Source organism: Kitasatospora sp. NPDC053308 (assembly GCF_055585785.1).
This window is the reverse complement of record NZ_JBVJJY010000004.1, coordinates 340,961-450,075: the sequence shown is the minus strand read 5'-3', so window position 1 is coordinate 450,075 and position 109,115 is coordinate 340,961. Positions and strand designations below refer to the sequence as shown.

Sequence of the window (109,115 nt, the reverse complement as noted above, 5' to 3'; positions counted from 1 at the left end):
TGCTCTCCAACGTGCTGCTGCTCGCCCTCGACCCGCTGCTCATCCTCGGCGCCGGTCCGCTCCCCGCCCTCGGCGTCCCGGGCGCGGCGCTCGCGCTGGCCGCCTCGCGCGCGATCGCCTTCGCCGTCACGCTGCGGCTGCGGCAGCGAGGCCGGCTGCGCGGCGGGCAGCGGCGCCACCTGGGCACGGAGTCGCCCCGGACGGCCGGGGGAGTGCGCGCGGCGGCGGTCCGGATCGTCCGCGCGGGAGCGCCGTTCGGCCTGGACTTCACCGCCCGGATGGCCGTCGGCACGGCCCAACTCGCTTTGGTGGCGGGCTTCGGCGTCGCGGCCGTCGCCGGGTACGGGGTCGGCTACCGGGTCCTGCTCGTCGTCACCATGGCCTTCTACGCGCTGCGCCAGGCCGCCGCGATCGAGGCCGCCCGTCTCAGCGGCGCGGGGGCGACCGGAGCGCTGCTCACGCTGCACCGGGCCACCGGACGCCTCGCCGCGCTGCTCGGTGCGGTGGCGGCGGGGCTGTCGGCGACGTTCGCCGCCCCGCTGAGCGCGCTGTTCACCGACGACCGGGCGGTGGCGGCGCAGTCCGTCGGCTTCCTGCGGATGGCGGCGCTCTACCTCCTCCCGTACGCGCTGGTGGTGGCCCTCGGCGGCGTCCACCAGGCGACGGGCGTCGGCCGCCCGCTGGTGCTCTCCGTGCTGCTCGGCCTGGGGGCCCAACTCGCCACCTCCGCGGCTCTGTCGGGCCCGTTCGGCGTGCCGGGCGTGTGGCTCGGCCCGGCGGTGGGCGCGGCGCTCCAGCTGGCGCTGCTGTGGGTGCTCGCGGTGCGACGGGCGCAGCGGACCTGGGCGGCGGCGCCGGCGGGCACAGCGGGCACAGCGGGCACAGCGGGCACAGCAGGCGCAGCGCCACCGCCACCGCCACCGGCCGCGGCCGCGGACACGGAGGCCGGGGCGCGGGAACTCCCGGTCACCTGACGCGCCGCCGCCCGTCGGCGAGCCCCCGCCGGGCCCGGTGCAGCGGCGGCCGGCGGTCGAACGCGCCCGGCACCAGCGGGTGTTCGCCGAGGCGGCGCGCCGTCGACGGCGTCACGGGCGGGCGGCGAGTCCCCGCTCGTGCTCCAACTCCGCCGTCAGGCCCGGCAGTCGGGTGGCGAGCAGCGTCCCGGCCGCCGCCACGGCGGCCATGGCCAGCGCCGCGGGCGTCAGTGCCGCCCCGGGGTCGGTGCGGCCGACGGCGGAGGTGGCCAGGGCGATGCCCAGCGCGGGGCCGACGTTCATGACGGTCTGCTGCAGTCCGCCCGCGACGCCCGCCTCGGCGCTGGACGCGCCGCGGACCACCAGCGCGGTGGCCGTGGCCATCACCGCGCCGAAGCCGGCGCCGAGCAGCAGGAAGCAGGCGGCGACGGGGACGGCCCCCGAGCCGGCTCCCAGCCGGGCGGTGAGCAGCGTGCCCGCGGTGACCAGGGCCATCCCCGCCAGGACGACGGTCCGTTCGCCGTGACGTTTCGTCAGCCTGGCCGAGGACGCCGCCGTGGTGATCATCGCCGCCGCGAGCGGCATCGACCACAGGGCGCTCCGCAGCGGGTCGAGCCCCAGCACGTCCTGCAGGAAGTAGGTGGCGGGGAAGAGCGTGCCCTGCAGCGCCGCCGAGGCCGCGAGCAGGACGCCGAGCGGCGGCGCGAGCGCCGGGGAGCGGAGCAGGGCGGGCGGCAGCAGCGGGCGGGCGGTGCGCCGCTCGTGCCGGGCCAGCACCAGGGCGAGCGCCCCGGAGAGCGCCAGGCCGAGCGCCGTACGCCCCGACCAGCCGCTGTCCGGCAGCGAGACCAGTGCCTGGACGAGGCCGGCCAGCGCCAGCGCGAGCAGGGCCGCGCCCGCCAGGTCGAGGCCGTCGCGCCGCGCACCCCGCCCGGCCGCGGGCGGGGCGGACGACGGCGGTGCGGACGGCAGCGCGAGCGCCGCCCCCAGCGCGGCCGCGGCGGGCAGCAGGCCGAGCAGGAAGACCGACCGCCAGCCGAAGTGCGCGGTGAGCGCCCCGCCGACCAGGGGCCCGGCGGCCGCCGCGAGCCCGATCGCGGCGGTGCGGGCCGCGATCGCGCCGGGCAGCCGCTCGGCGGGCCAGACGGCGCGCAGCATGCCGAGGGTGGCCGGCTGCAGCAGGGCGCCCGCCACGCCCTGGACCACCCGCAGGGCGATCACCCAGCCGATGCCGGGGGCGAGGACCATCCCGGCGGAGCTCAGCGCGAAGCCCGTCACGCCGAGGACGAAGACCCGCCGGTGCCCGTAGCGGTCGCCGAGGCGGCCGGCGAAGACCAGCAGGGCGGCGACGGTGACCAGGTAGCCGGTGCCGGCCCACTGGACGGCGGCGACGGAGGCGTGCAGATCGTGCTGGAGGGCGGGCCGGGCGACGGTCAGCACGGTGCCGTCGACGGCGACCAGGGCGGCGCCGGTGATGCCGGCGAGGAGGGCGAGGCGCTCGCGGAGCCGCGTCGTCACCGGACGGCCGGGCCGAGGTGGGCGTCCAGGGCGGCGCGCAGCAGCGGCTCCACGTCCTCGCTGCCGGTGATCAGCCGCAGGCTGCCCCAGGTGCGCAGCTGGGTGAGGCCGTGCAGGTTGGACCAGAGGGCGGCGGTGGCGGTGGCGGGATCGTCGGAGTCGGGGTGCACCTCGGCGACCAGGCCGACGAAGGTGAGGAACAGGGGCACGGTGGTGCGGCGCAGCTCCACGCCGCTTCCCTCCAGCAGGTCGTGACGGAACATCAGCTCGAACATGCCGGGGTTGGCGGCGGCGAAGCCGAGGTAGGCGCGGGCGAGCGCCTCGAGCCGGCCGCGGGCGTCCGTACCGGTGGTGACGGCCAGGGCGTCGGCGCCCGCCATGGTGTCCGTGAGCTTGCCGAAGCCCTGCTGGGCGATGGCGGCCAGCAGCTCGCGGTGGGTGGGGAAGTAGCGGCGGGGTGCTCCGTGCGAAACCCCGGCGTGGCGGGCGATCTCGCGCAGCCCGAGCGCCTGGACGCCTCCCGTCGCCACCAGTTCGACGCCGGCGGCCACCAGTCGGGCCCGGAGGTCCCGCTCTTGATCAGTCATGGACACTGTCTACCAGTCCGGCGTAGACAGTGTCTACTGGCTCGTGCGGGAAGGCCGGGGCATCATCGTCGGCATGGACGAAGGCGGTGAACCGGCCTGCTGGCTGGAGCGGGTGTGCCCGGAGTGCGGACGGCTGCGCGAGCGGCCCGGGCCGCAGCCGTGCGAGCACTGCGGCGTCGGCGCCACCGAGGGCAGGGTTTCCGAGCCGGAGGCCGACGCGGAGGCCGAGGCGACGGACCGCGGACGGCCGGAGCGCTGAGAAGCCGCTGAAAAGCCCGGGTCCGGCCCAACGGCCGGACCCGGGCTTGAGGACGGGCGAGGAGACGGACCCGGGGCGGAGCGGGCCGCAGCCTGCTCCGCCGGTCGTTCACGGCCGGATCACTGCGGCGGCGGCTCGTTGCGGAACTGGTCCTTCATGTGTTCCTGGGCGGCGTCCACCTGGCCGCTGTACTTGCCCTGAGTGCGGTCGTCGACGGTGTCACCCGCCTTGTCGACGGCCTTGTCGGCCTGCTCCTCGTGGCCCTTCAGCAGGTTCTTGAGCTTATCCATCATGGACATGCGGTCACACTCCTGGACGAGACGGCCCCACCCCTCCAATATCACCGCGCATCCCCCCGCGCGCATCCCGCGGGAGGCGCGGCGGGGTTGGCAAGGCGATTCCGGTCCTGTCAAATCGTGAGTTCACGGCCCGTCGGAAGGAGTCGCCTTGAAGCTGCGCAACCGTCGCTCGACCACCCCGCTCGACCGTTCCACCCGGCACGACCGCACCGTCCGGCACGACAGAGCCGCCCCGGTCCCGCGCCCGCGCACCGCCCGCGCCCGGCGGGGCACGGGCGTCGCGCTGACCGTCGCCGCACTCGTCACCCCGCTGCTGCTGACCGGTGCCGGGAGCGCCGCCGCCGATCCGGACCCGGCGCGCAAGGGTGCCAAGCTGGCCGCCCGGCTGGTGGAGGCCAGCGACGCCGAAACGGCTCGCGACACCCTGGCCGCGCTGCAGCGGTTCGCCGACCGCAACGGCGGTACCCGGGTGGCCGGTTCGAAGGGGCACGAGGACTCCGCGCGGTACGTCTACGAGCGGGCGCGGCAGGCCGGACTCAAGGTGTCCAAGCAGGAGTTCGAGTACACCTTCTTCGAGGCCCGCACCCAGCGCCTCGACGTCCTGTCCCCGAAGGCCGAGTCCGTTCCCGTGATCGCCATGACGTACTCGGCGAGCACCCCGGAGGCGGGCCTGACCGCCGAGTTGGCGGTCGCCCCGGTCGGCGCCACCACCGGCTGCGCGCCCACCGACTACCCCGTCGGCGGCTTCACCGGCAAGGTCGCCCTGATCCGGCGCGGCGGGTGCAGCTTCGCCCAGAAGCAGGCCGCCGCGGCGGCCGCGGGCGCGGCCGGGGCGCTGATCTACAACAACGCCGAGGGCGACCTCAACGGGACCCTCGGGGACCCGACGGCCGGGAAGGTCCCGACCGGCGGCATCACCAAGGCCGCCGGGGAAGCCCTGGCCGCGGCCGCCGCCGGTGGGCCCGTTCGGGTGACCCTCGACCTGCGCACCGTCATGGAGCCGCGCAAGACGTGGAACGTCATCGCCGAGACCCGCGGCGGCGATCCGAACAACACCGTGATGGTCGGCGCGCACCTCGACTCCGTCCCGGCCGGGCCCGGCATCAACGACAACGGCTCCGGCTCGGCCGGCATCCTCGAGGTCGCGGAGAACCTCAACGTCCACCCGGTGAAGAACAAGGTCAGGTTCGCCTGGTGGTCCGCCGAGGAGTTCGGCCTCAAGGGCTCCGAGGCGTACGTGAAGTCACTCTCCGAGGCGGATCGGAAGAAGATCCGGCTCTACCTCAACTTCGACATGATCGCCTCTCCCAACTATGCGCAGTTCGTCTACAACGGCTCCGGCAGCGCCGGCGGCAGCGCGGGCCCCGAGGGCTCGGCCCAGATCGAGCGGGACATCACCGGCTACCTGGACGGACTCGGCCTGCCGCACGACCCGACCGCCTTCGACGGCCGCTCCGACTACGGTCCGTTCATCGACGCGGGCATCCCGGCGGGCGGCACGGACACCGGTGCCGAGAAGGTCAAGTCCCCCGAGCAGGCGGAGCGTTACGGCGGTGCGGCGGGCAGCGCGTACGACTCCTGCTACCACAAGGCCTGCGACGACCTGGGCAACATCGACATGGACGCCTTCGACGTCAACATCGACGTGATCGCCCACGCCGTCGGCACCTACGCATGGGACCTCTCCTCGCTCCAGCGGCCCGTACCGGCCCGGCAGCCGGCCGGGAAGGCCGCGGCGGGTGCCGGGGCGAGCGGCACCGGTATCAGCGGCGCCGACGGGACCGCTGCGCGCGAGACCGCCGCGGACAACGAGGCCGGCGCGAGCGGCTGCGCCGACGAGGTGACCGCCTGACGCCGGGGTGGGCCCGCTGCCGTCCTCGGGCGGCGGGCCCACCCACCCGCCGGCCGCGGCGTGACCTCCGCGCGCACCGTGACCTCCGCGCGCACCGTGACCTCCGCCCGTACCGTGACCGCGGCCCGCGGACAGGCCGCGCGTGCCATCCGCACCACCGCGCCCTCCCTCCGTCACTCCCGTGTCATCGCCCCTGGTGAGCACCGGTGCCGTCACCGTAGCGGAGACCACTGACAATCCGGCCCGGGGCCTGTACGGTGCCGCGCGGAGCGCATCCGCCGAGACCCGGTGGGTGCGTCGAGCGCGGTCCTGACACCATGGGACCGAGATCACGACACCGTGACACCCTCGGAGGAGTCAGCAACATGAGCACGCACTACGACGTCGTCGTCCTCGGCGCGGGCCCCGGCGGCTACACCGCCGCCGTCCGCTCGGCCCAGCTGGGCCTGAAGGTCGCGGTCATCGAGGCCAAGTACTGGGGCGGCGTCTGCCTCAACGTCGGCTGCATCCCCTCCAAGGCCCTGCTGCGCAACGCCGAGCTCGCCCACATCTTCACCAAGGAGGCCAAGACCTTCGGCATCAAGGTCGAGGGACAGGTGTCCTTCGACTTCGGCGAGGCGTTCCGCCGCAGCCGCTCGGTGGCCGACGGCCGGGTCAAGGGCGTCCACTACCTGATGAAGAAGAACGGCATCACCGAGTACGACGGCTGGGGCACCTTCGTCGACGACCACACCATCCAGGTCGCGCTCAGCGGCGGCGGCTTCGACGTCGTCACCTTCGACCACTGCATCATCGCCGCCGGCGCCACCACCCGGCTGCTGCCCGGCACCAGCCTCAGCGAGCGCGTGGTCACCTACGAGGAGCAGATCCTCACCGAGCAGCTGCCGGAGAGCATCATCATCGCGGGTGCCGGCGCGATCGGCGTCGAGTTCGCCTACGTGCTGCACAACTACGGCGTGAAGGTCACCATCGTCGAGTTCCTCGACCGCATGGTCCCGCTGGAGGACGTCGAGGTCTCCACCGAACTCGCCAAGCAGTACCGGAAGCTGGGCATCGAGGTGCTGACCTCGACCCGGGTCGAGTCGATCGACGACAGCGACCCGAACGCCAAGGTCCGCGTCACCGTCACCAAGGACGGCGAGCAGAAGGTGCTGGAGGCCGACAAGGTGCTCCAGGCGATCGGCTTCGCCCCGCGTGTCAACGGCTACGGCCTGGAGAACACCGGCGTCAAGCTGACCGACCGCAACGCCATCGCGGTGGACGGCCGCGGCCGCACCAGCGTCGACCACATCTACGCGATCGGCGACGTCACCGCCAAGCTGATGCTCGCGCACGCCGCCGAGACGATGGCCGTGATCGCCGCCGAGACCATCGGCGGGGCGGAGACCATGGAGGTCGACTTCGCCATGATCCCGCGCGCCACCTACTGCCAGCCCCAGATCGCCTCCTTCGGCTACACCGAGGCGCAGGCCCGCGAGTTGGGCTACGACGTCAAGGTCGCCAAGTTCCCGTTCACCGCCAACGGCAAGGCGCACGGCCTGGGCCACCCGATCGGCTTCGTCAAGGTCATCAGCGACAACAAGTACGGTGAGCTGCTCGGCGCCCACCTGATCGGCCCCGAGGTCACCGAGCTGCTGCCGGAGCTGACGCTGGCCCAGCAGTGGGACCTGACCGTCCACGAGGTCGCCCGCAACGTGCACGCTCACCCGACGCTGGGCGAGGCGGTCAAGGAGGCCATCCACGGCCTCGCCGGTCACATGATCAACATGTGACGCACCGGCCCTGACACCGCGCCGTGCCCCCGCCGAGCAGCCGCCCGGCGGGGGCACGGCGGGGGCACGGCGGCTTCGGGGGCACGGCGCGTCCCGGGGCGGGCCGGGCGCGCACGCGGGCACCGGGATCCGGCGCGCATCGGGATCCGGCGCGCATCGGGATCCGGCGGAAGCGGTCAGGAGAGCCGGGTCCGCAGCCACCCCTTGACCTCGGGGGTGACCGGGTCGGTGAGGTCGGCGAACTCCTCGTGCTTGGTGAGGAACTTGGCGACGTACGGGCAGATCGGCACGATCCGCTTCCGGGCCGCCCGCACGTCGGACAGCGCGTCCTGCACGAGCCGGCCGGCGAGGCCCTGGCCGGCGAAGGCGTCGTCGATCTCGGTGTGGAAGAAGACCCGCTGCTCCTCGTGGTCGCGGTACTCGGTGAAGCCGGCGAGCTTGCCGTCCACGTGGATCTCGTAGCGGTTCCGCTCGTCCGCGCGCTCGACGACGATGCTGCTGGGAGTGCTCACGATGGGCCCTTCGGTCGGGTGGGGATGACGCTGAAGTCGATCATGGGCATCCTGCCAGTCGGCCCCGGCCGCGGCCACACCCCCTCCCCGAGCCGAACCCCTCCCCGAGCCGAACCCCTCCCGAGTCGCCCCCGCCGGGCAGGGCACCGCCGGGCAGGGCACCGCCGCCCCCCCGCCGCGCGCCGGATGTTACGGCCGCCCCCTGCTGGGCAGCCGCCTCACCGGGGACCGGAGGTGGCGGCGATGGACGGGCCGGGGCTCTCGCGCCGGGAGTTGCGGATCCTGGCGGAGATCGAGGAGGACCTGCGGGCGGACGGCCGACTGGACCGCGCGCTGCGCACCATGCGGCGCGGCCCCCGCTGGGTGCTGGGCGGTCTGCTGAGAGCGGCCCTCCGGGTGCCGGGAGCGGTGCTGTCCGTCCTGCTGGCCCTGTCCCTGGGCCTGCTGATGGTCAGCGCCACCGCGCACTCATCGCTCGTCCTGGCCGCCTTCGGCGCGGTCTGGGCGCCGACGCTCGCCCTCACGGCGGCGCGACTGCTCGCCCGCCGCCGGGGCCTCCCCCCGTGACCGCCCGCGCGGCCCGCGGTGGGCGCGCTGTTCGCGCAGTTCGCCGATCACCGCCCAGGCGACCGACACCACCGGCACCGCCACCACCGCGCCCAGCACGCCGCCCAGCACGGCGCCGCCCGTCACCGACAGGGCGACGGCCACCGGATGGATCCGCACCGACCAGCCGAGCACCAGCGGGTGCAGCAGGTGCCCCTCGATCTGGCCGATGATCACGATCAGGGCGAGCACCAGCAGGGCGACCACCGGTCCGCGCGCCGCCAGGGCGACCACGGAGGCGATGGCCAGGGCGATCGGGGAGCCGATCAGCGGGACCAGCGCCGCCACGAACTCCAGCACCATCAGCGGCAGGACCAGCGGTACCCGCAGGATCGCCAGGGCGATGCCGACCAGGACGGCGTTGGTCGCCGCCACGATCAGTACGCCCCGGGTGTAGCCCGCGAAGGTGCCCCAGGCCGCCCGCCCGGCGCCGTCCCAGGCCGAACGGCTGCGGGCCGGCAGCTGCCGCTGCGCCCAGCACCACATCCGGTCGCCGGAGTGCAGGAAGAACACCGAGCAGAACACCGCGAGCGCGAGCCCGGTGACCAGTTCGACGGCGCGCCCGGCGCCGCTGAGCGCGGTGTTGACCAGTGTCGAGCGGTGGGCGGCGATGAAGTCGCCGATCTTGGTGCGCAGGTCGGTGACGGTGCCGGGCCGCAGGTGGAAGGGCGAGCCGGTCAGCCAGCGGTCGATCCGGCCGAGGCCGCCGCGCAGCTCGTTGGTGAGTTGGCTCCACTGGTCGGCGACGGTGGTGCCGACCAGGGCCAGGACCCCGCCGATGACCACGATGGTGCAGAGGAAGGCGACCAGGACGGCCAGCGAGCGCGGCATCGCCTTCGCCAGCAGGTCGACCACCGGCCGCAGCACCGAGGTGATGACCAGCGCCACGAACAGCGCGATGACCGGAAGTTCGAGCCGGGCGAGGACCTCCACGGCCAGGTAGGCGCCGATGCCCAGCACGCCCAGCCGCCAGGCGTACCCGGCGGCCGTCCGCAGCCCGGCGGGCACTCCTCCGGCGGACGGCACCCGGCTCCCGGTCGAAGGGGACGGGCCGCCGTGCCGCCCGCCCGGCCGGGGGCGGCGACTGCCGAGCGGCGCGGCGCGACGGGCCGTCCCGGCGGAACCGGGCCGACCACGCTCGGGGCGGGGGCTCACCGGCTCCTCACCGCGAGGACTCTGCCGTACGGCGGGCGATGGTGGCCGTGCTGTCCATGGAAGCCTCCCGGGTGGCGGTCCTGACCTCAGCGTCTCTCCGGCCGGACGTCTTCGTACACCCACCGCTCACGGTGGGTGCGGTCCGTGCCCGGGTCACCTCGGTGGGTCGCGGGTGGGCGGGCCGGTCACCAGGCGGCGTCCCGCGGCCCGCTCCGCGTCGGCGGGCCCGGGCTCCGTGGACGGCGGGGCGCTCCGCCCGTTGTGCCGGCGCAGGTGCAGGACCGGGAGCAGCAGCCAGGAGGCTGCGAACCAGAGCATCACCGCCGCGGCGATCCAGACGGAGGCGGCGGAGTCGTCGGTCGCGACGCGGAGCAGGAGCAGCAGCGCCGAGCCGATGGTCAGCGCCAGCAGGATCAGGCCGATCGCCACCAACCGGGCGGCGGCGTCGACCAGTTGGGGCTTGAGTCGGTGCCCGGCGAAGATCCGGTGGTAGGCGACCGGGGCGGTCAGCGAGCCGGTGGCGAGCGCGCCCAGGATGACGGTGGCCACGTACAGCCCCTGGTCGAAGTCGGAGAGCTGGGTGAACCGGGGCATGAAGACCACGCTCAGCAGGAACCCGAAGAGCACCTGGGAACCGGTCTGGGCGACCCGCACCTCCTGGAGCAGGTCGCCCCAGCGCCGGTCCGCCCGCTCCTCGGGCGACTCCCGCCGGCCGGCCCGCTGGTGGTCGGCGCGGCCGTTCCGGCCGGTGTCCTGGATGGTCATGGGATCGCCTCCGCGTACTGTCCACCGGATAGCGTGTAGCCCCGCCCGGACGGGGCAAACGCCGGGCCGGATCCGCCCGTTGCCCGGTCACCCGCGGTGACCGCCGGGTGCCCGGGAGAGGCAGGCCCGCCGTGTACAAGCGGGCTGGTGCGGGAGGAGAATCGATGGGAGAGGGTGGGAGAAGGAGGCGGTCATGAGAAGCCTCACGCGCCGCTACGCGGTGACGCTCCCCGGCCCGATCGGCGGCCACGCTCCACCGGACGTCGTCGTCGTTCACCAGACGCAATCCGTGGGACCCGACGGAGGCTTCGTCTGGGAGAGCGCGGACGGCGGACTCCGGGTGGAGATCAGTGGCGGGGTGGCCACCGTCCTCGCGGCCCCGGGGGCCGGCAGTCTGCACCCGTGCCTGCCGGCCGTACCGCTGCCGTGACGGGCGAGCGTGTCGTGCCGGGCACTCTACGCCCGGCACGAGCGCGGCGTCCTCGGCGGGAGCGGTGCTCCCGCCGAGGACGACGAGGACGGCGAAACCGCCGAAGGACGACGGGGACGACGACGCCGCCGCCGAGGGACGACGAGCGCGACGACGCGGTGGAGGGGGCGTGGGAAGTCGTAACGGACCGCTACCGGGCGCTGGCCGCCAGGGCCTCGCGCACGGTGACCAGGCACGGATCGCAGTAGCGGTCCGGCCCGGCCCCGCCCGCGCCGTCCCCGGCCGGGACGACGCGCTGGGACGGCTCCAGGAACCGCCCGCACAGCGAGGACGTCGCATCGTCCTTCGCCACCACGTGCCACACCACGGCGGGCGGGGACACCGCCGGGTCGTGCTCGGCCCACATCTCGTACACGGCACTACCTCCGGATCGCTGGGGGCTCGGTCAGTCCATTGCAACCCCGTGGTCTCCGGAACGGCCACCGGGCCAGACCCGGTGGGATGGTTGTCGCCGGGGGAAGGGACACCTCGTGAAGGACAAGCTCACCGAGTACCACCGCCGACGGGACTTCGCGAAGACGGCCGAGCCCGAGGGGCGGCCCGGCGAACGGCCGTCCACGCGGCGGCCCTCCTTCGTGGTGCAGCTCCACGACGCGACGGCGATGCACTTCGACTTCCGTCTGGAGGTCGACGGCGTGCTGAAGTCCTGGGCCGTTCCCAAGGGCCCGTCCCACGACCCGCGGGACAAGCGCCTCGCCATGCCCACCGAGGACCACCCGCTGGAGTACCGCGAGTTCGAGGGCGTCATCGCCGCGGGGGAGTACGGCGCCGGAACGGTGATCGTCTGGGACGAGGGCACCTACCGGAACCTCTCCACCGACCGCTCCGGCCGCGAACTCGCCTTCGCCGACGCGCTGGCCGAGGGACACGCCTCCTTCCGGCTCCACGGGCACAAGCTGCACGGCGGCTACGCGCTGACCCGCATCCGCGACGGCCGCAGCGGCGAACGCGAGGCCTGGCTGCTGGTCAAGCGCGCCGACGCGAGCGCGGGATCGGGCGGCGCGCCCGACCCCGCCCGGGCCCGCTCGGTGCGCAGCGGCCACACGCTGAAGCAGACCAGGGCGGCCGGCGCCGCGCCCCCGCGAGGACGGGCGGACGAGCCCTCCGGGAGCAGCCGATGACCAGGACCGCGGAACTCCGCGTCGGCGGCCGGACGGTCGGGCTGAGCCGGCCGGACAAGGTGCTGTTCCCCGCGGACGGCATCACCAAGGCGGACCTGGCCGCGTACTACCGGAGCGTCGCCCGCCGGATGCTGCCGCAGCTGCGCGGCCGACCGCTGATGCTGGAGCGCCATCCGGACGGTGTGGACCGCTCCGGCTTCCTGCAGAAGGACGTCCCCGGCCACTTCCCGGAGTGGGTCCACCGGGTCGAACTGCCCAAGGAGGACGGCACCGTCACCTACGCGGTCTGCGACGACACCGCCACCCTGCTCTACCTGGCCGGTCAGGCGGTGATCACCCCGCACCGCTTCCTCTCCCGGGCCGACCGCCCCGACCGGCTGGTCTTCGACCTCGACCCGCCCGGCGAGGACTTCGCCCCGGTCCGCGAGGCCGCCCGGCTGCTGCACGCGCTGCTGGACGAACTGGAGCTGCCGTCCGCCGTCATGACCACCGGCTCGCGCGGCCTGCACGTCCTCGTACCGCTGGACCGCCGGGAGGGCTTCGACGAAGTCCGCTCCTTCGCCCGCGAACTCGCCGACCTGCTGGTCACCCGCCACCCCGACCGGCTCACCACCGAGGCGAGGAAGCGGTCCCGGCGGGGGCGGCTCTACCTGGACGTCCAGCGCAACGCCTACGCGCAGACCGCCGTCGCCCCGTACGCCGTACGGGCCCGGCCGGGTGCGCCCGTCGCGGCGCCGGTGTCCTGGGCCGACCTGGACGACCCCGACCTCACCGCCCGGCGCTGGACCCTGGCCACCGGCGAGCGGCTCCTGGAGGATGATCCCTGGCGGGACGTCCCCCGGCGCGGCCGCTCGCTCAATCCCGCCCGTCGGCGTCTGGCGGCACTGGCCGGTCGGCCCGCCCCCGGTGAGCCGACCGGGTGAGCGGGCGCCGTCCCTGCCCTGCGGCCAGCCGCCGCCGGACCACCACCAGGTCCAGCGCGGCGACGGCCGCGAACCCGGCGCACACGGCGGCGAAGAAGGCGTAGGTGCCCTGGTTCGGCGCCGGTCCGGGGGCGGCCAGCGCGGCCAGGACGGCGAAGGCCACCGCCCCGCACACGAACAGCGCGAGGAAGACCCGGGAGAGCACCCGTCGCAGCTCCAGATCCGAGCGGGCGGTGACCGGCTCGGTGCCCCGGCGGACGGTGTCCTGCGGGCGCAGCTGCGGCACCGTCCGGCCGGGGCCCCGCGGCGCGTGCGGGAAGTCATGACGCTCGCCCGCGCGGCGACGGGCGCCGCGCTGGAAGCCTGGTTTGCGCTGTACGGTCATGATGTCCCCCGGGCGGAGTAGCCGGTCTGCTGCGCCGCGCGCCTACCCACCGGGTCGCGCCGCACACGCCGGCTAGCGGCGCGGCCCGAGGCGCAGCCGTACGGCCAGGTGGGGGCCCGGCTCCCCGCGACCCTCCTCGACGACCCGCCCGAGGCCGGCGAGCGCGTGCAGGACCCGCGCCACGTCGTCGGGCCGGCCGAGCAGTTCGGCGCCGACCTCGCCCGCGAGGGCGATCGGCGGCACCGGTGCGCCCGCCCGGTGCGCGTCGAAGGTCTGCGAGAGGCCCACCGACGGGCCGGGCGCGGTGCCGGCCTCAGGGCCGTGGGGCTGGTCTTCGGCGACCACCCGGGTGCCCTCCGGCGTCACGGTCGGCGGGTCCTCCCAGACGTTGCCGATCCGGGTCCGCCCGCGCCCGGTGTGCGTGGGGAAGGCGGCCTCCAGGGCGTCGAGCACGGCCTCCGCCGCCTCCTGCGGGCCGTCGCCGAGCCGGACCAGCACGTGCCCGGCCGCCAGGGGCAGGCCCATGGCTCCACCTCCTCCACCCTCCGTCCTCCGTCCTCCGCCGGACGAGGGACGCCCTCCGCCGGACGCCCTCCGCCGGACGAGGGACGCCCTCCGCCGGACGCCCTCCGTCGGACGAGGGACGAGGGGCAACTGGCGCCCGACGCGAAACGCGGACGTGCGCCTCCCTCTGTTCTACGGCTGAGGCCCGGGCCCACGCACCTCGGACCGGTCACGCTCGTCGGGATCGTGGGCGGGCGCTCCGGGGCGAGTCCATGGCGTCCTGGCGGCCCGCCCCCTCACCGCCTGACTGCCTGACTGGCTGACCGCCTGACGGCGTGACCCCTCACCGCCCGACCGCCGGGAGCCGGGCACACGGACACCGCCGGAGCCTCATCGAGTGCGGACCCGGCGGTGCCACGCCTCCCGCCGCACGCCCTGCCCAGGCGTGGCGACGGAAGCCGTCAGGCGCGGCGGCCGCGCTTGCGGCGGGCGAGGAAGACGGCGCCGCCGCCGACCGCGAGCAGGGCCGCGGCCGTGACCGCGATCGGCACCGTGTCGGAGTCCGCCCCGGTGGCGGCCAGGGCCGGGCCGGAGGCACCGGCGGTGGGCGCCGCGACGGCGGTGCCGGTGCCGGAGCCGTCGGTCGAGCCGACCGGGGAGGAGGCGGTCGCGCCGCCGGTGGGCCGGCCGGTCGGGGTGGCCGCGCCGACGGGCTGGCCGGTGGCCGGGTCGAGCAGCAGGGTGTCCGACTGCGGGTTCTTGAAGTCGAACATGCCCTCGATGGAGCCGGCGTGCTCGTCGAAGGAGGCGTCGCCGATCCGGCCGGTCTTCCAGTTGTCCTCGACGAAGCGCAGCACGGAGGACTGGTCGGTCAGGGTGTGGTCGACGAAGTCGGCCTTGGCGTACGGGGAGAGCACCAGCAGCGGCAGGCGGGGGCCGTAGCCGCAGCGGTCCGCGTAGCCGCCCCAGCCGGCGTCCTTGCCGCACTGGCCGGCACCGCTGAGGCCGTCGTTGGCGGCGTCCCGCGAGCCGTTGACCGGCTCGGCGAACTTGTGGTCGTACCAGCCGTCCGAGTCGTCGTAGGCGATGACGACGGCGGTGGAGGCCCAGTCCTTGGACTTCTGGAGCTTGTTCAGGGTGTCCACGACGAAGTGCTGCTCGTCCAGCGGGTCGGAGTAGCCCGCGTGACCGTCCTGGTAGTTGGCGGCCTTGAGGTAGCTGACGGCGGGCAGGTCGCCGTGCTGCAGCGCGGCGTCGAAGTCGGTCAGGTCGTACTGGTGGTTGGCCTGGCCGGCGTGGCCGATCTCGTCCACCGAGGCGGGCGCGAGGTGCTTGGGGTTGGCGGTGGACTTGTAGTACTGGAACGGCTCGTGGTGCGGGTTGTAGTCGGTCTGCGACGCGCCCACGATGTTGGCGTGGGCGGCGCCGCAGACGGCCTTGCCGTCCTTGGTGTCGGTGGGCTTGAAGCCGCCCTGGAACCAGCCCCAGCTGACGCCCTTGTCGTTCAGCAGGTCGCCGATGTTCCTCCCGGTCATCACCAGCTGGTTGTGCGCCGGGTTGGAGCACTCGTCGAAGCCCGGGTCCGGGTCGTTGATGACGGTGCCGACGCCGTTGGCGTCCGGGGAGGCGACCACGTAGGCGTCGGTGGTCTTCTGGCCGGTCTTCGGGTCGACGGGGTAGCCGCCGTGGGTCTGGCCGGAGATCAGGTTGAGCGCGCCGGGGGTGGACGGGCCGAAGGTGGTGCCGAAGGAGTTGTCGCTCATCGCGAAGCGCTGGGCGTAGTTCCACAGGCCGGTGACGGTGTTGCCGTCGTAGTAGTCCATCACCAGGCCGGGCTGGGTGAACATCGGCGCCTTGCAGGTCTCGACGTCGGTGTGCTCGACGAACTTGTCCATCCTGCCGCCGTCGAAGGCGAGTTGCTCGTCCTTGTAGGTGTGGTCCTGGTCGCAGGTGACGGCCTGGGACGGGCTCAGCCGCTTCGGGTTGGTGCCGTTCGGGTTCGCGTGCAGCAGTTGGTCGGAGAGGCCGTCCACCTTCGGGGTGCCGGGCTTGGCGGTGAACTTCACCGTGTCGTCGGCGGTGTTGGCCGCGTTCGGGTAGGTGCCGAAGTAGTGGTCGAAGGAGACGTTCTCCTGGAAGATCACGACCAGGTGCTTGATCGGGGTGGCGGTCGGCGGGCCGTCGGCCGCGAAGGCCGCGGGCGCGCCGCCGACGGCCGCCAGCGAGACCGCGCCGAGCAGGCCGGCGCCGGCGCGGAGCCACCGGGTGCGGCTGGGAACTGCGTGCATGGTTGGTACCTCGAACGTCAGGTCAGGTGGGGCAGGGTGTGGGGCCCTTCCGCGTCGATCTTGCGGCGGCGGGGCGGCATGAAGCTAAGCGGATGAGGTGAACGCGGTTTGCATGAGCATGTGAACCGAGGATGAACCAGGGTCGTACGGGAAGGATCGGTCCGGCGCCGAATCGGTTCGAGTGCGTCGTAGGGTTGACCGATCCCTGACGGCCGGTTGACCGGTGATTGACCGTGATCAGTGGAACAGCGTGGCTTCGACACCGGCCAGTACCGCTGCCGGGCCCCGCTCGAAGCCCTCGTCGCGGCCGCGACCCCCGGCGACCCGGTGATCGCCGGGCGCTTCCGTCGGCCGTGTGCGGAGGGCCGGAGACCGCCGATCAGTGCCCGTACTAGTGTCGTGGTCAAGCCGTGACCTCTGGGGGCTGAAGCGGATGAAGATGACGTTCGGGCTGCTGGGGCCCCTGACGGTCGCCGTGGACTCCGTGCCGCAGGCACTGCCGAGGGCGACCGTGCTGCGCGGGCTGCTCGGGGCCCTGCTGCTCGCGGAGGGCGAGCGGCTGCCCGTCGGGCGGCTGCTGGACCTCGTCTGGGCCGAGCAGGCGGACCGGATCGGGCGGGGCGCGGTGCACACCGGGATGTCGCGGCTGCGCACCTGGCTCGGCGGGTTCGGGGACGGGACGGTGACCCTGGAGTCCGACGCGCAGGGGTACCGGCTGCTGACCGGCCCGGACGCGGTGGACCTCGGACGGTTCCGCCGGCTCCTCGCCGACGGGGACCAGGCCGCCGCGATCGCGCTGCGGCGCGGGCCGGTGCTCGCCGGGTTGGAGCGGGTGAACCGGGAGGACCCGCTGGTGACGTCCGTGGAGGGCGAGGTGCGCACCGCGGCGCTGAACCTCGCCCAGGCCGCCCTGGCCGCCGGAGGACGTGCGGGCGGTGGGGCGCCCTGGGCCCCCGGACGGCGTGCGGGCGCCGGGGTGCCCCTGGCCGCCGGAGGACGTGCGGGCGACGGGGTGCCCCGGGTCGAGGGAGTACCCCGGGCCGTCGTCCCCGTGCTGGAGGCGCTCGCCGAGGACCACCCGTACGACGAACCCCTGCACGCCGCCCTCCTGGAGCTGCTCGCGGCGGACGGCCGGGCGGCCGAGGCGCTGCGCCGCTTCCAGTCGCTGCGCCGACGGCTGTCCGAGGAACTCGGGATCGAGCCGGGTGAGCAGGTGCAGAACGTCTTCCTGGCGCTGCTGGCCCAGGACTGCGAGGGCACCCGCACCGCCCCCGGACCCTCCCGGGTGCCCTCCCAGCTCCCGCGGGACATCACCGACTTCACCGGTCGTGACGAGCAGGTGCGGCTCGTCCTGGACGCCCTGGCCGCCGGCCGGGTGCCGGTGATCGCCGGCATGGGCGGCATCGGCAAGACGGCGCTGGCCGTCCACACCGCCCACCGGGCCGCCGCCGACTACCCGGACGGCCGGCTCTACGCGGACCTGCGCGGCGTGGACGAGGCTCCCGCCGACCCCGCCCGCGTACTGGCCGGCTTCCTGCGCGCCCTCGGCGCCGACCCCCGGGAGATCCCCGCCTCCCTGGACGAGCGGTCCGCGCTGTACCGCACCCTGCTCGCCGACCGCCGCACGCTCGTCCTCCTCGACAACGCCGCCGACGAGCAGCAGATCGGCCCCCTGCTCCCGGGCACCCCGGCCCGACCGACCGGCGCCGCCGCCGTCCTCGTCACCAGCCGCACCCCGCTCACCGCCGTGCCCGGCGCCCGCCTCATCGACCTCCACGAACTCGACGCCCCGCACGCCCAGACCCTGCTGCGCCGCATCCTCGGCGACCAGCGCGTCGCCGCCGAACCGTTCGCCGCCGCCCAGATCGTCGACCTGTGCGGCGGCATGCCGCTGGCCGTCCGCATCGCCGGGGCCCGGCTGGCCGCCCGCCCCCGCTGGACCCTCGCCCGCCTCGCCCACCTGCTGCGCGACGAACGCCGACGGCTCGACGAACTGGCGGCGGGAAACCTGGCCGTCCGGGCCGGCTTCGCCGTCGGCTACGCCCGGCTGTCCGAGCCGACCCGCCGCATGTTCCGGCTGCTCGGCCTGCTCGACGCACCCGACTTTGCCCCCTGGGCCGCGGCCGCGATCGCCGACATCCCGCCGGAGCAGGCCGAGCGGCAGCTGGAGGAGCTGATCGACGCCCAGCTCCTCCAGGAGACCGGCACGGAGCCGCACCTGCGCTACCGCTTCCACGACCTCGTCCGGCTCTACGCGCGCGAGCACGCCGAGGCCGCCGACGAACCCGCCGCCCGCACCGCCGCGCTGGAACGGGCCTTCGGCGCCTGGCTCTGGCTGGCCGAGCAGGCGGCCGACCAGGTGCCCGGGCCCTGCCTCGCGCCGATCCACGGCGACGCGCCCCGCCACCCGCTGCCGTCCGCCGTCACCGCGGCGCTGCTCGACGACCCGACGGCCTGGTTCGACGCCGAGCAGCCGGCCCTGAACGCGAGCGCCCGGCAGGCCGCCGCCCTGCGCCTGGTGCCGCTGGCCTGGGACCTCGCCGCCTGCCAGGAGAAGTACTGCGACGTCCGCGGCCTGTACGACGACTGGCGCACCACCCACCAGGTCGTCCTGCAGGCCTGCCGGACGGTCGGCGACGCCCTCGGCACGGCCGTGCTCACCCGCGGCCTCATCGAGGTCACCACCTGGACCACCCCGGCCGACGGCTCCCACAGCACCTCCGACCTGCCGGACGGCAGTCAGACGATGGTCGCCCTGGAGGACCGCGCCCGGCACCTGCAGCGCCAGTTCGACCTGGTGGGGGAGCCGCGCGGGACCGCCGACGCCCTCGTCCTCGTCGCCTGGAGCCTGGTCGCCCAGGGCCGCGAACCGGAAGCCGTGGACGCCGCCCACCGCGCCCTCGACCTCGCCACCGCCCACGACCACCCGGGCGGCCAGGCCCGTGCCCACCAGATCATCGCCATCGCCCACGGCGAGACCGACCTCGACCGCACGATCGAGCACCTCACCGAGACCCTCCGGCTGGCCCGGATGATCGGCAACACCCGCTTCGAGGCGACCGCGATCCAGTTCCTGGGCGCCGCCCACGGCCGCGCGGGCCAAGTGGACCGGGCAGGCGAGCTCCTCACCCGCTCGCTCGCCATGGCCCGCTGCCTCGACGACCGCTACCTGGAGGCGTTCTCGCTGCTCTACCTGGCCACCGTGTACGCGGCCACCGGTGACGACCGCGCCCGCGAGACCGCCGACGCCGCCCTGGCCATCGCCCGGCGCTTCGACCTGGGCCACCACCTCGCCCAGGCCCTCGGGATCCTGGGCGAACTGGACCTCGCCGCCGGGAACCACGCGTCGGCCATCGCACACCTGGAGGAGTCCGTCCTGGTGTGGCGCGCCCGGGGCTGGCGCTCGTTCCTCGCCGCGGCACTCCGCACCCTCGGCCGCGCCTACCAGGCCGCCGGCCTCCCGGACTCGGCCGCCCGCGCACTCGCCGAGGCCCGCGCGCTGAGCGACACGCCGATAGCCGGGCCCGGCGACGGCCCGCCGTACGGGTCCTGACCGCCGTCCTGCCCGGCCTCACCGCCACCCGTTCGGCTTCACCGCCGCCTTGCCCGGGGTCACCGCCACCACGCCCGGCCCGAACGCCGCCCTGCCCGGGCCCACCGCCGTCGTACCGACCGCGTACGGACGGCGTACGGATCGCGTACAGATCGGTAAGCCATCGGTAAGCCGCCCCTCCCTAGGCTCGACCCCCACGGCACAGGACAGGCACACCCGCCCGCTCACCCGGTCGGCGCCCACGTCCCACACCCGCCCGATGGGCCACCGGCCGGGTCCGCGCAGGGGACGGACCCGGCCGGAGGCACGTCACGACAGGTGCACCGCCACTGCGCACAGGCCGAGCCCGGTCGCGGCGGCGGCGCGCCACTGCCGCAGCGGGCCGTCGAGGACGGACTCCTCCCGTGGCGGGTAGTGCAGCCAGTCCCGGGCTTCCGCCGCGGCGCGTTCGGCGCCGGTGAAGGAGAGGGCCCGCTCCACCCGCGGCAGGCTTGCGCGTACCTGGGCGGAGGTGAGGAGGAAGTTGCCGCACCAGCCCGGCAGCAGGGCGGCGCGCGCCGGCCCGAGGGCGTGGAAGAGCGAGGAGACCGCGTACTCCTTGGAATGGACCGAGACGAACATGGACTAGCCCGGCTCGTGGCCCGCCCACACGTCGTCGATCACGCAGAAGTCCGGATCGACCAGGCCGGCGCACAGGTCGTCCACCTCCGGCCCCGGCGAGGTGAGCCGCAGGAACGGCTCCACGGCGGTGCCGTCCGCCGCCGTGGACCCCGAACTCCCGTACCACGTCCGGTGGTCGGGCAGCGGATCCCGCTGCCACCGCTCCCACTGCCGCCGGGCGCGCGGCCGCGACCGGTCGGCGTCCATGGCGGGCAGCAGCCCGGAGGACAGCTCCGCGATGAAGGAGTCGGGGTGGCCGGTGATCGCCCAGGCACTCGTGAAGCCCATGCCCGGGGACGTCAGTACCCGGCACTGACGTCGAGCTCGTGACCGATCGCCTCGCGCAGGGTGTCGTGCTGCGGGCCGAGCGCGGTCGCGGGAGCGTGCCAGTTCTCCGGGGGGTACCGCCACACCGGGTGACGGACGCGATCCGCGCTCTCCCACGCGAACCGGGGCCACACGTGCGCGTGCAGGAAAGCGTCGGTGTTGCCGAGGATCTCCAGGTTCACGCGACGGAACCCGGGGTCCAGCCGGCGGCAGGCCCGCTCCACCGCCTCGCCCAGGCGGTCCATGTCCGCCAGGAACGCCATCCGTTTGCTCCGGGGGAGTTCGGACAACCGCTCCACACCGGGCTCGTCCACCAGCAGGACCGAATACCCCGGCAGGAACTGCACGTCGCCGATCACCGCGAAGCCGGCGTCAAGTCGCCGGAGCACCGTGGGGTTGGTGCCGTCGAGGGCACTCCCGATCCTGTCGTCCCGCCAGTCGTCGGCCATGACAGCGCACCCTACACGCGCGTGACGAAGCGGGCCTGTGGTCGGGCGGCGGGCGGCGGGCGGCGGGCGGTCGGCGGCGGTACCCGGTGGCCGGCCTGGGGGCTTCGTCCAGCTCCCCGCCCTCGCCCGGCGGCCATGCCTGGTGGGCCTGACCGCCGATCCCGGCCGGGTGCTCCGTCAGGACGGGCTGGTGGCCAGCAGTGCGGTGGTGGTCACCTTGTTGTCGCACTCGGCGAACAGGCCGTCGGCCAGGGCCACTTGGTGGGCGCCCGCGCCGCCCGGCAGGCCCAGCACGAGGGTGGGGTAGGCGACCGGGGCGGCTCCGGAGACGCAGGAGCCGTCGGCTTCGCCCTGGACCTGGACGAAGGTGAGCTTGAGCCAGGCCTTCCCGCCCGGGGCCAGGTGGACGGGGGAGGCGGTGCCGGTGTGGGTCACGGCGAGCGGCGCGTTGCGATCCGGGGAACCGTTCGCCGCTCCGGCCACCGTGGGGAAGCCCTGGAGCGTGCACGGGTGGGTGGAGGCGTTGGTGAACGCGACGATCGCCGCTCCCAGGCCGGTGCCCTCGGGGCGCGACGCGGCCTGGTGGGCGTCCACCCTCAACTCGGCGGGCGCGCAGGTCGGCGCCGCCGCGCCGCTGCTCGTCGGTCCGCCGGACGAGGCGGCGGAGGCGGCCGCTCCCGCGGACGGGGTGCCGGCCTTGGTGGGGAACGGGGAGGTGGCGCCCGGAATGGCCGTGGCGGTGGTGGCCGGCGCCGGTGCCGCCACCGTCGGTGCCGCCGTCGCCGCCGTCCCGCCGGCGCCCGACGGCGCGTCGGTCCCGGGCCCGCACGCCGTGGCGAGCAGGGCGACCGCAGCGGCCGAGACCGCCACGACCGCGGCTCTTCGGGCCTTCGTTCCGTACCACGTGTCCTGCATGACGCCCCCTCGGAGGATGGAGTGCAGCCGACCCGGCGTCGGCACCTGCCCGGTACACACCACCGTTCCGGCGTTGGTTCCCCGGGCGTTCGGGCGTGACAGGACGGTGACGAGACCAGGAAGGCCCGCGCACAACGGTGACGACCACACGACCGGACGACCACACGACCGCCGGCGCGAGACGCGCCGACGTCGGTCCGGCGGAGCCGGCGGGCCGGCCGTCAGCATGACGGGTGTGAGAACTGCCCTGCGCTGTGTGATCGCCCTGGTGTCGGCCCTGGCCCCCGGTCGGCCCCCTCGTCTCGCCCGCCGGGGCCGCCGTCGCCGCCGGGGCCGCCGTCGCCGCCCGGGTCGCCGGGGCCGAGGTCGCGGAGGGTTGGGAGGCGCTCGCGCCCGGGGTGGCGTACCGCGAACTGACGGTTCGCACCGCCCGCGGCACCGCGAGGGTGTACGCCGTCCGCGCCGACCTGCGGACATCAGGTGTGCGGGCGGACCTGCTCTTCCCCGGGGCGGTGGCCGCCCGCGCGCCGCTGACCCGGTTGGCAGCCGCCCGCGGCGCGGTGGCGGCGGTGAACGGGGACTTCTTCGACATCACCGAGGAGCAGCACCCGGGCGTCGCGGCCACCGGCGCCCCTTCCGGGCCGGCCGTGTACCAGGGGCGGGCGTTGAAGGCGGCCGTCCCGGAGGCGCAGCGGTTCGGCTGGCGGCCGCCGCCGGGCGACACGGTCGAGGACGTGCTCGGAGTCGGCGTGGACGGGGTGGCGCGGACCGGACGCCTGGAGCTGCGGGGCCGACTGCGGACGACGGCCGGATCCTGGCCGCTGGGCGGGCTGAACCAGTACGCGCTCCCGGTCGGTTCGATCGGCGTGTTCACCCCCGCCTGGGGCGAGGTCTCCCGGGCCCGCGCCGCGTGCGGGAGCGACGAGGCACGAAAGGCGCCGTGTACGACGGAGACCACGGAGGTGACGATCCGCCAGGGCCAGGTGGTGGCCGTCGCCGCGACGCCCGGTACCGGCCCGATCCCGGCCGGGAGCACCGTGCTGCTCGGCCGTGAGGCCGGTGCCCACGCGCTCGCCGGCCTGCCCCTCGGGGCGCCGGTCGCGGTGGACTACCGCCTCGTGTCGAGCGAGCCGGTGCCCTTCGCCTTCGCCCTGGGCGCCCACCGCCTCCTGCGGGACGGGCACGCCCTCGCCGGACTGGACGCCACCGTCGCCGAACCGCGCAGCGCGGTCGGTCTCGCGGCCGGTGGGCGGGTGCTGACGCTGTTGTCCACGGACGGGCGCGAGGGCACCTCCACCGGACTGACCCTGACGGAACTCGCCCGTACCGTGGCCGCTCTCGGCTGCCCCGAGGGCGTCTACCTGGACGGCGGCGCCTCCGCCACCCTCGTCGCCCGGGATCCCGGCACGGGCGATCCGATCGTGCGCAACCACCTCGACCACGGCCTGGAACGGCCGGTCCCCAACGCCCTCGGCATCTTCACCGGGTAGGGCGCCCACCGGGAACGTCCGCCGCCGGCGGCGGAGCCGGTCGTCCCTGTTCCCGACCCACGCGTGCCTTCGGCCTGTCGGCGGGCCATCCCCGAATCACGAGGGCAGGCATTCGGCTTGGCGGCCTCCGGCCTGATGTCCTGCCAGGGGATCGCCGCCGGCCTGACCGGGGTGGTCGCCGAGCTGGTGCGGCCGTCGGCGGGTATCGCCGTGGCGGCGGCGGTCTCCCTGCTCTGCACGGCGCTGGCGGCCCGAGTGCTCAGGCCGACGCCGTGACAGGGGCTGCGTCGGGTACGAGGAGCAGCTTGCCGGTGGTGCGCCGAGCCTCCAGATCGCTGTGGGCCCGGGCGGCCTCGGACAGGGGGTAGCGGGCCGTCACGGTGACCTCGAGCGCCTTGGAGCGCACCCACTCGAAGACATCGGCGGCCCGTCGGAGCAGTTCGGACCGATCGGCGATGAAGTCCCCGAGGCTGGGCCGGATCAGGGTCAGCGAACCGCCGTGGGCGAGCCGGATGGGGTCGAACGGAGGCACGGCACCACTGGCCGCGCCGAAGAGCACGAGATGGCCGCGGGTCCGCAGGCTGGCGAGGCTCGCGTCGAAGGTGTGCGCGCCGACACCGTCGAAGACGACGGGCAGTCCCTGACCGCCGTTGAGCCGGCGCACCTCGGCCGCGAGGTCGTCGACTGCGGAGGAGAGGATCACCTCGGCGGCCCCGGCACGCTTCGCCAGCTCGGCCTTCGCCGTGGTCGAGGTCGTGCCGATCACCCTGCCGCCGAGATGGGTGATGAGTTGGGTCAGGAGCAGCCCCATGCCACCGGCGGCCGCGTGCACGAGCACCGTGTCGCCCCGCCGGACCGGGTAGGCGTCGGTGACGAGATAGTGCGCGGTCATGCCCTGCAGGAGCACGGCGGCGGCTGTCTCGAAGTCGACGTCGTCGGGCAGCGGCACCAGCCGGGAGGAGTCCACGACGGCCCGCTCGGCGTACGAGCCGGGTATCTCCACCCAACCGACCCGGTCCCCGACGGCGACGTCGGCGACACCGGGCCCCACTTCGACGACCGTGCCGGCGCCTTCGGTGCCCGGGGTGAAGGGCAGCGGAAGGCTGTACCGGCCTTCGCGGTGGTAGACGTCGAGGAAGTTGACCCCGGATGCGGCGACCTCCACGACCGCCTCACCCGGACCCGGCCGCGGCTGGTCCACCTCGGCCTCCTGCAGCACCTCGGGACCGCCCACTTCGTACACCTGTATCGCTCGCATGACTCTCCACTCTCGGCTCATCCCGACCAACCCCGTCGATGGCGTTCCGATTCCCGGCGAGCAGCCCGGCCCGCCGGCGGCCCTCCCTCGCCGCCGACCTGACGGTCGGTGCGGCCACCGTCAAGGTCCGGCCGGAGCCTGACGCAGGCTCAACCGACCCGCCGAGCGCTGAGGCGCCTCCTGCGCACCGGGTCAGGGACAGGAGACCGAGGCCGTCGAGTGCCGACGGCACCGAGCCCGGCGCGTCGGCGCCGGAGGCCGCGTGACCGCTCATCAGTCGGGCCCGGCTCCGGTGGCGTCCGCGAGGATCGCGCGACGGGCGTCGAGCGCCGCGGCCAGCAGGCGTTCGTCCAGCTCCGTCTCGGCGTCCCGGGTGGAGTCGTTGGCGGGGATCCGGGTGGGCGTGCGAGGGCGGCGGGGCTGCGCCCGTGGCCACGGGCGCTTCGTCGGGCCGCGTCACCGGGCGGGGCGGTGGCCGCCGTTCCATGCGGAGGAGTCGGTCACGCGGCCGATCCTGCCATGCGGGAGGACGGATCGGCCGCGGGGCCGGCGGCTCCCGGGGCGGTCAGGCGTCGAGCACCTGGCCCGGGCGGGTGACGACCGGTCCGTCCGTCGACCACGGGAACTCGATCCAGTCGTCGGTCCGCTTCCACACGTACTCGCACTGGACCAGGGAGTGCGACTTCTCGTAGATGACGGCGGAGCGCACCTCGGCGACGTGGTCGAGGCAGAAGTCGTGCACCAGCTTCAGCGTCTTGCCGGTGTCGGCCACGTCGTCGGCGATCAGGACCTTCTTGCTGGTGAAGTCGACCGCCTGGGGGACGGGCGCCAGCATGACGGGCATGTCGAGGGTGGTGCCCACGCCCGTGTAGAACTCGACGTTCACCAGGTGGACGTTCTTGCAGTCCAGCGCGTACGCCAGGCCGCCGGCCACGAACACGCCGCCGCGGGCGATGCTCAGGATGAGGTCGGGCTCGTAGCCGCTGTCGGCGATCGTCTGCGCGAGTTCGCGCACCGCCCGGCCGAAGGTCTGGTAGTCGAGGATCTCGCGCACGTCGGTCACAGCGTTCAGTGTCCCCGGCAGCCGGCCGTGCGGCAACGGGAGCCGGGCGTGGCGCTCCGGCCGCCCCGGGAGGGGCAGCCGTCAGCGCTGCTCCTCCGGGCGGTCCGGCAGCTCCCAGCGGGTGTGGAAGGTCCCGTCCCGGTCGACCCGGCGGTACGTGTGCGCGCCGAAGAAGTCCCGCTGGCCCTGCACCAGCGCGGCCGGCAGGCGCCCTGCCCGCAGGCCGTCGTAGTAGGCGAGCGCGGTGGCGAAGCCGGGGGCGGGCACGCCCAGCTGGACCGCCGCCGAGACGACCCGCCGCCAGGCCGACTGCGCGGAGTCGAGCGCCTCCCGGAAGTGCGCGTCGGTGAGCAGCGTGGCACGTTCCCGGTCCGCCTCGTACGCGGCCCGGATCCGGTCCAGGAAGCGGGCCCTGATGATGCAGCCGCCGCGCCAGATGGTGGCCGTCGCGCCGGGGTCGATGTCCCAGGAGTACTCCGCGCTGCCGGCCTGGATCTGCTGGAAGCCCTGCGCGTAGGCCACCATCTTGGAGGCGTACAGGGCCTGTTCGACGTCCTCCGCGAAGCGGTCCGCCGCCGCGCTGTCGAGCCAGGTCTCGGTCGGGCCGGGCAGGTCCCGGCCGGCCCGCCGCAGCGGCGCGCTGCCGGAGAGCGCGCGGGCGAAGACGGCCTCGGCGATCCCGCTCACGGGCACGCCCAGGTCCAGCGCGCTCTGCACCGTCCAGCGGCCGGTGCCCTTCTGCTCGGCCTGGTCCAGCACGACATCGACGAAGGGCTTGCCGGTGGCGGCGTCGGTGTGCGCGAGGATGTCGGCGGTGATCTCGATCAGGTAGGACTCCAGGCGCCCGCCGTTCCAGGCCCGGAAGACCTCGGCGATCGCGGTGGGCTGCATCCCGCCGCCGTGCCGCAGCAGGTCGTACGCCTCGGCGATGAGCTGCATGTCGGCGTACTCGATCCCGTTGTGGACCATCTTGACGAAGTGGCCGGCGCCGTCCGGCCCGACGTGGGTGCAGCAGGGCGTGCCGTCGACCTCGGCCGCGATGTCCTCCAGCAGCGGCCCCAGGAGCCGGTAGGCCTCCGGCGTGCCGCCGGGCATGATGCTCGGCCCCTCCAGCGCGCCCTGCTCGCCGCCGGAGATCCCGGTGCCCACGAAGTGCAGCCCGCGCTCCCGCAGGGCCGCCTCGCGCCGCCTGGTGTCGGGGAAGTGCGCGTTCCCGCCGTCCACCAGGACGTCGCCCCGGTCGAGCAGCGGCACCAGTTCGTCGATCACCGCGTCGGTCGGCGCGCCGGCCTTGACCATGATCACGATCAGCCGTGGGCGCTCCAGTGCCGCGACGAACGCCTCGGTGGTCTCGGCGGCCACGAAGTCGCCCTCGTGCCCGAACTCCTCCAGCAGCGCCGCGGTCCGCGCCCAGGTGCGGTTGTGCACCGCCACGCGGTGTCCGTGGCGGGCGAAGTTCCGGGCCAGGTTGCGGCCCATCACGGCCAGGCCGGTGACGCCGATCCGGGCCGGTGCCTGTGCGGTCATGGCGGGAATCTCCCAGGGGTGTCGGGGGCTCGGGGTCTCGGGTTGTCGGGTCGCGGCGCGTCCGTGCTCCCGGGCCGCTGTTCCCCGGCTCGGCGGCTCGGCGGCTCGGCTGCTCGGCTACTCGGCGGAGAGCGCGAGGACCTCGTCCTCGGGGAGTTCGACGTACTGCTCCCCGTCCGCCTCGAACTGCGATCCGGCACGCAGGTTGAAGAGGATCCGCTCGCCGACCTTGACGTCCACCGGGTGCGGCTTGCCGCTCTCCAGGGGCCGGCCGGGCCCCACCGCGACCACCTCGCCCTTCCACCGGTCCGGGTCCTGCGGGGCCGCCCCGCCGAGCGGCTTGACGATCAGGTGGTCGTGCTTCGGGTGGAAGTCGGGCATGGCATGGTCCTCTCACGTAGGCGCCTGCGGCGCAGCCGGGGCCGCCCCCACCCCCCGATTCTCCCGGGGTTCGGCTTTTCCGCACCCGAGCGGCGGCGTCGCTCGGCCGCCGTCGGAGGCCGGGTTACGCCGTCCGGATGACGTCGGGCCACGGTCGGCTGCCGTCAGGCTGCCGCCAGGCGGCCGGATGCGGGCGGCGCCGGGTCACGGGGGCGCCTGGCCGCGGGCGCGTTCGGCGGCCAGGACCTCGGGCAGGCCGGTCAGGCGGCGCAGGCCGGCGGCGGCGCGGGCGGTGCGGTGGTTGGCGGCGAGCAGGTCGCGGTGGCGGTGGACGAAGGCCCAGTAGCCGGTGGTGAACGGGCAGGCCCGGTCGCCGAGGCGTTCGGTGGGCCGGTAGCGGCACGGGCCGCAGTGGTCGCCCATCCGGTGGAGGTAGGCACCGCCCGCCGCGTAGGGCTTGGTGGTGATCAGTCCTCCGTCGGCGAACTGGGACATGCCGACGACGTTGGCGGTCATCACCCAGTCGTAGCCGTCGACGAAGCACCGGTGGAACCAGTCGGTGAGCTCACGCGGGTCCCAGCCGTGCTGCAGGGCCCAGTTGCCGAGCACCATCAGCCGCGGGACGTGGTGGACCCAGCCGTGGTCGCGGACCTCGGCGAGGACGCGGGCCAGGCAGCGGGCGGTGACGGCGTCGGCGTCGAGGTCGCGGAACCAGGCGGGCAGCGGCTCGTGGTGGCCGAGGTGGTTGGCGTCGCGGTAGTCCTCGCCCAGGTGCCAGTAGAGCTGCCAGACGTACTCGCGCCAGCCGGCGACCTGCCGCACGAAGCCCTCGGCGCTGTTGAGCGGCACCCGCCCGGCCCGGTACGCGGCCTCGGCGGCGCGCACGCACTCGCCGGGGTCGAGCAGGCCGAGGTTGAGCGGGACGGAGAGCGCGCTGTGGGCCATCCACGGGTCGGCGTGCAGCATGGCGTCCTCGTAGCGGCCGAAGTCGGCCAGGCGGTGGGCGACGAAGTGGGCGAGCGCCCGTTCGGCCTCCGGCCGGGTGGCGGCGAAGCGGCGCGGGCCGTCCCGGCCGACGAACGTGACCTCGCCGGCGCGTTCCCAGCGGTCCAGGTCGGCCCGGACGCGCTCGTCGATGCCGTCCTCCTCGGGTGCGAAGGGCGGTGGGACCGGCAGGGTGGCGGCGCCCCTGGGCGGGGGTTCGCGGTTGTCCCGGTCGAGGTTCCAACGGCCGCCGGCGGGGCTGCCGTCCGGTTCCAGCAGCAGGTGCTCGGCGCGGCGCACCCGGCGGTAGAAGTCCTCCAGCAGCAGGCGGCGTTCGCCGGGCTCGCCGGCCCAGCGGCGGAAGTCGGCGAAGGGGACGAGGAAGCCGCGCGGCGGCAGGACCGTGACCCGGGGGAGGGCGTCGACCAGTGCGAGGGCCGCGCGCGACGTCGGGTGGCGGACCGTCACCCCGCGCCGACCCACGGCCCGGGCCAGGCCCTCCCGGTAGGTGTCGGCCTGCACGTACCGCACCCGGTCCCCGAGGGCGTCCGCGGCGTGGCGCATCGCGGACAGGACCAGGTGCGCCTTGGCCCGGTGGAAGCGCCGTCGGCGCAGCACGGAACGGGCCTCGATCATGACCACCGGCGCGTCCGGATCCGGGCCTTCCTCCCCGGGGGCCAGGAAGTGCGGCCCGAGCTGGTCGCCGAACAGCCAGTGCGGGCGCGGCCCGCTCATGCCGGTCGTCCGGGCCGGACGGGCCGTGCCGCCCCGCCGGTCGGGCCCGGAGCGGTCGGGGGCGGGTCGTCGTGCCGTTCCATGGTCCGCTCCGTTCCTCGGGGCCGGGTGGGCGCGGTGGAACGCGCCCTCTGCCCAGGTTCGCGCGGCGCGGCGGGCCGGGGGGAGTCGCAGCGGTGCCGCAGCGTTTGCCGGGCGCCCTGGTCATCGCCGCCGGTCATCCTCGCGTCAACGCCTGAACGAACCGCTGCGCAAACGCTGCAAGTGTGCCCCGCGTGCACAATCGCTGCACGGTGGGCCCGTGACCCCGCTCGTGCAATCCCCTCCCGAGTCAGCTCCCGCCGCCGGCCCCGCGCCGACGCCCTCGGAGCTGCGCCACCTCCTGGAGCTGTCGGCGCGCGGCGACGAACGCGCCTTCGAGGAGCTGTACCGCGCGGTGGCCGCACCGGTGTACGGCGTCGCGCTGCGGACGCTGCGCAGCCCGGCGCACGCCGAGGAGGTCGCCCAGGAAGTCCTCCTGGAGGTCTGGCGCGCCGCCGGGGCCTACCGGCCGGAACGCGGGTCGGTGCTGACCTGGGTGCTGACCATCGCGCACCACCGCGCGGTGGACCGGGTACGCTCCGCCCGGGCGGCCGCCGAGCGCGACCACCGGGTCCTCGCCCGGGAGCCCCAGCGGAGCGAGTCGCCGGAGGAGGAGGCGGTCCGCGCGCTCGACCGGCTGCGGGTCAGGTCCGCGCTCGCGGACCTGAGCTCGGTGCAGCGCGAGGCCGTGGTGCTGGCGTACTACGGCGGGTACTCGCACCGGGAGATCGCGAACCGGACGGGCGTGCCGCTGGGTACCGTCAAGACCCGGATCCGCGACGGCCTCCTCCGGCTCAGGGCCGGCTTCGACCGGGAGGGCGACCGTCCCCCGCCGAAGCCGGGGCGCCTGACGCAGGCGGTCCGGGTGTTCGACAGCGGTGGCGACACGGGGTTCGCCGCGGGAAGGATCGCAGGATGGTGACCTCATCGGCCCGCCTCGGCGCGGGACCGCCGCCCGGGGCGCGGTCCGGCGGAACGGCCCCGTCCCCCGGCCCGGCGCCCGCCCCCGCGCCCGGCTCGACGCCCGACCCGGCGGACGAGGCCGGGCTCTCGACCGGCGGGGTGGCCCAGCGCCTGGGCGTGTCGCCCACCACCGTCCGGTCCTGGGAACGCCGCTACGGCATCGGCCCCGCCCACCGGGTGGCCGGCCACCACCGCCGCTGGACCCCCCGGGACATCGCCGTCCTGGAGACGATGTGCCGGCTGACGGCCCGCGGGGTGCCCCCGGGCGAGGCCGCCCGGGCCGCCCTGGCGGAGCGCGACGCGTCCGTGCGCGAGGACGGCCCGCCGCCCGCCGCGCCCGAGCCGCCGACGGGCCCGCAGGGCGACGACCGGCCCGTTCGCGCCCCGGGCGGAAGCCGCAACCTGCGCGTCGGGACGGTGCGCCCCGAATGCCGGGGCCTGGCCCGGGCGGCGGTGCGGCTGGACGCGCCGGAGGTCGCCGGGATCCTGCGCGAAGCGGTGGACGCGCTCGGGGTGATCGACGCGTGGACGGAGGTCATGATGCCCGCCCTCCGCGCCGCCGGCCGCAAGTGGGCGGCGGACGGCGAGCAGTACGTCGAGGTCGAGCACCTGCTGTCCTGGCACGTCTCCAGCGCCCTGCGCGGCGTGGCGGACGGCGCGGTGACCGCCCGTCGGGTGAGGCCCGTCCTCCTGGCGGCGACGCCCCTCGAACTGCACACCCTGCCGCTCGAAGCCACGGCCGCGGCCCTGGCGGAGCGCGCCGTCCCGTTCCGCATGCTGGGCGCGGCCGTCCCGGCCAGGGCCCTGCTGGACGCCGTCCACCGGATCGGCCCGGGGGCCGTGATGATCTGGTCCCAGGACCAGCACACCGCGGACCGCGAGCTGGTCCGCAGGATCGGCCACAGCGCGTGGGGCCCGAGCGGCTCCCGCGGCGCGGCCGTGGTGGTGGCCGCGGGCCCCGGCTGGGCCCGCAACCGGCCGCCGGCCGGTGTCGCCCGCCCCGCCACCCTCACGGACGCCGTCGACCTCCTGGAGCAGGCCGTCACGGACTGACGTCCGCCTCGCCGTCCCCGCCACCGGATCGCCGCGCGGCTCCGCACCAGCCGGTGACGGCCGTCCCGGGCCTCCCGGTGCGCCCGCTGCCCCGGGTGCCCTCGGTGCGTCGCTGTCCCGATGTCGCCGGTGCCCCCCGGTGCGCCCGGTGTCCGCGGTCCCCGGTGTCCCCGGTGTCCCCGGTGTCCCCGGTGTCCCGGTGTCCCCGGTGTCCCCGGTGTCCCCGGTGTCCCGGTGTCCCGACGGCCCGCGAAGCCGGGCCAATCCGCTCCGGTCCCCGTTCCGAAGATCGGGTGCAAAGACAGTGCGGGCCGTGTCGCGGCCCCGTCGGGAGGGGCTCTCGTGACCGTGTTCGACACCGTTTCCACCGCCCGGACCACCGTCGGGAGGGACGGCGGCGCGCGTCCGCGCCGGGTGGCGGTGGTGGGATCCGGCGTCGCCGGCCTCACCGCCGCCCACGAGCTCTCCCGGGCCGGGGTCGACGTCGAACTCTTCGAGGCCGACGGCCGGCTCGGCGGCCACGCCCACACCCAGCACGCGAGCGCCCCGGACGGCCGGGCGCTACCGCTGGACACGGGATTCCTGGTCCACAACGAGCGGACCTACCCGCACCTGGTCCGGCTCTTCGCCGAACTCGGCGTCCGCACCCGGGACAGCGAGATGAGCATGTCCGTGCGCTGCGACGGGTGCGGCCTGGAGTACGCCGGGGCGCGGGGACCGGCCGGCCTGTTCGCCCGGCCCGACGCCCTGGTCCGCGGCCGGTACCTGCGGATGCTCGCCGAGGTGCCGCGCTTCCACCGGCTCGCCCGCCGGCTGCTCGCCGACCCGGCGGCCGGCGACCCGGCGGCCGGCGACCCGAGCCTGCGCGACTTCCTGGCCGCCGAGGGCTTCTCCCGGTACTTCGTGAACCACTTCATGACCCCGGTCGTCTCCGCCGTGTGGTCCTGCGCCCCCGACCTGGCGGGCGACTACCCGGCCCGCTACCTGTTCGCGTTCCTCGACAACCACGGCATGCTCTCCGTCACCGGATCGCCCACCTGGCGCACCGTCGTCGGCGGCTCGCGCACCTACGTCGAGAAGATCGCCGAGCGGCTCGCCACCGTGCACCGCGCCACCCCCGTGCGCGCGGTGCACCGCTCCCCGGACGGCGTCACGGTGGTCTCCGAGGGCGGACACCGCACCGAGGCCGACGCCGTCGTCGTGGCCACCCACGCCGACCAGGCCCTGAAGCTGCTCGCCGAGCCGACCGACGCCGAACGCGAGGTCCTCGGCGCCTTCACCTACTCGCGCAACCCCACCGTCCTGCACCGCGACCCGTCCGTGCTGCCCGGCGCCCGCTCCGCGCGCGGATCGTGGAACTACCGGATGCCCCACTGCACCGCTCCCTCCCAGCGGGTACGGGTCAGCTACCACCTCAACCGGCTGCTGCGCCTGGACACCGCCGAGGACTACCTGGTCACCCTCAACGAGGACCGGCACCACCCCGTCCCCGACCACCTGGTGGTCTCCCGCACCGTCTACGAGCACCCGGTGTACACCGCGCACTCCGTCGCCGCCCAGCGCAGGCTGCCCGAACTCACCACCGCCCGCACCGCGTTCGCCGGTGCGTACCACGGCTGGGGCTTCCACGAGGACGGCTGCCGCTCCGGCATCGAGGCCGCCCGCGCGCTGCTCGGGGTGAACGCGCCGTGACGCCCCGTGCCGTCCCCGGCCGTTCCGCGACCGCCCGTACCGGCAGCGCGGGCGCCGTGACCGCGGGCGCCGCGACCCCCCTGCCCGGACCGTGGGGCGCGGTCCTCTACGACACCGTCACCACGCACGTGCGCCCGACACCCCGGCTGCGGACCTTCCGCCACCGCGGCTACCTGTGGCTGGTCGACGTGGACCGCCTGCCGGCCCCGCCCTGGCCGCTGCGGCCGCTGGCCCGGTTCCTGCCCCGCGACCACGCCCTCGACCCGGCCGGGCGGGCACCGTCCGTCCGCGAGGACCTGGAGCGCTACCTCGCCGGGCACGGTGTGCGGCTCGGCGCCGGGCAGGTGCTGATGCTCACCCAGGCCCGCTCGCTCGGGCACGTGTTCAACCCGCTGACCGTCTACTGGTGCCGCGACGGGGACGGGCGGCCGCTGTGCACGGTCGCCGAGGTCCACAACACCTACGGCGGCCGGCACCGCTACCTGCTGCCGCCCGATCCCGACGGCCGCGCCGAGTGCGTCAAGGACTTCTACGTCTCGCCGTTCTTCCCCGTCGACGGCCGCTACCGGATGGTCCTGCCCGAACCGGGCGAACGCCTCCACCTGGCCGTCCACCTGGAGCGCCGGGGCCGGCGCGCCTTCACCGCCACCGTCCGCGGCACCGCCCGCCCGGCCCGCCCCGCCACCCTGCTGCGGGCCGTGCTCAGGCACCCGTTCGCCACCTGGGCCGTCAGTTTGCACATCCGCTACCAGGGCATCCGCCTGTGGCTCAGCGGACTGCCCGTCCACCCCCGCCCGGCCGCCGTCCACCCCTGCCCGGCCGCCGGCCGGCCCCGGCCCGCCGACCAGCCCGTTCCCACGGAAGAGGTGTCCGCCCCATGACGACCACGGTTCCCCCGGCAGGGACGCCGGCGCCCCTCGTCGACTCCGCCCGCTGGCCGGACGTCGCCCGGGTCCCGGACGTGCCGTTGCGCGCGGCCGTCGCCGCCCGGCTGCTGCGCCGGGTGGCCGCGCGACGCGGCCTGCGCGTCGAACTCCCCGGCGGCCGCACCCTGCTGCCCGCCCCGCCCGCCGCACCGGTGCTCCGGCTGCACCGCCCCCAGGACTTCCTCCACCGGGTGGGGGAGAGCGGCCTGATCGGCTTCGGGGAGTCCTACCAGGCCGGCGACTGGGACAGCCCCGACCTGGTAGCGCTGCTCACCGCACTCGCCACCGCCCCCGAGACCCTCGTGCCCACCGGCGCCCAGTGGCTGCGCCGGCTCTACGTGCAGCGGCCGCCGGACGAGGAGCTGTCCACGGCGGCGAACGCCCGGCGCAACATCCACCGGCACTACGACCTGTCCAACGACCTCTTCGCGCTCTTCCTCGACCCGACGATGACCTACTCCTCGGCGCTCTTCCCGACCGGCGCCGACCACGCACCGGCCGCCACCCGCGAGGCCCTGCCGGCCGCCCAGCACCGCAAGATCGACCGGCTGCTCGACCTGGCCCGCGTCGGCCCCGGCACCCGGCTGCTGGAGATCGGCACCGGCTGGGGCGAACTCGCCCTGCGCGCCGCCGCGCGCGGCGCCCACGTCGTCAGCCTGACCCTCTCCGAGGAACAGCTGGCCCTCGCCCGGCACCGGATCGCCGACGCCGGGCACGCGGAGCGGGCCGAGGTCCGGCTCTGCGACTACCGCGCCGCCGAGGGCCGGTACGACGCCGTGGTCAGCGTGGAGATGATCGAAGCCGTCGGACGGCCGTTCTGGCCGGACTACTTCCGCACGCTGGACCGGGTCCTCGCGCCCGGCGGGCGCGTCGCCCTGCAGGCGATCACCATGCCCCACGACCGGATGCTCGCCAGCAGCCGCACCTACACCTGGATCCTCAAGTACATCTTCCCCGGCGGCCTGATCCCCTCCGTGCGGGCGATCGACGAGACCGCCACCCGCCACACCCGCCTGCGGCTCACCCGCGCCGACGCCTTCGGGCCGCACTACGCCGAGACCCTGCGCCTGTGGCGCGAACGCTTCACCGAACAGTCGCCGCAGGTCGCCGCCCTCGGCTTCGACCGAGTCTTCCAGCGCATGTGGGAGCTGTACCTCGCCTACTCCGAGGCCGGGTTCCGCACCGGATACCTCGACGTCCACCAGATCCTCCTCACCCGCGACGAGGTGGCGGCGTGAACGCCGCCGCCTTCGCCGTCAACCTCGCGGTCACCGCCGCCGTCGCCCTCGCCGTGCTCCTCGCCGCCTTCGCGGTGGGCGTGCGCGCCGGGCGCCACCGGGGCGTGGACGTCGCCTGGGGGCTCGCGTTCACCGCCGTCGCGCTGACCGGCTACGCGCTCTCGGACGGCCACGGGGATCCCGGACGCCGGCTGCTGGCGACCGTCCTCGTCACCGTCTGGGGCCTGCGGCTGTCCGGGCACATCTGGTGGCGCGCCCGCGGCGCCCCCGAGGACCCGCGCTACGCCCGGATGCTCGCCCGCGCCCCCGAGGGCCCCGCCCGCACCCGGTACGCCCTGCGGATCGTCTACCTGCTCCAGGCGGCCCTCGTCTGGTTCGTCTCGCTCCCCGTCCAAGCCGCCCAGTACCTGCCCCACCCGCCCGGCCCGCTCGCCTGGGCGGGCACCGCACTGTGGGCGGTCGGCCTGTTCTTCGAAGCCGTGGGGGACTGGCAGCTCGCCCGCTTCAAGGCCGACCCCGCCAACCGCGGCCGGATCATGGACCGCGGCCTGTGGCGCTACACCCGCCACCCCAACTACTTCGGCGACGCCTGCGTCTGGTGGGGCCTCTTCCTGCTCGCCGCCGACACGCCCATCGGATGGGCCTTCGTCCTCAGCCCCCTCGTGATGACCTGGCTGCTCGCCTTCGGCAGCGGAAAGCCGATGCTGGAGCGTCAGCTCGGCGCCCAACGGCCGGGCTGGGCCGCCTACGCCGCCCGCACCAGCGGCTTCATCCCCCTGCCACCGCGCCGACACCCCGCACACCCGACCGCACCACCTGCGAGGCACCACCCGTGACCGTCTCGATCGCCCTGTTCACCCAGGACCTGCGCCTGCACGACAACCCCGTGCTGCACGCCGCCCGCACCGCCGCCGACCAGGTCGTGCCGCTGTTCGTCCTCGACCCGGCCGTCGAGGCGGCCGGCTTCGCCGCCCCCAACCGGCTGGCCTTCCTCGCCGACTGCCTCGCCGACCTGGACGCCTCGCTGCGCCGGGTCGGCTCCCGGCTCATCGTCCGCCGGGGCGCGACCGCCGAGCAGACGGCCAAGGTCGCCGCCGAGGCCGGCGCCGGGACGGTGCACGTCGCCGCCGGGGTCAGCGGCTACGCCCGGCGGCGCGAGGCGGCCCTGCGGGGCCTGTTCGGCGACCGGCTGCACGTCCACGACGCCTCCGTGACCGTCGTGCCGCCCGGGCGGATCGCCCCCGCCGGGCGCGACCACTACGCCGTCTTCACCCCGTACCACCGCGCCTGGCAGCAGGCCCCGCACCGCACCGTGCTCGGCGCGCCCCGGACGATCCGCACCCCGGACGGGATCGGCGGCGAGAACCTCGTGATCAGCGGCCCCTTCTCCCCCTCCCTGCCGCGCGGCGGCGAGAGCGCGGCCCGTGAGCGGTGGCGCCGCTGGGACGTCGCCGCGTACGCCGACGTCCACGACGACCTGGCGGCCGACGACACCTCCCGGCTCTCCCCCTACCTGCACTTCGGCTGCCTCTCGGCCACCGAGCTGACCGCCCGCGCCCTGCGGCACGGCGGCCCCGGCGCGGAGGCCTTCGTCCGGCAACTCGCCTGGCGCGACTTCCACCACCAGGTGCTCGCCGCCCGCCCCGACGCCGCGCACCGCGACTACCGCAGCCGGGACGACCGCTGGCACCACGACGAGCGCGAGGCCGAAGCCTGGCGCCAGGGCCGCACGGGCTACCCGATCATCGACGCCGGGATGCGCCAGCTCGCCGAGGAAGGCTGGATGCACAACCGGGCCCGGCTGCTGACGGCGAGCTTCCTCGCCAAGACCCTCTACCTGGACTGGCGGATCGGCGCCGCCCACTTCCTCTCCCTGCTCGTCGACGGCGACGTCGCCAACAACCAGCTCAACTGGCAGTGGGTCGCCGGCACCGGCACCGACACCCGCCCCAACCGCGTCCTCAACCCGCTGCGCCAGGCCGACCGCTACGACCCGGACGGCGCCTACGTCCGCCGCTGGGTGCCCGAACTCGCCCACCTGCCGGGGCCGTCCATCCACCGCCCCTGGCTCCTCGCCGGGGACTACCCGGCGCCGATCGTCGACCCCGAGGACCTCACCGCCCGGTTCCGCCACGGGCGGCCGTGACCCCCGCGGCGCGCGGCCGGCCCCCGTGCGGCCCGGCGGCCGCCGCGGGCCCGGCACAGGGCCCTGTCCGGCGGATGCTGCCGGGCGCGTGACTCCCCCGGCCTTCGGCCGGGAGGTGCCCCCACGTCGCATCCCGCCTGGACGCACGCCCGAATCGTCCGGGTACGTCCAGGACGGGGGCCGACTCGGCCGCAAGCCCGACCGGGCGCGACGTGGGGGCACCGAGACGTGGGGGTACCGAGCCGACGGGATCCGCCGGACAGGATCCGGGCGCACGGTCCGCGGGCCCGCCGGCGCACCCGGAGGACGGGCCCCCGCCCGCGCGCCCCGTGGTCCGGACCGCGCGCAGGGGCAGGCGCCACAGGCGGCATGCGGCCGCCGTGCGCCCCCGCGCTCCGGCCGGTCCGGAAATCGCCGTGCCCGGGGAGCCGGCGGGCGGGAGCCCGCGGGGGGCGTACGCGGTGCGTATACGCAGCCTGGTGGAGCCGCGACGGATGGGACCCGACCAGTACCCCGGTGGCATGCCCCGTACCACCCGCCCCTTCCGTCCGATCGCACCGCGGATCCGCCCGGTAGCGGAGCGTCACCGACTTTCGGTCAAAGCACCGGGACCCGGTTGCCCGGGAAGCGGACGGGCCGGAAGAGTGGTCGTCGCCGGCACGCACTCCCGTCCACCTGAGCAGTCGAACGAGAGGAAACCGTCATGTCCGACGTGTACGAGACCCCGATGCTGGTCGAGCTCGGTGACTTCGCCGCCCTCACCCAGGGCTTCCTGATCGGCGACGTCTTCGACGGTCACGGCTTCTACCTCATCTGAGGGGCCGTCCGATGAGCGGTCACCGCAGGACCTGGTTCGTGGTCCTTCCGGATACCGAAGCCGCGTCCGCGGTGGCCGCGGGGCAGGTCACGGCCGAGTGCCGTGTCCTGCCCCACCCCGGCGGACGCCCCTGGATCATCGGCGCCTGGCCGGCCGACGAGGAACCGCTGACCGTACAGGCCGGGCCGGTCGCCCTCGCCGTGTTCGGCACCGTCGGCACCGACCACCACCGGCTGCTGCGCCGCGCCGAGCGGATCCGCGACCCCTACGACGTGCTGACCCTCGCCCGGGAGCTGGCGGGCTGCTTCCACCTCGTCGCCTCCGTGCGCGGCACGGTCCTCGCCCGGGGCTCACTGTCCGGGCTGCGCCGCCTGCACCTGGCCGAACTCGACGGCACGCCGCTCCTGGCGGACCGGGCCGACACCCTCGCCGCGCTCACCGGCCGCACGCCCTCCCTCGACCGGCTCGCCCTGCGGCTCGCCCACCCGCTTCCCCACCCCCTCGACACGCTGCCCCTGTGGCCCGGCATCAGCCCGGTGCCCCCGCACCACGCGGCCGTCCTCACCCCCGGCCGCCCCGCCCGCACGCTCGTCCACTGGCAGCCGCCCGCCCCCGACCGCCCGCCGGCCGAGGCCGCGGCCGCGCTCGGCCACGCGCTGCGCCGCGCCGTCGACGCCCGCACCCGCACCGGCGGGGTCGTCGCCGCCGACCTGTCCGGCGGCCTGGACTCCACCCCGCTGTGCTTCCTGGCCGCCCGGGGCCCCGCCGAGCTGCTCACCGTCACCCTCGGCTCCACCGACCCGCACCACGACGACGCCGCCTGGGCCGAGCGCGCCGCCCGCCACCTCCCCGGCCGGCGGCTCCTGCTGGCGCCCGAGGACCTGCCCGCGATGTTCGCCGACGTCGGCACGGCGGGACCGCAGGGCGACGAACCGCTGCCCTGGACCCGCACCCGGGCCCGCGACGAGGCCGTCGCCCGCCGCCTCGCGGCCCACGGCGCCCGCCTGCGCCTCAGCGGGGAGGGCGGCGACGAGGTCCTCCAGGCACTGCCCTCGTACCTGCGTACGCTGACCACCCACCAGCCGGCCACCGCGCTGCGCCACCTGCGCGGCCACCGGGCCCGGCTGCGCTGGGGCCTGCCCGCCGCCCTGCGCGCCCTCGCCGACACCCGCCCCTACCACGCCTGGCTCACCCACGCCGCCGACCGCCTCACCCACGCCGCCCCGCCGACCACCCAACTCCTCGGCTGGGGGCCCGAACCCCGCCTCGCCCCCTGGGTCAGCCCGCAGGTCGCCGACCTCCTGCGCGAGCGGCTGCGCAGCGTCGCGCAGGCCGACGCCGCACCCCTCGCGCCCGAACACGCCCAGCACCAGACACTGTTCATGGTCCGCCACAGCGCGGCCGCGATGCGCCAGCTGACCGAGGCCACCGCCGCCGCCGGCACCCCGTACAGCGTGCCGTTCCTGGACGACCGGGTCCTCGACGCCTGCCTGGCCGCCGAACCCGCCCAGCGCGGCACCCCCTTCGCGTACAAGCCGCTGCTCACCGCCGCCGTGGCCCAGGACGTCCCGGCGGAGCTCCTGCGCCGCACCGGCAAGGGCGACTTCAGCCCCGACGCCCACCAGGGCCTGGCCCGCCACCGCGCCGAACTCGCCGCCCTCACCGAGGACAGCACCCTCGCCCGGGCGGGCCTCATCGACCCCGACGCGCTGCGCCGGGCCTGCCTCGGGCTCTACCCGCCCGGCACCCCGTACGCGGCACTCGACGCCACCCTCGCCTGCGAGCACTGGCTGCGCGCCCACGAGGCCGCGCACACCGCCTCCTGACCACCCGCCACGGAAACCCCCGAGGAGGAGACCGCATGTCCGTGGAACTGCGCCCCGATGTGACCCTCACCCCGACCGGCAGTGGCGCCGTGGTGCTGGACGAGCGCTCCGGCCGCTACTTCCAGCTCAACCGCACCGGACTGCACATCCTGCAGTCCCTCCTCGACGACCGGACCGCCGACGAGATCGCCACCGACCTCAGCGGCCGCTACCCCGTCACCGCCGACCAGGCCCGCAGCGACGTCGCCGCCCTGCTGGGCAGCCTGCGCACCGCCGGGCTGGTCACCGGATGAGCGCCCGGCGCCGGTCCGCGGCCGGGACGCCCATCCCCGCCGGCCGCCCCGGGGCGCGCGGATGAGCCTGCACGGTCACGCCGCCGGGGCGGGCCGGCCGCCGTGGCACCGGCGCCCGGCCGTGCTCGCGGCGATCGCCGCCGCCCGGCTGATCGAGCGGATGCCGCCGGCCAGGATCCGCCGCCTGATGCTGCGCCTGCGGGGCGGCGCCCGCCCGGCCACCACCGGGGAGGCGCTGGCCGCCCGGCAGCAGGTGGTCGCGCTGAGCATGCGCTGCGCCGGCCAGGGCTGCCTGCAGCGGTCCATCGCCGCGGCCCTGCTGTGCCGGGCCCGGGGGACCTGGCCGACCTGGCGCACCGGGGTGCGCACGGAGCCGTTCCGCGCCCACGCCTGGATCGAGGCGGACGGCGCCCCGGTGGACGAACCCGCCGAACTGGCCCACTTCCACCCGCTGATGACCGTGGCGCCCCGCGGCTGACCGGCCCGACAGCGGCCTGGCAGACCTGACAGCGGCCTGACCGGCCTGACCGTGGCCTGGCACCGGCCTGATCCCGGCCTGATACCTCGGCCGTCCACGCCCCGGTACGAAACGGGTCCCGGCGCGGGGTGTCGCCGACCGTGAGGTGGACAGGCGCGTGGGGGACACAGCCCCGCACGTGAGGACGTTCGGTCATGACTTCCAGGAAACCCGGCACGCACGAGTCCATGGACGAGGGCCAGGCCAGCCGCCACGAGGGTGCGCAGCACGGTTGGTCGGGTGACATCGACGCGGAGGAGCAGCAGCCCAACGACAGCGCGCACCGCTCCTTCCACCCCGACGAGTACGCTCCCGAGCCCGGCCCGGGGCGCGAGCCTTCGAAGGAGGAGAAGCAGGGGGTACCCGGGCAGACGGTGGAGAGCAAGGGGCCGCGCGGGGAGGACCAGGGGCCGTCCGAGCACCGGCGCGATCACGGCCCCCAGGGCCCGTCGGGGCGGCCGTCCGGCGGCTACTCCCAGGGGGCCCGCACCGGCGTCGACCCGCAGGAGCCTGACCAGTAGACCTCCTCCGGTCCTTGTCGCGGGGGGGCCGGTCGTCGGCGGTGCGGCGTCGGCGACCGGAGGGGCGCCGGTCGCCGACGGGACCGGGCCGCCCCGGGGTGTCCGCCAGGCCTCACGCCCGCCGGACGGCGGCCAGCCCGGTCGGGGCCGCCCCGCGCCACCAGGTGGGGTCGGCGCTGCCGTCGGTGGTGCGGCCGTCGCGGTGGACGTAGTGGCGCACGTCGCGGCCCGGCTCGGCGAACTCGCCGGCGAGGGCGCGCTCCAGCCACTCGGCCCCGAACCGGAAGGCCTCGGCGGCCACGCCGCCGAGCGGGTGGAACTCGTCCTCGTAGACCCGGAGTTCCTTCGGCGCCCGGATCCGCTCGAAGCTCTCGATCGCCTGGCCCAGATCGGTGAGCTCGTCGAACTCGCCGATGCCGTACAGCACCGGGCAGGCGATGTCGGCCACGAGGTCGCCGAGCGGCATCCGCCGGGCGAGGTCGCGGTCGAAGGCCGCCTCGTCGGTGTACCCCGCCATGTACATGTAGTTGTTCTTGAAGGTCGGCTGGGCGCGCTCGAAGATGGTCGCGAAGTCGCCCGTGACGGCCTCGAACGCGGCGAGCGCGGCCAGGCGCCCGTCGGTGGCGGCGGCCCGGGAGCCCCAGTAGCCGCTCATCGAGATGCCGAACATGCCGATCCTGGTCCCGTCGACCTCCGGCAGCGAGGCCAGGTGGTCGAGGTAACGGCCGATCGCCCGCTCGTAGTTGGTCAGGTCGACGGTCAGCCCGCCGGCCCGGCTCTCGCCCTGGCCCGGTCCCTCGACGGACAGCGCGACCATCCCGCGGGAGGTGTAGTACCGCTCGGCCGCCCAGATGTAGTCCTCCTTGATCATGTCCATCCCCGGGCCGAGGATGACGGCCGGCGCGTTCTGCACGGGGCCGGCGGGCAGGTGCAGCAGGGCGTGGATCGTCGAGCCCTCGAAGTCCAGCTCCACCCGCCGCACCCGCCCGTCCCGCAGCGCGCCGAGGCGGGCCACGCAGTGGTCGGCGCGCTCACGCAGGGCCGCCTTGCGCGGGTCGGCCGCGTCGAAGATCGAGTACTGGGCGCGGCCCCACATCACCGCGGCCCGCAGGTAGAGGTCGGCGGCGGTCTGCGCGAAGCCGCCGCGCTCGTGGTGGGCGGCGCGCTCCTCGGCCTGGCCGGCGACGGTCGCCCACGCCTTGGGCAGCATCGCGCCGCTGCGGACCAGGGCGAAGACCTTGGCGAAGTCGGTGTGGTCGTGGCCGAGCTGCTCCATGGTGCCGACGGCCTCGGGGTGCAGGGCGTCGAATCCGCCCTGGGCGAGGGCGATGTCCAGGGCCCAGCTCTGGCCGGTCGAACGGACGGTCATGACGGTCTCCTCTGAGTCGGGGGCGAATCGTCTAAGTACTTAATCTATAAGTACTTAGCCATTAAGTACTTAAGCTAGGCTGGCTGTCAACCCAGCCCGGAGGAGCGACCATGGCCGAGCAGCCGCCCACCCCCGAGCGCGCCCAAGCGCTCGACCGCCTGGCCCGCGCCGCGTACCGGCTCAGTGCCGCCGACGCCCGCCTGCGCGGTCGCGCCACCCGCACCCCCGGAGCCCTCTCCCTCACCCATGCCCGCGCCCTGCGCACGCTGGCCGACCAGGGCCCGCTGAGCATCAGCGGGCTCGCCGCGGGAACCGAGACCACCGGCGCCGCCACCACCCAGCTGGTCAACGGGCTGGTCGCAGCCGGCTACGTCACCCGCACCCGCCCACCGGAGGACAAGCGCTCCGTCGTGGTCGCGCTCACCGAGGCCGGGCGTGAACGGCACCGGCAGCGCCAGGAGGCACTGGCCGACGCCCTGCACGCCGACCTGGCGGACTACGACGCCGACGACCTCGACCGTGCCGCCGAGGTCCTGCACCGGCTGTCCGCCGTCTACGACCGGCTCTGACGGCTCGGACCCTCGCCCTCTGCCCGGTGCGTCGTGTGCCCGGCCCGGTGCGTCGTTCGCTCCCGGGCGGGCAGGCGTTCGCCCGGGGCGCAGTAGCCTGAAAGGTTCAACCGTGCACGAAGGGGTGTTGGTCAGGTGCGTGCGAACTGGGACCCGGCGTCGGTCGCGGAGATTCTCGAACCGGCGGGCGTCGTGCCGGAGACGCTGCGGCGCCGGGCGCGCCGGGCGATAGCCGCCCACGCGCTCGACCGCGACGACTACCGGTTCCTCCTGGAGGCGCTCGGGCTGGTGCAGGAGGAAGCGCCGCAATGCACGGACGCGGACGCGGGCCCGGGCCCGGGCCCGGGCCCGGGAATGCCCCGGGAGCGGACCGGGCGGACCACCCGTTGTGCCCCGGGGGGATCGCGGGGCCGCAGGGGTCGCGGGGGAGGGGTCGCGGGGGAGGGGGCATCCGGCCGGCCCTTTCCCCAGAGCCCGGTCCCACAGGCCTCCGACCGGCCCACCGAGCGCCACGAAGTCTGCAGTGGGCCGAGAACGCCGATGGCACCCGCCGCCCCGCATCGGACCGGGCGTGTCGGCGTGCCGGAGAAGTCGTCGGGAAACGAGCGATGAGTTTCGCGTCCGTGCACGGTCTTGTCCTGTGCGACGCCACACGATGGGTGGCAGCGAACCGTGGCCGCCAGGGCGGCCCTTGGGAGAGGACGCGCACATGACCGAGCTGAACGCGGAGCACGCTCGCCGGACGATCGTCGACCACACCCGGCGCCTGGCGGAGTCGGCCGCCTCGGCCGGGCCGGAGGCCGTCGTGCCGACGGCCCCGGGCTGGACCGCCACCGACCTGGTCGAGCACGTGGGCCGGACCCAGCACTGGGTCGCGGAGATCATCGAGCGGCGCATCACCGACCCCGCTCGGCTGCCCACGGAGATGGCCGCCGTCCCCGCCGACCCCGGCCGGTGGCAGGCGTGGCTGGTGGAGTCGGCGCAGCGGGCCGCGAGCGCCTGCTCCGACGAGGCGCTGGATGCTCCGGTCTTCAACGCCGCGGGGGACGGGCGCTCGGGGACGCGCTTCTGGCTGGCCAGCCTCGTCAACGAGGCGGTCGTCCACGGCTTCGACGCAGTCCGCGCTGCCGAGGCTGCCCGAGCGGGCGACGCCGTCCGCCAGGCCGATCGGCCGATCGACATCGACGCCGAGGTCGCCGCAGCACTCATCGGCAACCACCTCGCGATGCTCGCCTCGCCCACCTGGGAGCTGCAGCGCCCCGAGTCCGCCCGCGCGATCCGGGGGACGGGGCAGACCCTCCAGTGGCTCGCCACCGACATCGCCGATGACGCGGCGGCCTGGCTGGTGGAACGACGCCCTGACGGTGTGACATGGCGGCCGGGCATCGGCCGGGCCGACGTGACGGTCACCGGCCCGGCCGGGTCGCTGCTGCTGGTCCTGACCCGACGGCTCCCGCTCACCGACCACCACGCCACCGGTATCACCGTGGACGGCGACGCGGAGCTCGCCCGGCACTGGCTCGACCACACCGCCCACGTCAGCGGCTGACCGGCCGGCGGAACGCCGTCCACCGGAACCCCGCCCACCCGATTCACGCCCATCCGACCCCGACGGAAGCCCACCGACGTGCGACTGCTCCTGACCTCCGACACCCACCTCCCCACCCGGGCGCGCGCCCTGCCCGATCCGCTGCTGCGCGCCCTCGACGAGGCCGACGTGGTCTTCCACGCCGGGGACTGGGTCGACACCGCCACGCTCGACCTGTTCGAAGTCCGGGCCCGGCGGCTGGTCGCCGTCCACGGCAACAACGACGGGCCGGCGCTGCGCGAACGGCTGCCGGAAGTCGCCCGCGTCGAACTGGCGGGCGTGCGCTTCGCCGTCGTCCACGAGACCGGTCCCGCCCGGGGCCGCGAACAGCGGTGCAGCTCGCGCTTCCCCGACACGGACGTCCTGGTCTTCGGTCACAGCCACATCCCGTGGGACAGCCACGCCCCCGGTGGCCTGCGACTGCTCAACCCGGGCTCGCCGACCGACCGGCGCCGCCAGCCCTTCGCCACCTACCTGACCGCCCGCGCGCACGACGGCCGGCTCACCGACGTACACCTCCACCGGCTGCCACGGCGGTCCTGACCCGCCGTACGGCGCTGGAACGCGCGCGGTCACCGGGCGAGGGACGGACGGCGGGCCGGCCGACCGCCCCGAGCCCCGATCGGCTCGGTGCTCTCGCCGACCGTGGAAAGCGGCGCTGGTGATCGTGGACGAGGCCGGTGTCCGGGCCCACGTCAGCGCCCACCACGCACGGGTCCACGCCCACGCGGTGGGCGGCCGGGCCCGCACGCGGGAGCCGGCCCGGGCAGGTGCGCCCCGGGCCGGCTCGTGGGTGGCGCCGGGCTACTCGCCCGCCCCGTACGAGCCCGACTCCAGCTCGGACACCGCGCCCGGGCGGGCGGGGTGCCAGCCGAGGGCGGTGCGGGCGGCGGCGCCGCTGACGCTCTGGTCGAGGGCGAGCGCGTCCGCGAAGAGCGGGCCGAAGACCTCGGCGGCCTTGTCCGCCGCCAGCACCTGCGGGTCGGCGGGCACGCCGGCCACCCGACCGGCGGCCCGGGCGAGGTCGCGGACCGGGACGGCCGACTCGCCGACGCCGTGCCAGACGCTGCCGGCCTCGGCCCGCTCGACGGCGGCCAGGAACAGCTCGGCCAGGTCGTCCACGTGGACGGTGGGCCAGCGCACGCCCTCCGCACCGTAGTACTCGGGTGCCCCCTGCGTGCGGGCCCGGTCGACCAGGAGGGCGGGGATCCCGCCGCCGCGGCCGTACACGATGCCGGGCCGGACGACGGTCGCGCGCACACCCTCGGCGGCCTCGGCGAGCACCCGCTGCTCGATCCGCGGGCGGTAGCCGACGATGTCGATCGGGTTGGTCGGGGCGTCCTCGCCGACCTCCTGGGCCTCGCCGGTGGCGCCGAGTACCCAGACGCCACTGGTGTAGACGAAGGGGCGGCCGGTGCCGCGCAGGGGAGTGGCGAGCGCCTCGATGACGGCGGTGTCGACGTCGGCGTCGCCGCTCGGGGGAGCGAGGTGGATCACGGCCTCGATATCGGGCGTGACGGCGCCGACCAGCGAGGCCGGGTCGGCGGTGTCGCCGACGATCTGGGCGTGCCAGCCCCGGCCGGGCTGTGGCTCGGCGCTGCGGGTGAGTGCGACGACCTGGTGGCCGGCGGCGGTGAGGTGTTCGGTGACGGCGGTGCCGATGTAGCCGGTGGCGCCGGTGAGCAGGACCTTCATGCCCATCCCCCTATGTCGAACTATGTCGAAAATTTCGATGTCGAAACTATAGGTGCGCGCAGTCCGCGATGTCAAACATTTCCATGTCGAAGTGTTAGACTCCGGGCATGACGGCCTCGACCGACCCCACGGACCCCATCGACTCGACGGACTCGGCGGCCTTGACGGCCCCGCAGCCGCAGCAGGACGGCGTCGACCGCATCACCGCCCAGTGGTGCGCGGTCCGCCCCGACCTGGATACCTCCCCCATGGCCGTCATCGGCCGCCTGTCCCGCGCCTCCCGCCTGCTCGAGCGCGGGATCAAGGACAACCTGGCACTCCACGGCGTCGAGCCCTGGGAGTTCGACGTCCTCGCCACCCTGCTGCGCTCCGGACCGCCGCACGTGCTCACCGCCGGTGAGCTCAGCGCGGCCGCGATGGTCAGCTCCGCGGCGCTCACCAACCGCATCGACCACCTGGAGAAGAAGGGACTGGTCGAACGGGCCGTCGACCCCGCCCACCGCCGGCGGGTCCTGATCTCCCTGACCGACGCCGGCCGGGAGCTGACCGACCGCCTCGTCGAACACCACCTCGCGGGGGAGGAGCGCCAGCTCGCCGGGCTCACCGGCACCGAACGGGACCAGCTCGCCGGCCTGTTGCGCCGCGTCCTGCTCACCCTCGGCGACCACGCCGAGGACCCCGCTCCGCGCTGACCGTCCGGCCCGGGCCGGAGGGCCGCCGTCGCCGAACCCGGGCCCTCACCCCGCCCCGTCCGAGCGCCGCCGCTCGCGCTCGTCGAACCAGCGCTCCAGCTCCGCGTGCCGGCGAGCGGCGTTGCTGCCGTCCAGCTGACCGGCGAAGGCCCGGTAGGCGGCCGGCACCAGGGCCTCGCGGTCGGCGGGCTCGGCCGAGGCGATCGCCCAGAGTGCCTGCTCGGTGTCGTCGTCCAGCCCGTTGCAGGAGCGCGGCCCGCCGCCGGTGAGCACGCGCTCCAGTTCCGCGTGGAAGCTCTGCCGCAGCTCCCGGTCGGTCGGCCACCCGTGACGCATCCCGGCCCCCCTGTCGACGTCGGATCGGAACGTCCTTCCTCCGGAAGGGACTCGGTCGCCCGGGCCGTGGTTCCCCTCGCCGGCCGCGGCCCGGCCCGAGGCGCCGGGTCAGGACGGACGGGCCTCGGGGCTCACCGCGGTGGCCGCGGCGGCGCCGTCCGCGTCCAGGCCCGCGAGGAGGCGCAACCCGTCCTCGGCGGGGCTGCCTGGAGCCGCGGGCAGCACCAGCAGCTCCAGGCCCGAGGCGTCCGCCAGCGCGAAGTTCTCGTGGTGCAGTTCCAGCAGTCCGACCAGCGGGTGCCGGTACGGCTTGCGCCCGTGGGTGCGGGCCCGCACGTCCGCGCGGGCCCAGAGGCGGCGGAAGCGCTCGCTGCCCATCGCCAACTCTCCGATGAGCTCCGCCAGCCGACGATCGTCGGGGTACTTGCCGGCGGCCAGGCGCAGGTGCCCCACCACGTCCAGGGTGCAGTGCTCCCAGTCCGCGTACAGGCCGCCGTCGCCCTCCTCCAGGAAGACGTGCCGGGCGGTGTTCAGCCCCGGCATCGGCTTGCCGAACAGGAGCCGGGCGAGGCGGTTCCCGGCGAGGACGTCCAGGCGGTGGTCGACGATCAGCGCCGGCGCGTCCGGGACCAGGTCGAGCACGCGCAGCAGCTCCGGCCGGACCCGCCCGCCCGGGGTCCTCGCCCGGCGGCGGGGCTGGCGGGCCAGCCGGTGGAGGTGCTCGCGTTCGGTGTCGTTCAGGCCGAGGACGCGGGCGAGCGTGTCGAGGACCTGCTCGGAGGGCTGGGTCGCACGGCCCTGCTCCAGGCGCACGTAGTAGTCGACGCTGACCCCGGACAGGTGCGCGACCTCCTCGCGGCGCAGCCCCTGGACCCGGCGCCGGCTGTCGGTGGGGATGCCGACCGACGCCGGGTCGACGCGGGAACGCCTGGTCCGCAGAAAGCCCGCAAGATCGTCCATCCCCCGAGTATGGCCTCAGCCAGGGCCGTCGGAGGGCTCGGAGGGTGGTCCTGCCAGTACCAGGAACGCCGGTCCGACGGAGTCGCCGCCCCTGAACGGCGGGCGTCGGGGCGATCAGGATCGAAGGCATCCCAACCCCACCGATCCTCAGGAGTCGCCGTGAAGACGCTGATCGTCCATGCCCACCCGGAGCCGAAGTCGCTCAACGGTTCGCTCAAGGACCTCGCGGTGTCCACGCTGGAGGGCGCCGGGCACGAGGTGCGGGTGAGCGACCTGTACGCGATGGACTGGAAGGCCGTTGTCGACGCCGCGGACTACGGCCCCGAGGCCTCCAGCCCGTTGAAGGTCGCCCTCGACTCCGGCCGGGCCTTCGCCACCGGGACGCTCACCCCGGACGTCCGCGCCGAGCAGGAGAAGCTGCTCTGGGCCGACACGATCATCTTCCAGTTCCCGCTGTGGTGGTACTCGATGCCCGCCATCCTCAAGGGCTGGGTGGACCGGGTGTTCACCTACCGCTTCGCGTACGGCGTCGGCGAGCACAGCGACACCAAGTACGGCGAGCGCTTCGGCGAGGGGACCCTCGCGGGCCGCCGGGCCCTGCTGTCGGTCACCGCCGGCGGCCCCGAACCGCACTACCAGGCGCGCGGGATCAACGGCCCCATCGACGACCTGCTGTTCCCGATCCAGCACGGCATCCTCTACTACCCGGGCATCGAGGTGCTGCCGCCGTTCGTCCTGTACGGCGTCGACCGGATGACGGACGAGCAGTACCCGGCCGTCGCCGAGGCCTGGAAGCAGCGCCTGCTCACCCTGGAGACGACCGAGCCGATCGCCTTCCGGCGGCAGAACTTCGGCGACTACGAGATCCCCTCGCTGCACCTGAAGGAGGGCCTGGAGCCGGCCGGCCGCACCGGCTTCGGGCTCCACGTCCGCGGCTGACCTCGGCCGGCACCCCCTCCCCAGAAGGCCGTCGCGTGCCGCCCCGGGGTCGCCCCGGGGTCGCCCCGGGGCGGCACGCGACGGCGCTGCCGCCGATCGGCAGGACGGGGGAGGGAGTTCGCCGGGTCGGGGGCTACCAGGTGGCCCAGGGGAGGTTCCAGCCGCCGAGGCCGTTGTCGGGGGCGACGGTCTTCTCCTTGCTGTTCACGACCGTGACGACGTCGCCGATCAGCGAGCTGTTGTAGAACGATCCGGCGACGGAGGTGTCGCTGCCGCCCTCCACGTCCTTGAGCGAGACGCAGCCGTGGCTGGTGTTGGTCTTGCCGAAGGGGTCGCCCTTGTACCAGTAGTTGCCGTGCAGGTAGGTGCCGGAGCGGGTCAGCCGCATCGCGTGCGGGGCGGCGGGGATGTCGTACTCGTTGCCCATGCCGACGGTCTGGGAGTTCATGTGGGTGACCCGCTCCTTGGACATGATGACCATGGTGCCGCCCCAGGAGGGGTGCTGGTCGTCGCCGAGGGTGGCGGGCACGGTGGTGGACCTGCCGTCCCGCACGATCGTCAGCTGGTGCGTGGCGGCGTCCGCGGTAGAGACCTGCGAGCGGCCGATGGTGAACGGTTCGTCCTTGTCGACGTCGCCCCACACCCCGGGGGCGACTTCGACGTTCTTCAGCCGGTAGTGGATGGTGACCTTGGTGTTCGGCTTCCAGTACTCGGCCGGGCGGAAGTCGAGCCGGTCGTCGCCGAACCAGTGGCCCCTCACCTCGGTGCCGTTGTCGGTCTCGAAGGTGATGGCCCTGGCGACGGCCTCCTTGTTCACGACCTTGGTGCTGAAGTCCACCTTGACGATCATGCCCACGCCGTAGGTCTGGCCGTCGGCGATGTTGTCGTTGGTCGACACCTTCTTGCCGGCCGGGGCGGTGGTGAAGGCGCTGGTGGCCGCGGCGACCAGACCGTCGGCGTCCTTCGCCTGGGCGTTCACCGTGTACGCCGTGCCGGGGGCGAGCGCGGCGGCGGGCTTCCAGCCGGCGCCGTCCGGGGTGATCGAGCCCTGGACGGGCTTGCCGTCCTTGTCCGTCACGTCGACGGCGGTGAGCTTGCCCTGCGAGACGGACACCCGGAGCGCGGTCGGTGCGACGCCCTGGGCCCCGTCCTTCGGCTCCACGTCCAGCACCGCGGTCGACGTCTTCGGCGTGGCCGCGCCGGACGGCCCGGCGGCGGTTCCGGACGTGGCTCCGGAGGCGGCGGCGCCGGCCGACGCGGCGTCACCGCCGCCCTCCCCCTTGCCGTCGCCGCAGGCCGCGGTCATCAGCAGGACCCCGCCCATCGCCAACGCCACCGCGCCGCGGTGGAGACGGTCGCTGGTGCGTATCGCGGCCCGGGCCGCCCGAACAGTGCTCACAGGTGCTCCCTCTCGATGTTCCGCCGTCAGCTTGTGCGCCGGTTCGTCCCGGCCGCAACGGTGGGAGGGCGATCAGGGACGCGGGGACGCCGCTACCCGGTTTGAGCTGCGAAGACGTACCCTTCCTGGGACGCGCGCCCGGGGCTCCGGGACGGCGCGGACGGCTGCGAAGAGGCCCTCGGGGAACCGTGGGACGGGTCCGCGGCGTACTTGACTGCCGGGGCCCGTGTCGGTTCGTGCCCGGGTGGTTCGGCGGCGAGTGACGGCCGCCGACGGCCCGAGCCGGGGGAGCACCGTCGAGGGGTTCAGGAGGGGTGGAGGAACAGTGTCGCAGGGGATCGGGGACGTGCGGGCGGAGGACGAGGTCGCGCGGCGGCTCCAGGAGCTGAAGAGCCGGTCGGGGCTGAGCTACGGCGTGCTGGCGAAGCGGCTGCACGTGAGTACGTCGGCCCTCCACCGGTACTGCAACGGCGAGGTGATGCCGGCGGAGTTCGCCCCGTTGGAACGCCTCGCGCGGCTGTGCCGGGCGACTCCGGAGGAAAGCACCGAGCTCTACCGCTGGTGGGTCACCGCGCACGAGGCGCGGGCGAACCGGCCCGCGCCCGCGGCTGCGCCCCTTCCCGCGACCGCGCCCGAGCCCGAGGCCGTACCCGAGCCCGAGGCCGTACCCGAGCCCGAGCCCGAGGCCGTACCCGAGGCTGTACCCGAGCCCGAGCCCGAGCCCGAGCCCGCGTCTGCGGCGGACGCTTCGTCAGCCGCCCCCGAGCGGGTCCCCGCCGTGCCGCCGAAGCGGCGGGTGCGCCGGGGGGCGCTGGCCGCCGTGACGGCTGCGGCGGTGCTCGCCACCATCGGGGCCGTCGCCACCGGCCTCAAGGGTCCCGCGGACGGTCCGCCCGCCGCCGCCCCCACCCGGGCCTCCGCCGGGCCGTCCAGTGGATTCCCGGCGCCGGCTCCCGTCGCGACCCCCGTCGGCGCCGCCGCGTCCACCGGCGCCGGGGACCAGGGGGCGAGCGCCGCCCCGATCACCGTCGCGGTCCGCCCGTCCGGCTGGGACGCGGAGTGCGACCAGTACGTGGTCGACCGCCCGCCGTCGGACGTCCCCCGCCCGCCGGCGCCGCAGGACGTCCCGGACTGGGTCTCCCGGGTCGGCGCCGTCCCCGGCCGCTACCAGTCGGTCCAGCTCACCGTGCAGGGCACCGGCAGCGAGACCGTGGTGCTGACCGCCCTCAACGTCCGCGTCGCCCGGAGCTCGGCCCCGCTGCCCTGGAACGCCTACGCCATGGGCGAGGGCTGCGGCGGCGGAATGAGCGTCCACTCCTACAACCTCGATCTGGACGCGGCCCGCCCCCGTCCGGCCTTGATCGAGGGCACCACCGGTCTGCCGCTCAAGGTGAGCGAGCGGGACCCGGAGGTCATCGAGGTGACCGCCACGACCGTCTCGCACGACGTCAGCTGGTACCTGGAGCTGGAGTGGACCAGCGGCAACCGCACGGGCACGCTGACCGTCGGCCCCGGCGCGGGCGCGCCCTTCCGTACGAGCGCGGTCAAGGGCCGCCCGCTGTACCGCTACCCGGTCGGCGGGAACGCCTGGGAGCCGAGCCCCTTCCAGCCGTGACGACGGCGGGGCCCCGCCGTCAGCCGGTGGCCCCGTCGGGGAGTTCCCGGACGACGTCCAGGCGACCCGCGCGACGGGCGTACTCCTGCAGGCACGTTCGGGTCGACGCGGTGCCGGTGGCGAGGGCCTCACCGTGCCGCCGCCGTCCGCTGGCGGGCCGTCAGTCACCTCGGGTGCCGTCCCGTCAGCGGGGAGGGCACCTCCCAGGCGCCCTCGCTATCCGACCAGGGCCGCCAGGTTCGCCAACTCGTTGCGCCGCCCGGCGACCAGCCGCTCGGTCCACTCCTGGTCGTGCATGGCGTCGACCGTCATCGTCACGTGAACGCCGTCATCGGTCGGCGCCAGCTCGACCTCGGTCAGGAACGGGTACGGGGTCACTCCGGGGATGAAGTCGGCGAGCGTGGTGTAGCCGAGCCGGCGCTGCGGCTCCACGACGGTGAAGGTCTTGCTCGACGTCGTGCGCAGCGGGAGCCCCGCGCCCTCCATGAAGGCCACCTGCTCCGTGCCCGTCGCGGTCATCGTGTAGGTCAGTGTGCCGCCGACGCGCAGGTCGAGGGCTTCCACCCGGACGACGAAGCCGTCCGGCGCCCACCAGGACTCGATGCCGGACGCCGTGGTCCACAGCTCCCAGATCCGCTCGGCGGAGGCCGGGCAGCGGAGGTCGAGGCGGATCGTGCGGGGGTCGGTGGTGGGGTTCATGTCGGATGCTCCCTCGGTGCCGGTTCCTGCGGTCAGGGGCGGGTGGCGGGTGGCGGGTGGCGGGTGGCCGGTGGCGGGTGGTGGGCGGATGGTGGCGGCGCACGCGTCGCCGGCCGTCCGGGCAACAGACCGCTCCGCGTACCCGCTGCCGTTCCGTCAGCTCCCGCCGTCCCGAGAACCGTAGCCCCGACCACCGACACCGCGGCCGCGCCCGACTCGCGACGTGACACCGTCGGCGCGCCACGCGATCAGGAGGGCCGGGCCACCCCGACCGGGCATCGGACACCGGACACCGCGCGTCGGTGGCGGATCGTATCCTTACGGCGATCACGATCGGATTCGCCGACACGGGGGCACAGATGACCGTTCACCGACCGGGACTGCCGCAGGACCTTCCACCGGCCGAGGAGTTGTGGGCGCGCTGGGCGCTGCTCGCGGCCCTCGGAGCGACCACCGAGGACGAGGAGCGCCCGCCGCGTCACCGGATCGGTCGGTGGATCGACGACGAGGGCCTGCACTGGGACGACTGCGGCTGCACCTGGTGGATCATGTCCGAGGCCGGCGCCGGCCGGTTCGTGCTCTACGGCGAGGACGAGTCGAGCGGCGTCAAGTGGCACGAACCGGCGATCGACGTGCTGGCGGGCGGTCCGGACTGGCTGCCCTACGAGGAACTGCGGAGCCGGCTCGAAGGGTACGAGATCGGCTGCGTGTACTGGTACGAGAACGGGGCCTGGGCCCGGGCGCCGTACCCGGACGACCTGGACGACGACGGCTTGGACTGCGGCATGGGTTCCTTCATCGACCGCGGCAGCGTGCTCGGCGACCTGGAGGACCACCTGGACGACACGGCCGACGGGCCGACCGCGGACAGCCTCCTGGCCGACGCGGAGGCGTACCGACTGGAGCCGCAGGGGCTGCTGCGGCGGCTGGCCCGGACCAACGGCGACGGTGATCCACTGGACGGGCCCGCCATCGTCCGGGCGTTGGACCGTGCGGGCCTGACCGGGGGAGTCGTGGCGACCGGCAACCCCTGAGGGCCGACCCGCGGTCCGGCGGCGGGTCAGACGGTCGGGGGGAACGCCTGGGAGCCGAGCGCCTTCCCGCAGTGACGCCGAGTGTCAGGGGGACCGGCTTGAATATCCCGGTGTCTGTTTCTGAGCTGATCGACCGGTTGCCCGCCATCTCCGTCGTCCGGGACCGCTGCCGCGCCATGGCGGTGCTGGAGGCCGTCCTGAGCCCGGCATGGGGGGACCGGTACTTCTCGTTCGACTCCCGCTGGTCGCCGACGGAGGAGATGGCCTCGATGCGCGACGGCTGCGGCAACGAGTACTCGATCGTCTTCGCGCCGGCGGGCGCCTACGCCCGCGGGTTCGATCACGAGTCGCCGATGACCCCGTACCGGGTCACGCCTCCGGCGCCCTGGCCGGGCCTGTTCGACGGGGTGCCGGAGGCGCTGCGCGCCCACGTGGCGGAGCCCGCCTTCTGCGACGAGGGGACGCCGCGGGCGACCGTGTGCTTCTGGCGCGAACAGGCCGACAGCGCGTGGAAGGCGGGGGCGGTCGAGCCGCTGCCGGAGGGCGTGGAGGACGACGGCAGCGCCGAGTGGTTGTTCGAAGTGCTGCTGGACGGTCGTCCCGAGGCGTACCAGCGGTTCGCGGAGGAGTACTACGAGGTGGCGGTGGACCTGGCGGCCGTCCGGCACGTCTACGCCCTGCGCCCGCTCACCCGGCACGTCGTGTCGCTGCTGAACCCGGAACTGGACCTGTCCGACCTGGCCGAGGACCTCGCCGAGATCGGGTACCCGGCCCAGGACTGACGACCGGAGCCCTGCCATGACGGCCCCGGTCGGCGGCCTGACATGATCGCCGGAAGCGGGCCGAAGCCGTCAGGGTCCGGGCGGCCGGGGCCGAGCGCCTGTACTGATCGGGGGCCTGCGGCCTGGGGCCACACGCCTGGGCCGGGCCCGGTGCCCGGGGGCCGGTGGGCGGGTGGATCTGGCAGTGAAGCGGACAAAGTAGGATGACTCAACTACCGCGCTACGCGCGTGGAGTTCCATAAATGTTCTATTTGCCCGATTCACCTCCCGCTTGAACACGCACGGAGCCGCCCCCATGGACAACCCGTCCACCGCCAACGCCGACGGTGCGATAGAGACCCGCGGTATCGAACCCGTCCCGGACCACGAGCGGCGGGGCAGAGTCCGCGAGCTCTTCCCGACCTGGGTCGCGGCGAACATCAGTGTGCTGCTCCTCACCATGGGGGCGGCGCTGGTGGTGTTCAACCGGCTGAACTTCTGGCAGGTCCTGATCGTCGCCGCGTGCGCCGCGCTCGTCTCCTTCGGGATGGTCGGCGTGCTGTCGGTCTCCGGGAAGTGGGGCGGGGCCCCGGGGGCCACGCTCTCCCGGGCCACCTTCGGCGTGCGCGGCAACCTGTTCCCCGGCGCGATCCTCTGGATCGCCCGGTTCGGCTGGGAGACGATCAACGCCGTCACCGGCGCCTACGCGGTGCTGACCGTGCTCGACCTGCTGTTCGGGGTCAAGAGCAACACCGCGCTGATCGTGGTCACGCTCTTCGCCTTCGTCGCCTGCACCTTCCTGGTCTCCGGCATGGGCCGCAAGGCGCTCAACGTCTGCAACACCTGGTCGACGTACCTGTTCGGGGTCTTCAGCGTCCTGGTGCTGGGCTACCTGGTCGCGACCATCCACTGGAGCGAGGTCTTCGCCAAGCCCGCGGGCACCACCGCGATGATGATCGCCGGCATCGGGACCATCGCCGCGGGCGGCATCAGCTGGGTGCCCACCGGCCCGGACTTCGCCCGCTACCTGCCGCACGCCGCCTCCGGGAAGAAGATCGTCGGCGTGACGGTCTCCGGTGCCGGCCTGGTCATGGTGCCGATGGTGCTGATGGGCGCCGTGATGGCGGTGGCCTCGCCCGGTCTGGCCGAGGCCGCGGACCCGGTCTCCTTCCTCGGTGACCTGCTGCCGACCTGGCTCGCGGTGCCCTACCTGCTGACCGCGATCGTGGGCATGCTGCTGATCAACAGCCTCTCCATGTACTCGGCCGGCTTCACCGCGCAGACCATGGGCGTCAAGCTGCCGCGCGCCATGGCCGTCAGCATCAACGCCGTGATCTCGCTGGTCGGCGGTCTGCTGCTGATGCTGGTCGCGAAGAGCTTCCTGGGCTCCTTCATCACCTTCCTGGTCCTGCTCGCCGTCTCCTTCTCGGCCTGGATCGGTGTCTACGCGGTCGACATGTTCCGCCGCCGGAAGCATGCGGTGCGCTACGACGCCGAGGCGCTGATGGACACCGGCAAGAGCGGCCGGTACTGGTACGTCGGCGGCTTCTGCTGGCAGGCGATGGTCTCCTGGGTGCTCGCGCTGCTGTTCGGGCTCGCCTTCACGAAGTGCGACTGGTTCGCCGGCCCGCTGTCGGACACCCCGGTCGGCCGGTACGGGCTGGCCTGGGCGGCCACCATCGTGATCTCCGCCGTGATCATGGCGGTGCTCCCGGTGCCCCGGGAGAACGTCTCCGGCCTCGCCTCCGAGAGGGTCTCCGGCGAGCGGCGCGAGCGGGTCACCGCCTGACCGCCCGACCGCCTGGCGCGAACCCCCGATGACCAGGGGCGCAGTGGACCGGACCGCCCGGTTGCCGACTCGGCCGAGTCGGCAACCGGGCGGTCCGGCTTTTCCGCGGTCACCCGCCTCGACCTGAGCAGCCGGTCGGGGAGCCGGAGCCGGAGCCGGAGCTGGACCCGGCGTCGGGCGCAGGCCGGCGCATAGGATCGCCGGTATGGCGCTGCGACCGGTGACGGTGGACATCGAGGCACTCGACCCTCCGGCGGTCGGCCGGTTCTGGGCGGAGGCGCTCGGGTGGACGGCCCGCGGCTCCGCCGGGGCGACGTACGTCGTCCCGGCCGGTGGGCCCCTGCGGCCGGAGCCCGGCTTCCTCGGCCTCGCCTTCGTCCCCGCCCCGGAAGCCAGGAGGGGCACGAAGAACCGCCTCCACCTCGATCTCGCCACCGGCTCCGCCGCTCACCAGACGGAGCTGGTCGCGCGGCTCCGGGCCCTCGGTGCGACGCCCGCCGACGTGGGCCAGGGCGCGGTGCCGTGGACGGTCCTGGCCGATCCCGAGGGCAATGAGTTCTGTGTGCTGGAGCCCCGGGAGGCGTACCGGGACACCGGGCCGATCGCCGCCGTGGTGGTCGACTGCGCGGATCCGCGGGCGATGGCCCGGTTCTGGGGCGAGGCGACCGACTGGACGGTGCACGAGGTGACGGACGACGGCGCCGCGCTGCGCTCCGCCGGCGGCACCGGACCCTACGTCGAGTTCATCCGCACACCCGATGCGAAGACCGTGCCCGACCGCGTCCGCCTCGACCTGCTGCCCTCCCCAGGGGACGACCGGGCGGCGGAGGTGGCCCGGCTGCGGGGACTCGGTGCCACCGGCCCGGACCTCGGCCGCGGCGACATCCCGTGGACCCGGACCTTCCTGACCGACCCGGAGGGGCACGAGTTCCGCGTCCTGCCCCCGGCCTGACCCTGTCCTGCACCCGCCGCCCTGACGCGGAAGCCCGGCGGGGTCGGCGTGCGATCATGGCCGGATGCCCGAGGACTCCGAGCCGCCGATGACGCCGCCCACCGACCCGTCGGCGGGACGGTGGCCGCCGGCGCCGTCCGGCGAGGCCGACTGGTTGGCGGAGCTGTGCGGTGACGGGACGCTCGGGTTCATGCCGCCGGGACTGCCCGATGCGGGCTGGGCGCTCCACGCCATGTACGAGCACGAGCGGGGCCCGGGCGAGGTCTCGTACGACGAGGAGTGGCGGGCCCGGTCGCCGGACGGCCGGGCGCGGCCGCGGGTGCTCGCGGGGGTGGACCTCGATGCCGTCGGTGTCGTCACCGGCGGCGCCGTGGGCCGCGCTGAGCACCCGGGACCGGGGTGGCGGCGGCTGCGGTGGGCCGAACTCGCCGAGCGGAGCGGTGATCCCGTGGTGCCCGAGGGGATGCTGCCCTGCTTCCGCTGCTTCCCGTCGGTGAAGAGGAACGGCAGCTGGCCGCGCGGCATCGTCCCGCCCGCCGAGGGGAGCCTGGACCGGGAGACCTGGAACCGCCTGGTCGCCGTTCTCGCCAGGTACAGCCCGGACGGACCCGACACCCGCTGCCTGGCCTTCTACAACCCCGTGATGACGGGGGAGTTCGACCGGCACCACGTGCGGGCGGGGCGCCTCGGCGACGCCGAACTCCTCTACGACACCGACGACGTGGACTTCAGCCCCTCCAACCTCTGGGCCGCCGACCGCTCCTGGGTTCTGTGCACCGACTACGACCTCTGGGGCACCAAGGTCGCCGGGCCGGCGGACCTCGTCCGGTCGCTGCTGGACGACCCGGAGCTGGAGGTGCTGCGGCTGCCCTGGGCGGGCTGACCGTCGGCCGGCGCGGGGATCGCGAACCCGGCCCCTCGACCGTCGGCCAATCCACGGGTATGACCCGGGATCCGGGGAAGCGGTCGCGCAGTGGCCGGGCAGCGGCGGTGCGGCCGCGTGGCGGTGCGCCGCGCACCGCCCGCCCGGGAAGAAACCAATCGTTCGGTTTTATCGGTGTCATGGGCTCGGCGGGGGAGGAAGGCCGGGGTGAGTGGGATCGGTGGTGCCGGTCCCTTGGTTGGGGCTCGACGGGTCGAGGAGAAGGGGGAGTTGTCGGGGGTTCAACCGACATCGTCTTGTCGGTTGCGGGTGGGGCGTCGCTAAGATACGGGGTGTTTGGTTTTGTTTTCCGGGATCTCAGGGCGGGGTGGTTGCGGTGGTACGGCAGGAGCGGGCGCTCCGGACGCGTCGGCTGATCCTGGAGGCGGCGGCCTCGGTCTTCGACGAGTTCGGGTACGAGGGCGCGACCATCGGGGAGGTGGTCTCCCGGGCCGGTGTGACGCGCGGTGCGGTGTATTTCCATTTCGCCTCGAAGCGGGATCTCGCGCAGGGTGTGGTCGAGGCGCAGTTCGCCCAGGACGGCGTTCCCGAACGCAGCTGCAAGCTCCAGGAGTTCGTGGACACCGGGATGGTCGTGGCGCACCTGATGCCGCGTGACCCGCTGCTGAGCGCGGGGGCCCGGCTCTCGCTCGGGCAGGACGTGTTCGACGACCTCGGCGGCGGTGCCATTCCCGGCTGGATCGGCCGGATGGAGGAGATCCTGGTCGCGGCCGGCGAGCGCGGAGAACTGCTGCCGCACATCGTGCCGGCGGACACCGCGTGGCTGGTCGTCGCCGCGTGGACGGGAGTGCAGATCCAGTCGCAGAAGCTCTCCGGCCGGGCGGACCTGGAGCTCAGGGCGTCCGCGCTGTTCCAGCACCTGATGCCGAGCATCGCCGTCCCGGGCGTGCTCGGTTCGCTGCAGATGGGCCCGGACCGGGGCGCCCACGTGGTCGCGGAACTCGCGGCGACCCGTGCCGCGGAGGACGGCGAGGGCGGCCCGGACGGCGGGGGCGGCCCGGACGGCGAGGCGGGCGACGACGTGCCGGCGAAGGCGCGGGCGGGCGTCGGCGTGGGCTGACGAGGGCTCAACCGGCCTGCCGTCGGCGGCCGGTGGGGCGGGATCCGGACGCGTACCGGCGTGCGGGCGTACGGGCGGCGGCGGGGCCCAGGTGGGTCCGGCGCCGCCTTTGGTTTGTTCCGGGAGCGTCGCAGAGGGTGATCGATCAGATTCGTACGGTGTCCCGAGGGCGCGTCAGGAACCCTCCTCCCAAAACAAACAGCACGTTCGGTTTTGTATTGACAAACCGCGCGTCCTGTTTTTCACTGGGTGTCAGTTGCCTCCTGGGCGTCGACCCGGGTGCCGGCCGCGGCGGACGAGCCTGCGGCGTTCCGTGTGATTGGGGTGGGTCATCGTGGAAATTCGGGTGCTCGGGGCGTTGGACGTCCGGGTGTGCGGGGTGTCAGTGGTGCCGTCGGCGCCGAAGCCGCGTCAGGTCCTGGCGTTGCTGGCGCTCCGGGCGGACCAGGTCGTGCCGGCGGGGGTCCTGGCCGACGAGCTGTGGTCCGGCCGTCCGCCGCGCAGCGCGCGCACCACCGTGCAGACGTACGTCCTGCAACTGCGCGACCTGATCGACCGGGCGCTCGCCGGGGCCGGCGGACAACAGGCCGGGGTGTCCTGCGCCAAGGACGTCCTGGTGACCTCCCCCGGCGGCTACATGCTGAACAGCGGCGGCGGGATGACGGACGTCCGGGAGTTCGAGCGGCTGGCAGGCACGGGCTACCGGGCGAGCGACGCCGAGGACCACCCGCTGGCCGCCCGGATGCTCGGGGAGGCGCTCGCGCTGTGGCGCGGACCGGCCTTCGCGGACGTCCCGGTCGGGGGCCAACTCGCCGTCGAGGCCAAGCGCTTGGAGGAGACCCGGCTCTGCGCGCTGGACCAGCGGATCGACGCCGACCTGCGCCTCGGCCGCCACCGGGTGCTGCTCGCCGAGTTGACCGTCCTGGTCGACCGCTACCGCACCCACGAGAGCCTGCACGGCCAGTACATGATCGCCCTGCACCGCTCCGGGCGCCGCGGCGAGGCCCTGGAGGCCTACCAGCGCCTGCGCAACACCCTGGTACGGGAGTTGGGCATGGAGCCCTCGGTCGGACTGCGCCGCCTGCAGCGCTCCATCCTGCTCGCCGCGCCGGAGCGACCCGCCGGCGCGGAGCGGGTGGTCGGGGAGGAGCGGCCCGCCGGGGCGGAGCGGTTCGTCGCGTCGGAACGGGCGGAGCGTGAACCGGCCGTCGCGTCGGGCGCGGTGCCGCGGGCCGCGATGGCCCGGCTCAGCCGGGTGGGCTGAGGAAGCCGGCGAAGGACCCGGCGCCGCCCGGCCATCGTCCGGCCGGGCGGAACGTGCTTGTCGTCGTGAGGGGTTGTGGGACGGGTGGTCCAGGAGAGGTCGGAACGGACGCGCGGGCGGCTGGTGGAGGCGGGGGCGGGGCTGTTCGACCGCCGTGGTTACGCCGGTGCCACCCTCGGAGAGATCGCGGCAGCCGCCGGGGTGACGAAGGGGGCGCTCTACTTCCACTTCGCCTCCAAGGAGGAGCTGGCCAGAGCGGTGTTCGAGGAGGCCGAGCGCTCCCTGCGATCGGCCTGCGGTGAGCGGCGCGCCGCCACCTCGCCGCTCCAGGGGCTGATCGACGCCGGCTACTGGCTGGTCGACGCCCTGGGGGCGGACCCGGTGGTCCGGGCCGCGTTCCGCCTCGGCCGCGAGGACGACGGCCGGCAGCTGCGGTCCGGAGCGGGCTGCGCCGGGACGGGCTGCGCCGGGGTGGGCGGGCCGAAGCGGGGCGGGACCGGGTCGGGGGCGGCCGGGTCGGTGGAGCTCCGGTTCGGTGAGGCCGGCGCCGGGCCGGTGGACCCCTGGCAGGCCCCGGCGGGCATGCGCGGTTTCCACGGCGTCTGGGCCGGCGTCGTCCGGGACCTGCTGGCCGGAGCCCGGCGCGCGGGCGAGCTGCGCGAGCGGGCGGGCGGGCTCGGCCCGGAGACCCTGCTGGTGGCGGCGGCCTGCGGCCTGGAGGTGGTGTTCGCCGAGGGTTGCCCCGTCGAGGAGCGGGCCCGCCGGGTCGGCGCGCTCTGGGACTGGCTGCTGCCCTGCCTCGTCCCGCCGGGGGCGGTGGACGCCTACCGCACCAGGCCGCCGGCGCCGCAACCCGTCTGACCGGCGCGTGGCCCGCCTCGGGCGCCCGGGCCACGGTCCGCGCGCCCGGCGCCTGGTCCGGGTGGCCCGGAGCCCGGGTCCGCCCGGCGGCTGTTCCCCCGGCGGGTGTTCCCCAGGCGGCGCGCCCAGGGCGGGAGCGGGCCTGCCCCGGACTCGTCCGACCGTCCCCGACCGGCGGTGCGGTAGGGTGGTCGGCGCCGATGTATGACCGCGACTCAGGGAGGTGAGACCCATGACCGGAACGTCCGAGCGGGTGCTCCCGGAGCGCGGCCGTGCGGGCGCCTCGCGCATGTAGCGCGGGTGGCGCGCCGCCACGGCGTCGGCCCTTGCGGGAGCCCCGACGGAGTCGTTCTCCTCCGCTCGCCTCCTCCCGTTCACCCCGAAGGGGTTCTCTTGCCGGTCTTCTCCTCCGCCGCTCTCCGCTCCTCGGTCGTCTCCCGGCTGCGCGCCGCCGGCTGCGTCTTCGCCGAGGACGAGGCGCGGATCCTGCTCGACGCCGCCGCCTCGCCCGCCGAACTGGCCGCCATGGTCCGGGCCCGGGCCGACGGGCGGCCGCTCGAACACGTCGTCGGCTGGGCCGAGTTCGCCGGTCTGCGGATCGCCGTCGACCCGGGCGTCTTCGTGCCGCGCCGCCGCAGCGAGTTCCTGGCCGCCGCCGCCACCGCGCTGACCGGGCCGCCCCGCGGCCCCGGTGCGGTGGTGCTCGACCTGTGCTGCGGCAGCGGCGCGCTGGCCGCCGCCGTCGCGGCCGGCGCCGCGCACCCCGTCGAGCTCCACGCGGCCGACATCGCCCCGGAGGCGGTCCGCTGCGCCCGCCGCAACCTGGCCGGCACCGCGGCCGCCGTCCACCAGGGCGACCTGTTCGACGCCCTGCCCGAGGCGCTGCGCGGCCGGGTGGACGTGCTGATCGCCAACGTCCCGTACGTCCCGACCGGGGACATCGCGCTGCTGCCGCCCGAGGCGCGGCTGCACGAGGCGCGGCCGGCCCTCGACGGCGGCGCGGACGGCCTGGACGTGCTGCGGAGGGTCGCCGCGGCGGCGCCCGCGTGGCTGGCGCCGGGCGGATCGCTGCTGTTCGAGACCAGTGAGCGTCAGGTGGCGACGGCCCTCGCCGTGACGCGGGCGGCCGGGCTGACGGCGGCGGCGAGCCGGCACGAGGACCTGGACGCCACGGTGGTCACCGCGACGCTGCGCTGAGCCGGGTGCCACGGGAGCCGCGTGCACCCCGGGTCCGGCGCGGCCGCCGCCCCCGTTGCGGCGGCCGCACCGGTCCCGGACGCCCGGGATGGGCCCGGAGGTGCGGGATGGGCCCGAAGGTGCGGGATGGGCCCCGGACGTTCCCGGACCTCAGAGGTGGGTGCCGTACACGTGGTCGACCGGGATGGTGAGCAGCACCCGGCGGTCGGAGACCATCGCCTCGCGGTACTCCGCCCAGTCGGGGTGCTCCCCGGCGGCGCGGCGGTAGTAGTCGACCAGCGCGTCGACCTCGGGGCCGTCTGGATCGGTCCCGGGGCCGGTGAGGGTGGCGACGCCCTCGGCGGTCACCCAGGAGCGGCCGTCCGGCCCGGTCACCTCCAGGCTGACCCGCGGATCCCGGCGCAGGTTGGCGGTCTTGGCGAGTCCGTCCCGGGTGGAGACCAGGATGACGTTCGCCTCCCGGTCGTAGAACGGTAGGACGGGGGAGAGTTGGGGCCGGCCGTCCGCCTTGATGGTGGCGAGGATGCCGAGGCGGCTCTGCGCGAGCAGGGTGTACGGGTCGTACGGCGTGGTCGTCATGGGAGCATCATCGGCCTTCACGCCGATGTGAAGGTCAAGGCGCGGCAGGCGTGTTGGCCGGAGCGAGGATCGGCCCCGCCCGGCACCGCGCCCGGCCGTCCAGGTGCCGGTCGGGTCGATCCGACGAGCCCGACGGCCGGGCGGGTGCCTTCGCGCGACGGCACGAAGGCACCCGCGACGGTGTCAGATGCCGTGCAGGGCCGGGTCGCGCGGGCCTTCCGGGGCGTCGGCGTAGCCGGCGTGGGGCCGGTCGGCGGCGGAGGTGGCGGGGGAGGCCTGCTCGTAGGTCTCGGTGCGGTCCTCCGGTGCGGCGGTGTCGGGCTGGTCGCGGTGGGCGGTGGTGGTCACGGTCGGTCTCTCCTCGGGTGGTGGGGAGCCGCCCGGGCCGTCAGGCCTTCGGACGGAAGGAACGCAGGACGGGTTCGCCGAACAGGTCCACCACGGGACCGTCGACGTCGAAGGAGTCCAGTGCGACGAGGTGGTACTGGACGCCGAACCAGAGCGGCAGCAGCGGCAGGTCGGCGCAGGCCCGTGCCTCCGCCTCCGCGTACAGCGCCTGCCGCTTGGCGTCGTCCGCGGTGGCGCGCGCGGTGTCGATGAGCAGGTCGACCTCCGGTTCCCGGTACCGGGTGAAGTTGTCGTCGCCGATCGAGGCGGAGTGGAACAGCGGGTAGAGGAAGTTGTCCGCCGAAGGGTAGTCGATGGCCCAGGTCATGCGGAACAGCGTGTCCGCGCGGCCCAGCCAGCGCAGGAACTCCGGCCAGACCATCGGCCGGGGCGTGATCTGCCAGCCGAGGTTCTCGTTCAGCTGCGCGACGGCGCTCTCCACCCACTGGTCGTGCCCCAGGCCCGCGTTGTAGGCGAACTCGGTGGTGACCGGTCCGACGCCGCGCTCGGCCAGCAGCGCGCGGGCGGCCGCGGGGTCGTAGCGCACGCCGGTGAGGTCGGCGCCGTCCTGCCCGGCCAGGGCCGGCGGCAGGATGCGCTGGGCCAGCGGCCGGGTGCCGCTGAACGCGGTGTCGATGATGGCCTGCCGGTCCACGGCCATCGCCACCGCCCGGCGCACCTGCGGGTCGTCGAAGGGGGCCACGTCGGTGGGGAACCCGATGTACTGCATCAGCGCGCAGGGGGTGCGGCGGAAGCGCTCGCCCAGCGGCAGGGAGTCCGGGATGCGCGCCGGCGGGACCTTGACCACGTCCAACTCGCCGCGGTGCCAGGCCTGGTAGGCGTCCTCCAGCTCCTCGTAGATGCGGAAGTCCAGCAGGTCGGCGTGGCCCGCGCCGCCGTCCGGGAAGGCGCCGTTGGCGGCGTAGTAGTCCTCGAAGCGTTCCAGGACCAGGCCGCGGCCCGTCTGCCACGGCTCCAGGACGCGGTACGGGCCGGTGCTGACCGGGTGCACGCGGAACAGCTCGGTGTCGGCCTCGGCCAGTTCGGCCGGGACGGGTGCGGTGACCCGGTGTCCGAAGACCGAGGCCACCTCGTGGAAGGGGCGCACCAGGGTGATCCGCAGGACGTCCCGGCCCAGGGCGCGGACTCCGCTGAGGACCCGGGACCGGCCGTCCCGGACGTCCTGGTAGCCCTCCACGCACGCGAGGTGGTAGGCGAGCTTGGAGCCGGTCTCCGGGCGGGCGACCCGCGACAGCGAGTAGACGTAGTCCGCCGCGGTCACCTCGCGGCCGTGGTGGAAGCGCACGCCGGGCCGCAGGGTGAAGTCCACCCGCAGGCCGTCCGCCGACACCTCCCACGCCTGCGCGGCGGCGGGCCGGGGCTCGCCGGTGGCGGGGCTGTAGTCCACCAGCGGGTCGGCGAGGAAGCGCAGCAGCAGCGCGCCGTCGTGCTCGAAGCCGTTGCAGGGGTCGATCGAGGACGGCTCCCCGATGAAGACCCGGATCCGACGGGGGGTGTCAGCCATGGGTGGCGCTCACTTTCGTGGGGTCGAACGGCCGGAGGGTGAAGGTGTCGGGTCCGCCGAGCCGGGCGGCCAGGTCGAACAGCTCCTGGGGGGTGTCGGCGGCGGCCACCACCCGCAGCAGGTTGCTCGCCGTGCCGGCGGCCGAGTCGACGACCTCGCCGGGCTGGACCACGTGGTGCACGGTGGAGACGCCCGGCACGGCGGCCAGTTCGGCGGCGGTGGGCGTGCGCTCGACGGTGTGCCGGCCGCACGGGGGCTGGGGGGTGAGGTAGGCGGACCACCGGCGGTGCACCGGGTCGACCTCGGGGGCGAGGCCGACCGCCGTCCGCGCGAGGTTCAGCGGCAGGTCGTAGCCGGCGGTCAGCAGGAGCTGCTCGGGGACACTGCCGCCCACCCGCCCGTTGACCTCGATCACCCGTGGCCCGTCGGCGGTCAGCTTCACCTCGGTGTGGGTCGCGCCGAAGCGGATGCCCAGGGCCGCGTGCGCCTGCCGGACGTGGGCGACGGCCTCCTCGCACTCCTCGGCCGGACGCAGCGCGGGCAGGATGTGGCCGTTCTCGCGGAACGGGCGCGACAGCGGGAACTTGTCGGACACGGCCAGCACGCACAGCTCCCCGTCGACCATCAGCGCCTCGACGGACAGGTAGTCCCCGAGCCCGTCGCGCGCCCGCCGCGGGTCGCCGACCAGCTCCTCCTCCAGCAGCATCGCCGGGCGCAGGTGGCCGACCCGGGCGTCGCCGTGCGCCAGGGCCCGGGCGGTCTCCCAGAGCGCGGGCAGGTCGTCGGGCTCCTCGATCCGGAAGGTGGCCAGGCTGCCCATGCCCACCGCGGGTTTGAGCACCGCGGGGAAGGCCGCCGAGCGCACCGCCTCCTGCACCTCCCGCGGGCCGTGCAGCTCGCGCACCTGCGGCACGGGCAGGCCCGCGGCCCGCATCAGGCGGCGCTGGGCACGCTTGTCCTGCAGCGCGTCCAGCGCCTCGGGCGGGTTGGCGGGCAGCCCGGCCTGCCAGGCGACCCGCTGGGCGGCGTGCACCACCCGCTCGCTGAAGGCGACCACGCCCTCGGTGCCGCCGGTTCGCACGGCCTCGGCCAGCGCGGCCGGGAGGTCCTCGGGCGAGCCGAGGGTGGTCAGCCGGCCCCCGGCGGCGGGCACGGCGGCCAGCGCCCGGGCGCGGCGTTCGCGCGCGCCGCCGGTCTCGACGTCGAGCGAGAGCACCTCGACGTCGAAGTGCCGCAGCAAGGAGGGCAGGTAGAGCGAGGGGTGCGGGCCGCCGGGGGCGTCGGCCACGGCGATGCGCGGGCGGTGTCCGGGCCCGGTCGTGGTGGGGGTCATCGCTCGTCTCCTCGCTCGTCGCCTCGCTCGTCTCCCGGCTTCAGGGCGGTGTCGGGCCAGGCCTGGTCCAGGCCGAGGTCGGCGCAGAGCCCGGCCTGACGGTCGGCGGTCGCCGCCGCGGCGGCCTGCCGCAGGGGGGCGGGCCAGTGCACCACGCCCCAGGTGGGGACGGGGGTGCAGCCCCGGGCCAGCTTGGCGCCGTACGTCCCGGTGCCGAAGGAGTACCGGGTCACGCCGTGCTCGATGCCCCACAGGATCGGCTCGTAGTACACGGCGTTGAAGTAGGCGAAGTCCTCGCCCAGGACCTCGTAGTCGAAGCCGGCCAGCCGGACGTGCAGCCGGTCGCCGTCGGCCAGGGCGAGGCTCAGGCCGACCGCTTGCCCGTCCTTCTCGCACAGGAAGACCCGGACGTGCTCCTCCACGCTCGCGCGCAGGTGCGCGTAGTCGGCCAGGATCGACTCCAGGGAGCCGCCGGCGCCGTAGCGGCGGCGCAGCGACAGCTGGAGCCGGGCGGTGGTCTCGTCGAGGGCCGACGTGCCGTGCAGCACCCGGGTGGTGATCCCGGCCTCGGCGAACTGGCGGCGCTCCCGGCGGATCTTGTTCCGTCGGGGGCTGCGCAGGGTGGCGAGGTAGCCCTCGAAGTCGGCCCAGCCGCCCTCGAGTTCCATGTGCGCCGCGGCCAGGAACGGTGCGGAGGCCTCCTCGCCCAGGGCGGCGGCGACATCCCGGACGCCGTCGGGGTCGCGCAGGTAGAGGAACCCGACGGCGGCGCACCCCTCGGCGGCGGCCTGGTCGGCGACGGCCCGGGCGAGCGCGCGGCGCTGGGCCGAGCGGGTCGCGGCGTCCGCGTCCGGGTCGGTGAGCAGCACGCAGTGCGCGCCGGACACGGCGGCCACGGCGTTGGGGAACAGGCCGTCGGCGCCGGCGGCCGGTCCGCCCGGGCCGGCCAGGAAGGACGACAGGTCGTACAGCGAGAGCACGCCGTCGTCCGGGACGATCCGGAACGAGGCCAGCGCCGCGGCCCGGCCGTTCCCGTCCTCCAGGACGACATGACGCAGCAGTCCGCCGGCGGACGCCTCGCAGTAGGCCAGCCAGGCGGGCGTCTCGTAGAGCACCGCGTCGCGCAGTAGCGGGCCCAGGTCGGGCAGGTCGGCCACGCGCCGGTACACCCGGGTGGTGGTGGACGTGGTCACGGCAGCTCCAGGGTTCCTCGGGCGAGCGGCAGGACCTCTCCGCCGAGCAGCACCTCGTCGGCGCCCGCCAGGCGCAACCGCAGGTGGCCCTGGCGGGCCGGGTCGGCCGGGCCCTGGACGACGGCCAGGTCCCCGCGGACGCCGTGCCGTGCCTCGATCTGTCCGAGGCCCAGCACCGCGCCGCCGGTGGCGGAGTCCTCGGCACCGGCCAGCGAGGTGGTGAACACCCGGACCCGGAGCCGGCCGCCGCCCTCCGCAGCGGACAGCACCAGGCCGTTGGTGCCGGTGGCCTCGCAGAGGGCGAGCACGTCCGGCGCGGCGATGTCCAGTGCGGCCAGCTGTCCGGCGTCGGCGCAGGCCAGGTGCAGCCGGCTGCGGGCCTGACGCAGGACCACCGGCGGCCGGTCGGGGTCGGGGTCGGCGCGGACGATGTCCGGCCACGCCGTCTCCTCCGGGCGCGGCCGCGCGGTGGCGGGGCGGGCCCAGACGACCGGGCCCTCCCGGTGGACCGTCAGCTCCTCGCCCTTGAGGTGCCGGACCGGACGGGCGGTGCCCTCGGGGACGCCGAGGGCGACGACGGCGGCCAGCGAGGTCTGGACGCACTGGGCGAGTTCCTCGACGGGGGAGAAGGTGCGCAGCAGGACCCGGTCCGCCGAGGCCTCCTGGACGAAGCCGGTGTCGGGGACGTCCAGGGCGGCGGCCAGCGCGGCCGGGTCGGCGGTGGGTGCCCCGGGCAGCACGATGGCGGTGTGGTTGCCGCCCCGCGTACCGGAGGCGAACACCCGGCACCAGAACAGCCCTGCCGCTGCGGGGGCGTGTGCGAGGGTCATGCGGGCACCTCCGCGGGCACGTCGGCGGCCGGGGCGCGGCCCTCCGCCTCGGCGTGCAGGGCCTCGGCCAGGGCGGCCACCGAGGCGTCCAGTTCCGCGTCGGTGATGGTCAGCGGCGGGGTCCACTTCACCACCGCGCCGTCCGCGCCACCGCGCAGGGCGATCACACCCAGGTCGCGCATGCGTCGGACCACGGCGCTGGTGAAGGCGCCGCGGTCGGCGGCCGGGGCCTCGGCGACGCGGACGCCGGCCATCAGCCCGCGGCCGATGGTCTCCAGCCGCACGCCGGGGACGTCCAGCGCGCCGACCGCGCGCACCAGCCGGTCGCCCGCGGCACCGGCCCGGGCGGGCAGGTCCTGCTCGGCCAGGGTGTCCAGCACCGCCAGGCCCGCCGCGCAGGCGACCGGGTTCGCCGAGAAGGTGCTGGTCTGGCGCAGCGGCGCCAGCGCGGAGAGCAGGGCGCGCGGGCCCACCACCGCGGACACCGGGAGCCCGCCGCCGAGCGCCTTGCCCAGGACGACCAGGTCGGGCACGACGCCCTCGTGGGCGAAGCCGAACATCGCGCCGGTGCGGCCGAAGCCGGTGAAGATCTCGTCGACGACGAGCAGCATGCCGCGCTCGCTGGTGAACGACCGCAGCTCGGACAGCAGGCCGGGGGCCGCGGCCTGCATGCCGCCCGCACCCTGCACGGTCTCCACGATGAGGCCCGCCACGTCGCCGGCACCGAAGTCGGGGTGGTCGAGGATCTCCTGCCCGAAGCGGTGCCCGGTGCCGGGCGCGGCCCCCGACGGGACGTGACCGGGCGCGGTCGGGTACGGCAGGGACAGCCCGGCCACCGGCAGCTCGGTGACCCCGGCCCGGTAGGCGGAGTTCGCGGTGACCGCCAGCGAACCCGAGGTCTTGCCGTGGTAGCCCCCCAGGAAGCCCAGGACCTGGCGGCGGCCGGTCGCCGCCCGGGCGGTCTTGAGCACCGCCTCGACCGCCTCGGTGCCGGTGGTGCACCACAGCACCATCGGGTCCTCCCAGGGCAGCAGCGCGCACAGCCGCTCGGTCAGGCGGGCCCGGGCGGGGCAGGTGAACTGCCAGCCGCCGTGGGCGAATTCGGCGAGCTGCGCCTGCATGGCGGAGAGCACGGCGGGGTGTCCGTGGCCGAGCGCGTGCACGCCGGAACCGGAGGTGAGGTCCAGGTACGAGCGGCCCTGCTCGTCCCACACCCGGCTGCCGCGGCCCCGGACCAGGGCCACGCCGATGTCGGCGCCGATCGTCGCGGCCATCGAGGGGCTCTCGCGGCGGGCCACGACCTGGAGACTGTCCACGGCCGAGCCGGCGGCGGGGGTGCTCACAGCCACCCCCGCTCGCGGACCAGCGCGTCCACCCGCTCGACCAGGGCGTCCGTGACGGCACGGCCCTTCTTGGCGTCCGCGGCGGTCGGATCGCCCAGCACGCCGCTGGGCACGTCCTCGCGGCGGAAGCGCACCACGTGGTGGGCGCGCTTGCTCACGTGCAGGTCGTCGCGGGTCAGGTCGCCGGCCGGCAGGGTGCCGGGAGCGATCAGCCCGGTACGGACCCGCTCGGGGTACCAGTGCAGGAACACCGAGGTCAGGCCCTCCCCGGCGTGGGACTCGCTGGTGGAGTCGGAGACCTCGCGGATGACGTCGCTGACCAGCTGCGCCCACTCCACGACCACGACGTCGGTGCCGTGGCGCTCCGCCAGCTCCCGGGCGGCGAGCAGCATCGGCTCGTGGTTCTCGTCGTGGCCGTTGAGGACGAGCAGGCGGTTGCTGTGCGGCACGGCGGTCTGCGCCATCGCGGTGGCCTGGCCGACCAGCACGTCGGCGGGCACCCGCTGGCTGCCCGGCCAGTCCTGGAAGGCGTGCAGGACACCGGTGCGGATGCTGCCGAGCACGACCGCGCCGTGCCGGGCGGAGGAGAGCTCGGCGAGCCGCTGCACCACGAGGGTGTCCGCTCCGAGCGGCAGGTGCGGCCCGTGCTGCTCGGTGCTGCCGGCGACCAGGATCCAGTAGGGCACCCGCGGGGCCAGTTCCTCGAACTCGCTCCAGGTGAGGTCCTCCAGCCAGGTGGCCGTGGAGAGGGGTGGTGTCATGCGAGTCGACCTCCATCGACGATCACGGTCTGGCCCGTGAGGTAGGTGTTGCGGGGGGAGACGAGGAAGGCGATCACGTCGGCGAGCTCGTCGGCCTCGCCCAGGCGTCCCGCCGGGATCTGCTCGCGGTAGCGGGCGACGGCCTCGGGGTCGTCGGGCCACGCCGGGTTGGCGACCTTGCCGGGGGCGACACCGTTGACCAGGACGCCGTCCGGGCCGTAGCGCACGGCGAAGGTCCGCACCAGCGACGCCACCCCGGCCTTGGCCGCCGCGTAGGCGGCGCCGGCGGTGGTCCGCCCGGTGTGGGCGGCGGCCGAGCCGACCGCCACCGCCCGTCCGCCGCCGGCCGCGGCCATGGCGGGCACCAGGGTGCGCAGCAGCAGGTAGCAGCTGGTCAGGTTGACGTCCAGGACCTGGCGGAAGAGCTCCGGCGGCACCTGGTCCTCCGGGACGGCCCGTCCGTCGCCGCCCTTGGGGGACCAGCCCTGGCACAGCACCAGCGCGCCCGGCGCACCGCGCTCGCGCAGCAGCCCGTCCAGCGCGCGGGCCACGGCGGTCTCGTCGGTCAGCTCGACCTGCGACCAGGCGGTGCCGGGGCGGCGTGGCGCGACGCGGTCCAGCACCACCACCTCCCGGCCGTCGACGCGCAGCCGCTCGGCCGCGGCCGAGCCCAGGAAGCCCGAGCCGCCGGCGACCACCGCGTAGCGCTCCGGCGCGGGGGCGCTCACAGCGCCTCCACCGAGGCGAAGCGCGCCAGCTCGCGGAGCGCGGACGGGTTGGACGTCGCCACCGCCGCGGTGCCGGACAGCTCGGTGGTGCCGCCGGAGAGCACGGCCAGGACGAAGGCGGCGAAGATGATCCGGTGGTCGGCGGGCAGGTCCACTCGGGCGGGCGCCACCGGGGGCGAGGGCTCCACCACCAGTCCGTCGTCGGTGGGCCGCGCCGACACCCCGAAGGCGCGCAGCAGGTCGACGACGGAGGCGATCCGGTCGGTGTCCTTGCCCCGCAGCTCGGCGGCGTCCCGCACCACCGTCCTCCCGCGGGCGGTCGTCGCCAGCGCGGCGACCAGCGGCAGTTCGTCGATGCAGCTCTGCACCAGGGCGGGCCCGGACACCTCGGTGCCGGTCAGCGGGCCGGGCAGGCTGACCCGGATGTCCCCGACCGGCTCCGGGGCGGCGCCGCCGCGCGGGATCTCCTCCACCCGGGCGCCCATCGCCTCGACGACCCGCAGGAACCCGGTGCGCCGACGGTTCAGGCAGACCTCGCGCAGGGTCAGTTCCCCCGCCGAGCCCGGCGACGCCAGGTGCAGGGCGGCCAGGAACGCCGCCGCGGAGGGGTCGCCGGGGACGGTCAGGTCGAAGGCCGTCGGGCGGCGGGGAGTGACCAGCAGGTCCGTGCCGCTCTCCTGGACGGGCACACCCGTCCAGCGCAGCAGCCGTTCGGTGTGGTCGCGCGCGGCGGTCCGGCGCCGGACGCGCACCGGGCCGTCGGCGGCCGTGGCCGCCAGCAGCAGGGCGGAGACCGGCTGGGCGGAGTCCACCGTGACCTCGACCTCGCCGCCGCGCAGGCGGGTGCCCGTGACGCGGATCGGAAGCCGGTCGGGCTCGCCCAGCTCCGCGAGGTCCGCACCGAGCGTCCGCAGCGGCCGGACGACCTCGCCCATCGGCCGGGCGCGCAGCAGTGCGTTGCCGGTGACCGTGCAGCTCGCGCCGCTGCCGGCCAGCAGGGCCAGCAGCAGCCGCGAGGTGGTGGCGCTGTTGCCGACGTCCAGGGTCAGGCCCCGGGCCCGGATGTCGGCGACGGCCCGGCCGGTGACGGCCACCGAGCGCGGGCCCAGCGGCTCGACGGTGACGCCCAGCCCGGACAGGGCGCGCAGGTTGGCGCGGACGTCGCGGCAGTCGGCGAGGTTGGACAGCCGGGAGGTGCCGTCCGCCAGCGCGGCCAGGATCGTCGCCCGCTGGGAGATGGCCTTGTCGGGGTGCGGGTACAGCCGGGCGGGCGCGGGCGTGCCGGGGCGCAGCGGGCCGACCAGGACCCGGTCGGGCTGCTCGGCGGCGGGGCCGAAGGCCTCGGCGGTGCCGACGGGCGCGCCGGGTGCGGCTGCGTGGGGCGGGGTCATCGCTTCCTACTCATCAGCTCGATCAACTCGCCGTCCTCCAGGGCTTCCACCGCTTCCTCCTCGGCAACCGGGGACGTGGGGACCTCACCGGCGTGGTCCCGCGCGTAGGAGGCGTAGCGGTGCCGCTTGCGCTGCAGGCCCAGGCTCTCCTCGGGCAGGAACTCCTCCTCCGTGACCAGCAGCGATCCGTCGGCGACGGCGGCGTCCAGCAGGGCCTGGCCCTCGGCCGTCCTGGTCAGGACGGCCGAGGCCTTGTCGGTGCGGTCGCCCTCGCGGCTGGTGCGGAAGATGTTGGGGTCGCCGTCGGCGATGGAGATGTCCGCCAGGCCGCTCCACCAGTCGGGGCAGGACAGGCAGCGGAAGGTCTTGAAGTTCTTGAACTCCAGGACAAGTTCGTGGAAGGGCAGGGCGTGCTCGGCGCCTTCGCGGTCCCACACCGTGAACTCGCCCGGATAGGTGCCGGCGCGGTACTTCATGCCCGTGACGTCGACCAGCGGCAGGCCCAGGCGTCCCTCGATGAGGTGCTCGGTGCCCTCCCGCCGGGTGTTGGAGGCGCAGCCGATCTCCAGGGTGAGCACGATCCGCTCGGCGACCGGCGGCGGCACCGGAAGGTTGCGCATCTTCTGCACGGCCTCGATCTGGCAGGCCAGTCCGACCATGCCGATGCGCTCGTACGGGGCGTCGCGCAGGACCTGGAGGTTGGGCGTGATGCAGTAGCTGGCCTGCGCGCACGCGATGATCTGCTCGGGGGTGTCGGCGAGCCGGGCCATGGGCACCCAGGGCCGCTCCGGGTCCCGCCCGACGACCAGCGCCGCGTCGATGCGCCCCTGCTCCAGGGCCGCGACCAGGAGGGCGGTGGCGGCGCCGCCGGCGGAGGCCGCCCCGTGGACGGCGGGAGCGCCCGCCCGGGCCCGGTAGGAGTGCCGGAAGATGCCGGTCCAGCGCTCCTCGGCGGTCCTCGTCCGGCCGAAGAGGCGCCGTTCGGAGGCGGGGACGCCGGTGTCCCGCCCGGGGCACACGTCCGTGCACAGGGTGCAGGTCCCGCAGGTGTCGTCGGTCAGGCCGGGGGCGGCCAGCGGGACCGTCTGGTCCGGGCCGATGGTCAGAACGTCCTCGGGGCACACGGCCGCGCAGGCGCCGCAGGAGGCGCACAGGTCGGCGTCGAGCACGGTGCGCCGCAATTCGCTGATCGTCATGGACTCACGTCCTTCGCACGGGAGGGTCGGACGGGGGTGCGGTCACGGCGCGGTTCATCGCTCGGCGCCGACCGCGGACCGCAGCTGGTCGAGGTGGTCCTTGTCGTGGCCGGCGAGCACCGCGAGCAGGACCCGGACGGACTCGGCGCCGCGGTAGGACAGCACGCCCCGGCGGTCCAGGTCCTGCGGGCTGAGCGAGCGGGCGAGCGCGACGGTGTTGCGGCGGGCGGTCTCGAAGCGCGCGAGGGCGTCCTCGACGGGCTCGATGTCGAAGAAGCGGGTCCAGGGGTCGGAGTCGTAGCCGAAGATCTCCGGGGTGTCCTCGGTGAGGATGGAGCGGATGCGGACGGCGTTGACGGCCTCGTTGTCGGCGAAGTGGTGCACCACCTGGACGGCGTTCCACTCTCCCGGGGCGGGCGCGAGGGACAGCCGCTCGGGGGTGGTCTGCTCGACGAGCTTGCGCACCGCGGCGGGGGTCTCGGCGAGCAGCTCCAGGATGTCCTTCCCGGCGGTGAGCAGCCCGAAGGCCCGGCGCTGGCCGGGGGTGCAGCGGTCCTCCGCCACGGCCTGCTCGGCCCACTCGCGGGCCTGCGGGTCGTTCGGAGCGTCAAAGAGCCGATCCAGGACGGCGGCCCAGTCCAGTGCGGTCATGGCTTCCCTACCTCTTTCCGGGTTCTCCGTGGGGCGACGGCCGTGGCCGTCTCGCGGGGTGGTGGTCTTCCCGAGCCCGGCACACCGGCGCGTCGGCGGGCAGGCGTGCGGGCGGACCGGCGCGGGCGCGGGTGGCGCGCGCGGCCGTCTGCGGGCAGGGGAAGGCGGGTCGGTGGGGGACGGTGGTGGTGGACGGCTCAGGGGGTGGGGCTCGGCTCGACGCCCTGGCCGATGGTGGGGCGCGGCTCGACGCGCTGGCCGAAGAGCCGGTCCCGCAGGGCGGCGGTGGCCAGGGCGAAGGCCACCAGGTAACAGGCGACGATGCCGCTGTAGAGCAGGGCCGCTCCGTGCAGCCCGATGTCCTGGAGCATCGGCCCGGACAGCGGGATCAGCGCGATGGCGGTCAGGGAGGTCGCGCACTCCTGGGTGATGGACAGCCGGCCCAGGATGGCGACCGAAGCGCGGGTCTGCAGCAGGGTGTCCAGGCTGGTGGCGCCCAGGGCGGCGGCGATGCCCAGCAGCAGGAAGGCGAAGCCCCCCGCCGCGAGCGACCGGCCGACGGCCAGGGCCGACAGCCCGCACAGGGCCAGTGCGCAGGCGACACCGACCAGGGCCGAGCGCCGCTGGTCGAGACGCCGCACGGCCAGGATGGTGAGCAGGGCGCCGACGGACGCGCTGCCGTCCAGCACGGCGATGCCGAACGAGCCGCCGTGCACGGCGTCGTTGACCGGAGCGACCAGGACGGTCGCCAGCGAGGTCACCACGGGGGGCATGCCGCCCAGCACCAGGTGCACCCGCAGTCCGGGGTTGTCGGCCAGGGCACGCCCCAGCTGGCGCCAGTTCTCCGCGAAGGAGACGGCGGCCGGGGCGTCGTCGGTGTCGCGCCCCGGTCCGCTGCCGACCGTGCCCCGCAGCAGGACCAGGGTCGCCGTACCGGCCAGCAGCAGGGCACCGGTGGCGCAGACCACCGCACCCGGCGGGAGGACGGCGTACAGCCCGGCGACCACGCCGAGCCCGCACAGCTGGGCCGCCTGGAGCAGGCCGAACCGCAGGGCGTTCACCCGGGCCAGCTCCCCGGGCGGGCTGACCATGCGCCCCAGCACGAAGCTGGCCGAGCGGTAGAGCGGACGGATGAACGCGGACACCAGGAACACGGCGACCAGCGGCAGCCGTCCGCCGCCCGCCCACAGCAGGGCGCCGCCGGCCAGGACCGCGGTGCCGCGCACGGCGTTGGACGTCAGCGCCACGCCGAGCACACTGCGGCGGTCGAGGATGCTCCCGCCGACCATCTGGCCGACGAAGCCGAGGGCGTACTCGACGGCGACGAGGAACCCGAAGGTGGAGGCGCTGCCGGTCTGCTGGTAGAAGGCGAGGCCGGTGGCCAGGGTGAAGCCGCCGACGCCGATGTTGGTGAGGAAGAAGCCGGTGAGGTAGGTGAGGACGGAGGCGCGGGGGGAGAGGCGCGCGCTCATGCCTCTTCTGCCACGCGGACGCCGAGGGCGGCCACGGCCTCCTCGGCACGGCGGACGGCGGTGTCGGCGTCGGCGGCCGCGACCCGGGCCGAGGCGAGGCGGGAGTAGGAGCTGTGCAGGCCGCTGAGCGCGGAGCCGTCCTCGACGAGCTGGGTGACGTCCTGCACGCCCTCCAGGGCGCGGGCCTCGGCCAGACCGTCGATGCCGGCGAGTCGGCCGGACTGTGGTGGGGCGAGGTAGCGGATCGCCCCGGCGGCCGAGTAGTGCGGGCGCTCGGCGCGGGAGGCGACCTCCTCGCGGTCGGCGATGGACTCGCCCGCGAGCTGGCGCAGGAACAGTTCGGTGATGTCCACGCCGGTCGCGATCTCCACCAGCTCCGCGATCTCGTCCCCGGCCTGGCGCAGGTGCGTCTCCACGAGCACCGGCCCGTCGGCTCCGAGGATGACTTCGGTGTGGGTGATGCCACTGGTGATGCCGAGGGCGGTCAGACAGGCACGCACATGCGCCAGGATCCGGTCGGCGTCGACGTCGGGGATGCGGGCGGGCACCACGTGGCCGAGCTCGACCTTGGTGGCCTCGTCCTTGAACTTCTCGGTGATCGCGAAGACGTAGTGGTGCCCCTGGTGGGTGACCGCCTCGACACTGAACTCCGGTCCCTCGACGAAGCGTTCGGCCAGCGGCAGGGAGTGCTCGAGGCGCGGCGCGGTGGCGTCGTGGCTGGTGGTGAAGGCCCGCTCGACCTCGGTCTCGGAGCGGACCACGGCGATGCCGGCACTGGCCCGGCCCTTGCTCGGCTTGACCAGCAGCGGGGGGCCCACCTCGGCGTAGAACTCCGCGAGTTCGCCCGCGCTCGCCACCTGGCGGAAGGGCGTCTTCTCCACGCCCGAGGCATTGAGCCGCTCGCGCATGGCGGTCTTGTCGTGGCAGCGGCGCACGACGTCGGGGGAGTGGAAGTCGATGCCGAGGTGCTCGGCGATCGCGGCGGCCTTGTCCTGGTCGATCTCGGCGAGCGAGGCCACGGTGTCGATCGGCCACTCCTGGTGCAGGTGGCGCGCGGCGGCGAGCCAAGCCTCCAGCGGGGCCGCGTCGTTGAGCACGATGACGGCCTCGTTCTCCTCCAACTGGTGCACCCAGTGCAGGACCGACGCCCGGCACAGGACGACGGTGGTCAGCCCCTGGGCGATCCGGCGCAGCCGCGGCTGAAGACCGGAGCCACCGCCGATAACGAGCACCCGCGACATAGAGATCCCCCCGGGAGGAAGCCGCGCGCCGGGGGAGCCCGGACGGTCGGCCGTAGTCATGTACAGGCAAGCGGTAGTGATCCTTTATCAGCGCACGTGGACGGGCAATGAGATTCTCGGAAGTTGAGATCTTTCCGCCTCGTTTGAGCCAACGCGGGCCCGCGCACCACCTGCGGGTTCTCGTGGCCCAGCCCGGCGAAGGCGCCGAATGCCCAGGAAGAGGCGGGCGGTACCGGGTGTCGTACGGATGGCCGAATCCCGCCCCGGCGCCGGTTCTCGTCGCGTGAACGGCGCCGGCACGCTCCGTGAACAGGCCCGGTCCGCCGGGAGCGGCGCCCGTCGGCGGCGGCTGCTACGGTCCGGCGGCACGCCGGCCACCTGGACATCCTGCGGGAGCTGATCGACGGCGGGACGGGGGACCACGACCGCGGCTGAGCCGGGAGCGGCCCGTCGTCCCGGCCGGTCGTCCCGTCGGTCCTCGGCACAGGCCGGTCAAGCCGGCCGTGCCGAGCCGTACGCGGGACATGGGCGTTGTCCGATCCGCCTCCTGATGCGGTGGCTGCCGATGCGGATGACGCGTGTTTGCCACTCACATAGATGGCTGTCAACATAGACGTATGTCGAATTTGGAACTGCCGGTGCTCGGCCAGGACGACGCGGCCGCGTGCTGCTCGCCGATGGTCCGCGAGCCCCTGGGCGAGGAAGCCGCGCTCGACCTGGCGAAGATGTTCAAGGCCCTCTCGGACCCGGTGCGGCTGCGGCTGTTGTCCCTGATCGCCTCGCACGAGGGCGGCGAGGCCTGCGTCTGCGACCTGACCGGCCCCTTCGACGTGTCCCAGCCGACCATCTCCCACCACCTGAAGGTACTGCGCGAGGCCGGCCTGGTCGGCTCCGAGCGGCGCGGGACCTGGGTCTACTACTGGGTGCTGCCCGCCGCGCTGGCCCGGCTCTCCGCCCTGCTCCAGCCCCCCGCCGGAGGGGCCCCATGACCGGGACGGCGCCGCTCGGCCGCCGGGCGGCCGCCGAGTTCCTCGGGACGGGCGCACTGGTGGCCGTCGTGGTCGGCTCCGGCGTCCAGGCCACCAGGCTGTCCCAGGACGTGGGCGTGCAGCTGCTGGCCGACTCGCTGGCCACCGTCTTCGGTCTGGGCGTGCTGATCCTGCTGCTCGGTCCCGTCTCCGGCGCGCACTTCAACCCGGCCGTGACGCTGGCCGCCTGGTGGACCGGCCGTCGCGACGGCACGGGCCCCGGATTGCGCGAGGTCGCGGCCTACGTCCCGGCCCAGATCGCCGGCGCCATCGGCGGCGCGGTGCTCGCGGACGCGATGTTCGCCGAGCCGCTCGCGGCCTGGTCGACCCATGACCGCTGGGCGCCGCACCTGTGGCTGGGCGAGGTCGTCGCGACCGCGGGCCTGATCCTGCTGGTCCTCGGCCTGCCCCGGGTCGGCCGCGCGCACGTCGCCCCGGTCGCGGTCGCCTCCTTCATCGGCGCCGCCTACTGGTTCACCTCCTCGACCAGCTTCGCCAACCCCGCGGTGACCATCGGTCGCGCGTTCACCGACACCTTCGCCGGTATCGCCCCCGCCTCGGTGCTGCCGTTCATCGCCGCCCAGTCGGTCGGCCTGGCCGTCGGCATCGGCTCGGTCTCGCTGTTGTTCGGACACGCGTCCCCGCGGGCCGGGGACCGCGTGGTCCCGCAGGCCGACCACCGCCCGGCCGACGCCGCCGCCCGCTGACGCGGCATCCCTTTTCGACGACCCGAGGACCCTTTGGTGACCACTCCCGCTGTCCCGCCTGTGCCGCCTGTGCCGTCTGTGCCGTCCGTCCCGTCCGTGCTGTTCGTCTGCGTGCACAACGCCGGCCGATCCCAGATGGCCGCCGCCTTCCTCACCCGCCTCGGCGGCGACCGGGTCGAGGTCCGCTCGGCCGGCTCCGCCCCGGCCGACACCGTGAACCCGGCCGTGGTCGAGGCCCTGGCCGACGTCGGGATCGACATCTCCGCCGAGACCCCCAAGGTGCTGACCACCGAGGCCGTCCAGGCCTCCGACGTGGTGATCACCATGGGGTGCGGCGACGCCTGCCCGTACTTCCCCGGCACGCGCTACCTGGACTGGAAGCTCGACGACCCGGCCGGCCAGGGCGTCGACGCCGTCCGTCCGATCCGCGACGAGATCGAACGGCGCGTCCGCGGCCTGCTCGCCGACCTCGGCATCCCGGCCCGGGCATGAGCGCCCCCGACGCGGTCCGGGTGACGGGCATGCGGGCCGAACACGCCGAGCAGGTCCTGGCGATCTACCAGCTCGGCATCGACGGCGGGGACGCGACCTTCGAGGAAGCCGCTCCGAGCTGGGAGGCCTTCGACGCCGCCCGCCTCGCCGAGCACCGCCTGGTCGCCGTCGACCGGGCGGGCCGGGTGCTCGGTTGGGCCGCCGTCGTCGCGGTCTCCGACCGGTGCGCGTACGCCGGCGTCGTCGAGCACTCCGTCTACGTCCATCCGCACGCGCGGGGCCGGGGCGTCGGCGCGCTCCTGCTGGACGCGCTGATCGCCTCCACCGAGGCGGCCGGGATCTGGACCGTCCAGTCCGGGATCTTCCCGGAGAACACCGCCAGCCTCGCCCTCCACGAGCGGGCCGGGTTCCGGGTGGTCGGCACCCGCGAACGGATCGGCAAGCACCACGGCCGCTGGCGCGACGTCGTCCTGCTGGAACGCCGCAGCCCGAGGATCGACTGACGGCCCCGGGGGCACTCACGGCCCTGGCGGCGCTCACGGCCCTGCCGGCACTCACGATCCTGGCGAACCTGACGACACCCACGACTCCGACGGCGCTGACCACGACGCTCAGGACGCGCAGCCTCGCCCGGCGCCCGGCCCGCCTCTCGCCGTCGACCACAGCGTCTCGACGGCCACAGTGCCTCCACGACCGCAGCGCCTCGACGACCGCAGGCGGGGCCGCCCTGGTCAGGCCAGTCGCACGGCGTGAAGGCAGGGGTGCCGGACGGGCCCCGGCAGTGCGGTGAGCGGCCGGGCCGTCTCTCCTTCGATCGCCACCCGGAACGCGCCCGCCTCATCCGCGTACACCGGTGCCCCGGCAGCGGTATAGGCGCCGGTGGGATGCACGACGACGACCTGGGGCGGCCCGTGCCGGCCGGGCGGCACAGGCAGGGTGACCGCGTAGCGCCGGGGTCTGTCCATCGGTCGTCTCCTCTCATCAGGAGTACGGTTCGGTGCCTGCCAGGGCGGCGCGGACGCTGTCGTGGACGGTGAGCACCTCGTCGGTGCCGGTGAGCTCCAGCAGTCGGCGGGTCCGGGGCGTGGGCGCGGCCAGTACCAGGGGAATGCCGGCGGCCTGGGAGACGAGCCGGGCCTTGAGGAGCGCGTTGAGGAAGGCGGAGTCGCAGAAGGTGAGGCCCGCGAGGTCGACGACCAGCCGGGGCGGGCACGCTGCCACGGCGCGTTCGAGCGCGCTCTCCAGCAGCCCACGCTGGTCGTGGTCGCTCTCGCCGTGGAGGTGGACGACCTGGGCGGTGCCGCTGATGGTCGTGGTGGTGATCCGCAGCAGCGGCACGGAGGCACCCGCGTTCTCGGAGGGTGTGTCGTTCCGAGGGGACATGAGGGCTCGCTTCCGGCGGGGGAATGTGGCTGTTCGCGTGCCGGCCCCGGGTCGGTGGCCTCGGCCGGGAGGCCGTCGTCGCCGACACGAAGGCGCGACGTGGATGCTCCCGCACGGGCGGGTCGGCCCGCTGCGTCAGGCGGCGGCGGCCAGGTCCGCGCGGCCGAACAGCAGGGCGTAGCCGCGGGGCAGTCCGGCGAGGAGGCGGTCGGTGAGGTCGTTGTCGTCGGTGAGGGTGGTGAGGGCGGCCAGGACGGAGGAGGCGTCCCAGCGGGCGGCGGTGAGGCTGGTGCCCAGCGTGTGGGCGAGGCTCTCGACGAAGGCCGGGGCGGTGACGGGACGGGGGAGGGGGATCTGGGCGGCGAAGACGGTACGGGCCCGTCCGGGCAGGACGGCGGCGAGGTCGCAGCGTTCGTCGCCGGTGAGCTGGGAGCCGAGGAGGGCCAGAACGGCGTCGAGGACCCGTTCGGCTTCGTCGTCGGTGGTGTAGCGGCCGAGGTTGCGGACCTGCCGGAGGAGGTGGCGGTAGCGGGTCATGACCGTGAGGCCTTCCAGGGACTGGCCGCCGACGGGTCGGCGGCGGTGCGAGGGGGTGATCAGGGTCGTTCGCCCGCGCTCGGGCGGCCGAAGAGGAGGTCGTAGCCGGGCGGCAGCTGCAGCAGGACGCGCTGGGTGAGGTCGTCGCCGGCGGTGTCGGCCACCGTGGACAGCACGGCTCCGATGTCCCACAGGGCGGTGGCCTCGGTGGCGCCCTCGATCCAGGCCGCGGTCGCGCGCACGAAGCGTTCCTGGCTGAGCGGCTCGGCGGCCTGCAAGGGGTTGAGCAGGATCAGGGCCATGGTCTCCGGCAGGCGGCTGGCCAGTTCCGCGCGCACGTCGCCGACCAGGTGGGCGCCGAGCAGGGCCAGGACGACCCGGGCGACCCGTTCGGCCTCCTGCGGGGTGTCGTACTCACCGCGTTCCTGGACCTCCTCCAGGAACGCCTCCCATCGAAGGGTCACCGCGGATCTCCCTCCGTCTCGACCGGCGCGTCTGGCGCGTCCGGTGCGACTCGTGCCGGGCAGGGCAGGGCAGGGCAGGGCAGGGCTTGGCAGGGCGGGGCGGGGCGAGGCTTGGCGGGGTGGGGCAGGGCTTGGCGGCCGCGCGCCGGAGCGGACAGGCGGGTTCCTAGAGCCGGACGGCGCGGGCCGCACGACGCGGGGGCAGCCGGCCACGCGCAGGACCGGACGCCCGTCGCGGCGGTAGGCCCGGGGCGGGCCCGGACGAGGGCGCCCGGGCCCGCGCGGTCGGGGTGTTCCGCGCCGCCCCTTCGAGTCGAGGGGGAGAGATCAGGGGAGGCGCGGAACGGCATCGGGGGGCCGGTCAGGCCTGGATCTCCTTGCGGTCGCCGCGGCGGGTGATCGCGACCTTGCGGGGCTTGGCCTTCTCGGCGACCGGGATCTTCAGGGTCAGCACGCCGGCGTCGTAGTCGGCGGTGATCCCGGTGGGGTCGAGGGTGTCGGAGAGCATGACCTGGCGGGAGAACACGCCGAGCGGACGCTCGGACAGCTCCCACTTCACGCCCTCGCCCTCCTGGCGGGGCCGGCGCTCGGCCTTGACGGTCACCATGTTCCGCTCGACGTCGATGTCGATCGCGTCCGGGTCCACGCCGGGCAGGTCGAAGCAGATGACGTACTCGTCGCCGGTCCGGTAGGCGTCCAGCGGCATCGGTGCCGGACGCGACCAGGTGCCGGTGTTGCCCAGGAACTGCTGGGTCAGACGGTCCAGGTCGCGGAACGGGTCAGTGCGCAGCAGCATCGCGAAACACCTCCATTGATCGAACGGGTGCCAGTGCGCTTTCACCTGACACCTTTCTAGCGTGTCATCCATCCGATGACAAGTCGTGGTGTCGCCTATAGAGTGACTGCATGAGTGAGAAGTCCCGCAGAGCCGCCGCCGACCCTTCCCGACCGGTCGAGCCGGTCGAGCCCGCGTCGTTCCTGGCGGCCGCAGCGGCGCTGTCCGCCATCGACGACGCCGTCCGCGCCGCCCGCAACCCCGCGTCCCAGCCCCCGAGCGCCCCCGAGGCGCAGGAAGGCCCCGAGCAGGCGTTGGCCGCCCTGGTGCTGCTGCGCGAGCTGCGCGCCGAACTCGCCGGCTGGGAAGCCGGCCTGGTGGAGACCGCCCGCGCGGCCGGCGCCACCTGGGCCGAGCTGGCCCGCCCGATGGGCGTCGCCAGTCGCCAGGCCGCCGAGAACCGCTACCTGCGCCTCAAGCCCGCGGCCGGCGGCGCGAAGCGGGCCGCAACCGGCGCCGAACGCGTGAAGGCCGTCCGCGACCGCCGCGCCGCCGACCGGACGATCACCGCCTGGGCCCGGGACAACGCCGCCGAGCTACGCGTCCTCGCCGCCCAGATCACCGTGACCGCACTCGACCCCGGCGCCCGCCCCGCCCAGGCCGCCCTGACCGCCGCCCTCGGCACCACCGACCCGGCCGACCTCATAGCGCCCCTGGTGGCCATCCGCCCCCACCTGGGCGCCGGCCAGGACGATCTCGCCGCCCGTCTCGACGCCCTCACCCACCACACCACCCGGCTCCGCGATGACAGCGACCGACGCCGCGCCTGACCCGGTGGCCGCCGCCGAAAGGCGCTGGCAGGACCTCCTGGACCGGATCCACGACCTCGAAGCACGCATGACCGCCACCACGAGCGCCACCAGTGCGGCCCTCGACGCCCACCTCGCCCGGCTCGACGTCCTGCGCCACCACCTCGCCCAGCCCACCTGGCTGCTCCCCGCCCCCGATCCCGCGACCCCGCCCGTCCAGCCACCTCAGGGCACTGCCGTCCTGGACGGAGCCCGCCTCCCCTCCCCGCCGCCCCGAGCGGAAACGCGACCGACGACCGCCGCGGACTCCGGGACCGTCACGCGGTGACCACAGAGCCCGCAGCGGTCGTCCCCCCGCGCATCGTCGTGCCGCCGCCCGGAACCAGGACCGGCGCGGACTGCCGGCGCGCCGTCGGCGGACGGGGCTGGTCGAGCAGGCTGTGCACCAAGTCCATTGCGCGTGCGGAGAGTTGGGAGGACTCATGCGGCCGGGAGGTCGAGACCGGCTGCCCGTGGGCTGCGCGACCGAGGGCGATCACCAGGTCGAGACGGGTGGCGGGATCCTCCTCCGTCTCCCCGCGCGCCAGGAGTGCCGGCAGGGTCGACTCCCCGGCGCTGTCGCAGCCGCCGACCCGTAGTTGTGCCGCAGCGCGGCCCAGTCGATCGTGTCCAGGCCGTCCGTCGGTCCGGCCGTCGGCGTGTCGGCCGGCCCGTCCGTCAGTCTGTCCCCCATGCCCCCGGGACCTTGGCGCGCTCGCCCTGGCCGGTCATCAGGCTTTCGTGGCCGTGGCGGCGGCGGCAGCGGCGGTCGCAGCCTGCCGCCGGGGAAGTTCGGCGCGCCGGACGGTGGTGGAGGCCAGGGCGGCGGCCGCGCCCAGACCGGAGAGCGCGCCGCAGCCGAGGAAGACCGGGGCCGCTCCCCAGGCGCCGATGGCGGCGCCGACCGCCGGATAGCTGAGCGGAGCGAGGCCGAGCATGGCGAGCATCACCACGGAGGTGACCCGGCCGATGTAGCCGGGATCCGTTGCCGTCTGGATGAGCGCGTGGGTCAGGCTGCCGGACGTGCCGGCGGCCAGTCCGACCAGGGCGGCCAGCACAGCGGCCGTCCACAGGCCCGGGACCAGGCCCATCGCCGCCGCGCCCGCGCTCGCCACGAGCAGGGTGCCCGCCGTGGTCAGGCCCGCCCGAGGCAGCCGGCCGAGGACCGTGAGCAGCGCGGCGCCGGCCGTGGCCCCGATGCCGAAGCAGCTGACGATCCAGCCGTAGCCGGACGGTCCCCAGCCGCGTTCGGCGTTGAGGAGGACCATGCCGACGTTGAGGGTGCCGGACAGGCCGAGCTCGCAGACGGCTCCGATGGCGACCAGCGGTCCGATCAGGCGGTGGCGGCGGAGGTAGCGCAGGCCGTCGAGCAGCTCCTCGCGTGCGCTGCCGCCGCCCTGGGGTGACGTGGCGTCCGACGGCGCCTCGACCGGTCCGCCGGGCCGTACCCGCAGCGTCAGCAGGAGCGGCAGGGAGAGCGCGAACAGCAGCCCGGCGACGCCGAACGCGGCGGCCGGGCCGCCCAGGCCCATCGCCAGGCCGCCGACCGGCGGACCCGCGATCTGGCCGAACCGCATCGACAGCGCACGCATGCCGGTGACCCGGGCGAGCTGGTCCGGGCTGATGATCCGGGGCGGCAGGGCGCCGACGGCGGGGACGAACAGCGCGTCCACGGCACCGAAGACCAGCGCCACCGCGACCAGCAGCCACAGGGCGGGCGCGGTCAGCGCCATGCCGGCCGCCACCGCGAGGATGAGCGCGCAGCGCACGGCGTCGCTCCCGAGGATCACCCGTCGGGGGTCCAGTCGGTCCGCCAGCACGCCGCCGCCCAGCATCAGCGCCGCACGCGGGAGCGCCCCGGCGGCCATGACCAGGCCGACCTCGGCCGGGCCGGCTGCCTGCTGGGCCGACCAGCCGAGCGCGACGAAGTAGACACTGTCGCCCACCAGCGAGGCGGTGGAGGCGCCGAGCCAGCGCAGCACGTTCCCGTCGCGGTGCGCGGGCGGCGCGGTGGCGCCGGGCGGGGGGAGGAGGGTGTCCGGGACGGTCATGGGGGTGCTCCGGTTCGCTGTGGTGGGCCGGCACGGGGGCTGAGCGGGGTCCGGTGCTCAGCCGCTGCTCTTGGACGGCGCCCTCGGACGACGCTTTCAGGTGGCGCTCTCGGGTGGCGCTCTCAGGTGGCGCTTTCAGGTGGCACGCTCAGGCGTTGCCGCGGACGGCGCCCTCAGGGCCGGAACGGGAATCCGTACAGGTGGACGGACACGTGCTCGCGGTTCTCGGTGTCCCCGGCGGCCCTGGCGGCCTTGCCGCGCTCCCGCCAGCGCCGCGACAGTTGCTGCAACTCCTCACCGAGCTCGGCGAGTTCGGCGGGGTTGAGGTCGAGCAGCCACTCGGCGCTGAAGGCCGCGTCGGTCCACTCCGGGCCCCAGGCGGCGGTCTGGTCCAGGTAGGCGCGGTACTGGGCGGCACGGGAGTCGACCATCCCGCGGGTGACCGCACCCACCGCGGCCGCCCCTTCGGGAGTGCCCGCGAGGTCGGACTCCCGGAAGCCCCACCCCTCCTCCGAGGCGACCTGCCACCACCGCTCCCGCCCGTCCCTGCTCCGGCCGCTCGCCTCGACCACGAAGTCGTGCTCGGCGAGCTTGCGCAGGTGGTAGCTGACCAACGACGGCGCCTCGCCGACCTGTTCGGCGAGCTGCGAGGCCGTGGCACTGCCCGCCGCGTACAGCAGCCGGTAGAGCTGCATCCGCAGCGGGTTGGTGAACGCCTTCAGGCGGGACAGGTCGGTGATCCGGTCGGGCGCGGGCTTCTGCGGCATGGGCCCACCGTAGATCCGAAGGGAAATTTGCGCAATAAACATTTCAGACCTCACGCCGCAGTCCCGGCCGCGTGTGGGGCCGGGCCTGCCCGGGGGCCGCAGGGCTCGCCCGGTGGCCACATCAACCTCTTTGCTGTGTAAGGTATTTGTGACTCGGCAGGGCAGCTGTCCCGTCGGTGCGGAGCCTGGTGCTCAGGGCGGCCAATGAGCCAACTCCGCTTGTCGCGGACAAGAGCGATGCCGGGGAGTCGGGGAACGGCTCGGGGTGACGCAGCGTCCCGGTGATCGATCGATGGCCACCGAGCAAGGCCGACGCGGGTGCGTCGGCCGGGAAGGTACGTCCGTGCTCACCGTAGGCAGCGGCACCACCGCCGGCGGGGCATCGCCGCTGGACGACATCCCTCGGGAGGACGCCCGCCTGACGCCGGCTGCGGCGCCGGAAGCCGTCCCGCCGGTCGAACCGGCCCCGGCGGTGGCAGGATGACCCGGCCGATCGGCGGAATGCTGCACCACGTCGAGATCCGGGTGCCCGACCTGGAGCGGGCCGTGGTCTCCTTCGGCTGGCTCCTGGAGGCCCTGGGCTACACGCTCTTCCAGAGCTGGAGCAACGGCCGCAGCCGGCGTCTCGCAGCGACCTACCTGGTCGTCGAGCAGTCCCCCGCCCTCACCGCCGACCGGCATGACCGGTGCCGGCCCGGGCTGAACCATCTGGCGTTCCACCTCGAGGACCACCACACCGTGGACGCGTTGGTCGCCGAAGCGCCCCGGCACGGCTGGAGCCTGATGTTCCCCGACCGCCACCCGCACGCCGGCGGCGACCAGAGCTACGCCGCGTACCTGGAGAACACGGACGGCTTCGAGGTCGAACTCGTCGCCGTCAACGCGCCTGAACCAGGCTGACGGCGAGCGCCCAGCCGCGAGTGCTGACGGCAGCTCCACGGGCGGGACCGGCGGCGCCGGCGAGGGGGAGGCGCGGGCGTAGGCCTCACGGCGGTCTCGCCGCCGTTTACCCCTGTCGGTGTAATCGGCGCGGCTCAATGCCGGAGGGAAGGCGTGTCGGAAGGGCGCAGGCTGCCTTTCTGACCGTAACTAGATCATATGCCTGGCTGGAAACTGTCCCTCTCTGCGGCTGCCGCCGGCCTGGTGCTGGCCGGCTCGGCCGTGAGTCCGCCTTCGGCCGGCCCGGTCGCCGGGCTCTCCGACGGGCCGGGGACGGAAGGACCGGCCACCTCGGCAACGTCTGGACCACCTGCGTGCGGAGTCGGTGTTCCCGGGGCCGGTGTTCCGGCGCCTGGCGCGCCTGGAGGTTCTGGCGCGCCTGGAGGTCCTGGTGTGCCTGGAGGTCCTGGTGCTCCCGGGACCGGCGTTCCTGGGTCGGGGGTTCCTGTGCCTGGTGCTCCTGGTGCGGGGGTTCCTGGGCCTGGCGTTCCTGGGCCGGGGGCTGCTGCGCCCGGTGTTCCGGTCCCTGGTGTTCCTGGGCCTGCGCTGCCGGGGTCTGGCGTTGCCGAGCCCGGTGCTGCGCCCGGGGCTCCTGGGCCTGGCGTTGCCGGCCCCGGCGCCCCTGCGCCCGGGGGACCGGCCCCCGGCGCGAGGGTACCTGGTGCTCCTGCAGGTGGGGGTGCGGCCGTCGGTGGTGTCGGAGCCGGCGGCGCTTCCGTAGCCGGTGCTCCGGGAGCGGGTGCTGGTGTCCCTGCTGCCGGAGCACCTGCGGCTGGCGCTTCGGGATCGGGGGCTGCGGGTGCCGGTGGTGTGGTTGGCGCCGGTGGCCAGGGCGGTGGCGGCGCGCCGGCGGCCGGCGGACCTGCGGCTGGTGCTCCGGGGGCCGGAGGTGGTGCCGCTGCCGGCGTCGCTGCCGCCGGGGCGCCCGCAGCCGGTGCTCCGGGCACGGGTGCCGGTGGCCTGGCGCCTGGTGCGCCATCCGTCGGGGTTCCCGCCATGGGAGCGCCCGCCGCGGGGGGACCGGCCGGTGCGGCGAGCGTGCCCGGAGCGGGCTCCTCCGGTACCGCGGTCGGCGGGAACGGGCGGAACCCGGCGAAGAGTTCGCCGAGCGCTTCACCGAGCGCTTCGCCGAAGGCGTCCGGTACCCCCTCGCCGAGCGCGTCCGGTACCGCCTCGCCGAGGCCGTCCGCCTCGCCCGGCGCGCATGCCGGGGGAGGGCAGGGGCAGCCGTCGCCCCTCCTGCGTTCCGGCCCCTTCGACCACGGCATCGCTCCGCTGCCGCGTAGCGCCGTCGTCCTGTTCTTCCTGTTCCTGTTCGTTCCCGCGATCGCCGCCGCGGCCATCGCGTGGCGTCGCCGTAGGCGCCGCCCGACCGACCGAAGCGCGAGGGGCCCGTGGGACACGTGATCGGACTGCTCGCCATCGTCGCCGGATTCGTCGTCATCGCCGGGGGCGGCGTCCTGCTCAACGCCCGCAGGGCCAGGCGGTCGGAGCCGACCGCGGAAGCGCGCGACGACACCGCCGAGTACCTGACGATGATGGTCGGCGTCCTGTACGCCCTGGTGCTGGGCGTCGCGCTGGTCTGGGTGTGGGAGGCCAAGGACGACGCCTACTCCAACATCAGCGCCGAGGCGGGGGCACTGCACCAGACGTATCTGCTCGCCGACGGGCTGCCGCCGACCGTCGCTCGGCAGGTCCATCAGGCGGCGGACACCTACGCCACGTACGTCCGGACCGAGGAATGGCCGCTGATGGCGCAGGACAAGCCGCTGGGCGCGCGGGGCTGGACCCTCCTGCACGACGTGCAGACGGCATGGACGTCCTTCGAGCCCACCACCAACGCGCAGCAGCTGGTGGGCCAACTGGCGGTCGGGCAGATCTCCGTCGCCTACCAGGCCCGCCACGGTCGTGAGGCGGCCGGGGGCCGGGGCATGTCGGGCGTGATGTGGTTCGGCCTGCTCGCCGGTGGTGCGCTCACCCTGGGCCTGATGTTCCTCTTCGGGGTCGAGCGGACCGGCACCCATCTGGTGCTGGCCTTGGGCTTCACCTGCCTCATCGCCTTCATGCTCGTCCTCATCTACGCCTTGAACTCCCCCTTCGGAGGCCCGCTCGGCCTGGATCCGGCGTCCTTCGCCGATGTGGGCGTCGGCGGCTGAAACGGGCGGCGTCTGCTGAGGGGGACCCCGAGGTCGCGGACACGGGCCCCGAACGGCACGGGCCCCGAACGCGCGAGGCCCGGCCGTCAGGGGGTCAGCGGGTGAGGGTGGGGACGGCGCCGCCTTCGACGTGGTGGATGTGGACGCCCGGGAGGTGGCGGGACCAGGTGGTGGCGATGGGGGTGAGCTGGTGGGCGGTCAGAGGTGTGGGGCCGAGGCCGATGGGGTAGTGGCGGAGGCCGTCCGGGGTGCGGTAGGGGTGGGGCCAGGCGTGGAGGTGGGTGGCGCCGGCTTCCTCCAGGGCGGTGAGGAGGCCGCGGAGGCGGCCCCGGACCAGGCCGAGGGACGCGTCGCCGGTGGTGACCACGGCCCAGGCGGCGTGGCGGCGGTGGAGCGGGGGTGCGGCGAGCAGGGCGGGCCAGGGGTCGTCGAGTTCGGCGGTGAGTTCCCAGGCGCGGTAGAGCTCTTCGGTGAGCAGGTCGAGGGTGTCGGCGCTGACCTGGGTGGTGCAACTGCGCACGGGGGAGGAGGGGGTGAGGACGGTGATCGGTGACCGACCGCCCATCGGATCCCCGGTGAGGGAGACCGGTTGGCTCCAGTCTCGGCCCGCCCAGGTTTCGGCGAAGCGCGGGAACAGGTCGTCGCCGGTCGTGCCGTCGTCGTCCAGGACGGTGCGTGCGGCGAGCACCGACCAGGCGAGGGAGGGGAGTTGCCCGAAGGGGGCCGAGTCCAGGCCGCGGGCGCGGGCCCAGGCCTTGACCTGGCGGGCCAGGCGGACGAAGCGGTCGTGGCGGTCGCCGAGCGCCGTCAGGATCGCCTCGGCGTCGGTGACGGCGCTCAGCGCGACGGCCTCCGCCTCGCCCGACTCGGCGCGGCGGGCGACGGCCTGGGCCGGGTCGAGGGAGCCGGTGAAGACGACCACGAGGTCGACGGAGAGTCCGTCCGCCTCCATGCGCAGCCCGGGGACGCGGGCGCCGCGCACCTCGCGCAGGTGTCGGGCGTCGGGGAGGGCGGCGGCGATCCGGCTGCGGGTGCCCGGCAGGTCGGCCGGGCCGGGCAGGGCCGCTACCAGGTCCAGGTCGGCGCCGTCCAACTGGCAGCCCAGCCGTCGGGAGCCGACGACGTGGACGGCGGCCTCCGGAAGCGCCGCGGCGATGCGGTCGGCCACGTGGCGTGCCAGAGCGGTGCGTTGGGCCGGCTCGGGCCGGGGCGAGGCGGCCGGTTCCTCGGGCACCGGGCGGACCTCGCCCGTGCCCAGCGAGATCACCGCGCGCGGCCGCATCGGTTCGGTGCCGCGGCGGGAGAGCACCACCAGCTCGCCGACCCGGGCCGTGGTTCCACCGAGCCGGGCCGCGCACTCGGCGGCCACCCGCTGCGGATCGTCGCTGCGCCCGAGGGTGAGGTGCGGGGTGAAGCCCTCGGCCCGGCCGCGGCAGCGCGGGAAGCGGCGTTCCAGCGCGTGGCGCAGCGCCGCCCACGGCTCGGCGGAGGCGGCGGCCGGGTCCAGCCAGACGGTGGCGTCCTCGCGGTGGCCGAAGGTGTGCACGCCGTCCAACCGTGCCGTGAACGGGGCGACTTCGGCGGCGGCCGCGCCGAGCAGCGGCAGGGCGCGGTCGAACTCGGCCTCCGGGACGAAGCCGAACAGCAGGTTGACGTGCGGGGGCCAGCGGCGCAGCTGCGGGTCGTGCGCGGCGCGCAGCTGCTGGATCGGCGGCCACAGCTCCTCGGGCGGCAGCCAGGCGACGGCGGTGCGGGCGGTGGGCGCGGCGTCGAGGACGTCGGGCGCGTCGCCGGTGGCCGGGCCCGCCGTCGGGCTCGTGCCGTCGAGGGTGAGGTCCACGGCCACGCCGTAGTGGTCGGAGGGGTGCAGTCCGTCGGGGCTGGGGCGGTCGCCGAGCAGGGCGGCGGCGGTGACGCGGGTGGTGTCGGCGCGGTGCAGGACGCGGTCGAGTCGGCCCGGGCGGCCGGTCAGCGAGGAGACGGCGGCGAGCGGGTTGGCGGTGGGGTCGAAGGTGGGGGTGTGGTCGGCGGGGCCGTGCAGCTGCGTCCAGGCGTCGCGCAGGCCGAGCGCGGCGGCGGGGCCGTCGGGGCCGGAGCGGGCGTCGTTGAAGTCGCCGAGCAGCAGTAGTTCGCCCTCGATGCCGGACAATCCCTCGGCCAGTCGGGCGAGTTCGGCTTCGCGGCGGGCCTGCCCGTCGGGTGAGTGGTCGCTGCTGAGGTGGACGCAGGCCACAGTGAGCGGCTCGCTGCCGGTCCCCACGGTGATCGCGGTGACGGCCTTGTGCGGGCCGAGCGCGTGCCGGCCCGCTTCCAGCACGGGCAGCCGGCTGAGCAGCAGCAGGCCGTGCTCGTCGACCTCGCGCCCGAGCGGGTCGGCGTCGAGGGTGTACCCGGCGCGGACCCAGGGCGCGGCCAGCAGCAGCGTGACCAGGGCGGGCTCGACCTCCTGCAGGGCGATGACGTCGGCGTCGGCGGCCTCCAGCGCGGCGAGGAGCAGCGGGCGGCGGCGGGCGGTGGCGATCCGGGGGGCGTCGTAGCGGTCCCACAGGGTGTTCCAGGTGACCACGCGCAGGCTGGTGCGGACCGCGCTCCGGGCGGTCTCCGGCGTCGCGGCCCGCCAGCCGCCGTCCGACTGCGGTTCGCGCTCGGGTTCGCGCTCCCGGTCCCGGTTCCGGTGCCGATCCCCTTCGCGTTCGCGTTCACGGTCGCGTCCACGGCCGGGGCTGGCGCCGCGCTGCCAGCGGTACGGCGTCGTCGCGGTGAAGAACGGCGAGGGCAGTCGGCGCGGTTCGGTGCGGCGGCCGGCCCCGGTGGTGTCGAGCACGTCGGTGCCGGAGGCGCGGTCCCAGACCACGACGCCGTCGGCCTCCACCCAGTGCACCCGGTGCCACGGGATGTCGCCGGAGGCGGCGAAGGCCTCCAGCGGGACCCGCTTGGTGCGGTCGTCGCGCTGGCGCACGCCCAGGGTGAACCGGGCCGGGTCGAAGCGGGCGTCCCAGCGGATGCGCTGGCAGATCTGTTCGATGGGACGCATCAGTCCTCCTCGGCGTCGAGCGTGCCCGCCGTGTCCTCCACGGTGCCACCGGCGCCGACGTACCAGGTGCGGTGCGCCTGGCCGGGGTAGGGCGGGCTGAAGCGGTACAGCTGCGCGGTGAGCACCTCGGCCGGCACCGGGTGTGGGCGTACGGCGTTGCGGCGCAGCAGTTCGTCCTCGTCGACCACCAGCACCACGTGGGTGATCAGGGCGTCCCGGCGCTGCGCGACGGCGTGGACGTGGGAGCGCTGTTGGCGGTTGAGGGAGGTGGCGTCCCAGACCGTCGTGCTCCCGCCGCGCTCGCCGGCGGAGGCCGGCCCCGGGCAGGCGGGGGCGGCGAGGGCGGCGTCCAGTCGGGCCAGGCCCTCGCGCAGCACCTCGGCGTTGTCGCGCTGGTCGGCCCGGGAGCCCCGGGCGGCGCGCAGGTCGTCCAGGCTGATCCGGGCGGTGACGCCGGTGAGCCCGGCGGCGAAGCTGCTCTTGCCGCTGCCGGAGGGGCCGCACAGGTGGACCAGCCGGGGGAAGCGGCCGTCCCGCCAGCGCCAGGCGGCCGCGACCGCCTCCTCGGCGGTGGAGACCCGGCCGAGCGCGTACGCCTCGCGCGCCTGCGCCCAGCAGCGGTCGGCGGCGTCCCGGTCGAGGCCGGCGAGCGCCTCGCGCAGGCCGGTGCGCAGCCGGGCGAGCGGCGCCTGCGGGGAGACGTCGAGCAGCCCGGCGTCCTCGGCGTGCAGCGCGGACCAGGCGACCTGCTCGCGCGCCGGCTGCCCGGGGGCGGCGGCCGCGGCGACGGCGTGCAGCACCCCGAGGTCGGCGGCGCAGGAGAGCCGGACCAGCCCGGCGCGGCGCTCCTCGTCCGGGTACGGCTGGTGCAGCCCGGGGTGCAGCCCGACCAGGTCGGCGACCCGGCGGGCCAGCGGCAGGCCGAGCGGCCTGGCCAGCCGTGGGGCCAGCGACGGCCGGCGCTCGCCGCGCAGCGCGGTGGCCAGCACGCCGGCCAGCCGGGCGTCCCCGCCGCGGCCGAGCTCGTCCAGTCGCGTCGACACCTCCGCCAACTCCTCTGATGAGCAGGAGATTTCGGGCATTCCCAGGGCGGTGGCCAGGGAGGGGACGTCGGGCAGCGCGCCGGACCGTACGGACCACAGCGCGGCGCCCTGGCCGAGCCCGTTCTCCACCACCGCGGCGTGCATCCAGTGGGTGTCGGTGCGCACGTGGTGCGGGCGGACCCACTTGGCGACCCGCTCGCCGAACTCCGCCCGGGCGAAGCCCCGGACGGTCCGTACGACGTAGCCCTCCTGTCGCTCCAGGTCCAACCTGAGTGCGCGCAGGGCCCGTTCGTCGTAGCGGCCGCGCCACAGCACCCGGGGCGCCGGGACGCCGAGGCGGCGCAGGAAGCGGACGGTGTCGTCCCAGTCCAGGCAGTGGTCGCGGTCCGTCCAGACCGAGAAGCCGTAGAACCAGCTCTCCAGGTCGTCGTAGGGGATCGAGTGCCGGGCGAACAGGTTCTCGCCGCAGATCCGCCAGCCGTCCGGGATCCGTGCGCCGATCCGGCCCTGCAGGCCCTTCACCCAGGCGCGGGAGGGGTGGTGGGCCGAGTCCAGGGAGCGGGCGTGCAGGCCGTCGGAGTAGAGGGTGGTGTTCTCGCCGTCGAGCTTCTCGGTGACGACGACCTCCGCGCCGGTCAGTGCGGTGAGGTCCCCGGTCCGGACGTCGTCCGCGGACGCCCCGGGGGACCAGGGCAGATGCGGGGTCCGGGGGTAGTGCACACGCATGTCCGGGCTCCTGTGAACGGTGGTGATCCGCCGGACACTGTAGGAGCCGCCGTTCGGCCGGGGCCACCGATTATGCGGGGCGGCGAGCGGCCGGGGCGAGGGGGGCGCGCAGCGCCGCCGACCGGCCGTGGCGTGCGGCGATGCCGCCGGCGACCGGCCCGCGCGACACGCGGGCAGGAACGTCCCTGCACCCGGACGGCAGTACGCCGGGGTGCACTGGCCGGGGGGCGTCGGAGAAGGTCGTCAGGGAACGAGAGGGAGGCCGCACGGTGGAGACCAGGACGAGGGACGCGGACCCGGTCCGCGTGCTGGACGTGGCCGGCGCCGATTACCGCCGGGCGTTCGAGCTGTTCCTGGCCGGGACGGATGAGAAACCCGTCACCCACGCCCGGCTGGGCGAACTCGTCGCGGCCCTGCCGCACCGCCGGGTCCTGCTCGACCTCGGCGCCGGTGACGGCCGCACCACCGCCTACCTGGCCCGGCACTTCGAGCGCACCGTGGCCGTCGAGCCCAGCGCGGCGATGCGCGAGAAGCTCCGCGTCACCTGCCCCGAGGCGCTCGTCCTCCCGGACCGGCTCGACGAGGCCCGGCCGCCCGAGCCCGCCGACCTCGTCCACCTCTCGCACGTGCTCTACTACGTGCCCGAGCAGGACTGGTTCGCCACCGTCAGCCGCGCCCTGGACTGGACGGCCCCCGGCGGCACCCTCCTGGTCGTCCTGCAGAACCCGCAGAGCCCCTGCATGCGGATGGCCGCCCACTTCACCGGTGTCCGCTACGACCTCGGCCCGCTCGCCGACCGCCTGCGCGACCGGCACCCCGCGGACGACGTCGCCCTCGAATCGCTCGACCTGCACTACCGCACGCCCCACCTCGCCGAGGCCGTGGACGTCGCCGAGTTCATGGTCAACGTCGCCGACCTGGCCACCCTCGACCCCCGCCCCGCCCGCGCCGAGCTGACCGCGTACGTGCAGGACCACTTCACCCGCTCCGACGGCGGCTACGCCATCGGCCACACCCAGGACATGCTGATCGTCCGCCGCGCCCCGGCCGCCTGACCGCCGGGGCGACGCCGGGCCGACGAACTGCTCGGGTGGGAGGAAGGCGGTCATCGCGCCCGCCCGCCGGGGCCGGGGCGCAGCGTCATGAAGCCGTCGAGGGGTTCGAAGCCGAGGGAGCGGTAGAGGCGTGCGCCGGCGGCGGTGGCGCGCAGCTCGACCGATCCGCAGCCGCGGTCCTGGAGGGCTTCGACGAGGGCTGTGGTGACGGCGCGGCCGTGTCCGCGCCTCCCGACCGGCGCGCTGGCGTTCGGCGATCGGGGTGGTGACGAGGAGTCGGCCGCCGGGGGCGAGGAGGCGGCGCGCGCAGGCGACGGGTCGGCACGAGGTCGACGAACGGGAGGAACAACCGGCAGGTGACGAGGTCGAAGGTGCCGGGCGGGAGCAGGGCCAGGCCGCCGCGGTCGGTGTCGAGGAGCCGGAAGTCGAGGCCGTCACGGTCCGGGTGCCGCTTCTGGGCGGTGGGGATGGCGGCCTGGGAGAAGTCGACGCCTGTGGTGGTGAAGCCCAGGGTATGGAGGGCGGCGGCGTACTCGCCGGTGCCGCAACCCAGGTCGAGGGCCCGATGGCCGGTGCCCGGGCCGAGGTGCTCGGCGAGCAGCGCGACCTCCTTCTCGGCGACGGGCCGGAAGCCCTTGCCCCGCTGGTAGTGGTCGCTCCAGTGGGCGGCGGCGGACACGGCCGCTCCTCTCGGTCGGGGGGCGTAGCGGGCGGGTCAGCCGGCGGAAGAGAGGCCGGGCGGTTGCCGTGGTCCGGGAGCCAGGCGCTCCAGCAGCCGCTCCACGCTGCCGTCGGGCCGGTAGAGCGTGCGGTAGGCGTACGGGTGCCGCCCGCCGGGGAGCGTGGCGACGCCCTCGTCGGTGACGGTGCGGCCCTGGGTGATGGCGAGCAGCCGCAGGTCGGCGTCCGCTGGCAGGGACGCCTGGTCGCCCGTGGGCGGTCGGCGGTGGCGGCCGGGCATCTCAGGCCCCGACCAGGGCGCGCAGGTCCTCGGTGGCGCCCCAGCCGTAGGTGGAGAAGCCCCGCCCGTCGCCGGCGAGGTAGGCGGTGAGGGCGGCGTGGGAGGTGGGGAACATCGGGGTGGGCAGCGCGGAGGCGTCCATCCACCGGACGGCGAGGTGCTTGTCCGGCTCGGTGTTCGTCAGCTCGCCCTGCCAGGACGTCGCGGCGAACACCGAGAGCAGGAACGGGCCCTGGCCGTCCCACCCGGCCCTGACCTGGATGGTGTGGACCAGCCGCAGCTGAGCGGGGTCGACGACCAGGCCCGCCTCCTCGCGCAGTTCGCGGGCGGCGGCCTCGTCGAGGCGTTCGCCCTCCTCGGCCTTGCCGCCCGGGATGGTCCAGGCGGGGACCGTGGACCAGGTGTCGTTGGCGTAGTGGACGCAGGCGACCTTGCCCGCCTCCTCGTCGTGGACGATGACGCAGACGGCCTGGCGCAGGGATTGCATGGGTGCTCCAACCGGTAGGGAGAGAAGGGGTTTTCACGCAACGTGGTTCGCGTCACGGAGCAGGTCGAGGACGGTGCGGGCGTAGCCGATGACCTCCTCGTCCCGGTGGTGGTCCAGGGCCCAGCGCAGGGCGGCGGGGCAGTCGATCGCCGCCCACGCTCGGCACGCGGCCCGTTCCTGCGGGGTGAGGTCGCGCCCGTACCCGGCGGTGAACGCTGCACGCAGGTCGGGCCGGTGCGGTGTGAGCTGAAGGGTGACGCGCATCAGGTCGCGCCGGGCCGGGGCCTCGACCTGGCTGCGTTCGAAGTCGATGACGCCGAGTGTCAACCGGTCGCCGTCGCGGCGCACGAGCCAGTTCCGCGGGCCGAAGTCGCCGTGGCAGTAGGCGAGTGCGGTGGGTGGGGGTTCGGTGCGGGTGGCCTCGGCCAGGACCGCGATGTCCCCGGCCGGCAGGCGGGCGTCGCGGGCGCGCGCCAGGGCCCTTGCGCGTTCCCGGGCCCAGGGCAGGTACTCGCCGACGGGGGCGCCGGCCGTCGGCTGTGCGTGGATCGCGGCCAGGAGCTGCCCGGCCTGCCGGTACACCTCCTGCTCCTCGGCGGGGGTGAGGCTGGTGCTGATGGCCGGGGTGCCGGGCAGGGCGGTGGTGACCACGAGCAGCGAGGCGGCGTCGGCGGCCGGCAGCGACGGCGCCCCGCCCTCGCCGAGGGCCGGGGCGAGCAGGCGGTAGGCGGCGGTCTCCCGCTCGTGCATCAGCGCGTTCTTGTGGCGCTTGGCGAAGAGACCGCGCCCGCCCGCGTCGACCACCTCCCAGACACTCGGGTGTCCGGCGCGGTCGTGGGAGCGGACACCCAGCAACTCGTAGGGTCCTGCGGTCTCGCGCAGCAGCCGGTCCACGTCGTCCGGGACGGTCCGGGCGTTCACGCCGGCCAGCCGACGGTGGACAGGGTGCCGCCGCGAGCGATCTCGGCGAGCGCGTGGGCGGTGTAGGGCACGGTGTCGGCCGGGAGCCGGTCGAGCGGCCAGTAGCGCAGCGCTCCGCACTTGTGCGGTTCGGCATTGCGGACCCGGCCCTCGTGGCGGGCGGGGCGGAAGAACAGCTGGAGGCGGCTGCGGCCGTCGTCGGCGTCGAGGTGGTGCAGGGTGTGGACGAGCGCGAGGTCGTCCTCGGCGATGAGGATGCCGAGTTCCTCCTCGGCCTCGCGGACCATCGACCGGGTGACCGTCTCGCCGGGCTCCATGTGCCCGGCCGGCAGGTGCCACAGCCCGTCCGCGTAAGCGGTGTTGCGGCGCCGGCCGAGCAGCACGGTGCCGCCGTCGAGCAGGACGAGGTGCACGCCGACGACCAGGGTCGGCGGCTCCGCCCTGGTGGCGGAGGGCCCGGTGCCGTCGACCGGATTCACGCCGGCCCCCCGGACGGCAGGCCGGCCGCCTCGGCCAGCATCGGCAGGTAGTGCCGCAGGTAGGGCGGGACCTTCAGGTCGAGCACCTCGTCGAGCGGGACCATGCGTACGGCCAGGCCCTCGTCCCCGAGGCGCAGCTCGCTCTCGTCACCGTCCCAGACCGTGTGTACGACGCGGGTGAGCGGGTGTACGAGGTCGTGCTGCGGGCCCGGCACCGGCCGGATTCCGGTGACCGTGATCCCGGCCTCCTCGCGGACCTCCCGGGCCGCGGTCTGCTCGGGCGTCTCGTCCGCCTCGCGCCATCCGCCGATCGGCGTCCAGTGACCGGGCCAGGCGATGCCGGGCTTGTCGTCGCGCTGGTGCATCAGCACCCGCCCGGCCGGGTCGGTGACGAAGAGCATGATGCCTTCGAAGTCGTCGACCGGGGCGGGTCGTTCGAAGTAGAGCGCCGTGCCGCAGCGGTGGGCGCGCAGGATCTGCAGGAGCCGCCGGTAGCGGTCCGGCTCCATGAGCGATCCCCAGTCGTGGGCGGTCTCGAACCGCCACTCGGTGTGCTCGGAGGGGTCGAGGCGGATCCGGGTCTGCTGCTCGGGCGTGAGGGTGCCGCCGTCGAAGACGTAGCCGCAGACCGGCACGGGGTACTCGGTGCCGGCCTGTTCGTGGATGACGGCGACCAGGCGACGCCGGGCAAGCACGTCGGGGTTCTCGGCGGCGAGGTCGAGTCCCAGCTCCTCCTCGGCCTCCCGCAGGGCGGTGGTGAAGGGCGTCTCGCCGTGCTCGACGTTGCCGCCGGGGAAGTTCCACACGTCCGGGTTGATGGTCGAGCGCATTCCGAGGACGCGGCCCTGCGGGTCGGTGACGAGGAGGCAGCCGTAGGAGCTGGGTCGGGCGATGGTGGTGAGGTAGCCGCCGACGGGCCGCCAGCCCGGGATGCCCAGGCGCCGGTTGAGCCACTCGATCACCGTGCGCTGACCGTCGCCGGTCGGCGGCAGGGCACTCGGGTCCGCCCACCGGTGGTCGTCGTGGTCCGGTGAGAGGGCGATCCCGGTGCCGTCGGGCACGGTGGTGGTGAAGACGAACTGGCGCACGCGCTGCCCGCGCTGGTCGGTGAAGTCGAGATGCCGCGCGTACTCCAGCGGCAGGCCGGTGAGTCCGGTCCCTTCGGCCAGCTCGCGGGCCGCGCCGTCGGGCACCGTCTCGCGCTCCTCCCGGGCGCCGCCGGGGTACTCCCACAGGCCCGGCAGGACGTCGTGCGGGGACCTGCGGATCATCAGGATCCGTCCTGAGGCGTCCCGGACCACGACGCCGACGCCGATCCGTTCGATGCCTTCGCGCGTGGCGAGGTCGGTGAGGACGTCGAAGTCGATCACTGGGCGGGCTCCTCGGCGTCGCGGGCCGGCGCGGTCGGCCGGCGGGAAGGCGTGGTGCCGGTGGTCGGGCCGGCGGGGTTGTCCACGAAGACCTCCTGGGGTGGCTGGTGTTCGAGCGCGCGAAGCCTGACGTCGGCGATGAGCGCGGCAAGTACGCACTCATAAGCCGGAGTTGGACGGGCTCGCGGGAGCGGCGGTGACTGATGATGGTGCTGTTCGAATGCGGCGCTCAAGCGGATTCCCTCCGGGCGAGCCCGGGTCGAACGGGGACTTTTCGAGCACCTCTCGGGCGTGGTCGAGGGCGTCCTCCAGCGGGCCGCGCAGGGCGCCCGGCAGCGTCGTGGAGCCCAGTGCGCAGGCGGCGAGAGCCCGTTCGAGTGCGGCCCTCCGGGGCGGGTCGAGACGGCGTCGGACGCCCTCGTGGGTGAGGAGGTCGCGCAGCGCGTAGCCGTCGCCTGATTCACCCGTTCGGCTGGTCAGGTGCGCGAGGAGGTTTCGGGCGGACGGCGTGTCGGGGTCCGCGGTGTCGAGGGCGGTCAGCGTGACGCGGGTGGTGAAGACGGCCAGACCGTCGGCCGGCTCGAAGGCGAGGCAGTGGCGATCGCGCCTCCTCTCGGTCTACCCCCAGCTCGAGGGGAAGCTCCTCAAGGGGAAGCTCGGAGGACCCCATCGCAAGAACCGGGTCACCGCCGCTGATCGCCGTGCAGTCATCCCCCGCGCCGACCAGGCTTCCCGGCACACCTGTGGTCATCTTATCGGAGCGTTAGCGGCGAGTGGCAGGGCGGAAAGAACAGGGCATCAGAGCGCGAGCGGTGTGGACGGGGCGTGACTCTCCCTGTTCGCGCCGCTGGTCACTCCCGGCGCCGCACCGCGGTGGTCGTGCGCGGCGGCGGTGAGCCAAGGGCACGGCGGCGGTGCCCCGGTCTGGCGAACTCGCCCAGGGGTGGCCGCCCGTCCGGTGCGGTCAGCGCGAGCGCCGCCGTTGACACCGCCGCCGTCGACACCGCCGCGGTCGGGCGCTGCAACGGACCGCGCTCCCGAATGGCATGGTCGTGGGGGCCGCGGGAGGCTGGAGGAGACACCCTGGTCCACCGGGGCGGACCGCTGCCCGTCGCTGCCAGGAGGACGCATGAGCACGCCCACCTCACCACTCTCCCCCGTGGATGTCGCTCGCGGCGCAGCCGGGGCACTCGGAGCGGGCGATCTCGACCGGTACAGCGAACTGGTCCACGAGGACGCCGTCTTCGAGGTGCTTCCCTTCGGGGAGAAACGCGGCCGAGTCGCGGTCCGCGGATTCTTCGAGGAACTCCGAGGGGCCATGCCGGACCTGTCGTTCTCCGCGGAGGCGGTCACGGGAGACGAGCGACACGCGGCCCTGGAGTGGCGGATCCGCGGTACGTTCGACGGCGAGCCTTTCCAGGGGTTCGAGCCGAACGGACGCGACTTCGACATCCGGGGCATCGACTTCCTGGAGATCGACGGGGGTCGGATCCGCCACGACCGCATCGCCTTCGACGGTGCGCAGTGGGCTCGCCAGCTCGGGCTGCTGCCCAGCCACGGCTCGGTCGCGGAGCACGCTGTGATGACCGCCTTCAACGCGAAGACCCGAGTCGCGGCATGGTGGCGGCGGCATCGGCACGTGAGCGGTCACGACGGCCTTCGGTGACGGCGGCGTCCGCTACGACGGGCGATGCCGGACCACCGCGGAGGCGACCGGAGGCGGTGAGGGTGGGGCCCATCACCATGCGGTCGGCAACCGTGTGGTCCGGTGCGGTCGGTGAGGCGGCAGGAGCGGCCCCGGCTCGCCCGTGCTACATCGCGGCTCGGCTCTCGGCCCTGTCGACCTCGGCCACGGCGATGGCGACACCGAGCGCCTCCGTGAGGTGGGTCGCGGCGGACATCACTCGTGCGGTGCCGACGATCGGTGCGATGGCGACCAGCACGTCCTGCAGCTGTTGCGCCGTCAGGTGCTCACTCATCGCCGACTCGAAGTGCGCGAGGTACGAGAGAGCCGGTGCGTCCATGGCCGCGAGCGCCGCGATCCGGGTGAGGATGAGCGTATCGGGGGCCAGACCACAGCGTTCGATCGAATCGACGGTCATGGCCGTGAGGGTGTCCAGGACTGGGGTCTCGGATGCGATTGCCATGGTCGACCATCTCCAAGGGTCGTTCGGTCGGTACGTGTCTGCAGAGGTGGAGGGGGAGGTGGACGGAAGGAGGGCCGGGCCGACGCGGTCGGGTCAGTGCCGGACCTCTCTGGTCGTACCTGCGCACAGAGCCCAGATGACGAAGGCGTCGATCGCGATCAGGACGATCGCCCAGAACGGGTAGTGGGGAAGCCACACGAAGTTGGCGATCATTCCCAGCCCTGCGACGATCACGCCGGTGATGCGGGCCCACACGGCGCCGCTGAAGAGAGCGACGCCCGCGAGAACGATGACGCACCCGAGGATCAGGTGGATCCATCCCCACCCGGCGGTGTTCATCGCGTAGGTGTAGTCACGGGTGACGACGATCAAGCCGTCCTTGGCGATGGCGGAGATCCCCTGGAATATCGCCATGATGCCGCCGACGCACAGCATGATCGCGGCGAACACGGTCCACCCGGCTGCGAAGCGCCGGGGCTCGGTGGTGCGTGCGGTGGGGCTGACTGAGGTGGCGCTACTGGTCATGGCGTGGACTCCTTTGCGGACCGCCGCGTCGCGGTCGGCGCCGGGCGACGAGAAGGGTGACCGGTGACTCAGGAGGACATCGGCACGATGCCCTCCACCGTGTTCCGGCCCGGCACCTGCGATACCGGGAGCGACGAAGGGAGAAGGAAGGTGGCCCGGAGAACTGTGAGGAGGTGGCAGAGCTTCGGCCCGGCCCCCACGAGACGGAAGTCGACGTGGTGGACGTTCGCCATCCTGCGGGCCCGGAGAAGGGCACGGAGTCCGGCGGCATCGCAGAAGTCGAGGTCCGTGACGTCGAGGTCCAACTGCTGCGGGCGATCCCGCAACGCCCAGGCCACGGCGTTGACGACCGGCTCCACGGTGGTCACGTCGAGTTCGCCCTCCAGCGACACCACGGCGGTGCCGTCGCGCAGCCCGGTGGTGGTGTGCAGTGGGTCGTCGGCTCGCATAACGACCATCCGAGATGTCGTTCCGAGGGGGATCCGGACCGGAAAGCCCCTGTATTCACCGTAGGACGGCCCGACCGGCCGGCCATGGGCCGTACAGACCACGGTCCTGGGCCGTACGGCTCAATCGGGGCGCGCGGGCCGTCCTTGTCCCGCCACCGTCACGGCCGGCGGCCGGCGCTCGACGCGGGCATGACCTCGCGGGCACCCGGCCCGGGCGGGACACCGACGATGGCGGGAGACTGGTCGAGGGAGCGCAGAAGGGGAGTGAGCGGTATGTCGGACGGCGTGGCCGGCGGGCAGGGCGCCCTGATCAGGGAGTTCGCCGGGCTGGTGAGACTCGCGCACACCGCCCTGCTCGGCACGACGGCCGTGTTGACGGAAGCGGCGAACGGAGCGGACGGGATCCCGGCTGCGGAGAAGGCGCTGGCCGAACTCTCGGCCCGGATCGAGGAGGATGCCGCCGACACACCGGGCGGAAGGGCCGGTCTCGTCGTGGGTGTCCACGTGGGCTGTGAGGTGGAGGCGCTCGGGCGGCTGGCCGAGCGGCTGCTGGCGGCGGCGTGGGCACGCCAGGAGCGGGAGCCGTTCGACGAGCGGCTGCGGGCACCGCTTCACGGGCTGGCGACCACCGCTCTGGACCTGGTCGAACGGGCGGCCGACGTCCTGGAGTCCGGGGAGCCCGAGGGCGTCGCCGACGTGTTGACCTCACGGCACGAGGTCGGACAACGACAGCGGCTGCTGTACGAACTCCTGCTGCGGGAGGAAGCGCCGTCCGGGCGGGAGGCCGACCCGGTCGACATCGCCGACACGGTCGTGCTGGCGTGCTGCTACCAGGAGTGTGCCGACCGGGCCGGGGCGATCGCCCGGCACGCCGTGCTGCTCTCACACGCCGGAGCCTGACCCGCTACGGGAGTCCGGCGAAGGCGGTCGCCTCCATCAGCAGCCGACCGGTGGGCCCGTGCCGCACGGCGCCACGGTGCGTCACCAGCATCGGGCCGAGCACAGGGTCTCCCGCGAGCGGGCCCGCGCGTGCGAGTCGTTCGAGCAGGGCCAGCACGTTGTGGGCGTACGCACGGGAGGCGGTCTCCGGAGCCTGCGCCGCGAGCTCTCCGCCCCCGATCAGCGTGACCCCGTCTCCGAGCCTCATCATGCTCCCCGACACGGCTCCCTCGATGTTGCCCCTCTCCGCACCGGAGGCCAGGTCCACCAGTACCGATCCCGGACGCATCCGCGCCACCACCGCCACGGGGAGCAGAACCGGCGGCGTCCTTCCCGGTGCGGTGAGGGCCGTCACCACCACGTCGTGGCACGCGACGGCTTCGGCGAGCCCCACCGTCCACGGGGAACGCTCCTTGCCAGGGTCCTTCCACGGCTCCCGATCGTCCATTTCCGGCACCGGCCCTCGCAGATCCAGCAGGTCGGCCCCCAGCGCCGTGGCTGCTGCGCGCTCCCTGCGCCGCGGCTCGACCACGTCGACCGGCGCACCGAGTCGGCGGGCCGTGTCGATCGCTTGCAGGCCTGCCGGTCCCGCACCCACCACCAGCACCCGGACCGGTTCGAACAGCCGGCCCGCCGCCCCCCAGGGCGGGAGGCAGCGGTCCAGCCGGGCGGCTGCGAGGAGCACGGCCCGGTATCCGGCCACCCTGGCCTGGGAGGCCTCGGCGTCCAGGGGGTACGCGACGGGCAGGTCGGGTGTGAGGTCGAGCCCGATCGCCGTGACGCCCCGGTCCGCCCACTTCCGCACCAGGAACGGGATCCGCTCCGGCCGCACCAGCGCGGCCAGGATCTGGCCGGGGTGCAGCTCGCGGTCGGGGTCCGCCCGCGGCGGGTGGACGCCGAGCAGCACGTCCGCTCGCCGCAGCACCTCGGCGCGCCCTGCCACGGCGGCGCCGACGGCACGGTAGTCGGCGTCGTGGTGACCCGCCGGAGCGCCCGCACCGGCTTCCACCAGGACCGTCGTGGCGAGGCGGGCCACGGCCGGCACCAGGTCGGGCACGAGGGCCACTCGGCGTTCGCCGGGCGCCGCCTCCCGCAACACCCCCACGGTCGTCGCCGTCATCGTTGCCTCCAGGGGTCCACCCTCAGCCCAGTATGGTCCGTTTGCCCCGATGGTTCTCCCGGCCGGATACTCGTGCGGAAGGGCCACTCGCGCGCGGCGGGGAACGCGCCACGGCGGAGGGAACCGGTCATGGCCTCCAGGGGCTGGCAGTTCTGGGTGGACCGGGGCGGCACCTTCACCGACGTGGTCGCGCTGGCGCCGGACGGACGGCTGCTCACCCACAAGCTGCTCTCGCACGACCCGGCCCGCTACCGTGATCCCGCGGTGGCGGGCATTCGGGCCCTGCTGCCGCCCGACGCGGATCCCGCCACGGACATCGAATCGGTTCGGATGGGCACCACGGTGGCCACCAACGCGCTGCTGGAGCGCACCGGTGAACCCACCGCGCTCTGCACGACCCGCGGATTCGCGGACGCCCTGCGGATCGGCTACCAGAACCGACCGCAGATCTTCGCGCGCGAGATCGTCCTGTTCGACCCCTTGTACGCCCGGGTCGTCGAGGTGGACGAGCGGATCGCCGCGGATGGCGAAGTGCTGCGCCCGCCCGACCTCGACCGGCTCGCCGACGACCTGGGTGGTTGCCTGCGGGACGGCATCCGCTCGGTCGCGGTGGCGTGCCTGCACAGCTACCTGAACCCCGCTCACGAACGCCAGATCGGGCGGCTCGCCGAGCGACTCGGCTTCGACCAGGTGTCCTTGTCCAGCGAGGTGAGCCCCCTGATGAAGCTGGTGCCGCGGGGGGACACCACCGTGGTCGACGCCTATCTCGACCCCGGCCTGCGCCGCTACGTGCGGCAGGTGTCGGACGAACTGGCGGGCGTCCGGCTGATGTTCATGCAGTCCAACGGCGGGCTCGCCGAGGCCGGGCACTTCCGGGGCAAGGACGCCGTGCTCTCCGGACCGGCCGGCGGCATCGTCGGCATGGTTCGGATGTCAGAGCTCGCCGGCCACCGACGGGTGATCGGTTTCGACATGGGCGGCACCTCTACGGACGTCTCGCACTACGCGGGCGAGTACGAGCGGGTGGTGACCACCCAGGTGGCCGGTGTGCGGCTGAGTGCGCCGATGCTCGCGATCCACACCGTGGCCGCGGGCGGTGGATCGGTCCTGCGCTTCGACGGCGAGCGCCTGCGGGTCGGACCGGACTCGGCCGGCGCCGATCCCGGCCCCGCCTGCTACCGCAAGGGCGGACCGTTGACGGTCACCGACGCCAACCTGCTGCTCGGTCGCATCCAGGCCGAGCACTTCCCGAGCGTCTTCGGCCCGAACGGCGACCAGCCGCTCGACCGAAACCTGACGGAACGTCTGTTCCGCAAGCTGGCACAGGAGATCGGCGACCGCACGGCGGAGGATACCGCCGAGGGCTTCGTGCGGATCGCGGTCGGCAACATCGCCAACGCGATCAAACGCATCTCGGTCCAGCGGGGGCACGACGTCACCCGCTACGCGCTCACGACCTTCGGCGGCGCCGGCGGCCAGGTCGCCTGCCCGGTGGCCGAGGCGCTCGGGATCCGCACCGTGCTGGTCCCGCCGATGGCCGGGGTGTTGTCCGCCCTCGGAATCGGCCTGGCCGACACCACCGTCCTGCGGGAGCGGGCCGTGGAACGGCTGCTCGTGGAGCAGGAGATGGGGGCCGTACGGGCACTCGCCGACGAGCTGGCGCAGGCCGCCACCGGCGAGCTGCTCGACCAGGGCGTTCCGCGGGAACGGATCCGGCTGACCCACCGGGCCCGACTGCGGTACCAGGGCACCGACACCGCCATCGGTGTTCCACTGGACGACCCGGTGGCCATGCGGACCGAGTTCGAGGAGCGGCACCGGGCCACCTACTCCTTCCTGATGGACCGCCCGCTGGTGGTCGAGGCCCTCGCCGTCGAAGGCACCGGCCTCACCGAGCAGCCTGGGTTCGACGCACTCTCCCCGGGCCCGGGGCAGCCGGGGGAACCCGTCACCGTGGCGCTCCACACCGGCGGCGAGTGGCACCGGGTCCCGCTGCTGGAGCGCGAGTCGATGCGACCGGGCGAAACCCTGACCGGTCCGGCCGTGATCGCCGAGGCCAACGCCACCACCGTCGTGGACGACGGCTGGAAGGCGACCGTCACCACCGCGGGACACCTCCTGGTCGAGCGGATCAGGGGGGCGGCCGAGGAGTCCGTCGGCACCACCGCCGACCCCGTCCTCCTGGAGGTCTTCAACAACCTCTTCGTGGCGATCGCCCAGCAGATGGGTGCCCGGCTGGAGTCCACCGCCCAGTCGGTCAACATCAAGGAGCGGCTGGACTTCTCCTGCGCGCTCTTCGACCCCGAAGGCAACCTCGTCGCCAACGCCCCGCACATCCCCGTCCACCTCGGATCGATGGGCACGACCGTGAAGGAGGTGCTCCGCCGCCGCGGCCCGCGGTTGCGCCCGGGGGACACCTACGCCGTCAACGACCCCTACCACGGCGGCACCCACCTGCCCGACATCACCGTCGTCACCCCCGTCTTCGACCCGACCGGCAGTGAACTCCTGTTCTTCGTCGCCTCCCGCGGCCACCACGCCGAGATCGGCGGCATAGCCCCCGGCTCGATGCCCGCCGACAGCCACGAGATCCACGAGGAGGGCGTACTGTTCGACACCTGGCCACTGGTGGTGGACGGGCGGCTGCGCGAGGCGGACACCGTGCGGCTGCTCACCGGGGCACGGCACCCGTCCCGCGCCCCCGAAACCAATCTCGCCGACCTGCGCGCCCAGATTGCCGCCAACCGCAAGGGCGTCGACGAGGTCCGCGCCATGATCGACCACTTCGGCCTCGACGTCGTCCAGGCGTACATGCGGCACGTCCAGGACAACGCCGAGCAAGCCGTCCGCCGGGCCGTCGCAGGACTGTCCGACGGCGCCTACCGCTACGAGACCGACTCCGGCGCCGTCATCGCCGTGGCAGTCCGCGTGAACCGCCGGGACCGCAGCGCCACCATCGACTTCACCGGCACCTCCCCCCAGCTCGGCGGCAACTTCAACGCTCCGTCCGCGGTCGTCACGGCCGCGGTCCTGTACGTCTTCCGCACCCTCGTCGACGACGACATCCCGCTCAACGACGGCTGCCTCCGGCCGCTGCGGATCGTCGTTCCACCCGGCTCGATGCTGGCACCGGAGTACCCCGCCGCCGTCGCCGCCGGCAACGTCGAGACCTCGCAGGCCATCGTCGGAGCGCTCTACGCGGCACTCGGCGTCCAGGCCGAAGGCTCCGGCACGATGAACAACCTCACGTTCGGCAACGCCGAGCACCAGTACTACGAGACCATCGCCTCCGGCTCGGGTGCGGGCCCGGACTTCGACGGCGCTGACGCGGTCCAGACCCACATGACCAACTCCCGCCTCACCGACCCCGAGGTCCTGGAGTGGCGCCTCCCCGTCCTCGTCGAGGAGTTCGCCGTCCGCCCCGACAGCGGCGGCGCGGGCCGCCGGCACGGCGGCAACGGCGTCCTGCGCCGACTGCGTTTCCGCGAGCCGATGACCGTCAGCCTGCTCACCGGCCACCGTCGCGTCCCGCCCTACGGCCTCGACGGCGGCGCCCCGGGCGCCCTCGGCACCAACCGCGTCCTGCGTTCCGACGGCACCGTCGACGACCTGCCCGGCTGTGGCAGCACCGACGTGGCGGCCGGGGACACCCTCGAGATCCGCACCCCGGGCGGCGGCGGCTACGGCGCCCCGTAGGCACGGCCCGGTCCTCGAAGCGCGGACGGACCCCGGCGAGGGGGCCGGCCGGCCCGCTCCCCGGTCGGCCCCGCTGCCCGGCCGGGTGTCCTGCGGGACGGCCGTTCCTCCGGGGATCACGCGCGGTGGTCGTTCACCGCGCGGCGGACCTCGGCGGCGGCGCGCGGCACCGCGTCGGCGACGGCTGGGCTCAGCCCCTCGCCGATGGAGAAGTCGGCGCCCTCCACCGCGATGATCAG

Annotated in this window: 109 protein-coding genes and 1 pseudogene (2 of these 110 running past the window's edge); 51 read left to right on the top strand and 59 right to left on the bottom strand. The window is 74.8% G+C overall.

Annotated elements, in window-relative coordinates; all coding sequences use genetic code 11:
* On the top strand, window positions 1-974 hold the 3' portion of the coding sequence (locus tag ACZ6Y7_RS12670) for an MATE family efflux transporter (protein WP_465757889.1). The gene continues 481 nt to the left of window position 1, outside the view; 974 of the gene's 1,455 nt are visible here — the last part of the coding sequence; the start codon falls outside the window, past its left edge; the stop codon is at window positions 972-974.
* A gap of 111 nt (window positions 975-1,085) precedes the next feature.
* Here ACZ6Y7_RS12670 and ACZ6Y7_RS12665 read toward each other — a convergent pair whose 3' ends face one another.
* Window positions 1,086-2,492 carry an MFS transporter gene (locus ACZ6Y7_RS12665; protein WP_465757888.1) on the bottom strand — a complete coding sequence of 469 codons (1,407 nt, stop codon included), beginning with the start codon at window positions 2,490-2,492 and terminating at the stop codon, window positions 1,086-1,088.
* Entirely contained in the window at window positions 2,489-3,079 is a 591-nt protein-coding gene (locus ACZ6Y7_RS12660) for a TetR/AcrR family transcriptional regulator (protein ID WP_465757887.1), read from the bottom strand. Before ACZ6Y7_RS12660 ends, ACZ6Y7_RS12665 begins: the two co-directional genes overlap by 4 nt.
* Here ACZ6Y7_RS12660 and ACZ6Y7_RS12655 point away from each other — a divergent pair.
* On the top strand, window positions 3,078-3,338 hold the full coding sequence (locus tag ACZ6Y7_RS12655; protein WP_465757886.1) for a hypothetical protein: 261 nt from the start codon (window positions 3,078-3,080) through the stop codon (window positions 3,336-3,338). The two genes, ACZ6Y7_RS12660 and ACZ6Y7_RS12655, sit on opposite strands and share 2 nt — an antisense overlap.
* 119 nt (window positions 3,339-3,457) lie before the next feature.
* On the opposite strand, the gene ACZ6Y7_RS12650 is transcribed toward ACZ6Y7_RS12655, so the two are convergent.
* Window positions 3,458-3,637, bottom strand: a complete 180-nt coding sequence (locus ACZ6Y7_RS12650) for an antitoxin (RefSeq protein WP_465757885.1) — start codon at window positions 3,635-3,637, stop codon at window positions 3,458-3,460.
* Between the two features lie 283 nt (window positions 3,638-3,920).
* On the opposite strand from ACZ6Y7_RS12650, the gene ACZ6Y7_RS12645 reads away from it, so the two are divergent.
* On the top strand, window positions 3,921-5,489 hold the full coding sequence (locus ACZ6Y7_RS12645) for a M28 family metallopeptidase (RefSeq protein WP_465758026.1): 1,569 nt from the start codon (window positions 3,921-3,923) through the stop codon (window positions 5,487-5,489).
* A gap of 365 nt (window positions 5,490-5,854) precedes the next feature.
* On the top strand, window positions 5,855-7,261 hold the full coding sequence (gene lpdA, locus ACZ6Y7_RS12640) for a dihydrolipoyl dehydrogenase (RefSeq protein ID WP_465757884.1): 1,407 nt from the start codon (window positions 5,855-5,857) through the stop codon (window positions 7,259-7,261).
* Between the two features lie 176 nt (window positions 7,262-7,437).
* On the opposite strand, the gene ACZ6Y7_RS12635 is transcribed toward lpdA, so the two are convergent.
* Window positions 7,438-7,773, bottom strand: a complete 336-nt coding sequence (locus ACZ6Y7_RS12635; protein WP_465757883.1) for a GNAT family N-acetyltransferase — start codon at window positions 7,771-7,773, stop codon at window positions 7,438-7,440.
* A gap of 243 nt (window positions 7,774-8,016) precedes the next feature.
* Between ACZ6Y7_RS12635 and ACZ6Y7_RS12630 the strand changes: the two genes are divergently transcribed.
* Window positions 8,017-8,340 (top strand): hypothetical protein, encoded by a 324-nt coding sequence (locus ACZ6Y7_RS12630; protein ID WP_465757882.1) that lies wholly within the window; start codon window positions 8,017-8,019, stop codon window positions 8,338-8,340.
* Here the strand turns inward: ACZ6Y7_RS12630 and ACZ6Y7_RS12625 are convergent.
* Window positions 8,242-9,405, bottom strand: coding sequence for an AI-2E family transporter (locus tag ACZ6Y7_RS12625; protein WP_465757881.1), 1,164 nt, complete (start codon window positions 9,403-9,405; stop codon window positions 8,242-8,244). The genes ACZ6Y7_RS12630 and ACZ6Y7_RS12625 overlap by 99 nt on opposite strands.
* A gap of 282 nt (window positions 9,406-9,687) precedes the next feature.
* Window positions 9,688-10,299, bottom strand: coding sequence for a DUF6328 family protein (locus tag ACZ6Y7_RS12620; RefSeq protein WP_465757880.1), 612 nt, complete (start codon window positions 10,297-10,299; stop codon window positions 9,688-9,690).
* Window positions 10,300-10,492: 193 nt separating this feature from the next.
* Here ACZ6Y7_RS12620 and ACZ6Y7_RS12615 point away from each other — a divergent pair, with 193 nt between their 5' ends.
* Window positions 10,493-10,729, top strand: coding sequence for a DUF6296 family protein (locus tag ACZ6Y7_RS12615; RefSeq protein ID WP_465757879.1), 237 nt, complete (start codon window positions 10,493-10,495; stop codon window positions 10,727-10,729).
* Between the two features lie 190 nt (window positions 10,730-10,919).
* Here the strand turns inward: ACZ6Y7_RS12615 and ACZ6Y7_RS12610 are convergent, their stop codons facing one another.
* Window positions 10,920-11,144: a hypothetical protein gene (locus ACZ6Y7_RS12610; RefSeq protein WP_465757878.1), complete on the bottom strand. Its 225-nt coding sequence runs from the start codon at window positions 11,142-11,144 to the stop codon at window positions 10,920-10,922.
* 115 nt (window positions 11,145-11,259) lie between these two features.
* Here ACZ6Y7_RS12610 and ACZ6Y7_RS12605 point away from each other — a divergent pair, with 115 nt between their 5' ends.
* Together ACZ6Y7_RS12605 and ligD are read left to right on the top strand one after the other, a co-directional pair.
* On the top strand, window positions 11,260-11,910 hold the full coding sequence (locus ACZ6Y7_RS12605; RefSeq protein WP_465757877.1) for a DNA polymerase ligase N-terminal domain-containing protein: 651 nt from the start codon (window positions 11,260-11,262) through the stop codon (window positions 11,908-11,910).
* Entirely contained in the window at window positions 11,907-12,833 is a 927-nt protein-coding gene (gene ligD / locus ACZ6Y7_RS12600) for a non-homologous end-joining DNA ligase (protein WP_465757876.1), read from the top strand. Before ACZ6Y7_RS12605 ends, ligD begins: the two co-directional genes overlap by 4 nt.
* Here the strand turns inward: ligD and ACZ6Y7_RS12595 are convergent.
* The 3 genes from ACZ6Y7_RS12595 to ACZ6Y7_RS12585 form a co-directional block, all read right to left on the bottom strand.
* Window positions 12,766-13,218: a DUF6343 family protein gene (locus tag ACZ6Y7_RS12595; protein WP_465757875.1), complete on the bottom strand. Its 453-nt coding sequence runs from the start codon at window positions 13,216-13,218 to the stop codon at window positions 12,766-12,768. The two genes, ligD and ACZ6Y7_RS12595, sit on opposite strands and share 68 nt — an antisense overlap.
* A 72-nt stretch (window positions 13,219-13,290) precedes the next feature.
* Window positions 13,291-13,743, bottom strand: a complete 453-nt coding sequence (locus ACZ6Y7_RS12590) for a hypothetical protein (RefSeq protein ID WP_465757874.1) — start codon at window positions 13,741-13,743, stop codon at window positions 13,291-13,293.
* A 440-nt stretch (window positions 13,744-14,183) separates the two neighbouring features.
* Window positions 14,184-16,010 carry a phospholipase C gene (locus tag ACZ6Y7_RS12585; protein ID WP_465757873.1) on the bottom strand — a complete coding sequence of 609 codons (1,827 nt, stop codon included), beginning with the start codon at window positions 16,008-16,010 and terminating at the stop codon, window positions 14,184-14,186.
* A 433-nt stretch (window positions 16,011-16,443) separates the two neighbouring features.
* Between ACZ6Y7_RS12585 and ACZ6Y7_RS12580 the strand changes: the two genes are divergently transcribed.
* Entirely contained in the window at window positions 16,444-19,563 is a 3,120-nt protein-coding gene (locus ACZ6Y7_RS12580; protein WP_465757872.1) for an AfsR/SARP family transcriptional regulator, read from the top strand.
* 309 nt (window positions 19,564-19,872) lie between these two features.
* Here the strand turns inward: ACZ6Y7_RS12580 and ACZ6Y7_RS12575 are convergent, their stop codons facing one another.
* The 4 genes from ACZ6Y7_RS12575 to ACZ6Y7_RS12560 form a co-directional block, all read right to left on the bottom strand.
* Window positions 19,873-20,184, bottom strand: a complete 312-nt coding sequence (locus tag ACZ6Y7_RS12575) for a hypothetical protein (RefSeq protein WP_465757871.1) — start codon at window positions 20,182-20,184, stop codon at window positions 19,873-19,875.
* Window positions 20,185-20,187: 3 nt separating this feature from the next.
* Window positions 20,188-20,511 (bottom strand): hypothetical protein, encoded by a 324-nt coding sequence (locus ACZ6Y7_RS12570; RefSeq protein ID WP_465757870.1) that lies wholly within the window; start codon window positions 20,509-20,511, stop codon window positions 20,188-20,190.
* Between the two features lie 11 nt (window positions 20,512-20,522).
* A complete protein-coding gene (locus ACZ6Y7_RS12565) occupies window positions 20,523-20,999 on the bottom strand; it encodes a diadenosine tetraphosphate hydrolase (RefSeq protein WP_465757869.1) in 477 nt (158 codons plus the stop codon).
* A 177-nt stretch (window positions 21,000-21,176) separates the two neighbouring features.
* The gene (locus tag ACZ6Y7_RS12560; protein WP_465757868.1) at window positions 21,177-21,914 is read right to left on the bottom strand and encodes a DUF4232 domain-containing protein; all 738 of its coding nucleotides are present in this window, start codon (window positions 21,912-21,914) and stop codon (window positions 21,177-21,179) included.
* Between the two features lie 398 nt (window positions 21,915-22,312).
* Between ACZ6Y7_RS12560 and ACZ6Y7_RS12555 the strand changes: the two genes are divergently transcribed.
* Both ACZ6Y7_RS12555 and ACZ6Y7_RS12550 read left to right on the top strand, forming a co-directional pair.
* Window positions 22,313-23,404, top strand: coding sequence for a phosphodiester glycosidase family protein (locus ACZ6Y7_RS12555; protein WP_465757867.1), 1,092 nt, complete (start codon window positions 22,313-22,315; stop codon window positions 23,402-23,404).
* A 117-nt stretch (window positions 23,405-23,521) separates the two neighbouring features.
* Window positions 23,522-23,680, top strand: a complete 159-nt coding sequence (locus ACZ6Y7_RS12550) for a hypothetical protein (RefSeq protein WP_465757866.1) — start codon at window positions 23,522-23,524, stop codon at window positions 23,678-23,680.
* On the opposite strand, the gene ACZ6Y7_RS12545 is transcribed toward ACZ6Y7_RS12550, so the two are convergent.
* From ACZ6Y7_RS12545 to ACZ6Y7_RS12525, 5 genes are all read right to left on the bottom strand, one after another.
* A complete protein-coding gene (locus tag ACZ6Y7_RS12545; RefSeq protein ID WP_465757865.1) occupies window positions 23,664-24,662 on the bottom strand; it encodes a quinone oxidoreductase family protein in 999 nt (332 codons plus the stop codon). The genes ACZ6Y7_RS12550 and ACZ6Y7_RS12545 overlap by 17 nt on opposite strands.
* Before the next feature lie 565 nt (window positions 24,663-25,227).
* A complete protein-coding gene (locus ACZ6Y7_RS12540; protein WP_465757864.1) occupies window positions 25,228-25,725 on the bottom strand; it encodes a phosphoribosyltransferase in 498 nt (165 codons plus the stop codon).
* Window positions 25,726-25,806: 81 nt separating this feature from the next.
* Window positions 25,807-27,252 carry an NADP-dependent phosphogluconate dehydrogenase gene (gndA, locus tag ACZ6Y7_RS12535; RefSeq protein ID WP_465757863.1) on the bottom strand — a complete coding sequence of 482 codons (1,446 nt, stop codon included), beginning with the start codon at window positions 27,250-27,252 and terminating at the stop codon, window positions 25,807-25,809.
* Between the two features lie 117 nt (window positions 27,253-27,369).
* Window positions 27,370-27,633 (bottom strand): co-chaperone GroES, encoded by a 264-nt coding sequence (locus tag ACZ6Y7_RS12530; RefSeq protein WP_465757862.1) that lies wholly within the window; start codon window positions 27,631-27,633, stop codon window positions 27,370-27,372.
* 204 nt (window positions 27,634-27,837) lie between these two features.
* Entirely contained in the window at window positions 27,838-29,352 is a 1,515-nt protein-coding gene (locus ACZ6Y7_RS12525; RefSeq protein ID WP_465757861.1) for a cryptochrome/photolyase family protein, read from the bottom strand.
* Window positions 29,353-29,722: 370 nt separating this feature from the next.
* Here ACZ6Y7_RS12525 and ACZ6Y7_RS12520 point away from each other — a divergent pair.
* The 12 genes and pseudogenes from ACZ6Y7_RS12520 to ACZ6Y7_RS12465 form a co-directional block, all read left to right on the top strand.
* Window positions 29,723-30,232: pseudogene (locus ACZ6Y7_RS12520) on the top strand (sigma-70 family RNA polymerase sigma factor); the annotation flags it as partial.
* Between the two features lie 116 nt (window positions 30,233-30,348).
* Window positions 30,349-31,449 (top strand): MerR family transcriptional regulator, encoded by a 1,101-nt coding sequence (locus ACZ6Y7_RS12515; protein WP_465757860.1) that lies wholly within the window; start codon window positions 30,349-30,351, stop codon window positions 31,447-31,449.
* A 348-nt stretch (window positions 31,450-31,797) separates the two neighbouring features.
* On the top strand, window positions 31,798-33,141 hold the full coding sequence (locus ACZ6Y7_RS12510; RefSeq protein WP_465758025.1) for an NAD(P)/FAD-dependent oxidoreductase: 1,344 nt from the start codon (window positions 31,798-31,800) through the stop codon (window positions 33,139-33,141).
* Window positions 33,142-33,221: 80 nt separating this feature from the next.
* Entirely contained in the window at window positions 33,222-34,022 is an 801-nt protein-coding gene (locus tag ACZ6Y7_RS12505; RefSeq protein ID WP_465758024.1) for a DUF1365 domain-containing protein, read from the top strand.
* Window positions 34,019-35,305, top strand: a complete 1,287-nt coding sequence (locus ACZ6Y7_RS12500) for a class I SAM-dependent methyltransferase (RefSeq protein WP_465757859.1) — start codon at window positions 34,019-34,021, stop codon at window positions 35,303-35,305. Before ACZ6Y7_RS12505 ends, ACZ6Y7_RS12500 begins: the two co-directional genes overlap by 4 nt.
* Window positions 35,302-36,141, top strand: coding sequence for a DUF1295 domain-containing protein (locus ACZ6Y7_RS12495; RefSeq protein ID WP_465757858.1), 840 nt, complete (start codon window positions 35,302-35,304; stop codon window positions 36,139-36,141). The genes ACZ6Y7_RS12500 and ACZ6Y7_RS12495 overlap by 4 nt, the downstream gene beginning before the upstream one ends.
* Window positions 36,138-37,451: a cryptochrome/photolyase family protein gene (locus ACZ6Y7_RS12490; protein ID WP_465757857.1), complete on the top strand. Its 1,314-nt coding sequence runs from the start codon at window positions 36,138-36,140 to the stop codon at window positions 37,449-37,451. The genes ACZ6Y7_RS12495 and ACZ6Y7_RS12490 overlap by 4 nt, the downstream gene beginning before the upstream one ends.
* Before the next feature lie 703 nt (window positions 37,452-38,154).
* Window positions 38,155-38,268: a lasso RiPP family leader peptide-containing protein gene (locus ACZ6Y7_RS12485; RefSeq protein ID WP_402214940.1), complete on the top strand. Its 114-nt coding sequence runs from the start codon at window positions 38,155-38,157 to the stop codon at window positions 38,266-38,268.
* Window positions 38,269-38,306: 38 nt separating this feature from the next.
* A complete protein-coding gene (locus ACZ6Y7_RS12480) occupies window positions 38,307-40,094 on the top strand; it encodes an asparagine synthase-related protein (protein WP_465757856.1) in 1,788 nt (595 codons plus the stop codon).
* A 35-nt stretch (window positions 40,095-40,129) separates the two neighbouring features.
* A complete protein-coding gene (locus tag ACZ6Y7_RS12475; RefSeq protein ID WP_465757855.1) occupies window positions 40,130-40,387 on the top strand; it encodes a lasso peptide biosynthesis PqqD family chaperone in 258 nt (85 codons plus the stop codon).
* Between the two features lie 61 nt (window positions 40,388-40,448).
* Entirely contained in the window at window positions 40,449-40,865 is a 417-nt protein-coding gene (locus tag ACZ6Y7_RS12470) for a lasso peptide biosynthesis B2 protein (RefSeq protein ID WP_465757854.1), read from the top strand.
* A 194-nt stretch (window positions 40,866-41,059) separates the two neighbouring features.
* Window positions 41,060-41,425, top strand: coding sequence for a hypothetical protein (locus ACZ6Y7_RS12465; RefSeq protein ID WP_465757853.1), 366 nt, complete (start codon window positions 41,060-41,062; stop codon window positions 41,423-41,425).
* 112 nt (window positions 41,426-41,537) lie between these two features.
* Here ACZ6Y7_RS12465 and ACZ6Y7_RS12460 read toward each other — a convergent pair whose 3' ends face one another.
* A complete protein-coding gene (locus tag ACZ6Y7_RS12460) occupies window positions 41,538-42,794 on the bottom strand; it encodes an alpha/beta hydrolase (RefSeq protein ID WP_465757852.1) in 1,257 nt (418 codons plus the stop codon).
* A gap of 110 nt (window positions 42,795-42,904) precedes the next feature.
* Here ACZ6Y7_RS12460 and ACZ6Y7_RS12455 point away from each other — a divergent pair, with 110 nt between their 5' ends.
* From ACZ6Y7_RS12455 to ACZ6Y7_RS12445, 3 genes are all read left to right on the top strand, one after another.
* On the top strand, window positions 42,905-43,363 hold the full coding sequence (locus tag ACZ6Y7_RS12455; protein WP_465757851.1) for a MarR family transcriptional regulator: 459 nt from the start codon (window positions 42,905-42,907) through the stop codon (window positions 43,361-43,363).
* A 709-nt stretch (window positions 43,364-44,072) separates the two neighbouring features.
* Window positions 44,073-44,912, top strand: a complete 840-nt coding sequence (locus ACZ6Y7_RS12450; RefSeq protein WP_465757850.1) for a maleylpyruvate isomerase N-terminal domain-containing protein — start codon at window positions 44,073-44,075, stop codon at window positions 44,910-44,912.
* A 78-nt stretch (window positions 44,913-44,990) separates the two neighbouring features.
* Window positions 44,991-45,494 carry a metallophosphoesterase family protein gene (locus tag ACZ6Y7_RS12445; protein WP_465757849.1) on the top strand — a complete coding sequence of 168 codons (504 nt, stop codon included), beginning with the start codon at window positions 44,991-44,993 and terminating at the stop codon, window positions 45,492-45,494.
* Window positions 45,495-45,755: 261 nt separating this feature from the next.
* On the opposite strand, the gene ACZ6Y7_RS12440 is transcribed toward ACZ6Y7_RS12445, so the two are convergent.
* A complete protein-coding gene (locus ACZ6Y7_RS12440) occupies window positions 45,756-46,652 on the bottom strand; it encodes an NAD-dependent epimerase/dehydratase family protein (RefSeq protein WP_465757848.1) in 897 nt (298 codons plus the stop codon).
* A 101-nt stretch (window positions 46,653-46,753) separates the two neighbouring features.
* On the opposite strand from ACZ6Y7_RS12440, the gene ACZ6Y7_RS12435 reads away from it, so the two are divergent.
* Window positions 46,754-47,338: a MarR family winged helix-turn-helix transcriptional regulator gene (locus ACZ6Y7_RS12435; RefSeq protein WP_465757847.1), complete on the top strand. Its 585-nt coding sequence runs from the start codon at window positions 46,754-46,756 to the stop codon at window positions 47,336-47,338.
* A 45-nt stretch (window positions 47,339-47,383) separates the two neighbouring features.
* On the opposite strand, the gene ACZ6Y7_RS12430 is transcribed toward ACZ6Y7_RS12435, so the two are convergent.
* Window positions 47,384-47,674, bottom strand: a complete 291-nt coding sequence (locus tag ACZ6Y7_RS12430) for a hypothetical protein (RefSeq protein ID WP_465757846.1) — start codon at window positions 47,672-47,674, stop codon at window positions 47,384-47,386.
* Window positions 47,675-47,782: 108 nt separating this feature from the next.
* The gene (locus ACZ6Y7_RS12425; protein ID WP_465757845.1) at window positions 47,783-48,634 is read right to left on the bottom strand and encodes a helix-turn-helix transcriptional regulator; all 852 of its coding nucleotides are present in this window, start codon (window positions 48,632-48,634) and stop codon (window positions 47,783-47,785) included.
* A 159-nt stretch (window positions 48,635-48,793) separates the two neighbouring features.
* On the opposite strand from ACZ6Y7_RS12425, the gene ACZ6Y7_RS12420 reads away from it, so the two are divergent.
* Window positions 48,794-49,573: an NAD(P)H-dependent oxidoreductase gene (locus ACZ6Y7_RS12420; RefSeq protein WP_465757844.1), complete on the top strand. Its 780-nt coding sequence runs from the start codon at window positions 48,794-48,796 to the stop codon at window positions 49,571-49,573.
* 133 nt (window positions 49,574-49,706) lie between these two features.
* On the opposite strand, the gene ACZ6Y7_RS12415 is transcribed toward ACZ6Y7_RS12420, so the two are convergent.
* The gene (locus ACZ6Y7_RS12415) at window positions 49,707-50,972 is read right to left on the bottom strand and encodes a L,D-transpeptidase (protein WP_465757843.1); all 1,266 of its coding nucleotides are present in this window, start codon (window positions 50,970-50,972) and stop codon (window positions 49,707-49,709) included.
* A 325-nt stretch (window positions 50,973-51,297) separates the two neighbouring features.
* Between ACZ6Y7_RS12415 and ACZ6Y7_RS12410 the strand changes: the two genes are divergently transcribed.
* Complete coding sequence (locus tag ACZ6Y7_RS12410) at window positions 51,298-52,587, top strand: helix-turn-helix domain-containing protein (protein ID WP_465757842.1); 1,290 nt, start codon at window positions 51,298-51,300, stop codon at window positions 52,585-52,587.
* 216 nt (window positions 52,588-52,803) lie between these two features.
* Here the strand turns inward: ACZ6Y7_RS12410 and ACZ6Y7_RS12405 are convergent, their stop codons facing one another.
* Window positions 52,804-53,286, bottom strand: a complete 483-nt coding sequence (locus ACZ6Y7_RS12405; protein WP_465757841.1) for an SRPBCC family protein — start codon at window positions 53,284-53,286, stop codon at window positions 52,804-52,806.
* Between the two features lie 359 nt (window positions 53,287-53,645).
* Between ACZ6Y7_RS12405 and ACZ6Y7_RS12400 the strand changes: the two genes are divergently transcribed.
* From ACZ6Y7_RS12400 to ACZ6Y7_RS12360, 9 genes are all read left to right on the top strand, one after another.
* The gene (locus ACZ6Y7_RS12400) at window positions 53,646-54,320 is read left to right on the top strand and encodes a hypothetical protein (RefSeq protein WP_465757840.1); all 675 of its coding nucleotides are present in this window, start codon (window positions 53,646-53,648) and stop codon (window positions 54,318-54,320) included.
* A gap of 110 nt (window positions 54,321-54,430) precedes the next feature.
* Entirely contained in the window at window positions 54,431-55,102 is a 672-nt protein-coding gene (locus tag ACZ6Y7_RS12395; protein WP_465757839.1) for a hypothetical protein, read from the top strand.
* A gap of 295 nt (window positions 55,103-55,397) precedes the next feature.
* Complete coding sequence (locus tag ACZ6Y7_RS12390) at window positions 55,398-56,870, top strand: purine-cytosine permease family protein (protein WP_465757838.1); 1,473 nt, start codon at window positions 55,398-55,400, stop codon at window positions 56,868-56,870.
* 205 nt (window positions 56,871-57,075) lie between these two features.
* On the top strand, window positions 57,076-57,822 hold the full coding sequence (locus ACZ6Y7_RS12385; RefSeq protein ID WP_465757837.1) for a VOC family protein: 747 nt from the start codon (window positions 57,076-57,078) through the stop codon (window positions 57,820-57,822).
* 64 nt (window positions 57,823-57,886) lie between these two features.
* A complete protein-coding gene (locus tag ACZ6Y7_RS12380; RefSeq protein ID WP_465757836.1) occupies window positions 57,887-58,705 on the top strand; it encodes a hypothetical protein in 819 nt (272 codons plus the stop codon).
* 376 nt (window positions 58,706-59,081) lie between these two features.
* Complete coding sequence (locus ACZ6Y7_RS12375; protein WP_465757835.1) at window positions 59,082-59,825, top strand: ScbR family autoregulator-binding transcription factor; 744 nt, start codon at window positions 59,082-59,084, stop codon at window positions 59,823-59,825.
* A 334-nt stretch (window positions 59,826-60,159) separates the two neighbouring features.
* Entirely contained in the window at window positions 60,160-61,089 is a 930-nt protein-coding gene (locus ACZ6Y7_RS12370; RefSeq protein ID WP_465757834.1) for an AfsR/SARP family transcriptional regulator, read from the top strand.
* A gap of 84 nt (window positions 61,090-61,173) precedes the next feature.
* Window positions 61,174-61,950: a TetR family transcriptional regulator gene (locus ACZ6Y7_RS12365; protein ID WP_465757833.1), complete on the top strand. Its 777-nt coding sequence runs from the start codon at window positions 61,174-61,176 to the stop codon at window positions 61,948-61,950.
* Between the two features lie 393 nt (window positions 61,951-62,343).
* On the top strand, window positions 62,344-63,147 hold the full coding sequence (locus ACZ6Y7_RS12360) for a putative protein N(5)-glutamine methyltransferase (RefSeq protein WP_465757832.1): 804 nt from the start codon (window positions 62,344-62,346) through the stop codon (window positions 63,145-63,147).
* A 150-nt stretch (window positions 63,148-63,297) separates the two neighbouring features.
* Here ACZ6Y7_RS12360 and ACZ6Y7_RS12355 read toward each other — a convergent pair whose 3' ends face one another.
* From ACZ6Y7_RS12355 to ACZ6Y7_RS12290, 14 genes are all read right to left on the bottom strand, one after another.
* Window positions 63,298-63,726 (bottom strand): PPOX class F420-dependent oxidoreductase, encoded by a 429-nt coding sequence (locus ACZ6Y7_RS12355; protein WP_465757831.1) that lies wholly within the window; start codon window positions 63,724-63,726, stop codon window positions 63,298-63,300.
* Between the two features lie 183 nt (window positions 63,727-63,909).
* The gene (locus ACZ6Y7_RS12350; RefSeq protein ID WP_465757830.1) at window positions 63,910-64,074 is read right to left on the bottom strand and encodes a hypothetical protein; all 165 of its coding nucleotides are present in this window, start codon (window positions 64,072-64,074) and stop codon (window positions 63,910-63,912) included.
* A gap of 40 nt (window positions 64,075-64,114) precedes the next feature.
* The gene (locus ACZ6Y7_RS12345) at window positions 64,115-65,638 is read right to left on the bottom strand and encodes an ABC transporter substrate-binding protein (protein WP_465757829.1); all 1,524 of its coding nucleotides are present in this window, start codon (window positions 65,636-65,638) and stop codon (window positions 64,115-64,117) included.
* On the bottom strand, window positions 65,631-66,971 hold the full coding sequence (locus ACZ6Y7_RS12340) for an ATP-grasp domain-containing protein (protein ID WP_465757828.1): 1,341 nt from the start codon (window positions 66,969-66,971) through the stop codon (window positions 65,631-65,633). The genes ACZ6Y7_RS12345 and ACZ6Y7_RS12340 overlap by 8 nt, the downstream gene beginning before the upstream one ends.
* On the bottom strand, window positions 66,968-68,164 hold the full coding sequence (locus tag ACZ6Y7_RS12335; protein WP_465757827.1) for a GNAT family N-acetyltransferase: 1,197 nt from the start codon (window positions 68,162-68,164) through the stop codon (window positions 66,968-66,970). Before ACZ6Y7_RS12335 ends, ACZ6Y7_RS12340 begins: the two co-directional genes overlap by 4 nt.
* Window positions 68,161-68,994 (bottom strand): PhzF family phenazine biosynthesis protein, encoded by an 834-nt coding sequence (locus ACZ6Y7_RS12330; protein WP_465757826.1) that lies wholly within the window; start codon window positions 68,992-68,994, stop codon window positions 68,161-68,163. The genes ACZ6Y7_RS12335 and ACZ6Y7_RS12330 overlap by 4 nt, the downstream gene beginning before the upstream one ends.
* On the bottom strand, window positions 68,991-70,337 hold the full coding sequence (locus ACZ6Y7_RS12325) for an aspartate aminotransferase family protein (protein ID WP_465757825.1): 1,347 nt from the start codon (window positions 70,335-70,337) through the stop codon (window positions 68,991-68,993). The genes ACZ6Y7_RS12330 and ACZ6Y7_RS12325 overlap by 4 nt, the downstream gene beginning before the upstream one ends.
* Entirely contained in the window at window positions 70,334-71,098 is a 765-nt protein-coding gene (locus ACZ6Y7_RS12320) for a creatininase family protein (protein ID WP_465757824.1), read from the bottom strand. The genes ACZ6Y7_RS12325 and ACZ6Y7_RS12320 overlap by 4 nt, the downstream gene beginning before the upstream one ends.
* Complete coding sequence (locus ACZ6Y7_RS12315; RefSeq protein ID WP_465757823.1) at window positions 71,095-71,826, bottom strand: SDR family NAD(P)-dependent oxidoreductase; 732 nt, start codon at window positions 71,824-71,826, stop codon at window positions 71,095-71,097. Before ACZ6Y7_RS12315 ends, ACZ6Y7_RS12320 begins: the two co-directional genes overlap by 4 nt.
* Window positions 71,823-73,217 carry a 3-phosphoshikimate 1-carboxyvinyltransferase gene (locus ACZ6Y7_RS12310; RefSeq protein WP_465757822.1) on the bottom strand — a complete coding sequence of 465 codons (1,395 nt, stop codon included), beginning with the start codon at window positions 73,215-73,217 and terminating at the stop codon, window positions 71,823-71,825. Before ACZ6Y7_RS12310 ends, ACZ6Y7_RS12315 begins: the two co-directional genes overlap by 4 nt.
* Window positions 73,214-74,413, bottom strand: a complete 1,200-nt coding sequence (locus tag ACZ6Y7_RS12305; protein WP_465757821.1) for a Coenzyme F420 hydrogenase/dehydrogenase, beta subunit C-terminal domain — start codon at window positions 74,411-74,413, stop codon at window positions 73,214-73,216. The genes ACZ6Y7_RS12310 and ACZ6Y7_RS12305 overlap by 4 nt, the downstream gene beginning before the upstream one ends.
* A 54-nt stretch (window positions 74,414-74,467) precedes the next feature.
* Window positions 74,468-75,064: a DinB family protein gene (locus ACZ6Y7_RS12300; RefSeq protein WP_465757820.1), complete on the bottom strand. Its 597-nt coding sequence runs from the start codon at window positions 75,062-75,064 to the stop codon at window positions 74,468-74,470.
* Window positions 75,065-75,261: 197 nt separating this feature from the next.
* Window positions 75,262-76,536: an MFS transporter gene (locus ACZ6Y7_RS12295; RefSeq protein WP_465757819.1), complete on the bottom strand. Its 1,275-nt coding sequence runs from the start codon at window positions 76,534-76,536 to the stop codon at window positions 75,262-75,264.
* The gene (locus tag ACZ6Y7_RS12290) at window positions 76,533-77,777 is read right to left on the bottom strand and encodes an ATP-grasp domain-containing protein (RefSeq protein WP_465757818.1); all 1,245 of its coding nucleotides are present in this window, start codon (window positions 77,775-77,777) and stop codon (window positions 76,533-76,535) included. Before ACZ6Y7_RS12290 ends, ACZ6Y7_RS12295 begins: the two co-directional genes overlap by 4 nt.
* 617 nt (window positions 77,778-78,394) lie before the next feature.
* Here ACZ6Y7_RS12290 and ACZ6Y7_RS12285 point away from each other — a divergent pair.
* From ACZ6Y7_RS12285 to ACZ6Y7_RS12270, 4 genes are read left to right on the top strand one after another with little or no spacing between them, the layout of a single operon-like run.
* Window positions 78,395-78,766 (top strand): ArsR/SmtB family transcription factor, encoded by a 372-nt coding sequence (locus ACZ6Y7_RS12285; RefSeq protein ID WP_465757817.1) that lies wholly within the window; start codon window positions 78,395-78,397, stop codon window positions 78,764-78,766.
* Entirely contained in the window at window positions 78,763-79,512 is a 750-nt protein-coding gene (locus ACZ6Y7_RS12280) for an aquaporin (protein WP_465757816.1), read from the top strand. The genes ACZ6Y7_RS12285 and ACZ6Y7_RS12280 overlap by 4 nt, the downstream gene beginning before the upstream one ends.
* 36 nt (window positions 79,513-79,548) lie before the next feature.
* Window positions 79,549-80,004, top strand: coding sequence for an arsenate reductase ArsC (locus ACZ6Y7_RS12275; protein WP_465757815.1), 456 nt, complete (start codon window positions 79,549-79,551; stop codon window positions 80,002-80,004).
* A complete protein-coding gene (locus tag ACZ6Y7_RS12270) occupies window positions 80,001-80,507 on the top strand; it encodes a GNAT family N-acetyltransferase (protein WP_465757814.1) in 507 nt (168 codons plus the stop codon). Before ACZ6Y7_RS12275 ends, ACZ6Y7_RS12270 begins: the two co-directional genes overlap by 4 nt.
* A 228-nt stretch (window positions 80,508-80,735) precedes the next feature.
* Here the strand turns inward: ACZ6Y7_RS12270 and ACZ6Y7_RS12265 are convergent, their stop codons facing one another.
* From ACZ6Y7_RS12265 to ACZ6Y7_RS12245, 5 genes are all read right to left on the bottom strand, one after another.
* Window positions 80,736-80,969, bottom strand: coding sequence for a DUF6296 family protein (locus ACZ6Y7_RS12265; protein WP_465757813.1), 234 nt, complete (start codon window positions 80,967-80,969; stop codon window positions 80,736-80,738).
* Between the two features lie 16 nt (window positions 80,970-80,985).
* Window positions 80,986-81,387, bottom strand: a complete 402-nt coding sequence (locus tag ACZ6Y7_RS12260) for an STAS domain-containing protein (protein WP_465757812.1) — start codon at window positions 81,385-81,387, stop codon at window positions 80,986-80,988.
* 135 nt (window positions 81,388-81,522) lie between these two features.
* On the bottom strand, window positions 81,523-81,924 hold the full coding sequence (locus ACZ6Y7_RS12255; protein ID WP_465757811.1) for a DUF2267 domain-containing protein: 402 nt from the start codon (window positions 81,922-81,924) through the stop codon (window positions 81,523-81,525).
* 59 nt (window positions 81,925-81,983) lie between these two features.
* Entirely contained in the window at window positions 81,984-82,388 is a 405-nt protein-coding gene (locus ACZ6Y7_RS12250; protein WP_465757810.1) for a DUF2267 domain-containing protein, read from the bottom strand.
* A 361-nt stretch (window positions 82,389-82,749) separates the two neighbouring features.
* Window positions 82,750-83,184: an Hsp20/alpha crystallin family protein gene (locus ACZ6Y7_RS12245; protein WP_465757809.1), complete on the bottom strand. Its 435-nt coding sequence runs from the start codon at window positions 83,182-83,184 to the stop codon at window positions 82,750-82,752.
* A gap of 110 nt (window positions 83,185-83,294) precedes the next feature.
* On the opposite strand from ACZ6Y7_RS12245, the gene ACZ6Y7_RS12240 reads away from it, so the two are divergent.
* The gene (locus ACZ6Y7_RS12240; protein ID WP_465757808.1) at window positions 83,295-83,993 is read left to right on the top strand and encodes a hypothetical protein; all 699 of its coding nucleotides are present in this window, start codon (window positions 83,295-83,297) and stop codon (window positions 83,991-83,993) included.
* Window positions 83,968-84,300 (top strand): hypothetical protein, encoded by a 333-nt coding sequence (locus ACZ6Y7_RS12235; RefSeq protein ID WP_465757807.1) that lies wholly within the window; start codon window positions 83,968-83,970, stop codon window positions 84,298-84,300. The genes ACZ6Y7_RS12240 and ACZ6Y7_RS12235 overlap by 26 nt, the downstream gene beginning before the upstream one ends.
* 442 nt (window positions 84,301-84,742) lie before the next feature.
* Here ACZ6Y7_RS12235 and ACZ6Y7_RS12230 read toward each other — a convergent pair whose 3' ends face one another.
* Both ACZ6Y7_RS12230 and ACZ6Y7_RS12225 read right to left on the bottom strand, forming a co-directional pair.
* On the bottom strand, window positions 84,743-86,062 hold the full coding sequence (locus ACZ6Y7_RS12230; protein WP_465757806.1) for an MFS transporter: 1,320 nt from the start codon (window positions 86,060-86,062) through the stop codon (window positions 84,743-84,745).
* Between the two features lie 173 nt (window positions 86,063-86,235).
* Window positions 86,236-86,829, bottom strand: coding sequence for an ArsR/SmtB family transcription factor (locus ACZ6Y7_RS12225; protein ID WP_465757805.1), 594 nt, complete (start codon window positions 86,827-86,829; stop codon window positions 86,236-86,238).
* 480 nt (window positions 86,830-87,309) lie between these two features.
* On the opposite strand from ACZ6Y7_RS12225, the gene ACZ6Y7_RS12220 reads away from it, so the two are divergent.
* The 3 genes from ACZ6Y7_RS12220 to ACZ6Y7_RS12210 all read left to right on the top strand — a co-directional run bounded on the left by ACZ6Y7_RS12220 (window position 87,310) and on the right by ACZ6Y7_RS12210 (window position 89,924).
* Entirely contained in the window at window positions 87,310-87,729 is a 420-nt protein-coding gene (locus ACZ6Y7_RS12220) for a VOC family protein (protein WP_465757804.1), read from the top strand.
* Between the two features lie 379 nt (window positions 87,730-88,108).
* Window positions 88,109-88,489 carry a hypothetical protein gene (locus ACZ6Y7_RS12215; protein ID WP_465757803.1) on the top strand — a complete coding sequence of 127 codons (381 nt, stop codon included), beginning with the start codon at window positions 88,109-88,111 and terminating at the stop codon, window positions 88,487-88,489.
* A gap of 673 nt (window positions 88,490-89,162) precedes the next feature.
* Window positions 89,163-89,924 carry a bestrophin-like domain gene (locus ACZ6Y7_RS12210; protein ID WP_465757802.1) on the top strand — a complete coding sequence of 254 codons (762 nt, stop codon included), beginning with the start codon at window positions 89,163-89,165 and terminating at the stop codon, window positions 89,922-89,924.
* 94 nt (window positions 89,925-90,018) lie between these two features.
* Here ACZ6Y7_RS12210 and ACZ6Y7_RS12205 read toward each other — a convergent pair whose 3' ends face one another.
* Complete coding sequence (locus ACZ6Y7_RS12205) at window positions 90,019-92,958, bottom strand: RNA repair domain-containing protein (RefSeq protein WP_465757801.1); 2,940 nt, start codon at window positions 92,956-92,958, stop codon at window positions 90,019-90,021.
* Complete coding sequence (locus tag ACZ6Y7_RS12200) at window positions 92,958-94,727, bottom strand: RNA ligase family protein (RefSeq protein WP_465757800.1); 1,770 nt, start codon at window positions 94,725-94,727, stop codon at window positions 92,958-92,960. The genes ACZ6Y7_RS12205 and ACZ6Y7_RS12200 overlap by 1 nt, the downstream gene beginning before the upstream one ends.
* A gap of 269 nt (window positions 94,728-94,996) precedes the next feature.
* Between ACZ6Y7_RS12200 and ACZ6Y7_RS12195 the strand changes: the two genes are divergently transcribed.
* A complete protein-coding gene (locus tag ACZ6Y7_RS12195; RefSeq protein WP_465757799.1) occupies window positions 94,997-95,782 on the top strand; it encodes a class I SAM-dependent methyltransferase in 786 nt (261 codons plus the stop codon).
* Window positions 95,783-95,867: 85 nt separating this feature from the next.
* On the opposite strand, the gene ACZ6Y7_RS12190 is transcribed toward ACZ6Y7_RS12195, so the two are convergent.
* Genes ACZ6Y7_RS12190 through ACZ6Y7_RS12165 form a run of 6 tightly spaced genes read right to left on the bottom strand, consistent with a single transcriptional unit; the run spans window position 95,868 to window position 100,000 of the window.
* Window positions 95,868-96,461, bottom strand: a complete 594-nt coding sequence (locus ACZ6Y7_RS12190) for a class I SAM-dependent methyltransferase (protein ID WP_465757798.1) — start codon at window positions 96,459-96,461, stop codon at window positions 95,868-95,870.
* A 36-nt stretch (window positions 96,462-96,497) separates the two neighbouring features.
* Window positions 96,498-96,743, bottom strand: a complete 246-nt coding sequence (locus ACZ6Y7_RS12185; RefSeq protein ID WP_465757797.1) for a hypothetical protein — start codon at window positions 96,741-96,743, stop codon at window positions 96,498-96,500.
* Between the two features lies 1 nt (window position 96,744).
* Window positions 96,745-97,230 (bottom strand): NUDIX domain-containing protein, encoded by a 486-nt coding sequence (locus tag ACZ6Y7_RS12180; protein ID WP_465757796.1) that lies wholly within the window; start codon window positions 97,228-97,230, stop codon window positions 96,745-96,747.
* Between the two features lie 33 nt (window positions 97,231-97,263).
* Complete coding sequence (locus ACZ6Y7_RS12175; protein ID WP_465757795.1) at window positions 97,264-98,151, bottom strand: phosphotransferase family protein; 888 nt, start codon at window positions 98,149-98,151, stop codon at window positions 97,264-97,266.
* Window positions 98,148-98,630 (bottom strand): NUDIX hydrolase, encoded by a 483-nt coding sequence (locus ACZ6Y7_RS12170; RefSeq protein ID WP_465757794.1) that lies wholly within the window; start codon window positions 98,628-98,630, stop codon window positions 98,148-98,150. Before ACZ6Y7_RS12170 ends, ACZ6Y7_RS12175 begins: the two co-directional genes overlap by 4 nt.
* Complete coding sequence (locus ACZ6Y7_RS12165) at window positions 98,627-100,000, bottom strand: NUDIX hydrolase (RefSeq protein WP_465757793.1); 1,374 nt, start codon at window positions 99,998-100,000, stop codon at window positions 98,627-98,629. The genes ACZ6Y7_RS12170 and ACZ6Y7_RS12165 overlap by 4 nt, the downstream gene beginning before the upstream one ends.
* A 1,129-nt stretch (window positions 100,001-101,129) precedes the next feature.
* On the opposite strand from ACZ6Y7_RS12165, the gene ACZ6Y7_RS12160 reads away from it, so the two are divergent.
* Window positions 101,130-101,666, top strand: coding sequence for an ester cyclase (locus ACZ6Y7_RS12160; protein ID WP_465757792.1), 537 nt, complete (start codon window positions 101,130-101,132; stop codon window positions 101,664-101,666).
* A 145-nt stretch (window positions 101,667-101,811) separates the two neighbouring features.
* Here ACZ6Y7_RS12160 and ACZ6Y7_RS12155 read toward each other — a convergent pair whose 3' ends face one another.
* The 3 genes from ACZ6Y7_RS12155 to ACZ6Y7_RS12145 form a co-directional block, all read right to left on the bottom strand.
* On the bottom strand, window positions 101,812-102,147 hold the full coding sequence (locus tag ACZ6Y7_RS12155) for a carboxymuconolactone decarboxylase (protein ID WP_465757791.1): 336 nt from the start codon (window positions 102,145-102,147) through the stop codon (window positions 101,812-101,814).
* Between the two features lie 93 nt (window positions 102,148-102,240).
* Window positions 102,241-102,672: a DUF7144 family membrane protein gene (locus ACZ6Y7_RS12150; protein WP_402218164.1), complete on the bottom strand. Its 432-nt coding sequence runs from the start codon at window positions 102,670-102,672 to the stop codon at window positions 102,241-102,243.
* A gap of 68 nt (window positions 102,673-102,740) precedes the next feature.
* Window positions 102,741-103,121 (bottom strand): STAS domain-containing protein, encoded by a 381-nt coding sequence (locus tag ACZ6Y7_RS12145; protein ID WP_402218162.1) that lies wholly within the window; start codon window positions 103,119-103,121, stop codon window positions 102,741-102,743.
* A 273-nt stretch (window positions 103,122-103,394) separates the two neighbouring features.
* Here ACZ6Y7_RS12145 and ACZ6Y7_RS12140 point away from each other — a divergent pair, with 273 nt between their 5' ends.
* The gene (locus tag ACZ6Y7_RS12140) at window positions 103,395-104,021 is read left to right on the top strand and encodes a hypothetical protein (protein WP_465757790.1); all 627 of its coding nucleotides are present in this window, start codon (window positions 103,395-103,397) and stop codon (window positions 104,019-104,021) included.
* A gap of 4 nt (window positions 104,022-104,025) precedes the next feature.
* Here the strand turns inward: ACZ6Y7_RS12140 and ACZ6Y7_RS12135 are convergent, their stop codons facing one another.
* Window positions 104,026-105,180, bottom strand: a complete 1,155-nt coding sequence (locus ACZ6Y7_RS12135; protein WP_465757789.1) for a Rossmann-fold NAD(P)-binding domain-containing protein — start codon at window positions 105,178-105,180, stop codon at window positions 104,026-104,028.
* A gap of 129 nt (window positions 105,181-105,309) precedes the next feature.
* On the opposite strand from ACZ6Y7_RS12135, the gene ACZ6Y7_RS12130 reads away from it, so the two are divergent.
* The gene (locus ACZ6Y7_RS12130; RefSeq protein WP_465757788.1) at window positions 105,310-108,876 is read left to right on the top strand and encodes a hydantoinase B/oxoprolinase family protein; all 3,567 of its coding nucleotides are present in this window, start codon (window positions 105,310-105,312) and stop codon (window positions 108,874-108,876) included.
* A 116-nt stretch (window positions 108,877-108,992) separates the two neighbouring features.
* On the opposite strand, the gene ACZ6Y7_RS12125 is transcribed toward ACZ6Y7_RS12130, so the two are convergent.
* Window positions 108,993-109,115, bottom strand: partial view of a hydrogenase maturation protease gene (locus ACZ6Y7_RS12125; protein ID WP_465757787.1) — the 3' end only. The gene runs 372 nt beyond the window's last position; 123 of the gene's 495 nt are visible here — the last part of the coding sequence; the start codon falls outside the window, past its right edge — the gene reads right to left on this strand; its stop codon occupies window positions 108,993-108,995.

What these genes read in the sequence shown, in the direction of transcription:
- ACZ6Y7_RS12655 (WP_465757886.1), top strand. Translation starts at nt 3,078, where the DNA reads ATGGACACTGTCTACCAGTCCGGCGTAGACAGTGTCTACTGGCTCGTG.
- ACZ6Y7_RS12660 (WP_465757887.1), bottom strand. Translation starts at nt 3,079, where the DNA reads ATGACTGATCAAGAGCGGGACCTCCGGGCCCGACTGGTGGCCGCCGGC.
- ACZ6Y7_RS12650 (WP_465757885.1), bottom strand. Translation starts at nt 3,637, where the DNA reads ATGTCCATGATGGATAAGCTCAAGAACCTGCTGAAGGGCCACGAGGAG.
- lpdA (WP_465757884.1), top strand. Translation starts at nt 5,855, where the DNA reads ATGAGCACGCACTACGACGTCGTCGTCCTCGGCGCGGGCCCCGGCGGC.
- ACZ6Y7_RS12630 (WP_465757882.1), top strand. Translation starts at nt 8,017, where the DNA reads ATGGACGGGCCGGGGCTCTCGCGCCGGGAGTTGCGGATCCTGGCGGAG.
- ACZ6Y7_RS12620 (WP_465757880.1), bottom strand. Translation starts at nt 10,299, where the DNA reads ATGACCATCCAGGACACCGGCCGGAACGGCCGCGCCGACCACCAGCGG.
- ACZ6Y7_RS12615 (WP_465757879.1), top strand. Translation starts at nt 10,493, where the DNA reads ATGAGAAGCCTCACGCGCCGCTACGCGGTGACGCTCCCCGGCCCGATC.
- ligD (WP_465757876.1), top strand. Translation starts at nt 11,907, where the DNA reads ATGACCAGGACCGCGGAACTCCGCGTCGGCGGCCGGACGGTCGGGCTG.
- ACZ6Y7_RS12595 (WP_465757875.1), bottom strand. Translation starts at nt 13,218, where the DNA reads ATGACCGTACAGCGCAAACCAGGCTTCCAGCGCGGCGCCCGTCGCCGC.
- ACZ6Y7_RS12590 (WP_465757874.1), bottom strand. Translation starts at nt 13,743, where the DNA reads ATGGGCCTGCCCCTGGCGGCCGGGCACGTGCTGGTCCGGCTCGGCGAC.
- ACZ6Y7_RS12585 (WP_465757873.1), bottom strand. Translation starts at nt 16,010, where the DNA reads ATGCACGCAGTTCCCAGCCGCACCCGGTGGCTCCGCGCCGGCGCCGGC.
- ACZ6Y7_RS12580 (WP_465757872.1), top strand. Translation starts at nt 16,444, where the DNA reads ATGAAGATGACGTTCGGGCTGCTGGGGCCCCTGACGGTCGCCGTGGAC.
- ACZ6Y7_RS12575 (WP_465757871.1), bottom strand. Translation starts at nt 20,184, where the DNA reads ATGTTCGTCTCGGTCCATTCCAAGGAGTACGCGGTCTCCTCGCTCTTC.
- ACZ6Y7_RS12570 (WP_465757870.1), bottom strand. Translation starts at nt 20,511, where the DNA reads ATGGGCTTCACGAGTGCCTGGGCGATCACCGGCCACCCCGACTCCTTC.
- ACZ6Y7_RS12565 (WP_465757869.1), bottom strand. Translation starts at nt 20,999, where the DNA reads ATGGCCGACGACTGGCGGGACGACAGGATCGGGAGTGCCCTCGACGGC.
- ACZ6Y7_RS12560 (WP_465757868.1), bottom strand. Translation starts at nt 21,914, where the DNA reads ATGCAGGACACGTGGTACGGAACGAAGGCCCGAAGAGCCGCGGTCGTG.
- ACZ6Y7_RS12545 (WP_465757865.1), bottom strand. Translation starts at nt 24,662, where the DNA reads ATGCGAGCGATACAGGTGTACGAAGTGGGCGGTCCCGAGGTGCTGCAG.
- gndA (WP_465757863.1), bottom strand. Translation starts at nt 27,252, where the DNA reads ATGACCGCACAGGCACCGGCCCGGATCGGCGTCACCGGCCTGGCCGTG.
- ACZ6Y7_RS12530 (WP_465757862.1), bottom strand. Translation starts at nt 27,633, where the DNA reads ATGCCCGACTTCCACCCGAAGCACGACCACCTGATCGTCAAGCCGCTC.
- ACZ6Y7_RS12525 (WP_465757861.1), bottom strand. Translation starts at nt 29,352, where the DNA reads ATGAGCGGGCCGCGCCCGCACTGGCTGTTCGGCGACCAGCTCGGGCCG.
- ACZ6Y7_RS12515 (WP_465757860.1), top strand. Translation starts at nt 30,349, where the DNA reads ATGGTGACCTCATCGGCCCGCCTCGGCGCGGGACCGCCGCCCGGGGCG.
- ACZ6Y7_RS12500 (WP_465757859.1), top strand. Translation starts at nt 34,019, where the DNA reads ATGACGACCACGGTTCCCCCGGCAGGGACGCCGGCGCCCCTCGTCGAC.
- ACZ6Y7_RS12485 (WP_402214940.1), top strand. Translation starts at nt 38,155, where the DNA reads ATGTCCGACGTGTACGAGACCCCGATGCTGGTCGAGCTCGGTGACTTC.
- ACZ6Y7_RS12475 (WP_465757855.1), top strand. Translation starts at nt 40,130, where the DNA reads ATGTCCGTGGAACTGCGCCCCGATGTGACCCTCACCCCGACCGGCAGT.
- ACZ6Y7_RS12470 (WP_465757854.1), top strand. Translation starts at nt 40,449, where the DNA reads ATGAGCCTGCACGGTCACGCCGCCGGGGCGGGCCGGCCGCCGTGGCAC.
- ACZ6Y7_RS12465 (WP_465757853.1), top strand. Translation starts at nt 41,060, where the DNA reads ATGACTTCCAGGAAACCCGGCACGCACGAGTCCATGGACGAGGGCCAG.
- ACZ6Y7_RS12460 (WP_465757852.1), bottom strand. Translation starts at nt 42,794, where the DNA reads ATGACCGTCCGTTCGACCGGCCAGAGCTGGGCCCTGGACATCGCCCTC.
- ACZ6Y7_RS12455 (WP_465757851.1), top strand. Translation starts at nt 42,905, where the DNA reads ATGGCCGAGCAGCCGCCCACCCCCGAGCGCGCCCAAGCGCTCGACCGC.
- ACZ6Y7_RS12450 (WP_465757850.1), top strand. Translation starts at nt 44,073, where the DNA reads ATGACCGAGCTGAACGCGGAGCACGCTCGCCGGACGATCGTCGACCAC.
- ACZ6Y7_RS12440 (WP_465757848.1), bottom strand. Translation starts at nt 46,652, where the DNA reads ATGGGCATGAAGGTCCTGCTCACCGGCGCCACCGGCTACATCGGCACC.
- ACZ6Y7_RS12435 (WP_465757847.1), top strand. Translation starts at nt 46,754, where the DNA reads ATGACGGCCTCGACCGACCCCACGGACCCCATCGACTCGACGGACTCG.
- ACZ6Y7_RS12430 (WP_465757846.1), bottom strand. Translation starts at nt 47,674, where the DNA reads ATGCGTCACGGGTGGCCGACCGACCGGGAGCTGCGGCAGAGCTTCCAC.
- ACZ6Y7_RS12425 (WP_465757845.1), bottom strand. Translation starts at nt 48,634, where the DNA reads ATGGACGATCTTGCGGGCTTTCTGCGGACCAGGCGTTCCCGCGTCGAC.
- ACZ6Y7_RS12405 (WP_465757841.1), bottom strand. Translation starts at nt 53,286, where the DNA reads ATGAACCCCACCACCGACCCCCGCACGATCCGCCTCGACCTCCGCTGC.
- ACZ6Y7_RS12400 (WP_465757840.1), top strand. Translation starts at nt 53,646, where the DNA reads ATGACCGTTCACCGACCGGGACTGCCGCAGGACCTTCCACCGGCCGAG.
- ACZ6Y7_RS12390 (WP_465757838.1), top strand. Translation starts at nt 55,398, where the DNA reads ATGGACAACCCGTCCACCGCCAACGCCGACGGTGCGATAGAGACCCGC.
- ACZ6Y7_RS12385 (WP_465757837.1), top strand. Translation starts at nt 57,076, where the DNA reads ATGGCGCTGCGACCGGTGACGGTGGACATCGAGGCACTCGACCCTCCG.
- ACZ6Y7_RS12380 (WP_465757836.1), top strand. Translation starts at nt 57,887, where the DNA reads ATGCCCGAGGACTCCGAGCCGCCGATGACGCCGCCCACCGACCCGTCG.
- ACZ6Y7_RS12355 (WP_465757831.1), bottom strand. Translation starts at nt 63,726, where the DNA reads ATGACGACCACGCCGTACGACCCGTACACCCTGCTCGCGCAGAGCCGC.
- ACZ6Y7_RS12345 (WP_465757829.1), bottom strand. Translation starts at nt 65,638, where the DNA reads ATGGCTGACACCCCCCGTCGGATCCGGGTCTTCATCGGGGAGCCGTCC.
- ACZ6Y7_RS12340 (WP_465757828.1), bottom strand. Translation starts at nt 66,971, where the DNA reads ATGACCCCCACCACGACCGGGCCCGGACACCGCCCGCGCATCGCCGTG.
- ACZ6Y7_RS12330 (WP_465757826.1), bottom strand. Translation starts at nt 68,994, where the DNA reads ATGACCCTCGCACACGCCCCCGCAGCGGCAGGGCTGTTCTGGTGCCGG.
- ACZ6Y7_RS12320 (WP_465757824.1), bottom strand. Translation starts at nt 71,098, where the DNA reads ATGACACCACCCCTCTCCACGGCCACCTGGCTGGAGGACCTCACCTGG.
- ACZ6Y7_RS12310 (WP_465757822.1), bottom strand. Translation starts at nt 73,217, where the DNA reads ATGACCCCGCCCCACGCAGCCGCACCCGGCGCGCCCGTCGGCACCGCC.
- ACZ6Y7_RS12305 (WP_465757821.1), bottom strand. Translation starts at nt 74,413, where the DNA reads ATGACGATCAGCGAATTGCGGCGCACCGTGCTCGACGCCGACCTGTGC.
- ACZ6Y7_RS12300 (WP_465757820.1), bottom strand. Translation starts at nt 75,064, where the DNA reads ATGACCGCACTGGACTGGGCCGCCGTCCTGGATCGGCTCTTTGACGCT.
- ACZ6Y7_RS12295 (WP_465757819.1), bottom strand. Translation starts at nt 76,536, where the DNA reads ATGAGCGCGCGCCTCTCCCCCCGCGCCTCCGTCCTCACCTACCTCACC.
- ACZ6Y7_RS12290 (WP_465757818.1), bottom strand. Translation starts at nt 77,777, where the DNA reads ATGTCGCGGGTGCTCGTTATCGGCGGTGGCTCCGGTCTTCAGCCGCGG.
- ACZ6Y7_RS12285 (WP_465757817.1), top strand. Translation starts at nt 78,395, where the DNA reads ATGTCGAATTTGGAACTGCCGGTGCTCGGCCAGGACGACGCGGCCGCG.
- ACZ6Y7_RS12280 (WP_465757816.1), top strand. Translation starts at nt 78,763, where the DNA reads ATGACCGGGACGGCGCCGCTCGGCCGCCGGGCGGCCGCCGAGTTCCTC.
- ACZ6Y7_RS12270 (WP_465757814.1), top strand. Translation starts at nt 80,001, where the DNA reads ATGAGCGCCCCCGACGCGGTCCGGGTGACGGGCATGCGGGCCGAACAC.
- ACZ6Y7_RS12265 (WP_465757813.1), bottom strand. Translation starts at nt 80,969, where the DNA reads ATGGACAGACCCCGGCGCTACGCGGTCACCCTGCCTGTGCCGCCCGGC.
- ACZ6Y7_RS12260 (WP_465757812.1), bottom strand. Translation starts at nt 81,387, where the DNA reads ATGTCCCCTCGGAACGACACACCCTCCGAGAACGCGGGTGCCTCCGTG.
- ACZ6Y7_RS12255 (WP_465757811.1), bottom strand. Translation starts at nt 81,924, where the DNA reads ATGACCCGCTACCGCCACCTCCTCCGGCAGGTCCGCAACCTCGGCCGC.
- ACZ6Y7_RS12245 (WP_465757809.1), bottom strand. Translation starts at nt 83,184, where the DNA reads ATGCTGCTGCGCACTGACCCGTTCCGCGACCTGGACCGTCTGACCCAG.
- ACZ6Y7_RS12240 (WP_465757808.1), top strand. Translation starts at nt 83,295, where the DNA reads ATGAGTGAGAAGTCCCGCAGAGCCGCCGCCGACCCTTCCCGACCGGTC.
- ACZ6Y7_RS12235 (WP_465757807.1), top strand. Translation starts at nt 83,968, where the DNA reads ATGACAGCGACCGACGCCGCGCCTGACCCGGTGGCCGCCGCCGAAAGG.
- ACZ6Y7_RS12230 (WP_465757806.1), bottom strand. Translation starts at nt 86,062, where the DNA reads ATGACCGTCCCGGACACCCTCCTCCCCCCGCCCGGCGCCACCGCGCCG.
- ACZ6Y7_RS12225 (WP_465757805.1), bottom strand. Translation starts at nt 86,829, where the DNA reads ATGCCGCAGAAGCCCGCGCCCGACCGGATCACCGACCTGTCCCGCCTG.
- ACZ6Y7_RS12220 (WP_465757804.1), top strand. Translation starts at nt 87,310, where the DNA reads ATGACCCGGCCGATCGGCGGAATGCTGCACCACGTCGAGATCCGGGTG.
- ACZ6Y7_RS12205 (WP_465757801.1), bottom strand. Translation starts at nt 92,958, where the DNA reads ATGCGTCCCATCGAACAGATCTGCCAGCGCATCCGCTGGGACGCCCGC.
- ACZ6Y7_RS12200 (WP_465757800.1), bottom strand. Translation starts at nt 94,727, where the DNA reads ATGCGTGTGCACTACCCCCGGACCCCGCATCTGCCCTGGTCCCCCGGG.
- ACZ6Y7_RS12185 (WP_465757797.1), bottom strand. Translation starts at nt 96,743, where the DNA reads ATGCCCGGCCGCCACCGCCGACCGCCCACGGGCGACCAGGCGTCCCTG.
- ACZ6Y7_RS12180 (WP_465757796.1), bottom strand. Translation starts at nt 97,230, where the DNA reads ATGCAATCCCTGCGCCAGGCCGTCTGCGTCATCGTCCACGACGAGGAG.
- ACZ6Y7_RS12160 (WP_465757792.1), top strand. Translation starts at nt 101,130, where the DNA reads ATGAGCACGCCCACCTCACCACTCTCCCCCGTGGATGTCGCTCGCGGC.
- ACZ6Y7_RS12155 (WP_465757791.1), bottom strand. Translation starts at nt 102,147, where the DNA reads ATGGCAATCGCATCCGAGACCCCAGTCCTGGACACCCTCACGGCCATG.
- ACZ6Y7_RS12150 (WP_402218164.1), bottom strand. Translation starts at nt 102,672, where the DNA reads ATGACCAGTAGCGCCACCTCAGTCAGCCCCACCGCACGCACCACCGAG.
- ACZ6Y7_RS12145 (WP_402218162.1), bottom strand. Translation starts at nt 103,121, where the DNA reads ATGCGAGCCGACGACCCACTGCACACCACCACCGGGCTGCGCGACGGC.
- ACZ6Y7_RS12140 (WP_465757790.1), top strand. Translation starts at nt 103,395, where the DNA reads ATGTCGGACGGCGTGGCCGGCGGGCAGGGCGCCCTGATCAGGGAGTTC.
- ACZ6Y7_RS12135 (WP_465757789.1), bottom strand. Translation starts at nt 105,180, where the DNA reads ATGACGGCGACGACCGTGGGGGTGTTGCGGGAGGCGGCGCCCGGCGAA.
- ACZ6Y7_RS12130 (WP_465757788.1), top strand. Translation starts at nt 105,310, where the DNA reads ATGGCCTCCAGGGGCTGGCAGTTCTGGGTGGACCGGGGCGGCACCTTC.